The sequence below is a fragment of the Pseudomonas sp. GW821-FHT09C08 genome (assembly GCF_059418125.1).
In genome coordinates this window covers 1,425,253-1,517,041 of sequence record NZ_JBWKPG010000001.1, presented here as the reverse complement: position 1 = coordinate 1,517,041, position 91,789 = coordinate 1,425,253, and the positions used below count along the sequence as shown (strand labels likewise).

The window sequence follows — 91,789 nt, the reverse complement described above, 5'->3', positions numbered from 1 at the left end:
CCCGGGTGTACGCAGATCAAATGTGGGAGCTGGCTTGCCTGCGAAAGCGGTGGATCAGCCAGCGAATGCATCAACTGGCACACCGCCTTCGCGGGCAAGCCCACTCCCACATTTTTTTGATGTGTGCAGGGCTCGGGGGTTGGCTGCGAGGCTGAAAGTGTTGGCCAGCCCTTGCCCACGGGGGATTGGGAGGGGCCTGAGACCCCGGGTGTACGCAGATCAAGTGTGGGAGCTGGCTTGCCTGCGAAAGCGCTGGGTCAGCCAGCGAATGCATCAACTGGCACACCGCCTTCGCGAGCAAGCCCGCTCCCACATTTTTTGATGTGTGCAGGGATCGGGGGGTGGCTGCGAGGCTGAAAGTGCTGGCCAGCCCTTGCCCACAGGGGTTTGGGATGGGGCCTGAGACCCCGGGTGTACGCAGATCAAATGTGGGAGCTGGCTTGCCTGCGAAAGCGGTGGATCAGCCAGCGAATGCATCAACTGATCTACCGCCTTCGCGAGCAAGCCCGCTCCCACATTTTTAGTCGGTGCAGGACCTAGGGCTTGGCTTCGTTGCTGAAGGTGTTGACTGTCTTGACCAACCCTTGCGCCGCCAATGCCACCAGTTCACCGCCTTTTTCCACGGTCGCCAGCGCGGGGTCGGAGCCCATGCGTCCGTCGGGGAAGCGTGCGCGGAAGTCGAGGGCTTCGCGGATCGGCCCGGTGTTGGCGATTTGCGGCGAGTAGTCGGCGGACTTGATCGATTCCGGGTACGCCCATTGCGTCACGGCAATCTCCGACGGCGTGGCATGGCTGCCATGGCCCACCGGGAATTGGCGGTGAGCCAACTCGTTGACGCCCTCCAGATCCCACCAGTTCACCAGCTTCAGCGCAAAGCCGGCGGGGCGACGGCCGAAGCTCGCCTCGGCGTACAGTTCGGAAAACGCCGCTTCAATCGTGGCGATATTGCCGCCATGGCCGTTGAGGAACAGGATCTTTTCGAAACCATGCCCCGCCAGCGAGCGCACCCAGTCGCCAATCGCGGCAATGAAGGTGGAAGGGCGCAGCGAAATGGTGCCGGGGAAGCCCAGGTGATGCTGGGCCATGCCGATATTGAAAGTGGGGCCAATCAGGATGTCGGCGTTTTTCTGTGCCTCATGGGCGATGATTTCCGGACACATCCAGTCGGTGCCGAGCAGGCCGGTTGGGCCATGCTGTTCGTTGGAGCCGATGGGGATCACCACCGTGCGGCTGCGTTCCAGAAACTGTCCGATCTCGATCCAGGTGGATTTGTGTAGCAGCATGCGATGCTCTCTTTTATCTGTGGGACAGGCTATCCGCCACGGATTGTACGACTACTCGCCACCTGTTGGGGTTTGCAATTGAGGTACGTCGAGGACTTCAGCCAGCGCTGGTCGGGGTACCACGAAAACATGAACTGCCCATCCTTGAGCTTATCCACCACCTGGCGTGCCACCTGCGGGCGCACGGCCGGGCAACCCTGGCTGCGGCCGATACGGCCTTCGCGCTTGCTCCACAAGGGGCTGACGTAGTCGGCGGCATGAATCACCAGGGCGCGGTCGCGGGCCTGGTCGTTGAAGCCCGGCTCCAGGCCGTCCATGCGCAGCGAGTAGCCGTGGGCGCCGAGGTAGCTTTCCTGGGTTCGAAACAGGCCCAGGCTGGATTGGTGGCTGCCTTCCTGATTGGAAAACTGGGTGGCGAAGTTTTCCCCGGACTTGGCACCATGGGCCACCAGGTCGCGCAGTACCAGGGTCTTTTTGCGCAAATCGAAGATCCATAGCCGACGAGCGGTCGATGGCTGCGAATAGTCAATGACGGCCAGGCGCTCTGAGCGTTCCTCGCCGTTGTTGACCGCGCACTGCACCGCGCTCAGGGCGCTTTTGAGCACAGTGGGATTGAGTTCTGGAGCCGAGCGCGCCAGGCTGCTATACAAGGAAGGAGGGTTGCCATTGGCGGCGAGCGCAGTATTGCTCAACGCGGCCAGGCTTACGGCTATCAAACCGAGGCGGCAGAAAAAAGTCAGCATCTACAGTACATCCCCCCCACTGTGGATTGGAGCAAAGCCATTGTTCAAAAAACACGCATGTTACTTGAGCATTTGCCTGCTCGTTGCACCATTGGTCGCGACAGCCGATGCGCTGCCGGACGCCGCGTTACCCGTCGCGCCGCCAACGTTGGTCGCCACGGCGCCGGTGCAGCAGGCCCTGGCGCAACTGGCCAGTGTCTGTCCCAGCCTGGCGCCGCAGATCGATGCCGCCGTGCAGGCCCGTCTGCAAGCCTTCTACCAGCAGCAGGGCGATGTGCCTGTGTGGACCGCCGATGAGCGCCGGCAAGCGTTGCACGCTCAGTTGCTGATGCTCGCTGACGACGGCCTGGACCCCACCCACTATAGCCTGCCTGCGGCGGACGCCACGGCTAACGTGCTGTGCAGCGATATCGACAGCAGCCGGCAGTACCTGCAAGCCCTGCAGGATCTGCATTACGGACGTCTGCAGCAGTCGCGCTTCGAGCCCCTGTGGCACTCGCAGCCGCCGGCCCATGACCCGGATACCGAAGTGCTGGCCTTTGCCGCCGCCGGCCTGCAGGACATGGCCCAGGCCTTCGACCAGGCGCGCCCCAGCGCCGATCTTTATCGCAGCTTGCGCAACGCCTATTCCGCCGTGCGCCAACGACCGTTGCCGCATTGGGACCCGGTCGCCACCGGCCCGCTGCTGCGCCCGGGCATGGAAGACCCGCGCGTGCCCGAGCTCGCGCGGCGCCTGTACAGCGGCGGCTACCTGGCCAAGGCACCGACCGGCAGCAGCAGGCAATATCGCGACGAGCTGGTCAAGGCGGTCAAGGCCTTCCAGCTCAGCCACTCGCTGCAGGCCGACGGCGTGATCGGCACCGGCACCGTGGCCGAACTCAACGTCAGCCCGGCCGTGCGCCGCGAACAACTGCGCATCAACCTCGAGCGTTTTCGCTGGCTGGCCCAGGACCTGGAACCCGAAGGCGTGCTCGTCAACGTGGCGGCCGCGCAACTGAGCGTGTACCAGAGCGGCATCCCGGTGTGGCAAACCCGCCTGCAAGTGGGCCGCGCCGAACGCCAGACGCCGCTGCTCAAGTCTCGCATTACCCGCCTGACCCTCAACCCCACCTGGACCATCCCGCCGACCATCATGCGCGAGGACAAGTTGCCAGCGATCCGCCTCAACCCCGAATACCTGCGCCAGCAGAACCTGCAGGTGCTCGACGCCCAAGGCCACCCGCTGGCGCCCGACCAAGTCGACTGGGCACGCCCCGGCAATATTCTCCTGCGCCAGGAAGCCGGCCCGCGCAATCCGCTGGGCAAGATCGTGATGCGCTTCCCCAATCCCTACTCGGTGTACCTGCATGACACCCCGAGCCAGCCGCTGTTTACCAAAGGGCCACGGGCGTTCAGTTCGGGGTGCGTGAGGGTCGAGCAGCCGTTGCTGTTGCGCGACCTGCTGGTGAGCCCGGCCGAACGCGCGCGCACCGACGAACTGCTGGCTACCGGCCTGACCCACGAATTCCGCCTGGCCACGCCGGTACCGGTGTTGTTGGGCTACTGGACCGTGCAGGTCGACGGCCAGGGCGACCTGGTCTACGCGCCGGACATCTACGCGCGTGACCCGGTATTGATGAAGGCGATGGGCAGCGTCCTCTAACCCACCCCAACCCTGGCCCCTGGGCTCCTGTGGCGAGCGGGCTTGCCCCGCGTTGGGCTGCGCAGCAGCCCCATCACACCCCCAACATCCGCCGCCTGATGGCTGACGCCGAACACCGTGCTCCCGCAACAGCTCCCGCCCCGGCAGCCGCCCGCCAGATGCCCTATTTCAGATAGCAGGCGCTGATCCAGTCTGCCGGCTTGGCCGAGAGCTGCATTGCCACGGGTCGGTAGCGCGGGTCCAGTTGCGCTGCCAGCCAAAACAGGCTTGCGCTGCTCCTGGGCTGCCAGGCGCCGTTGTAGCCAGCCTCGCCAACGCCGGCGCGGTCTTTGTCGAATTGAACATGGGTGTGCACGAACTCCTGATGGCTGCGCTCACCCGTGGCGTACGGCACCAGCCAATCGAGGGCGGCACCCAGGGACGCGCCATTGGCGGTGGTGGTCAGCCAGTTGCCACCCACCCCGTAGGGCTTGGCTGCCAGCGCGGCCTGCACCAGCGGCTCAAGGTCGTAGACCACGTAATGCAGGGCGTCGCGGTCGTGGAAGTCGGTCACAGAGCCATCGGGCAGGATATTGTCGGCGACCTGCTGCTGGAACAGGTGAGAGGCCTGCTCCAGCATCACCCGGTCCCCCAAGGCGGCCGCCGCCACGCTGACCAACTTGACGCGGTGGCTCTGCCAGTTATTGGTCTGCGTGCCTTTTTTCGGCGGGTGAAACTGCTCGATACCCGCGATGTAGCCATTGCCCAGTTGGCTGATCAAGCGGCGACTGGCCTCGCGGGTAGCCGGGTTCAGATGGTCGGCGGTCAGCGCGTAGGCGCTGATCAGCATGTCGAGGTTGGTCTCGTCGATGGGGTTGAAGTCCGGTTGGTACACCCCGGCCCACGCGGCGAGGTAGGCATCGACCTGCTTGAGGTAACGCGCATCGCCGCTCAAGCGCCAGGCCAGTGCCGCCTGGCGCATCACCGGCCAGTCCTGCTCGGCCGCGATGCTCTGCTCGCGAATGCCGTGGTGCGGCAGGGTGCCTTCGGTGTGCACATGCGCCAGGGGCTGGGGCAGGTCACCCACGTGACGTTGGGCCGCCGCCAGCAGCGCGGGGGACGCAGGATTTGTCGCGACGGGTTGGCAAAGGCTTGCCGCCGAGGCCGCATGGGTAAACGCCGCCAGCATGGCAGTCAGGGTCAAGATGGTTTTTTTCATGAAAGGCTCTGCAGGACGCGAACCCCGTCACGCTAGCACGCAGCCGGCGAGCGTTTGATGAAACTCCCGTCAACTCAGTATGCTTGCGCCCCCCACCGGTCGATCCCAGGACGCGCCATGACCTTGCCCTTTGTGAAGATGCACGCCCATGGCGACGACTTCATCATCATCGACCGCCGTGGCCTCGATGACCCGATCACCCCCGAAGTCGCCCGCCGCCTCGGCAACCGTCACACCGGCATCGGCTTCAACCAGCTGGCGGTGGTGCTCGATTGCAAAGACGCCGCCGCACGCATCAAGTTCTGGAACCCCAACGGCACGCCTTTGGCCACGTGCGGCAGCGCCACCCGTGGCGTGGCTGATCGGTTGATGCATGAAGCCGGCGCCGATTCGGTGGTACTGCGCACCGATCGCGGCCTGCTGACGTGCGTGCGCGAGGCGGGGCGGCGAGTGTCGGTGGACATGGGCGCGCCATCGCTGGACTGGGCCGCGGTGCCGCTTGCCGAGGCCATGGATACGCGCACGTTGCCCATCGAGGGAAGTCCTGCGGCGTGCAGCATGGGTAACCCGCATTGCACGTTTTTTGTACAGGACATCGCCGCCGTCGACGTCGCGGCGCTGGGGCCGGCGCTGGAAATCCATCCGTTGTTCCCGGCCAAGACCAATGTGCATTTTGTGCAGGTGCTCGATCGCGGGCATATCCGCCTGCGCATCTGGGAGCGCGGTGGCGGCGTGCCGCTGGGGTCCGGCTCGTGCTGCTGCGGGGCGGTGGTCAATGGCATCCGGCGTGGGCTGCTCGACGCCACCGTGCAGGTGCAGTGCGATGGCGGTACGGTCACGGTGCACTGGGACGGGCAGGGTGGTGTAGTGCTGACCGGCAGTGTGGCGCCGGTGATGCAGGGCAGCGCCTACGCGTTCGAGTGTTGATCAGGTAAAGTCGGCGCCTTCAGGAAGAAACTTCAGGTAACAATCATGATGCGGTGGTTGCAGCAATCCGTCTTGAGTCTGCTGGTGTTGATGGCCTGCAGCCTGTTCATCAGCGCCCAGGCCGACACTTCGCCGATCGGCGTGGCCCTCGACCAACGGGTCATCGACCTCACCAACACCCTCGACCCTGGCACCACCACCCGCCTGAAGGAGCAACTTGCCGCCCTTGAGCAACGCAAAGGCGCGCAGGTCGCCGTGCTGCTGGTGCCCACCACGGGCGGCAGCAGCATCGAGGATTATGCCAACCAGCTGTTTCGCGCCTGGAAACTGGGGCGCAAGGATGTCAACGACGGCATCCTGCTGGTGGTGGCCAAGGAGGACCGCAAGGTGCGCATCGAGGTCGGCTACGGCCTGGAAGGCACCGTCACCGACCTGCTCGCCCACCGCATCATCGAAGAACACATTACCCCGGCATTTCGCCAGGGCGACTTCGCCGGCGGCGTGGCCCTGGGCGTGAACGACCTGGTGGTGCTGGTGGACGGCGGCGACTTGCCCAAGGTCGCCGGCCCCGGCATCAATCCCCAGGCGGTGGCGGTGTTGCTGGCGTTTATCGTCGGCGGCATCGGCGGCGTGCTGATGGCCGCCGGCAAGCTGCCTTGGCGCCAGGCCTTGATGTTCACCGTCGGGGTCACGGTGGCGCTGGCGGCGCTGGCCGGTGGGCGGGATTGGCCGATGTACCTGCTGCTCTTGCCGTTGACGATCCTGATCGGCGGCGCGACCTTCGGCGCCTTGTGGCTGGCGCGCACGGTGTTTTACTGCGTGATCGGGTTGCTGGCCTACATCGCGGCTTTGCTAGTGGCGGACCGTTTCGTGGCGGTCAGCTTTGTCCATTGGCTGGCCTTGCCCCTGGGCGCGCTGGCCGTGCTGGGGGCGTACCTGGCGCTGTGGGTGGTCATGAGAGACGCCTGGAAGACCAGCCCCGTGGGGTTTGCCGTGCGGCTGCTGGCGGCGGTCGCGGTGTACGTTGCTGCCGGGTTGATCGCCGACGCCGGGCGTGACGGCTGGCTGGTGGCGTTTCCGATTGCTTCGTTCGTGGCGCTGTTCATCTTTGGCAAGACCGCCGCCGGCTCGGGTTCCGGTTCGGGCGGCAGTTCATCCGGTTCAAGCTCCAGCAGCTCCAGCTCCAGCAGCAGTTCGTCCGGTGGCGGCGGCTCCAGTGGTGGCGGCGGGGCTTCAGGGAGCTGGTAAAGCCGCTAGCGCGGCGTGTAGCCGACCCAGCCCTTGAAGCTGAAGCCGGCATAAAACAGCTCCACCCCTTCAAACCCGGCCTCGCGCATCAAGGCTTCATCCGTCTCGGGCGATAGTACCGGCAGCTGCGCGCTGATCGCGGTAATCGCCCGCTCGGCGTCCGCCGCCGGCACCCCCGAATCCACCGCGAACGCCGCATAGCGCTGCAACCAACGGGCCTTGTCCTGCGCGGCCTGCGGGAAGCTGTGGTGCGCCACAATCAACGGTGCCCCTGGCAGCAAGCGCTGCCACAATGCCTTGAGGGTTTGCAGGCGCTGCTCCTGCGGGATGAAGTGCAAGGTCAGCAAGCACGTGGCCCCATCGAACGGCCCCAGCGGCGCCGTGTCGATGTAACCCTCGTGCAAGTCGACGCGCTCATTCAGCGGGCCCAATGTCGCCTGCGCCAGTTTCAACATCTCGGCCGCCGGGTCCACCCCCACAAAGCGCCAACCCGGCTCGGCGTCGGCAAAGCGCTTCAACTCCAGGCCGCCACCCGCGCCGAGTACCAGGACCGTGCCGGTGGCCGGCACGCTTTCGCGCAGCAGGAGGGTGGTCATGCGCTGCAGGCCATCGAAGCCCGGCACCAGGCGCACAGGGCCTTCGGCGTAACGGGCGACGGCGTCGGGGTCGGAAAAAAAGCTCATGGCAGGGCTCCTGCGGGATTGGCGAGGGCTAAACCCTACTGTGGCAAATCGGCAGTGGCAATCGGTTCAAGAAATCCACGATGATGTCGATAGGATCTCATCGACCACAAGGACCGTTCCCCCCGATGAAACTGCTGAAACTCGCTGCCATCTTGACCCTGCCACTGCTCGGCGCCTGCTCCGACTACCACTACAAGAACTACCAGGGCGACTGGGCGTCGGAAAAACTCCACCCTGTCGACCTCTCCAACAACGCGCCGGACGCGGTGCTGGTGTACTTCGACACCTGGCGCGAACGCGAACTGGGCGTGCCGTTTCACCGCCTGGCACTTGCGGTGGAAGTCGACGGCGTGACGTTGCCGGGGGCGGGTCGCCAGTCGATTCTCAACGTGAGCGGCGAACAGGCCCTCAAGCTCAGCCCAGGCAAACACTCGCTGCGCTGGTGCAACGTGTCGATGAACGCCCTCGGCACCGGCGGCGCGTTCTGCAACGAAGGCGCGGACGACGTGGAGTTCAAGGCCGGCAGACGCTACCTGGTCAGCTACCGCCTGACCGCCAGCACCCGCGGTGTGGGGCCGAACTACAGCACTCAATACCGCACCTATTCGAGCATCAAGGACCTCGACTCCCAGGAGATCATCTATCCCAGCGCCGGCACCGGCACGTTGATCTCCAATGATTGATGCCCACGGCCTGTGTGCGCAAACGGCCGGCCATCACGTGCTGAAGGCCCGCCTGCCATGACCTGCCTGATTCGCGACGCGATCCCCCAGGACGCCCTGTGCATCGGCGTGCTGGGCATGCAGGTGTTCCTCGACACCTACGCCACCGAAGGCATCCGCAGCGCCATCGCCAAGGAAGCGCTGCACGCCTTTGCACCGGAATCCATCGCCCAACTGATCGCCGAACCGGGCACGGTATTGATCGTGGCCGAGGTGAATAACCACTTGGTCGGCTTTGCCCAGATCCAACTCGAGGCCGGCCACGCGATGATCGACGCGGCCAACGTCGCCGAACTGCAACGCCTGTACATCCAGGAGCGGTTCACCGGGCGGGGTATCGGCAATCAATTGCTGCACGCGGCGGAGGAGCGCGCGGCATCGGCGGGTGCTGCGTTGTTGTGGGCGACGGTGTGGGCGGGGAATGCGCGGGCGCTGGGGTTCTATCCTCGGCGCGGCTACGCCGTGCTGGGCGCGCCGACGTACACGTTCCAGGGCGAAACCCATGAGAACCGCTTGTTCGGCAAAGCCCTGGACGCTACAGCCGCTTAGATAGAAATACGCGACAGCTGCCAGCCGGTTCACACGGGATCTCACCAAAGCGCAGCCAACCATGCCGCTCGTAGAAACCCGGTGCCTGGAAGCTGAGGGTGTAGAGCACCGCATTGGTACAACCGCGCCGCCGTGCTTCGTCTTCGAAGGCGTACAGCAACTGGCTGCCCAGGCCGCTGCCGCGCAGGGCCTCGGGCAGGTGGAAGAGGTCGAGGAAGGCGGTGCCCAGGGTGGTCTTGCCGGTGATGCCACCGAGGATTTGCCCGCTGGCATCCTTGATCAGCACGTTCAGCGGCCGGCGGTCGTTGCCGCCGGTGGCGGCCGTATTGAAGGCGGCGAGGCCGTTGCCGAGGAGGCGCTCGGCGTCGGGGTTGGCGTGGTCGCTGATTTCAATGAGCGGTGGCGTCATCGTCGGGTATCTCAGTCGAGGAGGCAGGCACTTTAGCCTGCATTGCCTCCTCTTCCAATTGCTTCTCCCGGGCCGCCAGGCGTGCTTTGTTGTCGGCCTCTTCACGCGCCTGTTGGTCGCGGTGCATTTGCGCTTCCATGTCCTTCATCTGCTGGCGATTCTGCTCGGCAAACTGACGCATCTGCTCGCGGTTCTGCCGCGCTTGCTCATCGGCTCGTTGGCTGGCTTCGCGCTGAAACTGTGCGAAGGAACCGTTGCGTAGGTGTTCAATGTCCTGGGCCGTGGCGCCGAGGGCCAACGGCACGGTCGAGATCAAGGTGGCGGCGAACAACACAGCGGTAACGCGGCTAATCCGATTCCTGGACATCAAGGCACTCCGAGTCAATTCGTGGTGCCTTGTTGGACGTCGCCAACAGCATAAGTTCCAAGCGTTGCTATTAAAAAGCCATCACCATTTCATGCCACGCCATCCCGCCGTGATCCGAAGGCGAAGGGCGCACGTAGGTGTAGCCCATGCGGGTGTACAACGGCACATGCTGTTCCTTGCACATCAAGTGAATCGTCTGCTTGCCCAGCACCTGCATGCGCTGCACAAACTCGGTCATCAGTCGCTTGGAATAGCCCTGGCCCTGATGCGCCGGGTCGACCACCACCGACATGATCACCACATTCGGTGCCTCGGCCGAATGGCCCACCAACTCCTTGAACGCTTCGTCCGACATCACCACGTCATGGGCGCAACCCGAGTTGATAAAGCCCACCACCTCGCCATCGGCTTCCAGAATCAAGAAGCCCTGCGGGTACTGCGCAATGCGCGTGGCGATCTTCTCCAGAGTCGCGGCCTCGTCGCCTTCGTAGGCGGTGATTTCAATCTCGAAGCAACGGGCAGCATCGGCGGGCAGGGCGTTGCGGAAGGTGAGGGCGGGCATGGGCGTTTCCTGGAGGGTTGAGCGAAAGACCCCATGATAACGGCGTGCCCCAGCCATCGCCATGGCGGGGGGCTGCGGCGAGCACACAAGCAAAATCTGGGAGCAACTGTCGAAGCCCGGCGAGATGGAGAAGGCGGCGGCATTGCTGGCATTTTCTTCGGCTGACACACCGCTTTCGCAGCCTCGCTAGAGCTCGGCAGCTCTCACAGGGGATCGCAGGGATGGCGATGAGATCTGTGGTGAGACCATGTTCAAAATATATGGCTTGCCGGCGATGGCATTGGGTCAGCCACCCTCTCGATCGCCAATGCGGCCGCTTTCGCAGCCTCGCTAAAGCTCGACTGCTCCCACAGGGGATTTGCGGTGTCGGCCTTATTTCAATGTGGGAGCGCTCGAGCCCCAGCGAGGCCGCGATGGCGGTGGTACAGACAGCACCAAGCGCGCTTGTCAAACCCATAACGCTGGTTTTCATCATGGTTGATGCCGAAGGAACAGTTCGAGTCATCCATGCATAGGGAAATTTCCTACATTTTAGCAGGCGACTTCCTTCGCTGAAGGTTATCCAGGCTCGCCACTATTAGCGCCCTCGAGTCTGCAAAACGGTTGATGACGATGGCCCCACCACGTGTTCTGGTTATGGAAAACCACAGTGCCCAGCGCAGCACCCTGGTCAATATGTTGCGACGGCTCGGGGTGCGGGAGGTGTTGCAGGCCAGCAACAGCGAACAGGCGATGTTGCTGATGCAGCGCACCGGCGGCGTGGATATCGTGCTGTGCGACCTGGGCAACAAAGGCTCCGAGCAGGTGGAGTTCCTGCGCTATGCCAGGCAGATTGGCCTGGTGCAGGCGGTGGGGTTGTCGAACGAATTGCGTCCTGAACTGCGTCGGGCGCTGGGCCACCTGGAATTTTTGTCGGGTGTACAACTGCTGGGTATCTTGAGCACGCCGTTGCAGCCGCAAGTGCTGGACAGGTTGCTCAAGCGCTATCGCGCGATACCACCGGCAGCCCCCAAGTCTGCGGCCATGGCCCCGCTGCCCAGCGAAGAAGAAATACAACTGGGCCTGGCCCTGGGGGAGTTTCGCGGCTGGTTTCAGCCCAAACGGATGATGAGTGATGGCAGCCTCGCCGGCGTCGAGGCATTGGCGCGTTGGGAGCACCCGGCCCGGGGCTTGTTGTTACCCAAGGATTTCCTCGCCGCGGTGCTGGCCTATGACCTGATCGATGAAATGTTCAAACAGCTGCTGGAGCAGGGGCTGAAATTGCTCGCCGTGCTGCATCGCCAGGGCACCGCGCTGGAAATGTCGTTCAACCTGCATGCCTCGCAACTGGCCCGCCACGGCCTGATCGAGCATATTCAGGGCGCGCTGCAGCGTCACGGCCTGTGCGCCTCGTTGCTGGTGTTCGAGCTGGCTGAAAATGGCTTGCTGGATCTGCAGTCTTCCACCCAGGAAAACCTGCTGCGCCTGCGCTTGATGGGCTGCGGCTTGTCGATCGACGACTTCGGCGTGGGCTTCTCGTCACTCAAGTTGCTGTGCCAATTGCCGTTCAACCAGATCAAGCTCGATGGCGACTTTATTCACACCTTGAACGAGCCGCGCAGCCAGGCCATGGTCGGTAGCACCCTGGCCCTGGCCCGCTCGCTGGACATGAGCCTGGTGATCGAAGGCGTGAGCAACCGGCAGATTCGTGATGCGCTGATCAGCCTTGGCTGCGAGCTCGGGCAGGGGTTTTTCCTGGCCCGGCCAATGACCGGCCACGACCTCCTGCATTGGCTGGCGCGCGAAGATGTGCAGCCGATAAGTTCGCCGGTGGCTTAGGCGGCAAAACTTCAGAATTTTCCTACACTTCAGTCGTGTTCGTGTAACTTGAGCAACGCGTCGGCTGGCCGTTTATCCATTGTTTTGCGTCGTGGGTGCTTCTGTCACCGGAACTTTCCGGCGCGCCTTACAGGAGGTTACATGTATACCGCTTTGGTTGTGGATGACCATCCCTTCATTCGCTCGTCCGTCAAAATGCTGCTGCGCCAAGTTCAGTTTGAAGTCGTGGCCGAAGCCGATAACGGCGCAGATGCGGTGCAATTGGCGCGTGAGCATGTTCCCGACCTGATCATTCTCGACATCGGCATGCCCAGGCTCGACGGCCTTGAGGTGCTCAACCGCATGGCATCCCTGCGCCTCCAGAGCAAGATCCTCGTGTTCACTTCGCAGTCGGCGCTGTTTTATTCCATGCGCTGCATGAAAGCCGGTGCGGCCGGGTTCATCTCCAAGACCAACGACATGGAGGAGGTGACCAAGGCGATCAAGGCCGTGATGGACGGCTACACCTTTTTCCCCAACCTGGCCAACAGCTCGGTACGTCGCAGTGACCTCGAGGCCACGGATCACGAGTTGATCCAGAATCTCTCCGACCGCGAACTGACCATCTTGCAACAGCTGTCCCAGGGGCTGACCAATAAGGAAATCGGTGACGCCATGCTGATCAGCAACAAGACGGTGAGCACGTACAAGACCCGTCTTATCGAAAAGCTCAACGTCAAATCGGTGGTGTACCTGGCCGACTTTGCCAAGCGCAACAACCTCATCTGAATGAATACACTTCTTCGACATGGCTTGCTGGGCCTGCTGTTGCTCGGCGTCCTGGGCAATGCCCTGGCAGCGCCGCAAATGCTCAAGCTGCACGGGCGTTCCGACGTCAGCGACTACAGCGTGGGCCTGGACGAAGCCGACTGGAGCTGGCTGCGCGGCAAGGGCACGCTGGTGCTCGGCTCTTCGGCGCCGGACTACTCGCCGTTCAGCATCACCAGTAACCGTCATGACTACGAAGGCATCACGGCTGACTACGCGCAGTTGATGGAGCAATTGCTGCACGTGAAAGTTCGGGTGCAACGGTATGCCTCACGCAATGAGGTGCTGGCGGCGCTCAAGGCGGGCGACGTCGATATGCTCGGCAGCTCCAACGGCTACGAGGCAGCCGATCCGGAACTTCAACTCTCCGAGGCCTATGCCGAAGACCAGCCGACCCTGGTCAGCCGTGTCGGCGACAGCCAGAACCTCGATCCGGAACTGGCCGGCAAGCGCGTGGCGATGCTCTATCACTATCTGCCGCCCAAGGCTGTCGAAGCCTTTTACCCAAAGGCCAGCTTGCAGCTTTACCCCTCCACCCTCAGCGCCATCGGCGCCGTGGCGTTCGGGCAGGCCGACGTGTACCTGGGCGATGCGATCAGTGCCAACTACCTGATCAACCGCAACTACCTGAACAACGTGCAGTTGGCTGACTTCTCGCGCATGGAAGTCAGCAATTTTTCGTTTTCGGTCAAGCGCGACAACACGCGCCTGCTGCGGATTATCAATGCGTCACTGGCGGCGATCCCGGTCACCGAGCGCCAGACCATTCTGCGCCGCTGGAGCGCCGGCGGCGCGAGCATACCCGGTCAGCATCCGTTGCATTTCAGCGTCAGTGAGCAGCGCTGGCTGGACAGGAATCCGCGGTTGCGGGTAGCAATTGACGAAGACTTCCTGCCGATGTCGTTCTACAGCGACGAGGGTGAATTTCGTGGCATCAGCGCCGATGTCCTGGCCAAGGTGGCCCTGCGTACGGGCTTGAAGTTCGATATCCAGCGGGTGAGTTCGGTGCGCGAGATGATCGACGCCATCACCAGCAACAAGGCAGACCTGCTGATCACCATCACTCCCAGCGAGGAGCGCGAAGCAGTCCTGCGCTTTACCCGCCCGTACCTGGCCACGCCCTTTGTACTGGTCAGTCGCACCACGGCAGGCAGCCCCAATACTCTGGACGACATGCACGGCAAGCGCCTGGCGGTGATCAGCGGTGACTCCAGCCGCGACATGCTCACCGAGCAATACCCGGACATCCGCCTGGTGGATGCCGACAGCGCCCACGACGCCATGCAGAAAGTCGCCAATGGCGAGGCCGATGCGGCGGTCAATTCGCTGATCACCGCCCGCTACATGATTTCCCGGCAATACCGCGATCGCTTGCGTATCACCAGCACCGTGGGCGTTACCAACTCGCGCATGGCCTTTGCCACGGCCCGCGGCTCGCTGGAGCTGTTCTCGATCCTGGACAAGGCGCTGCTCAGCATCGCCCCGGAGGAAATGGACGAGCTGACCAACCGCTGGCGTAGCGAAGTGGTGGTGGGCGACAGCTATTGGCTGCGCAACCGCAGCGCAATCATCCAGGGTTTTGTGATTGCCGCCGTGTTGCTGGTGATTGCCCTGGGCTGGATCGCCTACCTGCGGATGTTGATGCGCAAGCGCAAACAGGCCGAGCAAGCGTTGAGTGACCAGGTTGAATTCATGCGCGTATTGATCAACGGCACCCCGCACCCGATCTACGTGCGTGATCGCGAGGGCAAGCTGCTGATCTGCAACAGTGGCTACCTGGAAGTGTTCGCGGTGGAGCGCGAGCAGGTGATCGGCAAGACCGTCCTGGACGGTGTGCTCGGCGACCCGGATGAAGCCGCCGCGTATCACCGTGACTACCTGCGGGTGATGGACAGCGGCGAAGCACAGTTGCAGGATCGCAGCCTGAGCATGCCCGATGGCCGAGTGTTGACTATCTATCACTGGATGCTGCCGTACCGCAGCAGCACCGGCGACGTCAGCGGCATGATCGCCGGCTGGATCGATATCAGCGAACGCCAGCGGCTGCTGGAAGACGTTAACGCCGCCAACCGCGCCAAGACCACTTTTCTGGCAACCATGAGCCATGAAATCCGCACACCGATGAACGCGGTGATCGGCATGCTCGAACTGGCGACGAAGAAGGCTGACCAAGGCGTGATGGATCGCTTTGCGATTGACGTGGCTTCCGGCGCGGCGCGCGGCTTGCTGGACCTGATCGGCGACATCCTCGACATTGCCCGCATCGAATCCGGGCGATTGTCGTTGAATCCGGAGCGCGCCAACCTGCGTGAGCTGCTGGAGTCGGTGGTGCGCATTTTCGAAGGCCTGGCGCGGCAGAAACAGCTGCAATTGCAGTTGGACCTCGATGCCGGCGTCAATGGTGATGTGCTGATCGACCCGCTGCGCTTCAAGCAGATCGTGTCCAACCTGCTGAGCAACGCCATCAAGTTCACCGCCCAGGGCCACGTGCGCCTGAGTGTTCGAACGCAGATGAGCAAGGAGCAACTGGGGGTCAGGCTGCAGGTGGAGGACTCCGGCATGGGCATTGGCGAAGAGGACCAGAAACGCCTGTTCAGCCCCTTTACCCAAGCCGGCAACAATGACCAGTCGGCCCGCAGCGGCTCCGGCCTGGGCCTGGTCATCAGCCGCACACTCTGCGAAATGATGGGCGGGCGCCTGACCCTCGACAGCACCTTGGGCCAAGGCACGCGCATCGACGTGCGGCTGGACCTGACCACCCTGGAGCCGTTGACCGATATTGTTCCGGTCGAGGACGAACCGGCCGTCACGAACCACGCGTTGAACATCCTGGTGATTGATGATTACCCGGCCAACCGTCAGTTACTCACCCAGCAACTCAACTACCTGGGGCACCGGGTCGAGGACGCCGAGGATGGCGCCCACGGGTTGCGCGCCTGGCGCAACGGCCAGTTCGATGTGGTGATTACTGACTGCAATATGCCGCTGATGAACGGCTACGAACTGGCCCGGGCGATCCGCGCCGAAGAGACTGCCCGTGGCTCGCCGCCCAGCCTGATCCTGGGCTTTACCGCCAATGCGCAGCCGGAAGAGAAGGGCCGCTGCCTGGCAGCCGGTATGGACGACTGCCTGTTCAAACCCATCAGCCTCAAGGACTTGAGTGCACGCCTGGCAGGCCTCGCAACCGAGCAGGGGGACGCCGCCGGGTTTTCGGCGGATGACGATATCGACCTGACCAGCGTTGAACACCTGGCCGGTGGCGACATTGACTCGATCAAAAGCCTGCTGGGCGACCTGGCCGCCAGCAATGAGCAGGACATGGCGCGCCTGATGCAGCTGTTTACCCGTCACGACCTGCAAGGCCTGGCGGACATCGCGCATCGGGTCAAGGGTGGCGCGCGGATTATCAAGGCCCAGCGGCTGATTCGCTGCTGTGAAGACCTGGAGGCCGCCTGCAATGGGCTGGACTCGGCGCAGCTGACCGAAGCCGTGGATGCGCTGCATCAACAGATGGAGCGGCTCGAAGAGCGATTGGAGCGCTACCTGGCTTGAGTCATCACTAGGAAATTTCCTACAAGAACGCGGCACCATTCATACGTAATCAACCCCTCCCAACTCCGATACTGAGCCTCGTTGAACGGCCCCGCCGACCAAGCGGACCGGGCCCTGCAACCTGATTGAAGCCCTCACTGGGCTTCGAACTTTCCTCATTATCTGGATTACGTTATGAACAAGTTTGCGCTCAAAGGTCTGTTTGCCGCTGTCATCCTCGCCGCTGGTTCCCAAGCTGCGATGGCCGCTGACGGTGAAATCAACTTCGTTGGTTCCGTAACCGACAACACTTGCCCGGTGGTCGTGACTGACCTGAACGGTTCGGCCGGTGCCGGCGATGTAGGCCTGGGCGACGTACCTGCCACCTCCCTGGCTACCGTCGGCGCTGTTGCCGGTGGCGGCGCGTTCAGCCTGACCATCGACACCACTGCCCCTGGTTGCAGCGTCACCGGCAAGAGCGCCGTGGTCAAATTCCTGTCCCTGAGCGGCACCGCCGGCGCCAGCGGCCAGTGGATCGGCATCACTCCGGACGCCGGTCACGCCACCAACGTTGCAGTACAGATCAAGGACGCCACCGACAAGGACGTGCAACTGGGCCTGGAGTCGGCTCCTTACCTGGACCTGACCCAACCGCTGCGCTTCACCGCCAACTACATCGCTACCGGCATTGCGACCTCCGGCCCGGCCAACGCCAAGGCTGCGTTCACCGTCGAGTACCAGTAAGCCCTGTTGATGCGCCGCTGCAGCGCTGATGCGCGCGGCGGCCATCCCCTCGCTCACGGCAAGAGGATGATCGAAATGAACGTTTCCCCCTTCAAGCAAGCATCGGCCCTGGCGCTGTTGCTCAGTACTGTACTGCTCAGCACGGCCAGCCAGGCCGGTGTGATGCTCGGCGGCACACGGATCGTGTTCGACGGCAACAAACGCGACGCGGCGATCACCGTCAGCAACACCACGGCGCAGCCGTACATGGTGCAGACCTGGGTCAACACCGAAGCCGATGACATGACCACCGCCACGCCCTTTGTGTCGACGCCGCCGCTGTTCCGCCTGGACCCGCGCAAAGAGCAAATGGTGCGCATCCAGAAAGTCGCCGGCAACCTGCCGACCGACCGTGAATCGGTGTTCTATTTCAACGCCCAGGAAATCCCGGTGGCCAGCGAAGGCAACGCCAATACGCTGAAGATCGCCATGCGCACCCGCGTCAAATTGTTCTATCGCCCGGCCGGTCTCAAGGGCAATGCGATCGAAGCACCGTCGCAGCTGACCTGGAGCCTCGCGCAGGAGCAGGGCAGGGCAGTGCTGGTGGTCAACAACCCGTCGCCGTTCCATATTTCGTTCATTGGCGTCACCGCCAAGTCTGCCGGCCAGAGCGTCGAGGTCAACGAGCCGACGATGGTCGCGCCGCTGAGCAGCCAGCGTTATCCGCTGCCGGGCTTCAAAGGCACTACCGGCGAAGTGGTGTTCTCGGCCATCAATGATTACGGCGGCTACAGCGAGCCGCAGACCGTGCCACTGAACCGCTGATTCCTTTTCTTCCTGTAGACGTTTGCGCGTGCCACGGCTGTGGCGCGGCGGCCGGGTATTGCCATGCGAATCGATAACTCCTTCAGCTTTAGTCGTTTGCCTTTGTGGGTTGCGGTGGCGGCCGCCTGTGCCGGTGAATTGGCCGTGGCCGGTGAGCCTGCCAAGTTCGATGCCGGCTTCATGCAGTCGTTTGGCGGCGCCGGTGCCGGGCCCAACCTCGACCTGGATGCGGTGGCCAACAGCGGCAGCATCGGTCCTGGTACCTACCCGGTGCTGATTCGCCTGAACCAGAGCTTTTTCGACCGGCGTGACATGACCTTCATCAAGGATGAGCAGGGTGGTGACGTGCGTGTATGCCTGTCCGAAGCCTTTCTCAAGGAGCTCGGGGTTAAGCTGGATGCGTTCAAGGTGCCCGGTGAAACGCTCCCCGCGTGTATCGACCTGGCCGCGCTCATTGAGGGCGCCTCGGTAACCTTCAATGCCAACTACCTGGCTTTGGATATCAGCGTGCCGCAGATCGCCCTGAGCCGGGATGCGGCCGGCTACGTGGCACCGTCGGAATGGGACCGCGGCATCAATGCCGCGATGCTCAACTACCAGTTTTCCGCCGCGCAGACCAACAGCGACGCCCGGGGCACCGGCAATCAGTACAACCTGTATGCCACCGGTGGTTTCAACCTCGGCGACTGGCGTTTTCGCTCCAGCTCCTCGTTCCGCCAGGGCGATGAAGGTGGCCGCCAATGGCAGCGCAGCAATACCTACGCGCAACGGGACATCACGCCGCTGAAAGCCACGCTGACGATGGGCGAGAGCTTCACCCCTGGCGATGTGTTCGACAGCGTGCCGTTTCGCGGTGTGCAACTGGCCTCGGACATGGGCATGTTGCCGGACTCGATGCAGGGCTACGCCCCGGTGATCCGTGGCATCGCCGAAACCCAGGCCAAGGTCGAAGTGCGCCAGAACGGCTACTCGCTGTACACCACTTACGTGGCGCCGGGTGCGTTTGAAATCAACGACCTCAACGCCGCCTCGGGCAGCGGCGACCTGGAAGTGATCATCACCGAAGCCGATGGTCGCGAGCGCCGTTTCACCCAGCCGTACGCAACCCTGGCCAACATGCTGCGGGAAAACACCTGGCGCTATAGCGCGACAGTCGGCGAATACAACTCGGCCAACGGTGGTGAGCGGCCTCTGTTTACCCAGGCGTCCCTGGCCTACGGCTTGCCGTTCGACCTGACGCTGTACGGCGGCTTTCTGGGGGCTGATTTTTACCGTGCCGGTGTGGTTGGCGTGGGCAAGAGCCTGGGCAGCATCGGCGCCGTCTCGGTCGACGTCACCCAGGCGCAGACCGACGTGCCCAAGGCCGTCACCACTCAAGGCGACAGCAAAAAAGGCCAGAGCATCGGCCTGCGCTACGGCAAGGCATTTGAAAGCGGCACCTCGGTGCGCTTCGCCGGTTATCGCTATTCCACCGAAGGCTATCGCGACTTCAGCGAAGCCGTGGATTTGCAGCAACCCAACGACTACAGCCAGTTCTCCAAGCGCAGCAAGGTCGAGGCCAGCGTCAACCAGGCCCTGGACAACTATGGCTCGCTGTACTTGAACCTGAGCAAGCAGAACTACTGGGGCACGTCCCGGGAAGACAAGCAGATGCAGCTGGGTTTCAACACCCAGTACAAGGGCGTGACCTATGGCGTGTACGCCAGCAAGACCCTGACAGACGACTTCGGCTCCAACAACCAGGTGGTCTTCACTGTGTCCATGCCCCTGGGACAAACCCGCAGTACCGGTACGTTCAGCGTCACCCGCAACAATGACGGCAGCCTGGATCAACGGGCCGGCCTCAGTGGTCGCGATGGCAACCTGAACTACAACGTCAACGCCAACCGCGTGGAAAACACCGGCAACAACGGCTCGGCACTGCTGGGCTACCGCGCACCGTTTGCCCAGTTGGGCGCCGGTGTGAGCGTCGGCTCGGGCTACCGGCAGACCTCGGTCAGCGCGGCGGGCTCGGTGCTGGCCCATGGCGATGGTGTGGAGTTCGGCCAGACCCTGGGTGAAACCGTGGCGCTGGTGGAGGTCAAGGACACGCCGAAGGTCGGCCTGCTGAATGCCCCGGGCACCCTGACCAACGACCGCGGGTATGCCCTGGTGCCGTACGTCACGCCGTATCGCAAGAACCGCGTGGCCGTGGACACCAGCGAACTGGACACCAGCGTCGACATCGCCGAAGGCGTGACCAACGTGGTGCCGCGTCGCGGTGCGGTGGTCAAGGCGGTATTCGCCGCCAGCCGTTCGGAAAAAATACTGCTCAACGTCCGCCTGCAGGATGGCTCGCTCTTGCCTTTCGGCACCACCGTGCAGGACGACCAGGGCGCCAGTGTCGGCGTGGTCGGCCAGGCAGGGCAGGTGCTGCTGTCGGCGGGCAAAGGCGTCACCTACACCATGAAGTGGGGTGGCAAGGCCGCGCAGCAGTGTGAAATCAATTTGGATATCAGCAGCACGCCAGCCACCGATGGTTATCGGGTGATGGACGCTGTGTGCGTAGGAGTTCGTCCATGAAACCGATAAACAAGTGGAAAAAACGCGTGCTGTTGAGCGCGCTGGCGGTGGCACCGTTTGGCCTTTCAGAGATGGCGTTGGCCGACTGTGCGGCAACCAGCGCGACCCAGAGCGTGCACCCCATCGGGGATGTGTACATTCCTCAGGATGCGCCGGTGGGGTCAACCATCGGGCTGGTCAAGTACACCCGCTTCCCGATCATCAACTGCACGACGACGGTACCGTTTTCGATCCAGGCCAACATGCTCGGTGCCAAGTTACCCGCGGTCACCGCGGCCATTGGCGCGGTGCAAGGCAGCCAACTGTACGCGACGAACATACCGGGAATCGGGGTAGGAGTGGTCAACGAAAGCCGCCCCAGCTTTCTGTGCCGGACCTCCGGCAACTGGTACTTCCCGCTGACGTACGCCAGCTGTAATACCGGTGGTTTCGCCTCCAATACCAATAACAGCCTGATCCTGATCAAAACCGGACCGATCCCGGCAGGCGTCAATGATTTCGGCAACCTGCAGGTGTACACCGTCACGATCAACAACAACGGTACGCCGTTCGACTGGATCGACGGTCGCCTGACCGGCAGCGTGACCGTGGCCGGCTGCAGCATGCCCGAAGGCGTGGGCAGCATCATCGACGTTCCGTTGAACAACTGGGAAAAGCGCGTGTTCAACGGTCCCGGCAGCGTCACGCCAACCGAAAGTTTCAATATCCCGCTGAATAACTGCATTGCCGGGACGTACGCGGGGAATCCGACCTGGAACTACTTCCAGGGCAACACCGCCAACATCCGCCTGGATGGCGCCAAGGGGTCGGTGATTGTCGATGCCGGCCAGGGAATCCTGGGGCTCAACTCCGAAGCCACCGCCAGCGGCGTGGCGGTACAGGTGCTCAAGCAGGACGGAACCGTGCTGCCGCTGGGCGTCGATGTACCGATCATGCCAGTCCAGGACGGCACCACCAACCTGCAGTTCGGTGCCCGCTACATCCAGACCGCCGGCGATGCCTCCGGGCCGCAGCCCGGTATTGCCAACGCCACCGCGAATTTCACCATCACCTACAAATAGGAACGATCCCATGCAACGTTTTACCCGTCGCTTCATGGCCGCTTGCGTACTGTCCACCGTGGTTGCCAGTGGTACCACCGTGGTTGCCAGCGGTGCCACCGTGACCAACGATCACCCGACCATCCGCGCCATGTCCGGTGCCGAGCCAATCCAGCAATTGCCGGCTGCCAAGACCGCGTTGATCGTGATCGACTTCCAGAACGAATACTTCACCGGACGCATGCCGATCCCGGACGGCGCCAGCGCCCTGGCGAAAGCCCGCGACCTGATCAGCTATGCCGACAGCCACAAGATCCCGGTCTACCACGTGCAGCACGTGTCGCCGGCCGGCGCTGCGGTGTTCGCCATTGATGGCGAGACCGTGAAGTTTCACAAGGCCATGCAGCCACGCCCGCAGGATCACGTGGTGCAAAAGAACACCGTGAGTGTGTTCGCCAGCACGGACTTGGCCACGCAGCTGAGCAAGGCCGGGATCAACACGCTGATTATCAGCGGGCTGATGACCCACGCCTGTGTCGCCGGTGCCGCCCGTGATGCCGCGCCTCTGGGCTTCAACGTGATTGTCGCATCCGATGCCTCCGCCACCCGCGCGATCACCCGTGTCAATGGCCAGGGCGTCGACAAGGACGCCTTGCATCAAGCGGCACTGGCCGAAGTCGAGGACACCTTCGGCGACGTGATGACCACCGCGCAGATCATCAAGCTGCCTGTGCGCTGAATCGCTGCGAACCGCCCGGTGTATGACCCGGGCGGCCTTATTCCTTTCAGATGAGCCGACTGCAATGACGAGTCTTCCGATACGTGTGCTGGTACTTGAGGACCATCCTTTCCAACGTGCCGTGGCGGTGAGCATGCTGCGCCAACTGGGCTGTCACGAGGTCTATGAGGCCGCGGATGGTGTGCAGGCGCTGACGGTGCTGCAACAGGTGGGCAGGGTGGATGTTGCCCTGTGCGACTTGTGCATGGAGGGTATGGATGGCCTGGAGTTTCTTCAGCAGGTGGGGCACTCGGGTCTGGTCGGCTCCGTGATTATCAGCAGCTCATTGTCGGCGGATGTACGCCGCACTGTGCAGCAGATCGTTTCGTTGCTGGGCCTTGAAATGCTCGGTGACGTCGGCAAGCCGTTGCAGGCACACAGCCTGGAGCACCTGCTGAAAAAACGCTCCAGTGGCCCCGGCACTGCGCTGCCCAAGGCCGCGCCGGTACGCGTGGCCAGCGATGAAGAAGTGCGCTGGGCGCTCAACGAACAGCAACTGCAAGCCTGGTATCAGCCCAAGGTCGACATGCACACCGATGACGTCTGCGGCGTGGAGGTATTGACCCGCTGGGTGCACCCGCTGCGCGGCATCCTGTCGCCGGCGGTGTTCATGCCGGTGCTGGAACGCTGCGACTTGCTCGATACGCTGCTGTTCATGCAGATGAACCAGGCCTTGAGCCTGCAGCGGCTGGCGAAAAATAGCGGGCTCCCGCTTGATCTGTCGTTCAACCTGCACACCAGCCAGTTGGCCAACAGCAACCTGATCGCCGTTATCAAAGGCATCCTCTCCCTGCACGGTACGGCACCTGGCAGCCTGACCTTTGAACTGACTGAAAGCGGCCTGCTGGAAGCCCCTGCGACCAGCCTGGAAACCCTGGTGCGCCTGCGCATGATGGGCTGCAAGTTGTCCATCGACGATTTCGGCGCCGGCTTCTCATCGTTGCAGCGCCTGTGCCAACTGCCGTTCAACGAGATCAAGCTCGACGGTGAGTTTATCCGCACGTTGCTCCATGAACCGCGCTGCCAGGCGATCGTGAGCAGCACCCTGGCACTGGGGGAAACCCTGGGTATGTCGGTGGTGGTGGAGGGTATCGAAACCGAGGCGCAGCGCGAGGCACTGCTGGCGATGGGATGTACGCAAGGGCAGGGCTACCTGTTCGCGCGGCCGATGAGTGATGTGGATCTGCTGCGCTGGTTGCCGGCGGCGTTCGAAGTTCATCGACGGTCGTGAGCATCGCCGTGGCGGTCATTACGGGGACTAAAACCCTCCACACCCTGGTCTCGATGCCACGATATGGAGGGTTCCAGACATCACCATCGAATCACTTCAAGCCGTCAGCTCACACCCCTTCCACCAACTTCCCGCCATGCATACGGCGTTTATAGGCACTGTCGCGACTCGCCAACCAGAAATACAACGGCGACGTCACCACCAACCCCACCACCCAGGACAGATCCGCGCCGTTGATGTGTTCGGAAATCGGCCCTACATACAGCGGCGTGTTCATGAACGGAATCTGCACCGCGATCCCGACCGCGTAGGCCAGCAGCGCCTGGGGGTTGTAGCGGCCGTAAATCCCGCCATCGACGCGGAAGATCGAGGCGATGTCGTATTGACCTTTGTGAATCGCGTAGAAGTCGATCAGGTTGATCGCCGTCCACGGCACCAGCACCACGAGCAGCACCAGCACCATGTCGACGAAGTGGCCGATGAAGTCCTTGGAGGCGAACACGGCGGCAATCGCGCAGGCGGCGAGCACCAGGATGGAGATTACCGCGCGGCTTTTGGCCGTGGGGATCCAGCGGTAGGCGAAGGTCTGGACCAGGGTGATGATCGACAGCACGGCGCCGTAGAGGTTGAGGGCGTTGTGGCTGATCACGCTGAGCAAGAACAGCACGAGCATCAGCGGGCCGATGGCGCCGGTGGCGAGTTTGACCGCGTCCATGGTGTCCATGCCCACCGGGGTGGCGAGGACGGCGACGGCGCCGAAGATGAACGACAGGCTGGAGCCCAGGGCGGAGCCGAGGTAGGTGGTCCAGAAGGTCGAGGCGACCGGCACGTCGGCCGGCAGGTAGCGCGAGTAGTCCGACACGTAGGGCGCGAAGGCGATCTGCCACAGCGCTGCGAGGGACACGGTAGCCAGCCAGCCGGAGATGTTGAAGCTGCCGCGTGTCAGGAAGTCGGTGGTCTGCACATGCGTGAAGATGTAGCCGAAGCCCAGCACGATGCCGGCGCCGAGCACCCAGGTGCCGATGCGGTTGAGTACGTGGATGAAGCGGTAGCCGATGATGCCGATGATCCCGGAGCCAATGGCGCCGATCACGATGCCCACCGGCACGGGCACGGCATCGACCACGCCGTGCAGGGATTTACCCGCGAGCACGATGTTGGAGGCGAAGAAGCCGATGTACATGACACCGGCGATCACCACCACCAGCAGCGCGCCGAGGGAGCCGAACTGTGCGCGGCTCTGGATCATTTGCGGGATGCCCATTTGCGGGCCTTGGGCCGAGTGCAGCGCCATCAGCACGCCGCCGACCAGGTGGCCGACGAGGATAGCAACGATGCCCCAGATCAGGTTGAGGTGGAACAGTTGCACACCCAGCGCACCGGTGACGATCGGCAACGGCGCGATGTTGCCGCCGAACCACAGGGTGAACAGGTCTCTTACCTTTCCGTGGCGATCTTCCGGGGGCACGTATCCAATCGTGTGTTTTTCGATAAGCGGGGCGGAGGATGTTGCAGTGGTAACCATGACGAGCTCCAAGGCAAGGTGAGTACGTGGACGTACTTCGCTGTGCGCCGCCTGCGCGGCGCTTTGTTGTTGGAGTGATCATCTGCAATGGGCGCAGGGAGGTAAATTAGTAAGTTTGTTGCTATAGACCTTAAAAAATATCGCTCGCGCTTTGACGCGCTCCGGTATGTTGCCTACACCTGTTTTGCGGGCGAAGTCCCACGTTTCTGGAGGTCCCGATGGCTGCCTACAACTTGCGCCAACTCAGATATTTTGTCACCACGGCCGAGTGCGGCAGCGTCGCCGAGGCGTCGCGCAAGCTGTATATCGCGCAGCCGTCGGTGTCCACTGCGATCAAGCAGCTCGAAGACAGCTTTGGTGTGCAGTTGTTTATCCGCCATCACGCCCAGGGCGTGTCACTCACCCCCAGCGGCGCGCGCTTCTATCGCAAGGCCCTGGAGCTGCTGCGGGTGGCCCATGAGTTCGAACAGAACGCCCTGGCCGACAATGACGTGGTCGCGGGGCAGATCGATATCGGCTGCTTTGAAACGGTGGCACCGCTGTACTTGCCGCGCTTGATCGCCGGTTTCAAGGCGCGCTGGCCAGGGGTGGAAATCCGCATCCGTGACGGCGAGCAGCAAGAACTGGTACAGGCGCTGACGGCGGGCAGTATCGATGTGGCGATGCTCTTCGAACATGACCTGGGCGCGACCATCGAGACCACGCCGCTGATGCCGCCGCAGCAGCCGTACGCGTTGCTGCCGGCGGATCACCGCTTTGCGCAGCAGGCCAAGGTATCCCTGGCGGACCTGGTGCTGGAGCCGATGATCTTGTTGGACGTGCTGCCGAGCCGCACGTACTTCGTGAGCATCTTTGAAGAGCGCGGGCTGACGCCGAATATCGTGTTCAGCTCGCCGTCGATCGAGATGGTGCGGGGCATGGTGGGACGGGGCTTTGGCTTTTCGATCCTGGTGACCAAGCCATTTACCGAGTACACCTATGATGGACAGAAGGTCGCGTGCGTACCGCTGGCGGAGACGGTGACCGGGTCGGGGTTGTCGGCAGTGTGGTTGCGCCGGGCGCCGCTGACCAAGCCGGTGCAGTTGTTTGTGGATTACTGCCGCGAAGAACTGGCGCGCTTGCTGGGGTGAATCTGCACGGTTTTCTGGCAAGCACTGGAGATCAATGTGGGAGCCGGGCTTGCTCGCGATGGCGGTGGGTCAGTCGCCCCAGGTGTGGCTGATGTGACGCTATCGCAGGCAAGCCAGCTCCCACAGTAGAGGAGGTTGCCGGGAAGAGCGCGCGCTTACTGGAATGAACGCAGGGCAAAATGTGGGAGCGGGCTTGCTCGCGAAAGCGGTGGGTCAGTTGCCAGGATGTGGCTGATGTACCGCTATCGCAGGCAAGCCAGCTCCCACAGTAGAAGGGGGCTGCCGGGAAGAGCGCGCTTACTGGAGTGAGCGCAGGGCAAAAATGTGGGAGCGGGCTTGCTCGCGAAAGCGGTGGGTCAGTTGCCAGGATGTGGCTAATGTACCGCTTTCGCAGGCAAGCCAGCTCCCACATTGGTGACCTGTGTTGCCTGCAAATAGACGGTTCACGCACGGATCGAGTCGAGCATCCGCCACAGCATGGCATCACACCCGGCCAGTTGGTCGACACTCACAAACTCATCCGGTTTATGCCCCTGGTCCATGCTCCCCGGCCCGCATACCACGGTGGGGATGCCCACCGCATCGAACAAGCCACCCTCGGTGCCAAAGGCCACGGTGCCGAACTCACGTGAACCACTGAACGCGGCAATCAACTCCGCGGCCTGGCTGCGTTCGTCGGTGACCAACCCCGGATAGGCCGACAGCTCGGTAAAGTGAATCGCACTCTGCGCGCTGACCGCCTGCATGCGCGGCAGCACCTGCTGCGTGGCATAGGCTTTCAACGCGTCGGCCACCTCGCCTGGGTCCTGCGACGGTAACGCGCGAATCTCGAAGTCGAAGCGGCAATCGGCGGGCACGATGTTGAGTGCCTTGCCGCCACTGATGACGCCGGTCTGCACGGTGCTGAACGGCGGATCGAACCGCGCGTCCTGGGTGCCACGCAGCTGCTGTCCGATGCGCCCCAGTTCACCGATCAACTCGGCGGCATGTTCAATCGCATTCACCCCGTAAGGCGCGTAGGCCGAATGGCAGGCCTCGCCATGCACGTCGCAGCGCATCGCCAGCTTGCCCTTGTGGCCCAGCACCGGCTTGAGCTCGGTGGGTTCGCCGATGATGCACAGCATCGGTTTCACCGGGCGTTGCTCCAGCACCTTGAGCAACGAGCGCACGCCGAGGCAGCCGACCTCTTCGTCATACGACAGGGCGATATGCACCGGCATCCGCAACGGCGCCTCGACCAACGCCGGCACCAGCGCCAGCACACAGGCGATATAGCCCTTCATGTCTGCCGTGCCACGCCCAAACAATTTGCCGTCGCGCGCGGTCAATTCGAACGGCGGCACTGTCCAGGGCTGGCCGTCCACCGGCACCACGTCGGTATGCCCGGACAGCACAATGCCGGGCAATTGCACCGGGCCGATGCTGGCAAACAGGTTGGCCTTGCTGCGGTCCTCGTTGTAGATCCGCTCGCTGGCCACGCCGAAGCTCGCCAGGTAATCGTGCACAAACTCGATCAACTGCAGGTTGGATTCGCGGCTGGTGGTGTCGAACCCCACCAGCGTGCGCAGCAACGCCTGGCTCTGGCTCATCGCTCGTCTCCGGCCACGCCGTAGCCGGGCGAACGGTCGGGGGCGAGGGCGCGGTCGATGTAGTCCTGCACTTGCGGGCGGTAGGCGTCCCAGAGTTTTTGCAGCGCGCCGATTGGCGCCTCGTCCGCCCAATCGACCCGCAGGTTGATGATCGGCCAGGTCAGTTCGCCCACCACCACCAGCGCGGCGGAGTGCACCGGGCCGGCTTCACCACCGGCGGCAATGGCAGCGTGCATGGCGGCCAGGAGTCGGTCCGCCAACTGCCCTTCGGCTTGTTCAAAAGCAGTGACCATCGCGTCGATCACCGCGCGGTCGGCGAGCATATTGCCGGCCGCCACGCATTGCTCGCCCGACACGGTGTTGTGGGTGCCGAGGGTTTCGCTGCCGCTGAAATGCACGCTGCGGCCCAGGTGATCAATGGCCGTGAGCTGTCGGTACTGGCTGTAGCCATTGCGCGTCAACGCGGTGTCGATGGCCTCGGCAGGGGCGAGGCCTTGTTCGAGCAAATCGAGCACGTCCGGGCCCAGCGCCGGCAGCGTGATGTTCTGGGTCGACACCGCACCCACGCCGGGCCGCAGCCACGGGCAACGGGCGCCCACGGCAATGCTTGAGGAACTGATGGCAATACCCAACTGGCCGGTGTCGGCGCATCGGGCGACGATGGAAAACGTCATGGGCAGCTCCTTATTCGGGAATAACCGCGATCACATCGATTTCCATCAGCCACTGCGGCTGGCCCAGGGCCGAGACGACCAGCCCGGTGGAGATCGGAAACACGCCCTTGAGCCACTTGCCGACTTCCTGGTACACCGGCTCGCGGTAGCGCGGGTCGATCAGGTAAGTGGTGGTCTTGACGATATGGCTGAGGTCGCTGCCGGCTTCTTCGAGCAGTTGCTTGACGTTGCGCATGGCCTGTTCCGCCTGGGCGCGTGGGTCGCCGAGCCCGACCAGGTTACCGTCGAAATCGGTGCCGACCTGGCCACGCACGTACACGGTATTGCCGGCGCGCACGGCCTGGCACAGGTCATTGTCCAGGCTCTGGTTGGGGTAGGTTTCCTTGGTGTTGAACATGCGGATGCGAGTGTGGGTAGGCATCTGGAAAACTCCGAAAAATGAGGGGTCAGGCGCTGACAGGTGTTTTGTGAGCCACCGGGGCGGCGTCGCGGTATTCGAGGTATTGGCGCTGGATGGCGATGTGGTCGGCCACGTACTTGGCGTCGTGCCACACGCCCCAGATAAACGACGAGCCGCGACGTGACTGCCAGGGCAAGCCAAGGAAGTAGATTCCGGCCTCGCTGGACACGCCGCGCTGGTGTTGCGGCTTGCCGGCAGCGTCGAATGCGTCGACTTGCAGCCAGCTGTAATCCACGGCAAACCCGGTGGCCCAGATGATCGAGGTGATGCCGGCCTTGGCCAGGTCCAGTTCCAGGATCGGCTGGCGGATGCAGTCTGCATCGGGGAAGACACGGCGCGCCTCAGGTTCCAGCGGCAGGTCCAGGCCGTTGCGCTCGATATAGGCATCGGCGGCGTCCAGCAGGGCCAGGTAATTCTCGTCACCGCGCGCCAGGTTCTCGACCAGATTGGGCTGGAAGGTGGCAACACTGCCGTCGAAGGCTTGGGTCAAGCCGACCAGGGTCATGCCGTGCTGGGCCAACTCGCGAAAATCGATGGTCTTGCCGCCATGGGCGCCGCTCACCGCGATGGTCACGTGCTCGCGGCCAGGCTTCATCGCCGCCTGGTCCCACTCGCCCAGCACGCCCAGCCACCAGCAGAAATCACGGTTGCGGTAAGCGCGCGGCGGGCGGTCGTGGGCGCCGACCGAGAGGTACACCTGGCGACCGGAGCGCTGCAGCTCATCGGCGATCTGTACACCGGACGAGCCAGCGCCCACCACCAGCACGGCGCCGGCCGGCAGTTGCGCGGGGTTGCGGTAGTCGGCGGAATGCAGCTGGTGCAGCGTGGTGTCCTTGGGCGCAATCGCCGGGATCACCGGCTTCTGGAATGGCCCGGTCGCGGCCACCACGCGGTTGGCTTCGATCACGCCTTCGCTGGTGTGCACGGTGAAGCCTGGGCGGCCGACATTGCGCACCACTGAGGTCACGTCCACGCCGGTACGGATCGGCGCGTTGAATTTGCGTGCATAGGCCTCGAAGTAATCCGCCACCCGTTCTTTTGGCGCAAAGCCATCGGCGGCGACGTCATCAAATTCCAGGCCAGGGAAGCGGTCGTGCCAGGCCGGCCCGTTGGCGACCAGCGAATCCCAGCGCCCGGTGCGCCAGCGCTCGGCAATCCGGCTGCGTTCCAGCACCAGGTGGGGCACGCCTTGCTTGCTCAAATGCTCGCTCATGGCCACGCCAGCCTGACCGGCCCCCACCACCAGGGTATCTATTTTTGTTATCGCTACAGTCATGTGTCTGTCCTTCCGTAATGCAGTTGGATTCAGCTCGGGCATGACTTCAAGGCTAGGGGGAGGGCGGTTATTAATAAAATATTATTAAGCTGGGAAGTGAGCATAAATATCGGATGCAGAGCCGTCGCCCGCGGCGTTAACGGGCCTCCTCCTTTCGATGTGGGAGCGGGCTTGCCCGCGATTGCAATCTGCCCGGCGATAGCGTTCCATCTGACTCACCGACAGCGCGGGCACGCCCGCTTCCACAAGGTTTTCGCCATGCCTGACATTCGCGTCATGACCGCGTCCGACTACGACGCCGTGCTTACCCTCATGCAAGACACCCCCGGCATCTCCCTGCGTGATGCCGACTCCCGCGAGGCCACCGAGCGCTACCTGGCGCGCAACCCCGGGATGAGTTTTGTCGCGCAAATCGAAGGCCAATTGATCGCGTGCGTCATGTGCGGCCACGACGGGCGTCGCGGGTATCTGCAGCATTTGCTGGTGCTGCCGGCCTACCGTCGCCAAGGCCTCGCGCAGGCGTTGACCCGGCGCTGCCTTGAGGCGCTGGAACAGTTGGGTATCCACAAATGCCACCTCGACGTGTTCAAGACCAACACCCACGCCGCCCAGTATTGGCAGGGCCAGGGCTGGAAACTGCGCACCGATATCGACCGGTATTCCTTCACGCGCGCGGGCAATGAAAACGCCTAGAACTCGCCGGAATACTTCACCGCTGCCGCTGCCCGCGAGGGTACATCCAAGGTGCGCAGCAGCGACGACACATGGATGCGCACGGTAAACGGCGAGATGTCCAGGGCCTTGGCGATTTCCTTGTTGGTCTTGCCCTGGGCGATCAGGCGCAGCACTTCCTGCTGGCGGGTGGTGAGGGTGTGAGTGTCGAGGGGCAGGAGGCCGGAGGGCGCGAACTTGACCAGTACCTCGCCTTCGCGGATCGCCAGCAGCGCCTGGCCGATCTCGTCGGGGGCGATGTTCTTGCCGATAAACCCGTCGGCGCCCAGGGCCATCACTTGATCGATCAGCGCCGGGTCATCGACCATCGACACCACCACCAGGGTGGTGCGCCGCAGTCGCTGGCGCAGCTCGACCAGCTGGCTCATGCAGGTCAGGCCGGGAAAGCGCAGGTCGAGGATCAGCGTATCGACGTCGTGGCCGTCGCCGATCAGCGCGAGCACCGTGTCCAGGTCGCCGGCCTCTTGCACCACGGCTTCGGGCAGCAAGCGCTGCACGGTGCGCCGCATGCCTTCACGGAACATCGGATGGTCGTCGGCGATGATGATGCGATCGGTCATGGCGTGCTCCTCCCTGGGGCAAGGTTGTGCGCTGGCATGCTACCTTACCACCGCGCCCAGGTTCTGCCTGGGGGGCATGATGGATTTGTTGACTGCCGCACAAGGACGTAACCCATGAGTCTTGAGACCAACTCCGAACTCGACCAGGCCAACCTGCGTATCGTGGTGGCCGCCATTGCTATCGTGTATATCGGCGCGCTGGGCTTCCTGCCCGGACAGTCGCTGGACACCTACCTGCCGGTAATCCTGTACATCGTGCTGTTCCTGCTGGCCTCCATCGTCTTGCGCCAGGTCATCGCGCGCTGGCCCGGGCATTATCCGGCGCGGCGGATTTTCGGCATGCTCCACGACTACACCGGCACCTCGTTCGGCATGGTCATCGGCGGTGAAGCGGCGTTGCCGCTGTATGCGGTGATGGTATGGGTCAACCTCGGCAACGGCATGCGCTATGGCTCGCGCTACCTGGCGATTGCCACGGCATTGGCGTTGCTGGCGTTGTTGGTGGTGTACCGGCTCACGCCGGTATGGCAGGCGCAACCCTTCATGGTGCTGATGCTGATGATCACCAGCACGGTGATCCCGGTGTACGCGCATATCCTCCTGGAACGTACGCGCAAGGCGTCCGAACAAGCCATCGCGGCCAACCTGGAAAAGTCCCGGTTCCTGGCCCAGGCCAGTCATGACCTGCGCCAGCCCATCCACTCCATCGGCCTGTTCACTGCGTGCCTGCGTGAAGCCAGGCTCGGCGATGAAGAGCGGCGGCTGGTGGACAACATCGACCGTTCGCTGCTCAACGTGTCGCAGTTGTTCCGCTCGATCCTCGACCTCTACACCCTCGACAACGGCCGCCTGTTGCCCAAATACCAGGCGATCCACCTAGGTGAATTCCTCGCTGATCTGGTGCGCCAGAACGCCGAGGCGGCGCGTTGGGCCGGCGTGGAATTGCGCCTGCGGCCTTGCGCATACTGGGTGCTGGTCGACCCGGCGCTGTTGGCGACCATGGTGCAGAACGTGCTGTCCAACTGCTTCAAATACGGTGCGCACCGTCCCGTGTTGATCGGCGTGCGCATTCGCGACGGTGGCTTGGCGGTGGAGGTGCATGACCGGGGTCGGGGGATTGCCGAGGAGCATCTGTCAAAGGTCTTCGAAGAGTTTTATCGGGTACGCCACCTGCGTGACAAAGACGTCGAAGGCGTCGGCCTTGGGCTGTCCATCGTCAAGCGCCTGGGGCAGTTGATGGGGGTACACGTGAGCCTGCGTTCACGGGTTGGCCATGGCACGTCCGTGAGCCTCTACGGCCTGACCCTCGCCACCGCACCGCGTGCACCGGCCGCTCGCGACGAAACGCGCCAGGCGGGCCTGCTGACCGGTTTGAAAGTGTGCCTGGTGGAAGATGATCACAACGTCTTGCTCGCCACCCAGGCCCTGCTGGAGCGCTGGGGCTGCGTGGTCCAGGCCGAGTCATCAGGACGCGACCTGGTCAGCGATTGCGACATCATCGTCGCCGACTACGACCTGGGGAATCATGCCACCGGCATCGAATGCATCGATGCCCTGCGCGAGCAACGCGGCTGGGCGGTCCCGGCCCTGATTCTCACCGGGCACGATGTGGAGAAAATCCAGGCCGCCTTGCACGACCGTCAGATCGCCATTCTCTCCAAGCCCGTGCGTCCCGCTGAACTGCGCGGCACCCTGCGGGACTTGAGCCAGGAGACGGTTACTGGGTGAACCCTTGCAGTGCGTTACCGCGTGCGCCCTTGGGCTGGCAGTAAGCGGCGGGCTTCATCAAGCCAAAGCTGGCCACCGTGAACAAGCCACCGCTGGCGCCGCTGGGCACCGAGCAGTTGTACTCGCCGGAGGCAGCGCTGGCGATGTAGTAGGTGGTCATCGAATCGCTGCGCACATTGGAAATACGCTTGACCGGTTCGCCCAGGTTGGTTTCCGAGAGGGTCTTGAGGTGGTCTTCGCTGGGCTTGACGTTGCTGCAGCCGGCGACGCCGATGATCAGGGCGCCGAGCACGGTGAGACGGGTAATGGAGGCGTGCAGTTTCATGGTGATTCTTCCTTGGGTTGTTATGGTTTTTCCAACGCACAACGAACCCGCGCGCAATGAATGCGCGGTGCCTGGGGAACGTTGGAAGTGGCGGCGAATATAGCGCCGCTGGGGGAAGCGGTCGATTAGCACAAGTGTGCTAGTGGCACGATGATTTCATGCAGGGAGATGCACATGCTGGAGATAAAACGCGCCACCCCGGAGCACGCCCAGGTGGCGTTCGACATCCGCTTGCGGGCCATTCGCAGCCAATGCATCGGCGCCTATACGTGCGAGCAAATGCTGCTGTGGACGCGGGGAAAAGCCGAGGACGGCTACGACGCCCTGATGGATCAACCGTTTTACCTGGGCTGGGTCAACGGCGAGGCGGTAGCCACCGGAATGCTCGACCCGCGCAATAACGAAGTGGGCGCGCTGTTCGTGTTGCCCGATTACACCGGCCACGGTTATGGCAAGGCGATGCTGGCGTTTCTGGAAGACTTGGCACGCGAGCTGGACATGACCGCATTGGTCCTGGACTCGACGTTGAATGCGGCCAGTTTCTATCGGGCGTGCGGGTACGTGGGGGATGAGCAGGCGATTTACCATTCGCCGTCCGGTTTGCAGCTGGCATGTATCCCGATGACCAAACAGCTCAGCGCCTGAGACCACACTTTGTAGGGGGCGGCTTGCCGGCAAACAAGCCGGATGACCGACCGCTATCTATGTCTATCGCGTGCCGCGCCAGGTAGGTGCGACGCTGTTTAGTGTGGATTGAGCGCCTGCTTGCGATACACCCCGGCCAATTCCCGCGCCAGCCCGATAAAGTTCTGCAGCGGCGCCGATGGATTGAATGTGCGCCGCACCAGGGTAATCGGCGCCAGCAGCTTCGGCCGCGCGTCCTTGATCCGGCAATACACCACGCTTTCGCGGTGTACGTCGCGCATTGACGCAGGGACTACCGAGATGCCTTCGCCGGCGGCCACCAGGCTGAGATTGGTGAGCATGCGTTCCACTTCAAAGGCGATCTTCGGTTCGAAGCCGCCGTTCTGGCAGGCCTTGATCAGGTTGGCGTACATGCCCGGCGCGCCGGGGCGGCGTACGAGGATGAAGCGTTCATCCTTGAGCGCGTCGAGCGCGATGTCGGTGCCGGGGGCTTTCAGCAATGGGTGGCCGGTGGGCAGCGCCAGCAGCATTGCTTCGTTGAGCAGGCGGTGGAAAGTCAGGCTTTGGTGAGTGCTGACCGGCGCGCGGAGGATGCCGATGTCGATGCGCTTTTCCACGCTGTCCTCGGTCACTTCCCGGGCGCTGCCTTCGTTGATCGACAGCTCCACGCCGGGGTAGCGCTCGCGGTACGCGCGAATGATCCGTGGGATCAGCGGGTGGGCGGCGGCGGAGCTGGTGAAGCCGATCACCAGCGTGCCCTCGATGCCTTGGGCGGCGCGGGACGCCTTGAGCGAGCCTTGTTCGACACGGGCGAGGATGATCCGCGCTTCATCGAGAAACACCAGGCCACCGGCCGTCAAGTCGACGCCCTTGGGGTGGCGCTTGAACAGGTCGAAGCCCAGCTCTTGCTCAAGGGCGCGGATCTGCTGGCTGAGGGGCGGTTGCTGCATGTTCAGGCGCGCAGCGGCACGGGTGAAATGTCGCTCTTCGGCCACCATGATGAAATAGCGTAAATGGCGAAGTTCCATGGTGGTATATCCCGTGACAAGACTTTATTATTTGCGGCCGGCAGCGGCCAGGCGCCCAATATGCCGAAAGCGGCGCGCAGCGACAATAACAATAAATAAAAACAGGCTGGAGTACCGATGCCGATCCGATACGCCAAGAACGCCACCCTGCCTATTTTGATTGCCATCGCACTTGGCATGACGCTGGGCCTGGTGTCTCCAAGCCTGGCGGTTGAAATGAAAGTGTTGAGTGACGGTTTCATCAAGTGCGTCGGCTTATTGATGCCGTTCCTGTTGTTTGTATTGGTGTCCACCGGTGTTGCCGGTATCAAGCGCGCGCCGCAGCACCGCCATGTCGTAAGGCGCATCATTGTGTATTTCCAGTTGATGTCGTGTGCCGCGCTGATGCTGGGCATGGCCACGGGCTGGGTGTTCAACCTCGAGCCCAGCGCAGTCTCGGCGCCGCCGTTACCGCCCGAAAGCTTCCTGCATGAACTGTCGCTGCTGTCGGCGTCCTCCACGCTGTACCGAGTGTTTACCCAGAGCCTGGTGCTGCAAGTGATGTTCGCCGCCGTGCTCTGCGGGCTGCTGCTGGGGCGCGGCAGCAGCCTCGGCAATCGCTGCCTGGGCTGGCTGGAGGCGGGCGTCCAGGGGGTGTTTTTCGTACTGCGGATAGTCTTGAAGTTTGCCCCGCTGGCGGCGTTTGCGGCGATGGCGTTTGTGGTGGGTAAATATGGGATTAGTTCGGTCTTGCCGCTGTTGAAGTTCGTGCTGGTTATATACCTGGTGAGTGCGTTATTTGTGGTTGTGGTATTGGCCTTTATTACGCGTTTAGTTGGAATAAAGCTCACGCGTTTGATGGGTTATTTGAAAGAAGAGTTATTGCTGGTGACATTCACCGGTTCTTCCGTGGCGGCACTTCCCGGTTGCGTGGATAAACTCGAAGCCCTGGGCTGCGATCGCCAATTAGTGCGGCTGGTGTTGACCACCGGCTACACCTTCAACCTGGCCGGGACCAACCTGTACCTGACTACCGCGATCATGTTCCTGGCGCATATGGCCGGGGTCGAGATTGCCCTGCCGGAGCTGCTCGCGGTGCTGCTGATCTGCCTGGTGACGTCACTGGGTTCCACCAGTGTGGCGGGGTCGGCGCTGTTCACCTTGATCGCCACCTTGAACATCCTGCAACTGGTCCCTCTGGAAGGGGTGGGCCTGCTGTTGGGAGTGGAGCGCTTGATGAAGTGCCGCTCGCTGACCAATGTGCTCGGCAACTGCGTGGCGTGCCTGGCGATTTGCGGGTGGCAGAAGTCGATTGATCGTGAAGTGTTGAAACACGCACTGCCCACCCAGTAGGAGCCAGCAAGCCGACTCCTACTGGTGAGGGGTCAGCCTTTGGTATTGGCCAGTTTGTCGAAGGCCTTGTCGAGGTTGCCTTCTGCACTTTGCAGCTTCTCACGCCGCTCCTTCAGCCACTGCTGATCCGCTTCCAGCGTCTTGCGCGCCTCCACCAGCATGCGCTTGACCTCCTGCGGCTGCGGGCCGCCGGTGCCTTTGCGGGTTTGGACCATGGTGGTCGGCGACAACGCCGCGCGAAAACCGGCCTCGTCCAGCGGCAAGGTGTTGGGAGTCCACTTGTACTTGTCCGCTGCCTGGCTATACAGCTTTTGTGCGTCGGCGTAAGGGAAGGTCTTCGGCGTGGTGCCGTTGCTGCGTGCTTCGGTGACGATCAGCGAGGCAAAGCTGTGACCAATACGGAACGGCACCTTGTATTGACGCTCCAGGGTGTCGGCCAGCTCCATCGACGTGGTCCACTCCGATTCCAGTTCTTCCAGGGCCCGCTGCGGGTTGATCTGCAGCGCGTCGAGCACTGCGTCCATGGCCTGGAACATCTCCTTGGTCGATCGGAACACGCCCAATGAGTCGAACGCGAACTTGTAGTCGGTCATGCCAGTGGTGACGTTATGCGCGCGCAAGGTCACGGCCTGGGCCAGGCCGACCACGTCCGAGGCGGTCTCCCGCGCCCGCATCAGCAAGCCTGGGTTGCGTTTTTGCGGCATGGCGCTGCTGGTATAGGTGGCTTCTTCATCGAGCAGCAGCCACGGGCGGATCTGGTGATACTGGGTGTGGATGTCGCCGATCATGGCGCCGACACGAATCGCCGAGGACGACGCCAGGTTGGCTGCTTCGATCGGGATGTCGTAGGTCGACACCTGGCTCGAATCCAGCGAGTTCTCGCGCACGCCATCAAACCCCAGCAGTTCGGCCAGGCGCTCGCGGTTCAGCGGGTAGGCCGAGTTTGCCAACACCGCGGTGCCCATCGGGCTCTTGTTCAAGCGTGTGTACAGTTCGCGGATGCGCTGGCCATCGCGGTCAAACGCGGCCTCGAATGCCAGCAGGTAGTGGGCATAGCTGATCGGCATGGCCTGCACGCCGTTGGTGTAGGCGGGCACCAGGGTGTCGACGTTCTTGTCGGCAATGTTCAGCAGGCGCAGGCGCGTGGCGTTGAGTGCCTCGCTATAGGCCAGCACCTGGCTGCGCAACGCGGCCAGGCGGTAGGTGGCGAGCATGTCCTGGCGGCTGCGCCCGGAGTGGATCAGCGAGGCCTCGGGACCGATCTTGTCGGTCATGATCTTTTCCAGTTGCAGCACGTCGCTGGGGCGCGTGCCGCCGGGCTGATCGGCCTGGGCAATGGCGTAGCGCACACCGCCGGCGATCTTCTGGCCCATGTCCGGCTTGACGATGCCTTCTTCGGTGAGCATCACGATCGAGGCTTTGTTGATGCGATTCAGCCAGGCGAATTGCGTCTGGGTCGGATCGGCCTTGGCCTTGTGTTCGGTTTGCGAGCTGTCGGGCGTGGCGCCGACTTTCGCCGCCTGGGCCGCGCATTGTTCGGTGGTAGTACACGGCAATTCGCCGGTGTTGGCCGCCTGGGCGCCGAAGCTGTTGAAGAGGGCGAAAGCCACCGCCAGAGGCAGCAGGCTTTTCAGGGCGCGGGGGGATGTGTTCACAGGAATACCCGATTTATTTTTGGAATTGGGGGCCAGCCGGGCGCAGGGCACAGGCGGCAGGATCAGGCTATCGGGTCTGTTTGCAGATTGAAAATATATAGTAAGTGTTGAAGGCAGAGGTTTTAGGTATGGCGTTGGGAGGGTTTGCGGGGAATGAAGGGGGTTGCTGGGGGAGGGGGCGTAGTGGTGAATGAGGTTGTTGTAGGGAGAGGGCTGTTGTGTTGAATAAGATTGTTGTGGTGAGCGGGGGCTGTTGTGGTGAATGAGATTGTTGTGGTGAGCGGGGGCTATTGTGGTGAGCGGGCTTGCCCCGCGTTGGGGCGCGCAGCGGCCCCAGGCATGCACTGCGGTTCTTCAGGTGGATTTGGCTTGTCAAGTTTCAGGGCTGCTGCGCAGCCCAACGCGGGGCAAGCCCGCTCGCCACAAAAATCTGGTGCTGCCCAGAAAACCCAGCGGCAACAGATCAATGCATCTTGCTATGGTCCATCCCATCCAGGCCGCGTGCGGTGGCCTTGACTTCAATGGCTTGTTTCTCACCCTTGGCGTTTTTCACCGTGAGGGTCAGCGGCACCTGGTCGCCTTCCTTGATCTGGCTGGTCAGGCCCATCAGCATCACGTGATAACCATCCGGGTCGAGCTTGACGGCCTTGCCCGCCGGCAGGGCGACGGAATCCACCGGGCCCATGCGCATCACGTCATCCTTCATGCTCATTTCATGGATCTGCACGTCCTTGGCCGCAGGCGTTGCGACGCTCAGCAACTGGCTGTCGCTGTCGGCGGTCAGGGTCATGAACGCGCCGCTGGACGGCTGGCCCGGTACCGAGGCGCGTACCCATGCGTCGGTGACCAGTACCTGGGCGCTGGCGTGCGCTGCGAGGCCCAGCAGGGACAGGCCGATCAGGGTGCGCTTGAGGTGTTGAACGGCAGTCATTAGCAGACCTCCATGACGGTGAGCAGGTCTTCTGCGCACTCTTTAGCGTTAAGGGATGCCTGCAGGCCCAGGCGCAGGTTGCCGCGTGTGTCGAACACGAAACTGGTGGCCGTGTGAGACAGCGTGTAGGTGTCGCCTGCGGGGATCTTTTCATAAAAGATCCCGAACTCCTTGGCGGCCACGGCGATTTCTTCCGGGGTGCCATACAGCGCTTCGAAGCTGGGGTCGAAGGCTTTCACGTACTTGTCGAGAATCTCCGGGGTGTCGCGTTCCGGATCCAGGGTGATAAAGATCACCTGCATGATCTCGCCGTCGCGGCCCATCAGCTTCTTGGCCTGGGCGGCGCGGGCGAGGGTGGTCGGGCACACGGCCGGGCACTGGGTGAAGCCGAAGAACACCACCGGCATCAGGCCACGGTAGGAGCTGAGGGTGACGGTGTCGCCCTCGGTGTTCTTGAGCTTGAAGGTGCGGCCCATGATCTTGTCGCTCAAGTCCTTGCCGTACTTGAAGTTCAACCTGGGGCTGTTGTCACAACCGGCCAGCAGGCCCAGACCCAGCAGGCCCATGCCGGTCAGGACCTTGCGGCGGGTAAATAACGTACTCATCAACTGTGCATCCTGTGAAACGCCTGCATTGCTCTGGATCTACACATCAGGCTTTGAGGGCGCCAAGTCTACCAACCCTGGGAAGCGCACGTAATCTGCGACGTTCTGCCACAGGGGCATGCGGTGCTTCATCCTTTTGCTGCTCTGATGGTAGAGTCGCCGCCATGAAATCGAGCCATCCCGCCCGTCCGCTGATCGTCTGGACCCTGTACTTCTGCGTGCTGATGAACCTGTTCGCGTGCGGTTTGGGGCATGGCCAGATGCTCGGCCAGCAACTCAACGGGATCGGCGGGGCGTTCTGTTCGGTGGACGGTAGCCAGGCGCCACTTTCCGACAAAGGGTTGGGCAGCCCGTCTTCCAGCAACATCTCGAACTACTTTGCCTGCCCGGTGTGCAACGCCGTCACCGTTGCGCTGGTGTTCCTGATTGGTCTCGCCTGGCTGTTGGGCCTGGCGCAAACCCCGCGTCCGGCGCATGAGCGGCGCAACAAGGCGCCACCGCGTTATTCCTGGCCCTCGGCCAACCCCCGCGCTTCCCCGACTTTCTGACGTGTGCCTTGGGCTCCCTGTAACCAGGGGGCGTTCTATCGTCACGACTGAGAGTGCGTTTCATGAACCACCTGTTGCCTGCCGGCGCCAGCCGCCTGGTCCGCAAGGCGTCGCGTCGCCTGCGCGCGGAACCTGTGCAGCCTGACTACCCGAGCAATTCCCGTTGTTTCGTACACCTGGATGCGCGCCTGTTGCCGTATTGGCACAGCGTGTTCGACATCTGCCCGGCGCTGCTCAAGCTCGACCCACCCGAGGGCCTGAACCTGTTTCGCAGCTTCATGACCTGGGCTTACCGCAACCAGCCAGCGCAGGACTGGACCTATCACCTGAACATCGGTCGCTGGCTGCTGGGCTCGCCGTATCGCACGCAGATCGACGATGAGCCGATCGAAGCCTTCATGGCCGCCGCCGCAGCGCGCTGGATCAATACCGACGACAGCCCGGCACAGGGTGTGATCCTGGCCTGGCAAGGTTCGACCGTACTGGAGTGGAAGGGCACCCCGCGAGCGACCGTCGAGCCGCCGCGCACGCCGGTGCCGGCGGGGGACTTTGTCTGGGGCTCACTGGACACGCGGGGCGAATTCAGCGGCTGGTTGCCGGTGCCGTAAGGTGCTGGCGAATCCACGCGTCGACGTCGGTCACGGCGATGCCGTGCCGGGCGTTGAACGTGACGGCGGGGTCCCAGGCCACGCCGTTGCCCTGGGCGAACACCGCGCGGTACTTCTTCAGGTTGTCGTCGGGGCTGCTGGCGAGGTCGGCCAGTAGCGCCGGCACCGACCAGGGTTCGCGCTGGAGCTGGATGCCCAAGGCGGCGTCGACGGTGTCGGCCAACTGCCCGTAGGTCAGGGTGTCGCCAGCGGTGTACACCACCTGGTTGGCGATGGCGGGTTCAGCGAGCACGATCTGCGCCGTCAGCCGGCCGATGTCCTCGGGCGTGGTGACGGTGACGGCTGTGTCCCAATCGCCCAGGGCATGCACGGTGTTTTGCGCGAGGTCGACCACGCCAAACGACGGCTCGAACAGAAAGCTGGTGAACATCCCGGTGGAGATGATCAGCCACTGGGTGGTCTGTTGGCCGCGCAGCAGGTCGCGCACGTCCAGTTGCTCGTCGAACAGGTCCTGCGGGCTGCCACGGCCGATCACGTCGTAGTCCACGCCAAATTGCCACGGCACATAGCGCTTGACCCCACTGCGGATCGCCGCCTGTGCCAACTTGCGTTGGGTGCCTGGGCCTGCGGCAAATCCGATGCAACTGATCACCGTGTCGAACGGCGCGAACAGCGCGGCGAGCGTGTCCTGGCTATCGTTCTGCAGATCGCCGGCCAATGGCTCGACGCCCAGCTCACTCAAGCCATTCGCGGTAGCCGACTGCGCACGCAACAGCACGGCGATGCGGGTGCCCTGCGGCGCCAGGGCGACCAGTTCGCGCAGCACGGCCATGCCCAGTTCACCGGCTCCGAGCACCAGGATGGAAGGGGAAGTCATAGGGTTCTCCGTCAACAGTGAAAGTCGTGGCATGCTTGCAGAATTAAACGCCGCGCATAAGAAGGCACACGCGTGATACCGAGAGCCCCCCATGGATAACGACGAAATCATCCGTCGCTCGCAGGCCGCCTGCGACGCCCTCAGCGCCGACGATGACGGCCTCAAGCGCGAGGTGTTGAGCCACGCCGGCAACCGCTGGTCATTGGGCATCGTGCACGTGCTCGGCGTGTCCGGTCGCCTGCGCCATGCCGAGATCGGTCGACGCATGACGGGCGTCACCCAGCGCATGTTGACCCGCACCTTGCGCCAGTTGGAACGCGACGGCCTGGTGCTGCGCCATGACTTTCAGGAAGTGCCGCCAAGGGTCGAATACGCGTTGTCGCCCCTCGGCACGCAGTTGTTGGTGCACATGATTCCGCTGTGGACCTGGGTGGTGGAAAACGGCGAGGCGTTTCGCCAGGCGCGGGAGCAGTTTGATCAGGCTTGATCGGGAAACAGCCGGGCAGACGCGAGCGGAGGCAGGCCTGGATTGTTACGCAAACTGAAAAAGTGATTGGCGGTTTTGGCGGCTGTTTCTGTGCCGCTCAACTCTATACCGTGCGCGCTCCCGTTGAATGCGGCACCGACCCGACTGACAAAGAACAGGGTTGGGCCGTGACGGGGTCGCCTCAATCACTTCTCGGAGCCTTCATGAAGCACACCACTTGCCTGGCGCTCGCCGTGTCCATCGGCGCGGCGCAGCAGGCGGCTGCCGCCGGTTTTATCGATGACAGCAAAGCCAGCCTCGACCTGCGTAATTTCTACTACAACCAGGACACCCGTAATGCCAGGGGCGGCTCGGACAAGGAGTGGGGCCAGGCCTTCATGTTCAACTACCAGTCCGGTTTCACCGAGGGCGTGGTCGGCCTGGGCCTGGACCTGCAACAATGGTATGGCCTGCGCCTGGACGCGTCGGGCCGCGCCGGCAAGGCCGGTGCATACAACACTCCTGGCAGCGTTTTCCCCCTGGACGACGGCAAGGCCTCACATGACTTCAGCAAGACTGGCGTCACCGGCAAAATGCGCATCGCCCAGACTCAATTGAAAGTCGGCAGCCTGATGCCCAAGCTGCCGGTTTTGACCACCGAAGACGGGCGCCTGCTGCCCCAGACCTTTCGTGGCTATCAGCTGGATTCCAAGGACTTCAAGGATTTCAACCTGGTTGCCGGCAAGCTTGAGCAGGTTGTCGACCGCAATTCCAGCAACGGCCAGGGCATGTCGATTGCCGGTGCCAATGACCCGATCAAAGGCAAATCCAGCAACCAGTTCTATTACGGCGGGATTGATTACAGCGTTACCAAGCAGCTGCAGCTGCAGTACTACTACGCCAACCTGGAGAATTTCTACCAGCAGCACTTCCTCGGCCTGGTGCACAACTGGCAGTTGCCGGTGGGACAATTCAAGAGCGACCTGCGCTATTTCTACAGCACCGCTGATGGCAAGAATGGCAGCGCGGCGGGGCGCAGCGAAGGATATGTCAGCTCGGGTTACTACGCGCCGGGCATCAACACGGGCAAGGTCGACAACCGCTTGTGGAGCGCACTGTTCACCTATGGTCTGAGCGGGCACGCGTTGAGCCTTGGCTACCAGAAAACCACGGGCGAAAGTGACTTCCCGCATATCAACCAAGGTCAGGGCCGCTCGCTCTACCTGATCACCAATTCGCAGTCACTGAAGTTCGTGAATGCCGGCGAGCAGGCGACGGTGGGCAGCTATGCCTATGACTTTGCCGGCCTGGGCATTCCTGGCCTGCGTTCAAGCGTGACCTATATCCACGGCAGCCATATCCGTACCGCCGGCCGCAATAACAGCGAATGGGAACGCGACCTGCGCCTGGATTATGTGATTCCCAACGGCACGTTGAAGGGCCTGGGGTTTACCTGGCGCAGTGCGGTGCTGCGCGGGAATGACACCGCAGACAAAGATGAAACGCGCCTGATTGTCAGCTACAGCATCCCGCTGATGTAGAGCGTCAACTGCCGGTATGCGGGGTTTTCTTTTTCGTCGCCTTGCTGCTGGGCTGTTTGTGCGGCGCAGGGCTCGGCGAGGCTTTTTCCTTGGGAGCAGTCTCGGTTTTTTTGTCGCTGTCTGACGGGCTGCTGGGGTAGGTGCCCGGAGGCAGGGCGGAGCCGGCGGCGCTGCTGTCGCTCAGCGTATTCGGTGACGGCGCGGTGTCGTCGCCGAAGGCGGCGAAGGCCGGACTGGCCAGCAGGGCCGACAGGCCGATAATAAGCAAAATCCTTTGGGACATTCTGGTCTTCATGACGCGATCCCCTTGTTGCTCTGATCATGACTGAAGCCCGAAAAATCCGGGCTTCAGTACTGCTTCAATCAAGACTTCTTGCCGCCACCGGAGCTGTGCGCCCCGCCTTTTTTGCCGGCTTCAGAAGCCTTTTCGCGGTCATTGGCAAAGTTGCCGCCCGAACCTTGACCGCCGCTTTTTTTCTGCGTTTCGGGCTTGGCTTTGCCGCCTGCACCCGTGGTGGTTTTTCCGCTGGTAGCCATTTTCAAATCCCTCATCAATGAGTGAATCAATGGTGTCGCTTAATTGGGAATACTCAACCGAAAGCAAAGTTTGAAAAAGTTCGCGGCCATGCGACGAATGGACGTTACGCCGCGAGCGGCTTGGCGCCCATGGATTTCTTGTGCGCCGCTTTCATCGCTTCCATTTCAGCGCCGAGTTCTTCCAGCACCGCCTTGCCCAGCAGCTTTCTGGCCTGGGGGAACATCTCGGTTTCCTCTTCTTCGATGTGGTGTTCCAGCAGTTCCTTGACCACTTTGACGCGCCCGGAGAACTCGGTGGTGGATGGCTCGGTCTGCTTCAGGTCGGGCAGCACCAGGGCGTCGACCGTGCGATGCTCTTCCTTGGCTTCGTGGTACATGATGTCTTGCTCCTTGCCGCCGGCTTTGCGGAAGGCCGGGTAGAGGATCTCTTCCTCAAGCTTGGTGTGCAGGCTGATCTCCATCTCGAGTTTGGCCAGCAGCTCGGTGCGCTTCTTGACGCCGCGTTCGGTGGACTCGCTCAGTTGGGTCAGCAACGCCTTGACGCGTTCGTGGTCAGCCTTGAGAAGGTCGATGGCATTCATGGTGGAACCTCACGGATAGCAAGCGGGCGCGTCGAAGTGCGCGCCTCGTCCGGTAGGTAGTGCATCAGTTATACCAACTTGAACGTATTTATAAATACGTTATTAATCAGTCGTTTATGTCATGAGTGTCAGTGTGGCGGTCGTGCAGCTTGCATGGTCGGGCAAGGTTTGTGTTGCATTACGCCGTCCTTAGCCGCCGCTGACTTTCCAATGCTTGATGTCTTCGGCGAACACCACCTGCTTGACCTCATGGGCAATTCCGTAGGCGAGCGATTCGTGCGCGGCAATGACCTTTTCCTCGGCTGACAGGCACTTGAAAATATCCAGCTGGGTGTCGGCCTGGGACGTCTCCAGTTCATAGATTTTCACGTAGCGGGCGAGGTCGTTATCCAGGCTCGACAGGTACTCGCGCAGCCGTTGGTGGTCCACCGAACTCTGGCTGAAGTACCAGTTCATCGGATGGATCAGAAAGCGCGAATGCGGCGTGGTGATACGCCGGTTCGCTGCCAGGAACATGATGATGCCCATGGATTCGATATTGCCCGCGTTGATCGCGCAGAGTGGCACCGGCAGCGCCTTGAGGAAGGTGTAGAGGGTAAACCCGAAGTTGGTGCTGCCGCCGGTGGTCGACAGGTTCAGCAGCAGCGAACTGGCGCCTTCGTCGATCGCATCCAGGCAGCAGTCGCGAAAACGCTCGGTGGTGCCTTGGTCGATCTGGCAGTGAAAGTGGATAACATGCTCGGTCATCCTGAACCTCCGGAATTCAGTGCAAGAGGGGTGACTGAGGTTGAGTCTAGAAGGTTGCCCGCGATGTGCCCGGGTGCAAATCGGATGGAACCCTCGGGCCAGATGCTTGACCTAATGCATAGACCTCAGGAGGTGAACCATGCAAATAGAATATATCTGGATCGCGTTGGCGGTGATTTTGCTGCTGTTGGAATTGTGGGCGATCAACGTCGTATTGCGCAGCACCGGTGGCTGGGAGACCAAGGGGCTGTGGGTGGTAGTGCTGATTTTCGTGCCGCTGTTGGGGCTGATTGCCTGGGCGATGTTTGGTCCCAAGCGAGAGATGGCGCAGCAGCGCAGAAGCTAAGGTCCACAGGTAAAAAAAACAGGCGCCGAGAGGCGCCTGTTTGCGTTTCAGCCCATCGCTATCAACCCGCCATGGCCTTGGCGATGGCTTGGTTGAATGCCGGCAAGTCATCCGGTGTACGCGAGGTAATCAAGGTCCAGCCATTGGCCTTGCACTCCTTGACCTCGGCATCCACCCAGCCGGCGGCACCGGCGTTTTCCAGGTCGATGCGCACGCTTTTGTAGGAAGTCAGCGTCTTGCCCTTGATCACGCCGGCGTCGATCAGCGCCCATGGGCCGTGACAGATCGCGGCCACGGTCTTGCCGGCCTTGACGAAGTCGTTGATCACCCGCAGCGCCGCGGCATCCTGGCGCAGGGTGTCGGCGTTGACGGTGCCGCCAGGGATGACCAGCGCATCGAATTCGCTGCTGACCACGTCCGACAGTTGCACGTCGGATTCCACCGTCTTGTCTTTCTCGGTATCGCCGACAAACGTCTGGGTGGTGCCGCCCTTGCTGGATGCGTGGGTTACGGTGGCGCCGAACCCGCGCAGCGCTTCCAGCGGCTTGACCAGCTCGTCGCGCTCGATGCCGGTGTTGGAGGTGATGATCAGGATGTGCTTGCCGTTGAGTTGCGCGCTCATGGTCGAGGGTCTCCTTGGGTCAGGGGTAGATTAATGGTCGTGTTTGGCTTGCAGTTCCTTGGCCATTTTCAAATGAGCTTCAAGGGTCGGCAGGGTCTTGGTGGCGAAGGCTTTCAGCTCGGCGTTGTCCGAGGAAGCGGCTTCTTTCTGGAACAGTTCGACAGTTTTTTCATGGGCCGCCACCTGGTTGTTGGCGTAGGCCTTGTCGAACGATTCATCGCGCAGTTCGAGGATGGCTTTCTTGGCCTTGTCGGTCAGCGCGGCATCGTCCGGCACTTCGATATCGAGTTTTTTCGCCAGGGCCGCCAGTTCCTGGTTGGCCTTGGTGTGGTCGGTGACCATGTGCTGGGCAAAGGTTTTCACATCGGCCGAGCTGCTTTTTTCGAGGGCGAGTTTGCCGGCCTCGACTTCAGTGATGCCGCCTTGTGCCGCGTCTTCTACGAAGCTGTTGGACGTCGCGGCCATGGCCGTGGAAATCGAGCCGGCAACCAGCACGAAAGTCAGGCCCATTTGTTTGATCAGTTGCGTGGTCATGGTGGATCTCCTTGAACATGGCGGGATGCCGTTACCTGAGTGTTGAGCCGGCCCAACTGCAAAAGGTTTAAATTAATTCGCGCTTTTCTCACCAGCGGGCATGGCTGGCAAATTCCTTGAACTATCGAAATCCGTTGGCCTCTGCTGCACAGGTGCGTGCGATTTTCTTGCACGCCTTCAACTGCCAGGAGAGACACCGTGACCGATCACAAGACCGCCGATAAAACCCCTGACCCCATCAGCTCCGAACAGGCGCAGAAAGGTGCCGGCACCGCCGCCAAGGGCGAGACGCTGGAGCGCCCGAACCCCAAGACCGAAACCGTCGACAAGGTGCTCACGCCGACCTCGATCAAGGACACCGAGCGTCAGACCGATGCGATCAACGAGCAGGCCGCCAAGGCCGAGCGCAAGCTGGGCCGCTGAACATGGCCAAGGCAATTTCCGCGTCGGAACTGGGGATTGATCTCAAGCCTGCGGATGACGCCAGCCTGTTCAAATGGTTTGTCGCCAGTTTCCTGATGGGCAAGCGCATCCAGGCGCCCATCGCGGCACAGGCCTATAAGGTGATCGTCGAAGAGCAGGGCCGCGACACGCCTCGCAAGTTGCAGCACTGCACATCGCGTGAGCTGGTCTCGATGCTCGGGCGTGCGCATTACGTGCGTTATGACGAGAGCACCGCGCAGCGCCTGCTCGACCTCAGCGCCAAGCTAAACGCCGAATACGCTGGCAAGATCACCCACATGCGCAGTGCCAGCAAAGACCGCCAGGCGTTCGAAAAACGCCTGGGGGAATTTGACGGCGTGGGGCCCAAGACCATTGAGATTTTCATGCGCGATGCGGCTGAGGTGCTGTTTTGACAGCAGCTCTGTATGTGGGGTGCGCCGGTTGGAGTTTGCCCCGTGAACAATGGTCTGCATTTGAGGGGGAAGGTACGCACCTTCAGCGTTATGCCTCGCGCCTGAAGGCAGTTGAAATCAACAGTTCGTTCTATCGTCCTCACTTGCCCAAGACTTACCAGCGTTGGGCACAGTCCGTGCCAGCCACCTTTCGTTTTTCGGTCAAGGTACCCAAGCGCATTACCCACGAACTGCGCTTGCAGCACTGCGAAACAGTACTGGATGAGTTTCTTCAGCAATGCCTGCAATTGGGTGAAACCTTAGGCTGCCTGCTAGTGCAACTGCCCCCTTCGCTGCGCTATGAGCCCACTGTCGCCGCGACGTTTTTTCGCGCCCTGCGACAACGCTATGCGGGCGTGGTGGTGCTGGAGCCGCGTCATGCCAGCTGGCTTGAGGCTGAAGCATTGTTGCAGGACCTGCACATTGGGCGCGTGGCTGCAGATCCCCCGGTCATCGACACCGGTGAGGCACCGGGCGGTTGGCAGGGCGTGCGCTATTGGCGTCTGCATGGGTCGCCACGTATCTATCACAGCGCATATGGGCCGGAACGGCTCCGGGCCTATTTGCAGCAGTTGAGAGCCTCTGTCGAAGAGGGTATTTGCACCTGGTGCATCTTCGATAACACCGCCAGTGGTCATGCGTTGGCGGATGCACTGTACCTACTCGACCTCCACCTGCAGCACTTCCAGGCCTAACCGTTGGTACGCTTCGACGCTCGGCACGTGCCACTCGGTGATCAATGTGTGGATACGTTCACACGGCCCCACCACAAACGGCTCCACCGCACCGAGCTTGTCGGCCATGGTCACCGCCACCACGTGCGAGGCGCTGTCGAGCAGGGCTTGTTTGACCGCCACTTCATCAAAATGCAGCGAGCTGATACCCACCTGCGGATGCAGTGCGCATACGCCGGTGAACAGCAGGTCGGCCTTGACGCTCTGGATCAGGCGCACGGCGTCCTGGCCCGTGGTGGACAAGGTCGCCGGGTTGAGTTGGCCACCGGCCAGGATCACCTTCACTTCGGGATGATCGGCCAGCGCGATGGCTATCATCGGCGACGGCGTGACTACGGTCAGGCGGATCGAGCGCGGCAACGACTGGGCAATCTGCAGTGTGGTGGAGCCGGAATCGAACAACACGATCTGGCCATCTTCCACCAGGTTGGCGGCCCGGTGGGCAAGGTGACGCTTGGCGTCGTTGGTCTCGCCGACCCGGGTGAAGAAGTCCTTGCCGGTGTCCTTGGGCCGGGGCAGGGCGCCACCGTGCACGCGTTGCAGAAGGCCAGCAGCCGCGAGTTCGCCGAGGTCGCGGCGGATGGTGTCCTGGGACACGGCGAAATGCTCTACCAGGTCGGCGGCGGTGACTTTGCCATCGCGCTCGAGCAGCAACAGGATCTTTTGTTTGCGCAACGAAGGCAGGTCAATGGCTTGATGAGTGGTGTGCATGTTTTTGCGCTTTTTTGCGGGTTTGTGCGAGATTAGTCTCCTGCCCATCTAAACGCAATGGCTGGTTGCGCAGCCGATGGGCGGTTACTCTCTGTGTTCAGTTCAGGGAGAGGTGACCTAGATGTCGTTGATTACAACCATCGAAGATTTACGCAAGCTGGCGCAAAAACGTGTCCCACGGATGTTCTACGATTACGCCGATTCCGGCTCCTGGACTGAGAGCACCTACCGGGCGAATGAAAGCGATTTTGCGCGGATCAAATTCCGCCAGCGGGTTGCGCGCAATATCGATGAGCGCTCGATCCGCGCCCGCATGATCGGCCAGGACATGGCCATGCCAGTCGCCCTCGCACCCACCGGCCTGGCCGGTATGCAGCATGCCGATGGCGAGATTCTCACCGCTCGCGCCGCCGCCGCGTTTGGCCTGCGCTACACCTTGTCGACCATGAGCATCTGCTCGCTGGAAGATATCGCCGAACACGTCGGCCAGCCATTCTGGTTCCAACTGTATGTGATGCGTGATCGCGCGTTTGTCGAGCAATTGATCGAGCGCGCCAAGGCCGCTGGCGTGGATGCACTGGTGCTGACCCTCGACCTGCAGATCCTCGGCCAACGCCACAAGGATCTGATCAACGGACTGTCGGCGCCGCCCAAGCTGACCCTGCCGAATATCCTCAACATGGCGACCAAACCGCGCTGGGTAATGGGCATGCTCGGCACCCAGCGGCGCGGCTTCGGCAATATTGTCGGGCATGTGAAGGGTGTGGCGGACATGAGTTCGTTGTCGTCGTGGACCGCCCAGCAATTCGACCCGCGCCTGAGCTGGGACGATGTGGAGTGGATCAAGAAGTGCTGGGGCGGCAAGCTGATCATCAAGGGCATCCTCGATGTAGAGGATGCGCGCCTGGCGGCGGATTCGGGTGCCGATGCACTGGTGGTGAGCAACCACGGTGGCCGTCAGCTGGACGGTGCGCCGTCGAGCATCAGCCAGTTACCGGCGATTGTCGACGCGGTAGGCGAGCGCATCGAAGTGTGGCTCGACGGCGGCATTCGCTCCGGCCAGGACGTGCTCAAGGCGATGGCATTGGGCGCCAAGGGCACCATGATCGGTCGCCCGCACCTGTATGGCCTGGGCGCGATGGGCGAGGCAGGCGTGACCAAGGCACTCCAGATCATTGCGCGTGAGCTGGACGTGTCGATGGCGTTGTGCGGCTATAACGATATACGCGATGTGAATCGCGAGATTTTGTTGCCCGGTACATTTCCCGAAAACGTTTACTGAGCAAAAAAATCGTAAAAAAATAAAAAGAGTTGTCCACGAAAACCGTGGGTATCTCTGTGGATAACTTTGCGAAGGCCCGGCAGGGTTGGTGATTTAACCCTCGGTTAATATTTGATCAACTTTCGACGCGGGCCAGTATGGGCAGGGTTTGCGCTTGACACGCAAGCGCGAACCCAGTGCCGAAAAGCGCTTTTATGAGTCGCCGTTGCGCGCTGTGGAGTGGGTGACAACCTGCGGCGGCATCTTCGCTTGCATCAGGCTGTCGAGTGCCTGGCCATAATTGCGACCGGCCAGGCTCATGCTGTTGTTGTGCGTGGCGCCGGGCACCAGCAACAGCCGTTTGGGTTCCTGGGCGGCTTCGAACAACTGCTGGCTGAAACGCGGCGGCACGTATTGATCGGCCAGCCCGTGGACCACCAGCAGGGGCATATGGATAGCGGCGATCTTGTCGATGGAATCGAACTTCTGCGACAGCAGCCAGCGTACCGGCAACGAGGTATTCGCCACCGCCGTGGCCACATCCGCCAGGGAGGTGAAGGTCGATTCAATCACCAGCCCGCGCACCGGCAACGGCGTTTGCTTGCCCAGTTCGGCGGCCAGGTCGATGGCCACCGCGCCGCCCAGGGAATGTCCGTAGATCAGGCGTTTGCTCGGGTCCGGTTGCAGCACCTGGAAACGCTCCCACGCGATGCGGGCGTCTTCGTACACGGTGGTTTCCGATGGCAGCTCGCCGTGGCTTTGGCCAAACCCGCGATAGTCGATGGCCAGCACCGAGTAGCCGAGGGCGTGCAACTGCTCAATGCGAAACAACTGCCCGGTCAGGTTCCAGCGTACGCCGTGCAGGTAGAGGATCGCCGGCGCGTCGGCCTTGGCCGCCGGGTACCACCAACCATGGATGTTCTGCCCGGACTTGAAACTGGCAGGCTTGAGTTCGAACTCCTGCACTGCCTTGGGCAAACCGCTGTACCAGCTGGCAGTCCCCGGCTCTATGCGAAACACCAGCTCGCGCTCCTTGTGTTGCAGCACGGCACACCCCACCGGCAGGCCGACGATCAGCAGCGCCATGCACAGCAGGGGAAACCAGCGCAGGCCCAGGCGAGACAGAAAACGAGAAGACATGAAGGTTCCAGGACAAAGGTGAAGCACGGGTTTTACCAGATGGCCCGCGCAGGCAGGAATTAATTCGACAGCCGTCCACGACGATTGCTTGCAAAGTGTTACAGCATTGAATTACCCCTGCACCGGTTGTTAGGGTGGGCGGCTACACAGGAGAGCAAGCACATGGATTTCACAGGCAAAACCGCGATTGTCACCGGCGGCGCCCGCGGGTTGGGGCTCAGTTATGCACGGGCGCTGGCCTTGGGCGGGGCGCGGGTGGTGATCAGCGACATTGGTGCCGACCCGGTCGGCGCCGGCAACGACGCCACGGTGGTCGAGTCGGCGGCCAGGACCTTGCAGGCCGAAGGCTTGCAGGTGATCGGTCACGCGGGTGACCTGTCCACCGAAGAAGGCAGCCGGCAACTGATCGCCTCGGCCATCGAGGCGTTCGGGCAGCTCGATATCCTCATCCACAATGCCGGTTGGGTCGGTTACCAGAACATTGCCGACCTGGATGCCGCGTTCCTGCAGCGCGCCATGGACATCAACCTCTACGCGCCGCTGTGGCTGTGCAAGCACGCGTGGCCACACCTGCTGCGATCCGCCGCGCCGCGCATTATCCTCACCACGTCCGACCGCGCGATGTATGCGCAGTACGAGCAGAACGGCCTGGTGGCCTACAGCGCCGGCAAGATGGCGCAACTGGGGATCATGAACGCGTTGAGCCATGAGGGCGCCGAGGCCGGGATCCGCGTCAACGCGATTTCGCCGGTGGCCAAGACGCGCATGTGGGGTGTCACCGAGGAGCCTGACGAACTCAAGCCGGAGTGGGTGACGCCGGGCGTGGTCTTCCTGGCCTCCGCGCAGTGCGAGGACACGGGCTACATCCTGCGCGCCAGCAATGGCCAATTCACTGCCACGCGCTTCACTGAAAACCCCGGCGTGGAGTACCCGCGCAATCTCGCCCGGATCAAGGCGGACAGCGCCGAAGCTGTCGCCGCCGCGTGGCCTCGCATCAAACAGGCGTGAACCCGATGACTCCCTTGAGCAAAGACCTGACCATGGACAACAGCCCCGTTCGCATCACGGCCGAAGAGACCCTTTCGGACAACTGGTACATCCTGAAGAAATACAGCTTCGACCTGCGCCGCCGTGATGGCAGTTGGCAGGCCCAGACCCGTGAGGTGTATGACCGGGGCAATGGCGCGACGATCCTGTTGTACAACCGCGAACAGCGCACGGTGCTGCTGATTCGCCAGTTCCGCATGCCAACGTTCGTCAACGATTACCCCGGCTACTTGATCGAGACGGCCGCCGGGCTGCTGGACAATGCCAGCCCCGAGGAGCGCATTCGACTGGAAGCGGAGGAAGAGACCGGCTACCGCGTGGGGCAGGTGGAGAAGGTCTATGCGGCGTTCATGAGTCCCGGGTCGGTGACTGAGCGGATTCACTTCTTTATCGGCGAATATCAGCCGGGTGACCGGATGGGGGATGGCGGCGGGCTGGAAGAAGAGGGCGAGGATATCGAAGTGTTGGAGCTGGGATTCGAACAGGCGCTGGCGATGGTACAGGCTGGGGAGATTGTGGATGGGAAGACCATCCTGCTACTGCAGCACCTGGAGTTGCGGATGTTGAAAGAGGGCTGGTGAGGCGGTGAGCTTTCCACTTCCTCAGTAACATGGCGGCCTTGGAGTTGTTCGGTGTTGCCTGTCGAACTCGGTTAAAACTGTGGGAGCGGGCTTGCTCGCGAAAGCGGTGGGTCAGTTGCTGGAGAGAGTGGCTGGTCTGGCGCCTTCGCGAGCAAGTCCGCTCCCACATTTGGGGTGTATTTCCAAGGTTGGAACCGAGTTGTACCGTCCGCTCAAATGCTTGTGCAGCCCCCCGAATCCCAAGCCCAAACAGCAATCAAAACTGTGGGAGCGGGCTTGCCCGCGAAAGCGGTGGGTCAGTCGCTGAAGAGGGTGGCTGGTCTGGCGCCTTCGCGAGCAAGCCCGCTCCCACATTTGGGGTGTATTCCAAGGCTGGAATCGGGTTGTACCACCCGCTCAAATCCCGGCGCAGCACCCCGAATCCCAAGCTCGAACAGTGATCAAAACTGTGGGAGCGGGCTTGCCCGCGAAAGCGGTGGGTCAGTCGCTGGAGAAGGTGGCTGGTCTACCGCCTTCGCGAGCAAGCCCGCTCCCACATTTGGGGTGTATTCCAAGGTTGGAGCCGGGTTGTGCCGTCCGCTCAAATGCTGGTGCAGCCCCCCGAATCCCAGCCCGAACAGCGATCAAAACTGTGGGAGCGGGCTTGCCCGCGAAAGCGGTGGGTCAGTTGCTGGAGAGGGTGGCTGGTCTGGCGCCTTCGCGAGCAAGCCCGCTCCCACATTTGGGGTGTATTTCAAGGTTGGAACCGGGTTGTGCCGCCTGCTCAAATGCCGGTGCAGCACCCCGAATCCCAAGCCCGAACAGCGATCAAAACTGTGGGAGCGGGCTTGCTCGCGAAAGCGGTGGGTCAGTCGCTGCAGACGGTGGCTGATCCGGCGCCTTCGCGAGCAAACCCACCTTCAGACTGGCGGCTATTGTCAGAAAATTCCCACAGGAGTACAAATGTACTCCATGACGACTCTCACTCCCCGCCGTACCGCCATCCTGACCTTTATCCGCGACCGTATCGCGCAGCAAGGCCAGCCTCCGAGCCTCGCCGAGATCGCCGAGGCGTTTGGTTTCGCCTCTCGCAGCGTGGCGCGTAAACACGTGCTGGCCCTGACCGAAGCCGGTTTTATCGAGGTCAACCCCAACCAGGCCCGTGGTATTCGCCTGCTCAACCAACCGGCACGCCCCGAGTGGCTGGACATTCCGGTCCTCGGCCGAGTCGCCGCGGGCTCGCCCATCGGTGCCGATGCCGACGTGCACAGCCGCCTGCAACTCGACCCCGCCACCTTCGCGAAAACCCCGGACTATCTGTTGCGGGTGCAGGGCGACTCGATGATCGAGGATGGCATTCTCGACGGTGACCTGGTGGGCGTACGGCGCAGTGCCGAGGCGTTGAATGGGCAGATTGTGGTGGCGCGCCTGGACGGCGAAGTCACCATCAAGCGCTTCGAACGTCACGGCGAGCATGTGCGCTTGCTGCCGCGCAATCCTGCGTATCAACCTATCGTGGTCGGGCCCGATCAGGACCTGGCCATCGAAGGGGTGTTTTGCGGCCTGGTGAGGCAAGGCTGATGGGCGCCGTGGTTGCGTTGGATACGCTGTTCAATGGCGGCCGTGTCTGGAAGGGCCGACCTGCCGCGCCTCCGGCCAGCGTGCAGCCCACCGGACTGGCGGCGTTGGATGCGGTGTTGCCGACAGGCGGCTGGCCGGAGTCGGCCTTGAGCGAAATCCTCATGGCCAAGGAAGGTGTGGGCGAGCTGCAGCTGGTGCTGCCGACCCTGGCGCGGCTGTCGGCGGCGGGCGAGCGCATTGTGTTGGTGGCGCCGCCCTACACGCCGTACCCGCATGCCTGGCAGAACGCCGGAGTGGATTTGCGTCAGCTCTCGGTGATCCAGGCCGAGGAACGCGATGCCCTGTGGGCCGTGGAGCAATGCCTGCGCTCCGGCAGTTGCGGCGCGGTGCTGTGCTGGCCGCGCAAGGCCGATGATCGCGCGCTGCGCCGCTTGCAGGTGGCGGCGGAAACCGGGCAGACCCTGGCATTTGCCTGGCGTGCCTTGAGTGAGGCGGTCAACGCCTCGCCCGCCGCCTTGCGCCTGGTCGTCGAAGCCAGGCCGGCGCAGGTACGGGTGCTCAAATGCCGGGGCGGCCTGGCCCACCCGGCACCGATTGCACTGGCGGGGCACTGAGGTTGCCATGCGCTGGGTGTGTATTGTCTTCCCGCAATTGGCGCTGGACGGGGTGCAGCGCCTGTATCCCGAACCGGATCAACCGCTGGCGCTGCTGGCCGGTACGCCGCAGCGTCGCGTGCTGCAGACCGTCAATGACGCTGCGCGCGCCTTGGGCCTGCGCCCCGGCCAATCCCTGACGGCCGCGCATGCGCTGGCCAAGACCTTCACCTGCGCCGAATACGACCCGGCTGAAATAGAACGCTGGCAACAGTTCCTCGCCGCCTGGGCCTACCGCTTCAGCTCCCAGGTCAGTGTGTATTACCCACGCGCCTTGCTGTTCGAAATCGAGTCGAGCCTGGGGCTGTTCGGGCCGTGGGCGCAGTTCGAGGCACGCTTGCGCACGGAACTGACCGACCTGGGTTTTCGCCACCGTATCGTCGCTGCGCCCAACCCGGCGGCGGCGCGGGTGCTGGCGAATATCTACGATGGCCTGGCCGTCAACGATGAGGGCTTGATGCAGGCCCTGGCGCCGCTGCCCATCGACCGCGCCGGCTTCGACCCTGCGGCGGCCACCGCCTTGTCGCGCATGGGCCTGCGCAGCCTGGCCCAGGTGCAGGCGCTGCCCCGGCATACCCTGGCGCGGCGCTTTGACGCCAGCCTGCTCAAGCACCTGGATGCGTTGAGCGGGCAGCGGCCCTTGGCGCTGGCGTTCTATCAGCCGCCGGACCAGTTCGATGTGCGCATCGAGTTGAATTTCGACGTGCAATCCCACCAGGCCTTGCTGTTTCCATTGCGCCGCTTGACCGGCGACCTGTCCGCCTTCCTTTGCGGCCGCGACAGTGGCGTGCAGCGCTTCGACCTGCACCTGGAACATGCCCAGGCGCCCGACAGTGTGATCAAGGTCGGCCTGCTGAGCGCCGAGCGCGAACCGGCGATGCTCTTCGAGCTGGCCCGCGGGCGCCTGGAGCAGGTGCAAGTGACGTCACCGGTGCGCGGTTTTCGCCTGGTGGCCCAGGATTTGCCGGTCTTCGTCCCGCAACGCCAGGACCTGTTCGATGACCGTCCGCAGCAGACCTTGCCGTGGGAGCAACTGCGCGAACGCTTGCGTGCGCGCCTGGGGGATGACGCGGTGCAAGGCCTGCGTTTTCACGCCGATCATCGTCCCGAGTGCGCCTGGCAAGCAGCGGCTGACAGTCGCGCATGCCCGATCTTGAGCAAGGTGCAACGCCCCGGCTGGCTGCTCAACGAACCGACGCTGCTGGCTGAGCAGGCGGTGCACATCCTGATGGGCCCGGAACGCATCGAGTCCGGCTGGTGGGATGGCGCCGATATTCGCCGCGACTACTACCTGATCCAGACCCGTGCCGGCCAGCAAGGCTGGGCCTATCGCACCGTGGGACAAAGCGATGGGTTGTGGCTGCAAGGCTGGTTCGCATGAGTTACGCCGAGCTGCATTGCCTGTCCAACTTCAGCTTCCAGCGCGGTGCTTCCAGTGCGCTGGAGTTGTTCGAGCGGGCCAAGCGCGAGGGCTACAGCGCCCTGGCGATTACCGACGAGTGCACCTTGTCGGGCATCGTGCGCGCCTGGCAGGCGGCCAAGGCGGTGGAGTTGCCGCTGATCATCGGCAGCGAGATGCGCATCGAGAACGGCCCGAAACTGGTGTTGCTGGTGGAGGACCTCAACGGCTACCAGCACCTGTGCCGGCTGATTACCCTGGCGCGGCGCCGGGCCGAAAAGGGCCAGTACCGACTGCTGCTGGAAGACTTCGAACAACCGCTGCCCGGCCTGCTGGCGCTGTGGGTCGCCGACGACCAGGACACCCAGGCCTCGGTCCAATGGCTGCGCCGCACCTTTGCCGGGCGCCTGTGGCTGGCGGTGCACCTGCACTGCGGCCAGGACGATGCACGCCACCTGGAGCAGCACCTGCAACTGGCTGCCAGCCTGCAGATCCCGGCAGTGGCCTGCGGCGATGTGCACATGCATGCGCGCGGTCGCCGCGCCCTGCAGGACACCATGACCGCCATCCGCCATCACGTGCCGGTGGCCGAAGCCGGCACGCGCCTGCACCCCAACGGCGAGCGGCATTTGCGCAGCCTCGATGCCCTGGCCGCGCTGTACCCGCCAGCGCTGCGCGATGAAACCCTGAACATCGCGCGCCGCTGCACTTTTGACTTGAGCCAGCTGCGCTATCACTACCCGCGCGAGCTGGTGCCCGAGGGCCATGACGCCAGGTCCTGGTTGCGCAGCGTGACCGAAGAAGGCATCGCCCAGCGCTGGCCGCACGGGGTGGACGCCAAGACCTTGCAGCAGATCAATCACGAGCTGCAATTGATCAGCGACCTGGGCTACGAAAGTTACTTCCTCACGGTGCACGATATCGTGCGCTTCGCCCGCAGCCGTTCGATCCTGTGCCAGGGCCGGGGCTCGGCGGCCAACTCGGCGGTGTGTTTTGCCCTGGGCATCACCGAGATCGACCCGAGCCTGACCGACATGCTGTTCGAGCGTTTCCTGTCCAAGGAGCGCAACGAGCCGCCGGACATCGACGTCGACTTCGAACACGAACGCCGCGAAGAAGTGCTGCAGTACGTGTTCCAGCGCTACGGCCGCACCCGCGCGGCGCTGACGGCGGTGGTCAGCAGTTACCACGCGGCCGGCGCGGTGCGCGATGTGGCCAAGGCCCTGGGCTTGCCGCCGGACCAGATCAACGCCCTGGCCGAATGCTGCGGGCGCTGGAGCGATGATGCACCGCCACTGGAACGCCTGCGCGAAGGTGGTTTCGACCCGCACAGCCCGATCCTGCGCCGCGTGCTCACCCTCACGCAGCAACTGATCGGCTTCCCCCGGCACTTGTCCCAGCACCCTGGCGGCTTCGTGATTTCCGAGTACCCGCTGGACACCCTGGTGCCGGTGGAAAACGCCGCCATGGCCGAGCGCACCATCATCCAGTGGGACAAGGACGACCTCGACGCCGTCGGCCTGCTCAAGGTGGATATCCTGGCGCTGGGCATGCTCAGCGCGATCCGCCGCTGTTTCGATCTGCTGCGCCGTCATCGCAATCGCGACCTGGCCCTGGCGACGATCCCCAAGGAAGACCCGGCCACCTACGCGATGATCAGCAAGGCCGACACCATCGGCGTGTTCCAGATCGAGTCGCGGGCGCAGATGTCGATGTTGCCAAGGCTCAAGCCACGGACCTTTTATGACCTGGTGATCGAAGTCGCGATTGTGCGGCCGGGGCCGATCCAGGGCGGTATGGTGCATCCGTACCTGCGGCGGCGAAACAAGGAAGAGCCGGAAACCTACCCGTCGCCGCAGCTCGAAGCGGTGCTCAAACGCACCCTGGGCATCCCGTTGTTCCAGGAGCAGGTGATGCAGATTGCCATGGTCGCCGCCGACTACGGCCCCGGCGAGGCCGACCAGCTGCGCCGCTCGATGGCCGCCTGGAAACGCCACGGCGGCCTGGAACCGCATCAGCAGCGCCTGCGTACCGGCATGCTCAAGAATGGCTACAGCGAGGCGTTTGCCGCGCAGATTTTCGAGCAGATCAAGGGCTTTGGCAGCTATGGCTTTCCCGAGTCCCATGCGGCCAGTTTTGCCTTGCTGACCTACGCCAGTTGCTGGCTCAAATGCCATGAGCCGGCGGCCTTCGCCTGCGCGCTGATCAACAGCTGGCCAATGGGTTTCTACAGCCCGGACCAGATCCTGCAGGACGCGCGACGCCATCGCTTGCAGGTCCGTGCGGTGGACGTGCAGGCCAGTGACTGGGATTGCAGCCTGGAGCCGAGCGACGGCGAACAGCCGGCGATTCGCCTGGGCTTGCGCATGATCTCGGGGTTTCGCGAAGAGGATGCGCGGCGCATCGAGGCGGCGCGCCAGCGTCGGGCCTTCAGTGACATCGCCGACCTGGACGAACGCGCCGGGCTGGATCCCCGCGCCCAGGCCTTGCTGGCGGATTCCGGGGCCTTGCGCGCCCTGGCCGGCAACCGGCACAAGGCGCGCTGGGACGTGGCCGGGGTGCATAAACAGTTGGGGTTGTTCGCCGGTTTGCCGAGCCCCGACGAGGCGCAGGTGGAGCTGCCTGCACCCACGGTGGGTGAGGACCTGCACGCCGACTACGCCACCGTCGGCACGACTCTCGGGCCGCATCCCTTGGCGCTGCTGCGCGCGGAGCTGCGCAGACGACGCTGCCGCAGCTCGCAGGAATTGCTTGCGGTGGAGCATGGGCGCAACGTCAGCATCGCCGGGCTGGTCACCGGTCGCCAGCGTCCTGGCACCGCCAGCGGCGTCACGTTCGTCACCCTGGAAGATGAGTTCGGCAACCTCAATGTGGTGGTCTGGCGCGACCTGGCCGAGCGCCAGCGCCAGGCCCTGGTCGGCTCGCGGCTGCTCAAGGTGGACGGGCGCTGGGAAGCGGTGGGCGAGGTCCGGCACCTGATTGCCGGGCGCCTGACCGACCTGACGCCGCTGCTGGAGGGGATCACGGTGCGGAGCCGGGATTTTCACTGAGGGGAGTTGCCGCCGCCGCTGCGGATACGTTATATGCAATGAAACGTTTCACGGCTGCCGGGCTCCAAGGTTTTATCACGGCTATCGCCCCACCCATTCACCCATCCGTTCGCCAAGAGCCCACCATGCAGTTTTTATCCAATACCCACGGTTGTGAAGGTTGGGGCGGTGAAATGGCCCAGCGGATCCGCGCCTTCGACTGGTCTTCGACCGAGCTTGGGCCGATTGAAAAATGGCCCTGCAGCCTGAGCAGCAGTGTGCAGATGCTGCTGGCCTCGCCCATGCCGATGGTGATGCTGTGGGGGGCGGCGGGCTACATGATTTACAACGACAGCTATTCGGTGTTTGCCGGCGGCCGGCATCCCTACCTGCTGGGCACGGCGGTGGAGCTGGGCTGGCCTGAGGTCGCCGATTTCAACCGGCATGTGCTGGATACGTGCCTGGCGGGCGGCACCTTGTCCTACCGCAATTTTCCGTTGGAGTTGCTGCGTAACGGCGTGCCGGAAGAGGTCTGGATGGACTTGACCTACAGCCCCATCGCCGATGACCACCAGCAACCTGCCGGGGTCCTGGTGATCGTGAACGAGACCACCGAGCACGTGAAATCCGAACGAGTGCGCCAGGAACTCACGCATAACCTGGAGCAACGCGTCGCCGCCGAAGTGCAGGCGCGTTCCGCCGCCGAAGAGCAACTGCGCCAAGCGCAAAAGCTCGAGGCCATCGGCGGGCTGACCGGCGGCGTCGCCCACGACTTCAACAACCTTTTGCAAGTGATCGCCGGCAACCTGCACCTGCTGGCCCGTCATGAGCCGGACAATCCCCAGGTACAGCGCCGCGTCACGGCGGCTATTGCGGCGGTGGAGCGGGGCGCCAAGCTGTCCTCGCAACTGCTCGCCTTCGCGCGGCGCCAACCGTTGTCGCCGGCGGTGTACAACCCGCAGCGCATCTACGCAGGCCTGGGCGAGCTGCTGCAGCGCGCGCTGGGCGAAACCATCCATATCGACGTGCAATTGCCCCAGGATTCCTGGTGCATCAACGTCGACCGCAACCAGTTGGAAAACGCGCTGCTCAACCTGGCGATCAATGCCCGTGATGCCATGCAGGGCGAAGGCGTGATTCGCATCACCGGCGAAAATATCATTCTCAACCCTGCCGAGTGCGTGGGTAAAAGCATCAAGCCGGGCGAGTATGTGCGCCTGGCGGTCACGGATATCGGCGTGGGCATGCCGCCGGCGATCCTGGCGCGGGTGTTCGAACCGTTCTTCACCACCAAGCGCAGTGGCCACGGCACCGGCCTTGGCTTGAGCATGGTGTTCGGTTTCGTGCGCCAGAGCGGCGGGCATGTCGACGTGTGGAGCGAAGAGGGCAAGGGCACCGTGGTGCAGATGTATTTCCCGCGCAACCTGGGTGAAGAGAGCCAGGACACCTACGCCGAACCGGTGCTGCCGGCCAATGGGCATGAGACGGTGCTGGTGGTCGAAGACAACGAAGACGTGCGCGTGACGGTCGTCGAGCTGCTCGAGCAGGCGGGCTACACCGTGCTCACCGCCGAAGACGGCGACCAGGCGATGCACCTGCTGCAGTCCGGCGTGCTGCCCGATCTGATCTTCACCGATGTCGTGATGCCCGGCCGGGTCAAGAGCACCGACCTGGCCAACTGGGCCCGCGCCCAGGAGCCACCGATCGCGGTGCTGTTCACCTCCGGGCACACCCGCGACATTCTTTCCGGGAATCACCTGCTGAGCCCCGACATTCATCTGCTGAGCAAGCCCTACAGCCCCGAAGCCCTGGCGCAACGGGTGCGCAGCGTGCTCACCGCTCGATAAGGTTGACCATGACTTCACAGCGTGACATCCCCGCCCTCACTGCCCAGCGACCAGGCTTCGTCCGGGTGCGCGGCGCCCGCGAACACAACCTGCAGAACGTCGATGTGGACATCCCGCGCGATGCCTTGGTGGTGTTCACCGGCGTGTCCGGATCGGGCAAGTCGTCGCTGGCGTTTTCCACGGTGTATGCCGAGGCCCAGCGGCGTTATTTCGAATCGGTGGCGCCGTATGCGCGACGCCTGATCGATCAGGTCGGCGTGCCGGATGTGGACTCCATCGAAGGCCTGCCTCCGGCCGTGGCCCTGCAACAGCAGCGCGGCACGCCGAGCGCGCGGTCCTCGGTGGGCAGCGTCACGACCTTGTCGAGCCTGATCCGCATGCTGTACTCGCGCGCCGGCAGCTATCCGGCGGGCCAGGCGATGCTGTATGCCGAGGATTTCTCACCCAATCTGCCGCAGGGCGCGTGCCCGCAATGCCATGGCCTGGGCCGGGTGTACGAGGTAACCGAGGCGCTGATGGTGCCGGACCCTTCGTTGACCATCCGCCAGCGCGCCGTGGCGTCCTGGCCGCTGGCGTGGCAGGGCCAGAACCTGCGCGACATCCTGGTGACCCTCGGCTATGACGTCGACATTCCATGGCGCGACCTGCCGAAAAAGCAGCGCGACTGGATCCTCTTCACCGAAGAAACCCCCACCGTGCCGGTGTACGCCGGCTTCACCCCACAGCAGACCCGCGAGGCGTTGAAACGCAAACTGGAGCCGAGTTACCAGGGCACGTTCAGTGGCGCGCGGCGCTATATCCTGCACACTTTCACCCACACCCAAAGCGCGCTGATGAAAAAACGCGTGTCGCAATTCATGCAGGGCAGCGCCTGCCCGCTGTGCGAGGGCAAGCGCCTGACCAAGGCCGCGCTGTCGGTGAAGTTTGCCGGGCTGGATATCGGTGAATTGTCGCAACGTTCGCTGACCCAGCTGGCCGAAGTGCTGCGCCCGGTAGCGGCGGGACAGGACACGATGAAGCTGTCGGTGGAAAAGCGCCTGGCCGCCCAGCGCATTGCCCAGGATTTGCTCGAACGCGTGAGCACGTTGACCGACTTGGGGCTGGGTTATCTGTCCCTGGAGCGCAGCACGCCGACGTTGTCGTCCGGCGAGTTGCAGCGCCTGCGCCTGGCCACGCAATTGGGCTCGCAGTTGTTCGGTGTGATCTATGTGCTGGACGAGCCCTCGGCGGGCTTGCACCCGGCGGATGGCGAAGCACTGTTCACTGCGCTGGATCGCTTGAAGGCGGCGGGGAATTCGCTGTTTGTGGTGGAACACGACCTGGAAACCATGCGCCGCGCCGACTGGCTGATCGACGTCGGCCCGGCGGCCGGCGAGCATGGCGGTCATGTGCTGTACAGCGGGCCACCGGCGGGTTTGGCCAAGGTCGAAGCCTCGCAGACCCGTGACTACCTGTTCGCCGCACGGCGCCCGTCGAGCGCAGCGCAACGCCAGCCCGGCGGCTGGTTGCAGCTGGAAGGCGTGACGCGCAATAACCTCAAGGACCTGGCGGTGGAGTTTCCGTTGGGCTGCTTCACGGCGGTGACGGGCATCTCCGGCTCGGGCAAATCCAGCCTGGTCAGCCAGGCGTTGCTGGAGCTGGTGAGTGGCGGCCTCGGCAGCCGGGTGGAAACCGACGAGGAACCCAGCCTGGAAGACGATGCACCGCAAACCAGCGGCGGGCGCATCAGTGCCGGGCTGGAGCAGATTCGCCGCCTGGTGCAGGTCGACCAGAAACCCATCGGCCGCACGCCGCGTTCCAACCTGGCGACCTACACCGGATTGTTCGACCACGTGCGCAAACTGTTCGCGGCCACCCCGGCGGCGAAGAAACGCCATTACGATGCCGGGCAGTTCTCTTTCAATGTCGCCAAGGGCCGTTGCCCGAACTGCGAAGGCGAGGGTTTTGTCAGCGTGGAATTGCTGTTCATGCCCAGCGTGTATGCGCCATGCCCGACCTGCCACGGCGCGCGCTACAACCCCGAGACCCTGGCGATCGAATGGCAAGGCCTGAGCATCGCCCAGGTGCTGGGGCTCACGGTGGAACAGGCGGTAGAGGTGTTTGCCGAGGAGCCTGGCGTACTGCGCTCATTGCAAGTACTGCGCGATATCGGCCTGGGCTACCTGCGCCTGGGCCAGCCGGCGACCGAGCTGTCGGGGGGGGAAGCGCAGCGCATCAAGCTTGCCACCGAGCTGCAGCGCAATGCGCGCGGCGCCACGTTATATGTGCTGGATGAGCCGACAACCGGCTTGCACCCACGGGATGTCGACCGCCTGCTCAGCCAGTTGAACCATCTGGTGGACGCGGGGCATACGGTGGTCGTGGTGGAGCATGAAATGCGCGTGGTGGCCCAGAGTGACTGGGTGATTGATATCGGGCCCGGGGCCGGGGATTTGGGCGGCAAGGTGGTTGCCAGCGGCACGCCGCAGAAGGTCGCGAAAAGCAAGAAAAGCCGCACCGCCGCCTTCCTCGCCAAGGAGCTCTGACCCCCTGAAGGCGCCCGGCAAGCCGGGCGCCTTCCGTGTCAGGCTTGCTGGAGCTGTTGCTTGGCCTGCTTCACCACATTCTCCACGGTAAAGCCGAACTTCTCCTGCAGCTTCGCCAACGGCGCCGACGCGCCGAAGCTGTTCATCACCACCTTGGCGCCGGTCTGGCCGACATAGCGGTCCCAACCCAGCGGGCCTGCCTGTTCGACCACCACGCGTGCTTTCACGGCGGGCGGCAATACACTGTCGCGGTAGCCCTGGTCCTGCTCTTCAAACAGTTCCCAGCTCGGCATCGAGACCACTTGCGCGGCGATCCCCTCAGCCTTGAGCTGCTCATAGGCCGCCACGGCCAGGCTGACTTCGCTGCCCGTCGCCAACAGCAGGACTTTAGGCTGCTCAGCCCCGGCCAGCACATACGCGCCCTTGGCCGCTCCGGATGCGGGCGCGTACTTTGACCGATCCAGCGTCGGCAGCGGCTGGCGCGACAACACCACGCAACTCGGACGATGGGTTTGTGCCAGGGCGACTTTCCACAGTTCGAGGGTTTCATTCGCGTCGCCTGGGCGCAGGGTGAGCAACCCCGGTGTGGCGCGCAGTTGGGTCAAATGCTCGATGGGCTGGTGCGTCGGCCCATCCTCGCCGACGCCAATCGAGTCGTGGGTGAACACGAACACCACCGGAAGCTCCATGATCGCCGCCAGGCGGATCGGCGGTTTCATGTAGTCGCTGAACACCAGGAACGTCGAGGTGTACGGCCGCAGGTAAGACAGTGCCATGCCATTGGCAATCGCGCCCATCGCATGCTCGCGGATGCCGAAATGCAGGTTGCGCCCGCTGTAGTCGTCGGCGCTGAAACGCCCGGCACCGTCGAAGGTGAGGTTGGTCTTGGTCGAGGGCGACAAGTCTGCCGAGCCGCCGAGCAACCATGGGATCTGCTGGGCAAACGCGTTCAGCACTTCACCACCGGCGGCGCGGCTGGCTACTCCCTTGGCATCGGTGTCGAAGCTGGGCAAGCCGTCCTGCCACTGCTCGGGCATTTCACCGGCGCGCATGCGCTGCAGTTCATCGGCCAGCTCCGGTTCATATTGCTGCAGGTGCGTCAGGTGCTGCTTCCAGGCGTCATACAGTGGCCGGCTGCGCTCCAGCAGCGCATCACGCAGCACTGTGCGCGCCTCATCGGGCACCAGGAAACTGGAATCCTGCGGCCAGCCGTACGCGGCCTTGGTCAGGCGGATTTCCTCGTCGCCCAACGGCTCGCCATGCGCGGCGGCAGTGTTGTGCTTGTGGGGCGAGCCGTAGCCGATCACGCTGTCGACCACGATCAGGGTCGGTGCGCCGGTGTTGGCCTTGAAGGTCTCCAGGGCGGTGCTCAGGGCCTGCAAGTCATTTGCGTCGGTCACGTGCAAGGTGTGCCAGCCGTAGGCCTGGAAGCGCTTGATCACGTCTTCGCTGAAGGCCAGTTCGGTATGGCCTTCGATGCTGATGGTGTTGTTGTCGTAGATCCAGCACAGGTTATCCAGCTTCAAGTGCCCGGCCATCGAGGCGGCTTCGCTGCTGATGCCTTCCATCATGTCGCCGTCACCGCACAGGGTGTAGACGTTGTAGTCGAACAGCACCTTGCCATCGCGGTTGAAGCGTTGGCCCAGCCAGCGTTCGGCCATGGCCATGCCGACACTGTTGGCGCAGCCCTGGCCGAGGGGGCCGGTGGTGGTTTCCACGCCGGTGGTCATGCGGTACTCGGGATGGCCCGGGGTCTTGGAGCTCATTTGCCGGAACTGCTTGATGTCGTCCAGGCTGATCGCCGGTTGCCCCGAGCGCTTGCCATGCGCATCAATCTCGACCACGCCGGCCAGGTGCAACAGCGAGTACAGCAGCATCGAGGCATGCCCTACCGACAGCACGAAGCGGTCACGGTTGGGCCAGTCGGGATGGTCCGGGTGGTAGCGCAGGAAGCGACTCCACAATGTGTACCCCACCGGCGCCAGGCCCATGGGCGTCCCCGGATGGCCGGAATTGGCCTTCTGCACAGCGTCCATGGCCAGGGTGCGAATAGTATTGATGCATTGGGTGTCGACAGCAGTGGCAGCGTGAGTCATGAAACCGGTCTCCCTCAGGGTGCGATCTACAGTGGAGGGCAGGGCACGGCAAAGGTTTGATCGCATCGCCGGCGTTGCGACGAACGGGGATGGTTTGACCCCGGACATGACAAGACCCCTTGGAATGGGCTAGCTTCAAGGCTGTAGCCATTGATCAACTTGCGGAGGTACGCCATGCCAGTGAAACACGACCTATACCAGGACTTGGGTTTTACCAAGGAAGTCGTTCACGAACGCAGGGCCAGCGACAAACGCCTGGACTCGTTGTTCAGTCAATACGACGCAGCCGACGCCGCGGTGCTGAAGGCGGAGTCTGCCAGTGCCAGCGATGAGGACGTGGAGAAGCTGAAGAAGAAACGCTTGTTGGTCAAAGATGAGATCGTGGGGCGGCTGGGATAAGCCGTGCGCTTGCAACGAAACGGTAATTTTTGTTCAGAATTGTCTGAGGGACATCTTCCACTTCGCTGCTTATGATGCCGACCGCCCACCCGGCTCTGGGGACTGTTGCGGCGCCAGGACGGCGCTGGTGAGCCGGGTGGGCACTCGGTCTTTTTATCCCAGCAGCGCGCGGGTGCAGTCATCGATAGAGCGCTGCTGCGTCTCGCCGTACAGCTGCAATTCATCGATTGTCTGGCGCCCCAGCGCCTTCTCGAACTCGGCCTTGTTCGAATTGGCTGCGTAGTGGCTCTGCGCCGCGTCCCCCAGGTTCGACTGAAATATCCCCGCCGCACTCACTGGCAGGAAATCCTCATACACCAACGGTTCCACGTCCACATGACCGGCCGCGATCAGCGCTGACAGTGTACGCGGCTGATCGGCTTGGCCGCGTGCCGCCAGGCCTTTGTCCGTGGCTAAGTAGCGGAAGTACGCCAGGTCGTGTTCGCGCATCTGCGCGTGGTCATCCGGGAAGGCCTGGAAGTGTTGCTCCATCAATTGCATATAGCGTGCGGCGTTGCCCTCATTGGGGAAAGCGCCGAGTTCGTCGCGGGCGGCGTTCAGCAGTTGGTCGTACAGCGCACGGCCCTTAGGGGTGAGGGCGACGCCGCGTTGTTCGATTTCACCGAAGCGCGCGCTGTGGCTGCCTTGGGCGTCGGTGAAGGCGATGGGTTCGTCGAGGGCCTTGAAGCTGGTCTGGCGCAGCAGGATCGGGCAACGGCGGCGGGGTGGGCCTTCGATCACGGCCTTGGGCGTAATGCCCTTGCCGGGCATGGCGGCCTGCACCTGATCGATATCCAGCGTACGCGGGGTCAGGTGGTTGATGTGCGGGCCCTTGAAGGCCACCACGTCGGCGATCAGGCGGTGCTGGTCGCTGAGTTGCTGGTACTGCGCGGCGGTGACGGTGGCGGTATGGTGCCAGCGAAAGGTCTCCAGGGCCTGGCGGATGAAGGCCTGCGCATCGTTGGCGTCGAGGCCGCCGTCCTGCTCCGCTTGTTCGATCAGCGCGAGGGCGCCGGGGGTAAAGATCGCCCGCTTGGCCAGGGCCGCTTCGGCGAAGGCGCGCAGCTCAGGACTTTCGATCAGCTCCAGGCGCAGCAGCGAGGTGAATACGCGAAACGGGCTGGTTTGCAGCGCGCTTTCATGTACCGCGCGAAACGCCGTGGAATGCACCGGCACGCCGGCGGGCGTCAGGTCGTAGTAGCCCACCGGTTGCATGCCCATCACCGCAAACAGGCGGCTGATGGTCGCCAGCTCCGCAGCAGTGCCCAGGCGGATGGCGCCGTGACGCTCCTGGTCCAGGCGCTGGATTTCGCCGGTGCGCTGCAGCTGTTGCGCCAGGGCCGGTTCGCGCTCGAATACGCGGGTATTGGTCTCGGCCACCAGCTCCATCAGCGCCCCATACAGCGGAACTTCATCTCGGTACATATCGGACATGGCCTTGGAAAAGCCCTTGCGGATCTCGTCGGGGCTGACATGTGCGCTGGTGTGCATAGAAAAATTCCTGATGGCTTTGCCGATGAAGGTGACCGTTCGCTGGATTTTGTTGAGCTGCAGGTGAGGTTGCAAACGAAGATTCCTCTGGACTTCATTCTGCAAATGAATGAGATGACGCGAATATGACAAAAAACGGCCGGCTGGAAATTTCATTTTCCCAAGCCTTTCCTAACTAATTCTTCACGGAGTCAGCCCCATCCGCCATGAAAGAATCGTCACGTTTGCAAGGATGAAAACGTCGTTTCGCACATCGCACACATAAAAATATGTTTAGGGGCCGTCGTTAATGAAAATTTCTACACTGGCGTTATCCATCACCGCCGCCGTTCTTGCACAACACGCATTGGCTGATGATTTCGGGCTCGGTTCGCTGGGCACGGGCAACGGTCACAGCGGCTTTCTCGAAGACAGCCACGCCGCCGTCAGTTCGCGGACCATGTACTACAGCGCGGATAACCGCTCGGGGACCAACAACGATCTGCGCGAAGCCGCGACATTGCTGCGCTTCGACTATAAATCCGGCTACACCCAAGGCACCCTGGGTGTCGGTTTCGACGTCATGGCCTTTGGCGCGCTGCGCCTGGACGGCGGCGATGGCCACACCGCGGGCCCTGGCCTGTCGGGTAACGGCAACAGTTTCTTCCCGACCAAGAACAACGGCACCGAGCCGGCCGATTCCTTTGGTCGTGCGGCGGGTAACGTGAAGTTCCGCATTTCCCAGACCGAGTTGCACGTCGGGGGTGGCTTGGCGCCGGTGTTGCCGATCCTGGTCTCCAACGACAGCCGCGTGGCACCGCAGACCTTTGACGGCGGCATCCTCACCTCCAGCGACATTCCCAACGTGACGTTCACCGGCGGTGAATTGAACCGCGCCGAAGGCCGTGCCTCCAGCAACTCCACAGGCTTGAGCGTTGCCGGTGGCCAGCGCGACAGCGACAGCTTCAAGTTCGGTGGGTTGGACTACAAGCCGTTTGGTTCTTCCGACAACGTCGTCGCGAAAAACCTGACGTTGCAGTACTACTACGCCCAACTGCAAGACTTCTACAAACAGAACTACTTCGGCCTCGTCCACGTGCTGCCGCTGGGCAATGACCAGTCGTTCAAGACCGACCTGCGCTACTTCGACAGCACCAGCGACGGCAAGAACGGCGAGAGCGGCTACCAGTTCAACAACAACGGCGGTTACGCCAAGCACGCCAACGAAGTCGACAACAAAACCTACAGTGCCGCCTTCACCTACCAGTTGGGCGGCAGCAGCCTGATGCTGGGCCACATTGGCGTGGGTGACGATGGCGGTTTTGTCTGGGTCAACCAGGGCAGCATCGCCGACCCGCACGCGCAAGGCGCCGGCGGCAGCGACTTCTACCTGTTCACCGACGCCGTGGTCGGCCAGTTCTCCCGTGCCGGCGAGCAGGTCAACTTCGGTCAGTACTCGTATGACTTCAAGGCTTACGTACCGGGCCTGAAGGCGTCCGTGGCGTACCTGGACGGCTCGGACATCAAGTCGAAGGTGGCCGGTGGTCCGGACCAGAAAGAAAACGAAACCGACTTCCGCCTGGACTACGTTGTGCAGGCCGGTCCTCTGAAAGGCTTCGGTACCACCTTCCGCACCGGTACCTACCACGGCAAAAACACCGGCACCGCCGACCAGGACCAGACGCGCCTGATCTTCAACTACACGTACGCGATCTTCTAAGTCTTCATGTGCACCCGGGCGTCATTGGGTTCTACACTGCTCCTCACCTGGTAGGCGATGGAGGACCCAATGACGGCCACACCCAACACCCGAATACTGGACACGATTGAAGGCCAACGCCTGGCGACGCCGGATGCCGAACGTTGGCGCGAGTGGGGCCCCTATCTGAGCGAACGCCAATGGGGCACGGTGCGCGAAGACTACAGCGCCGATGGCGATGCCTGGACCTATTTCCCCCATGAACATGCACGCAGCCGCGCCTACCGCTGGGGCGAGGATGGGCTTGCCGGTTTCAGTGACAAGGCGCAACGCTGGTGCCTGGGCCTGGCCTTGTGGAACGAGCGCGACACGATCCTCAAGGAACGCCTGTTCGGCCTGAATAACGCCGAGGGCAACCACGGTGAAGACGTCAAGGAACTGTACTTTTTCGTCGATGGCGTACCGAGCCATGCCTACATGCGCATGCTCTACAAATACCCGCACGCGGCCTTTCCCTACGCTGACCTGACCGCCGAGAACGGGCGCCGCGGGTTGGACGATGCCGAGTATGAAATCCTCGATACCGGCGTGTTCGAAGACAACCGTTACTGCGACATCAGTGTCGAATACGCCAAGCACGCGCCCGACGACATCTTCATGCGCGTCACCGTCCACAACCGCTCCGAACAGCCAACCCGCTTGCAGGTATTGCCGCAACTGTGGGCGCGCAATGACTGGAGCTGGACCTTCGACGCGCCTAAGCCAGCGTTGACGCTGGACACTGATCGGGTGCTGGCCCGGCATCACGAGCTCGACGATCGTCATCTCAGCGCCTGGGGCCAGGAGGGGGTGGAATGGCTGTTCTGCGAAAACCAGACCAACTTTCCCAAGCTCGACGGGCAACCGACGCCGGGGCCGTTCAAGGATGGCATCAACGATTACGTGGTGGACGGCGTTGCCACGGCGATTCGTCGCGACGCCGGCACCAAGGTCGCCGCGCGGTTTAGCCTCGAACTCGCAGGCCTTGAGCATAAAACCCTGTACCTGCGTTTTGCCCCGACGGACGCGCCCGAGGTCAATGCGCGCAAGCTGTTCGACTTGCGCCGCCAGGAGGCGGATGAGTTCTACGCCGCCTTGCAGCACGGCATCGCCGATGACGACGCGCGCAATGTGCAGCGCCAGGCGCTGGCCGGATTACTGTGGTCCAAGCAGCTGTACTACTTTGATGTGAACCAGTGGCTCGACGGAGACCCGGCCCAGCCTGCGCCGCCGCCCGAACGCCTGCATTTTCGCAATACCCATTGGCGGCACCTGTCCAACTTCGACATCCTCTCCATGCCCGACACCTGGGAGTACCCGTGGTACGCCTCCTGGGACCAGGGCTTCCAGGCCGTGGCCTTTGCGCTGATTGACCCCGGGTATGCCAAGCAACAATTGCTGCTGCTGGTCAAAGACCGGTTCATGCACCCCAACGGCCAGCTGCCGGCCTATGAGTGGCGGTTCGATGATGCCAACCCGCCGGTGCATGCCTGGGCCAGTTGGCGTGTGTATCAGCAGGACAAGGCGCTGACCGGCGTCGGCGATATGGATTTCCTCGAGCGAATCTTCCACAAGCTGCTGCTGAATTTTTCCTGGTGGGTCAACCGCAAGGACGCCGAGGGGCGCAACCTGTTCCAGGGCGGTTTCCTCGGCCTGGACAATATCGCCTTGTTCGACCGCTCGGCCGCGTTGCCGCCGGGCTATCAACTGGACCAGGCCGACGGTACGGCGTGGGTCGCGGCGTACGCACTGGACCTGATGCGCATCGGGCTGGAGCTGGCCAAGCGCAACGTCGTCTATGTCGATATCGCGGTGAAGTTCTTCGAGCATTTCCTCTATATCGCCGGCGCGATCAACCAGGTCGATGACAGCGCCGAAGGACTGTGGGACGAGCAGGACCGGTTTTTCTACGACGTGCTGCACCGTCCCGATGGCCAGAGCGAGCCGGTACGCCTGCGTTCGATTGTCGGCCTGATGCCGTTGTTCGCGGTGCTGGTGCTGGAGCAGCGCGAGCATGAGGGCCTTGAAGGTCTGCGCGAGCGCCTGCTGGGCTTCATGCACCATCGGCCGGATCTGGCCAAGCTGGTGTCGCGCTGGAACGAACCGGGGCAGGGCAATCGCCTGTTGCTGGCCTTGTTGCGGGGCGAGCGCACCAAGGACTTGCTGCGGCGCATGCTCGATGACAACGAGTTTCTCTCGGCGTTTGGTGTGCGCTCCTTGTCCAAGGCCTTCGCCGACCAGCCGCTGGGGCTGAAGATGAATGGCGACACTTTGTACGCGCGCTACCAGCCTGGCGAATCCGATTCGCGCCTGTACGGCGGCAATTCCAACTGGCGCGGGCCGCTGTGGATGCCGGTGAACTACATGCTGATCGAATCGCTGCGCGAGTTTCACCGCTACTACGCGGATAACTTCTCGGTGGAGTACCCGACGGGCAGCGGTTATCTGGCGTCCCTTGAAGAAGTGGCCGACAGCCTCAGCCAACGTCTCACGCGGTTGTTTTTGCGCGATGAAGATGGCCTGCGCCCGTCGATGGCGGGCTATGCGCAATTGGAAGCAGACCCGGCCAGTCGCGACCTGGTGTTGTTCCATGAGTATTTCCATGGCGAAACCGGGCGTGGTTTGGGGGCGTCGCACCAGACGGGGTGGAGTGCGTTGGTGGCGTTGTTGCTGCAGCCGAAAATCTAGGCTGCGCCACGGATCTGCTTTTCTGTGGGAGCTGGCTTGCCTGCGATAGCGGTGGAGCCGATAGCATTGATGCAGGCAGTGCCGACGCCATCGCAGGCAAGCCAGCTCCCACTTTGAAACTTCATGGCTTGCGAAATGGCAGGCAAAAAAATCCTGCCACCGAAAGGTCTGAATCAGGTAAATTCGCCACCCCTTCAGACAAGGATGTAGACGATGGCGAATGTTATCGCGCGGGTTGGCAGTGCAGGCCTATTAGGGGCACTGCTGATCACCTGCGCAGTGTTGATCACTTCACTGTATCCCCGGGAAAGCGCTGCGGCGCCGCTGATGATGCATTGCCGCGATTGCGAGAAAGGTGACGACACCTTCGATGCGACAAAATGGTTCAGCAGCGGTATGTACCGCCTTGAAACGGATATTGTTCCCAACCCGATGCGGACGATGACTCGCACTCATCCGGTGGTCTTCAAAGCCAAGGACAATGACCAACTGGTCGAGGCCGCGCTGCGTGGAATCGGCGATGTGCTCCCATCCTTCGATCCCCGCGCGTTTGAAGCACAGTGGCCCGTGTTAACCAAGCGCGTACGTTACAGCTACAGCTTTTTTATGCTGCCCGATGAACCCCGGGACCTCTATGACATGTACTTGCAAGTGGGCAAATACAAGCTGGTGATCGTGGTTGGGCTTGACGTCAATACCGGTGAAATCACCGCCGAGTATGACGGGCGTGTGATTCGTGAAAACGATGGTAATGACCCTGCGTACATGGACACGTTCGAAGAAATGGATGACGCCAACACCCGCTGACCGGGAGGCTGGCTGAACGAAAAATCCCGCCGAAAGGCGGGATTTTTTTGAGCGCGGGCTTATCAGGCCGGGAACAGCTCGCTCAGTTTCATGGCCAGCATCATGTCGCCTTCGGTGCGCAGCTTGCCGCTCATGAAGGCCTGCATGCCGTCGGTGTCGCCGCTGACGATGCCTTCCATGGTTTCGCCGTCGGTGACCAGGGTCACTTGGGCGTCAGGGTTTTCGCCTTCCAGCAGTTCGCAGGTGTTGTTCTTGACCACCAGCGAGAAGTTCTGGGTGTCGTCGATACGGAAACCGAACACCAGGTCCAGGCCGTCAGCAGCGGCTGGGTTGAATTTGGCTTTCATTGCTTCTACAGCTTTGGCTACGTCAGTCATGGTTTCGATCCTTTAGGGTAGAGTCCAGTGACCTTGGGGTCACGGTTGGCCGCAGTTCATCGGAACGTGATGAGCTGCGGCGCCTTCAACAGTTGCAAGTGGGTATGACTGTTGAAGGAAGCCAGTGCCACCTCGCGACCACGGAATTTCAGCTGGTTGAGCGAGGTGTTAACAATTTGCCAGTTCAGTTCGAAGGCCTGGGCCGCCGGCATTCGGGTTATCAGGTGGAGCAGGGCAGTGATGGTGCCGCCGGAGGTGAACACTGCAATCTTCTGTGCGTTGTCCGCGGCTTCCAGAATGCGTTGCAGGCCACCCTGGACCCGTTCGACGAAGCCCAGCCAGCTTTCCAGGCCGGGCGGATCATAGGTGCCGGCCAGCCAGCGCTCGATGATCAGGGCGAAGATGCGCTGGAATTCGCTGCGGTTCTGCGCGGCGTTGCGCAGGATCTCCAGGGCCTCGCGTTCGGTGGTCAGCAGGTCGGGAAGCAGGGCGCGGATAATCGCGTCGGCGTCGAATTCGTTGAAGGCGCTGTCGATTTCCAGGGCCGGTACCGGCAGGCCGAGGGCGCTGTACTGATCGAAGGCGGCCGTGGCGGTGTGCTGCTGGCGGCGCAGGTCGCCGGCCACGCAGCGGTCGAACACCAGGCCCAGGTCCGCCAGGTGGCGCCCGAGCACTTGCGCTTGTTCCACGCCGACGGGCGACAGGACGTCATAGTCGTCTGCACCGAAGGAGGCCTGGCCATGTCGAATCAGATAGATGCTGCCCACGTCCGTTTTCCCGGTACGTTGAAAGTCTGGCGAGGTTATGAGGATGCCAGAGAGCTGTCAATGAAAAAACATACGCTTGTTTTAAAAGCTCGTTAGAGGCCGCTTACTGGCGGTTTGATCACTGGCCCGAACGCGGTGCCGCCGGTATGCTGGGGCAATCCGCGCCTGGCGCACTGCACTTGTAAGGAGTCACATGGATTTTTTGGCCGAATACGCGAGTTTCCTGGCGAAGACCGTCACCCTGGTGGTCGCTATTCTGGTGGTACTGATCAGCTTCGCGGCACTGCGCAGCAAAGGCCGTCGCAAATCCGCCGGACAGCTGCAGGTCAGCAAACTGAATGATTTCTACAAGGGCCTGCGCGAGCGCCTGGAGTCGAGCCTGCTAGACAAGGACCAGCTCAAGGCGCTGCGCAAGTCCGAGAGCAAGACCGAAAAGAAGAAAGGCAAGAAGAAACCCGAGGCCAAGCCACGGGTGTTCGTGCTGGATTTCGACGGCGACATCAAGGCCTCGGCCACCGAGAGCCTGCGCCACGAAATCACTGCCTTGCTGAGCCTGGCCACCCCGAAGGACGAAGTGGTGCTGCGCCTGGAAAGCGGCGGCGGCATGGTCCACAGCTATGGCCTGGCGTCGTCGCAGCTGGCGCGTATCCGTCAGGCGGGCGTGCCATTGACCGTGTGCATCGACAAGGTCGCGGCCAGCGGCGGCTACATGATGGCGTGCATCGGCGAGAAGATCATCAGCGCCCCGTTCGCGATCCTCGGCTCCATCGGCGTGGTGGCGCAGTTGCCCAACGTCAATCGCCTGCTGAAGAAACACGACATCGACTTTGAAGTGCTGACCGCCGGTGAGTACAAGCGCACCCTCACGGTGTTTGGCGAAAACACCGAGAAGGGCCGCGAGAAGTTCCAGGAAGACCTGGACATCACCCATCAACTGTTCAAGAACTTCGTCTCGCGCTATCGCCCGCAATTGGCGATTGATGATGTGGCGACCGGAGAAGTGTGGCTGGGTGTTGCAGCGTTGGACAAGCAACTGGTCGACGAGCTGCAGACCAGCGACGAATACCTGGCTACCAAGGCCAAGACCGCCGAGGTATTCCACCTGCACTACGCCGAGCGCAAGAGCCTGCAGGAGCGAGTGGGCCTGGCGGCCAGCGGCTCGGTGGACCGTGTGCTGCTGACCTGGTGGAGCCGGTTGACCCAGCAGCGCTTCTGGTAACGCCGTAATTTGGGTGATGCCCCTGTGGGAGCGGGCTTGCCCGCGATAGCGATGTACCAGTCGATGCCTCTACCGACTGAACTGACGCCATCGCGGGCAAGCCCGCTCCCACATTCAGTTCTGCGTTAGCACGCAGGCCTGTTGCACCACAGGAATCGGCTTTCGCATCAGCATCCCCACCACCAACGCGCCCAGCAGGCCCAACAACCCTGCCACCCACAACACAGCGCCGAACCCGCCGACAAACGCCTGCTGCGCCAGTGGTTGTGCCACCGCCCGTGCCGTCTCCGGCAACAAGCCCATCGCCGCCGGCATGTCCCCGGCCACCACCCGCGAGGCAATTCCCGCTAGCTGCGCCTGCCACTGGCTGTCGAGACTCGCACGCAGCAGTTGCTCGCTATGGCTGCTCAGCAACGCCCCGTACACGCCAATCGCCAGCATGATCGCGCTGAAACGCATGGTAGTGCTCATGCCCGAGGCCATGCCGGCACGGTCTCGTGGCACGCAGGCCATGATGTTTTTTTGCGTGTCGCCATTCAGCAGGCCCGCTCCGGCGCCCGTGACTGCAATGGCCAGGGCGAAGGGCAGGTAACCACCGATGTTCACCGCCCAGGCGCTCAGCAAATTGCCGCTGCCGACCAACGTGAGTCCCGTCGCCATCATTGTCGACGGGGTAAAACGGCTGGCCAGGCGTGCGCCAATCCGTGGGCAGATCAACATTGTCAGGGCAAAGGGCAGCATGCCCAGCCCTGAAGCAATCGCGGAAAAGCCCAGGCCGTTCTGCAGGTAGAACGGCAGCAGCGTCATCATCACCTGAGCGCAGCCGGCATAGGCAAACATCCCCAGCAGCGCGCCGATGAAGCGCGGATGCCGGAACAGTTGCAGGTCGACCATCGGCCGTTGTTGCAGGCGTTCGGCGAGGACAAACGCAGCCAGCAAGGCTGCGCCGCCCAGTAGCCGCGCATAGGTCAGCGGGTTGTCCCAGCCGATGCGGTTGGCCTCGATCAGGCCCCAGATCAAACACAGCAAGCTTGCGCTGAAGGTCAGGCTGCCCCACGGGTCGAGGCGTGCGGACTGGGTGTCTCGGGACTCTGGAATGGCGCGCAGCACCAGGCTCATCAATACCAGGCCCACGGGCAGGTTGAGGTAGAAGATCCAGCGCCAGCCCAGGTATTCGGTGATCAGGCCGCCCAGCGTCGGCGCGGCGGTCATCGCCACGCCCATGCAGGCGCCCCAGAAGGCCCAGGCCTTGGCGCGCTCGACCTCGTCGTGGAAGGTGTGGCCGATGGAGGCCAGCGCCGAGGTCAAGAGCAGGGCTGCGCCGACACCTTTGACGGCCCGCGCGATATCCAGCCACAGCGCAGTGGGCGCCGCGCCGCAGCCGAGAGAGGCCAGGATGAAAATCCCCAGGCCCCAGACCAGGGTCTTCTTGCGACCAAAGCGGTCGGCGATGCTGCCCGCTGGCAACAGCAGGGCGGCGAACGCGAGCATGTAGGCGCTGACCACCCATTCGATATCGGCAAAGTTCGCGCCCAGGTCGCGGGCGATGCTCGGCAGGGTCACGGCGACGATGTTGGTGTCGAGCACAATCAGCGAACAGACCCCGGAGGCGGTCAGCAAGGTAAACCGTGGGCTGGCGGTGCTCATGGCTGCACCGACGCCAACGCCGCCTGGGCGATCTGTTCATCGTGGGCCGGGGTGTCGGCGCTGATGCCGAGGGCACCCACGACCTGGCCTTCGAGGATGATCGGCAGCGCGCCCTTCATCATCAGCAGGCCGGCTGTGACGGCCGCCGGGCGCCCACCGTTGATGGCGTTTTCGAGGTCGGCCGAAGGCCGTTTGAACAGCGCCGAGGTGCGCGCCTTGCCTTGGGCCAGCTCGATCCCGGCGACTACCGGCGCACCGTCCATGCGCGTGGTGAGAATCGGCCAGCCGCCGTCGTCGACAATTGCCAGTGCGCAGGGCCACCCGTTATCCGCGGCGACTTTACGTGCCTGCGCCGCAATCTGCTGGGCCGTGGCCAGGGTCAGTGTTGCCTTGTGGGCAACGCTGGCGGGTGGTTCGTTCGCCATCGCCGCGGGGGCGAGGCTCAGGCCGGTCAATACCAGTACCAGCGATTTGACTAACATAAGCGGGTCTCTCTACTGTGAGCGTGCGCCTAGCTTATCTTCGGTCCACCGTGGCTTTATTAGGTGCCAGTGTGATCTTCATTACCTTTGAGCTAATCCTGCGATGGAAATACGTCATTTCCGCTATTTCCTGGCGGTTGCCCGGCACCGAAACTTCACCCGCGCGGCGGAACAGCTGGGCATTGCGCCGCCGACCCTGAGTCGGCAAATCCAGGACATGGAGGCGACCCTGGGCACGCGCCTGTTTGTCCGCCAGCAACGTGAAGTCAGCCTCACCGAGGCGGGTGCGGCGCTGTTGATCGAGGCCGAGGCGACCGTGCGCCAGTTCGAGTTCGCCCAGCGCAATGCCCAGCGCGCCGGCCGTGGCGAGATCGGTCATATCGAATTAGGTTATGTGGCGTCGGCGGTGTATTCGGGCCTGTTGCAGCGGCAAATCCAGGCGTTCAGCCAGGCGTTTCCGGATGTCAGCGTGAACGTGCGCGAATGTGCGATGGCGACGTTGCCTGGCGCGGTAGCGGACGGGCGTGTCGATATCGGTTATATCCGCTCGCCCATGACCCTGCCGGAGGGTGTCGAGGCAGTACGCCTGGACAGTGAAGGGTTTGTCTTGGCGCTGCCGCAGGACTCCTGGCTGCTGGGGCTGAAGGCCATCGGTTGCGAGCACCTGCAAAACGAGACGTTCATCTTGCCGGAGCAAATCAGCGGTACCTTGCAGGTGGCGGCGCAAGGCGGCTATGCACCGCGCCTCGGGCCGCAGCCCGGCGGATTGGTGGCGGTGGTGGCGCTGGTGTCACTCGGGCAGGGCGTGGCGGTGGTACCGGCGTCAATGGTCGGGCATGTGAGTTTGCCAGGCGTGGTGTACCGCAACATTCAGGGCAATGACGCGTCGTCGTGGCTGTCGCTGATTCACCGGCGCTTCGAAAAAGCGCCGGCGGTGGCGCGGTATATCCAGCAGGTCAAGCAGACAGTCGCGGCTGTACCGAATCGGCCAGGCGCGTAAGGATCAGGCAGCACGACACGGCCCCGGCATCCAGCACGCCGAGGGAGCGTTCGCCCAGGCGACTGGCGCGGCCGATCTTCGCCACCAGGTCCTTGGTCGAATCACGGCCCTGTGATGCGGCGGCTTTCATCGCGTCCAGTGCGTCGCTGAAGGCGGCCCCCGAGGCATGCGCCTGCTCAAAGGCTTCGACGGCCGGGATCAAGGTGTCCATCAGGCACTTGTCGCCCACACCCGCCTCGGTAATGTCCTGCAACGAGGTCAAGCCGCCGCGCAGCAAATGAGCAAAGGTTGCGGCGTCGATGTCGTCGCTGTTGCGCACTTCATCGGCCATGCCAATGAACAGGCTGCCATACAGTGGACCCATGGAGCCGCCGATGCCTTCCATCAGGCTGAGGGTCAGTTCGTCGAGTGCTTCGGCCAGGGTCAGTTGGCGGCCTTCGATGGTGCGCCCGCAATGGGCGAAACCCTTGGCCATGTTGATGCCATGGTCGCCATCGCCAATGGCTCCGTCGACTTCGCTGAGGTATTCGCGGTTGGCCACGATCACGCTGACCAGGTCGGCGACGATGGCGCTGCCGTCACGGGTGGAAAAATGCTGGCTCATGGTTCACTCCGCCTGGGTCATGCCGATGGAGCGGCAGGGTTGGTCGATCAGGGTTTTCAACTCGGCGTCGAGGCCGAGCAAGGTCAGGGTCACGCCCATCATCTCAAGGGACGTGAAGTAGTTGCCGACATAGCAACGGTGAATCTTCAAGCCTTTGGCCTTGAGCTGTTTTTCGACCTCGGCATAGAAAATATACAACTCCATGACCGGCGTGGCGCCCAGGCCCGAGACCAGCACCACCACGCTGTCGTCCTGGCTGAAGTCACGGTCGGCGAGGATCGGCGCGAGCATGCGTTCGGCCATGGCTGCGGCCGGTTCGATCGGAACCACTTCGATACCCGGTTCGCCATGATGGCCGATGCCCAGTTCCATCTGGCCATCGGGGATCTGGAAGTTCGGCTTGCCCACCGCGGCAATGGTGCACGGCGTGAGGCCGATACCAATCGAGCGGCAGTGGTCGACGGTTTTCTGCGCGACCCGGATCACCTCGTCCAGGTCGTAGTGCTGGGCCGCAGCGGCGCCGCCGATCTTCCACATGAAGATTTCCCCGGCCACGCCACGGCGCTTGGCAATGTCGGCCTTGGGCGCGGATGCCACGTCATCGTTGGCGACCACGGTGCGGATACGCATGTCTTTGCTGGCGGCCATTTTCATCGCCAGCTTCACGTTCATGTTGTCGCCGGCATAGTTGCCGTAGAGGCAGGCCACGCCGGCGCCCTGGTCAGCGGCGCGGAACGCGTCGAAAAAACTCTTGGCGGTGGGCGAGGAGAAGATCTCGCCGACGGCTACCGCATCCACCAGGCCTGGGCCGACATAACCGAGAAAGGCCGGTTCATGGCCCGAGCCGCCGCCGGTGACAATGCCGACGCTGCCTTGGGCCGAAGGCCTGGCTTTGACGATCACCCGAGGGTTGGCCTCGTATTGGCGCAGTTCGGGGTGCGCGACCAGAATACCGCGCAGCATGTCCTCGACCACTTGGTCCGGATCGTTGATGACTCGATTCATAACGCGGGTTCCTGTGTTCTTGTTCTAGGGGGCAACATGGATCAACGCCAGGGCGTGTTCGCCTGTGGGTCAGGGTTCCAGGACTACCTTCAGTGATTTGTCGCCGCGCTCCATCACTGCGAACGCTTCCTTGAAGTCTGCCAGCGCAAACTTGTGGGTCACCACGTCGCGCATGTCGATCTTGCGGTTGCCGATGAAGTCGATGGCGCGCGGGTACATGTACGGGCCCAGGTGCGAGCCCAGCACGTCCAGCTCCTTGCGGTCGCCAATGATCGACCAGTCCACCGTGGCTTCGTCATTGAACACGCTGAACTCCACGAAACGCCCCAGCTTGCGCAGCATCGCCAGGCCCTGGTTCACGGCCTTGTGGTGCCCGGTGGCCTCGATGTAAATGTCACAACCGTAGCCTTCGGTTATCTCGCGGATCTTCGCCAGTACATCGACCTCGGCCGGGTTCCACACCTCGTCGGCGCCCATGCGCAAGGCAAGGGCAGCGCGTTCGGGTTTCATGTCCAGCACGATGAGCTTTTTCGGGTTGCGCATGCGCACCGCGCCGATGATCCCCAGGCCCAGGGTGCCGGCACCTGCGACCACCACCACATCGTCGAAATCCACATTCGCGCGTTCTGCCGCGTGCAGCGAACACGCCAGCGGTTCGATCAGTATTGCTTCGTCGGGGGCAATGGAGTCTGGCACTTTGTGGATGATGCCTTCCTTGGTGAAGATCATGTACTGGGCCATGGCGCCCTGTACATTGTTCTGGAAGCCATAGAGGTCATGCTTCTGGCACATCCAGTATTGGCCGTGGTTGCAGAAGCGACAGCCCCAGCACGGCACGATCTGCTCGGAGATCACCCGGTCGCCGACCGCCACGCCACGTTTCTCCGCGCCTGGGCCCAGGGCAACCACACGGCAGACGAATTCATGGCCGGGAATCATCGGCGGTTTCACATAGCGGGGTTGCTCGGCGTCACCCCAGAACGAGGGGGCGCCGCGATAGGTCTTGATATCGCCCATGCAGATGCCGCACAACTCGACTTTGGTAAGAATCTCGTCGGGGCCGGGCGTGGGCACGTCGACGGTTTCCAGGCGGTAATCTTCAGGGCCGTGACAGACCACGGCCTGCATGGTTTTCGGGATGACCGGTGACAGCTGTTCGGGGGTGCGTTCGGTGACGGTGGACATGACAAAACCTCACGACAAAAAATGAATTACTGAATGCTGTAGCCGCCGTCGATCACCATGTTGGCGCCGGTGACCATCTGCGCGGCGTCGCTGAGCAGGTACAAGGCCAGCCCGGCGATTTCCTCCGGCTGGGCAAAACGGCCCGCCGGGATCTGCAATTTGGCTTTTTCGCCGACTTCACCGGCCCAGGCTTTTTTGCCCAGCGCGGTCTCGACGATGGTCGGGGAGATGGCGTTGACGTTGATGTGCGGCGCCCATTCCATCGCCAATACCTTGGTCATGCCGACAATGGCCGCTTTGCTCGCGCAGTAGGCGACGTGGCGGTCCAGGCCAATCACGGCAGCCTGCGAGGCAAGGTTGACGATGCGCCCGCCGCCGTTGGCGAGCATGTGCTTGGCGCAGGCCTGGGCGACAAAAAAGCTGGCCTTGAGGTTGATGTCCAGGGTGGTGTCCCACGCGCTTTCGCTGACATCAATAGCCTTGTCCAGGAGCGCCACGCCGGCGCTGTTGATCAGGTAATCGAGGCGTTGGAAGTGTTCGAATACGCTATCGACGGTGGTTTGTATCTGGCCGATCTGGCTGAGATCAACGGCAATGCCCAAGTGCCCGGCGCCCAGGCTGGCGGCCACTTCAGCCACGGCGGGGTCGCGGTCGAGCAACGCCACGCGGGCGCCGCGTTCCGCCAGCAGGGTGGCGCAGGCCAGGCCGATCCCGGCGGCGCCACCGGTGATCACTGCGCACCGGCCGGTGAGGTCGAAGGCTTGGTTCCAGAATCCAGACATGCATGACTCCTCTATCGAAAGCGCTGGAGATCCAATGTGGGAGCTGGCTTGCCTGCGATGCAAGCGACTCGGTCTTTCAGTCAAGCCGAGGTGATGCCATCGCAGGCAAGCCAGCTCCCACACTTGACCCTATTTCAGGGTGAAAGCTACTTACCGCCGCTGACTTGTTTGTACAGCGCATCGGCGTTGGCATTCGTCACTGGCACCCACGGCAGGATGTAATTCTTGGCGGTGCCGTCAGCCCATTTCACGTCCTTGGCGTAACGCTCCCAGATCACCGATTGCGGCTTGTAGTCCTTGCCGGCCAGGGCGCGCAACGCCACGTCCAGTGCGCCTTGGGATTGGGCTTGGGCGTCTTGCAGGAAGGTGGTGACTTCGTCTTTTTTCGCGGCCTGGATCGCGTCCGGCATGCCGTCGATGGAGGTCACCGGCACGTCTTTGGACGTCAGCCCGTGAGACTTCAGCGCCTGTACGGCGCCGAGGGCCATGTCGTCGTTTTGCGCGATCACGCCGTTGATGCCTTTGGGGTGCGCGTTCAGCCAGTCTTCGGTCAGGGTCAGCGCCTGCGCACGGTCCCAGTTGGCGGTCTTTTTCTCGATGATCTTGATGTCCGGGTGCTTGCCCAGCACTTCCAGCTCGCCTTTTTCCCGGTCGATTTGCGCCGACTGGCCGATCGGGCCCTGGATGATCACCACGTTGCCTTTGCCATTGAGCTTGTCGACCATGGCCTGGGCCTGCAGGCGGCCGCCTTCCACATCGTCGTTACCCACGTACGGCACAGCCGCATCGGCTACTTTCGTGTTCGAGGCGATGACCACCACGTCGTTGCTCATGGCTTGCTTCACGGTGCCGACGCCGGCCTTGGTGTCGATGGGCACGAACAGAATGGCGTCGTAGTGCTGGGTCACCATGTTTTCGATCTGGTTGTTCTGGGTCAGGGCGTCATAGTTGCCGTCGAACACCGTCAGTTGCACGGTGCCGTCCTTGACCGCCGGGTGTTCTTTCAGCTCGCGTACCCAGTTCTGCATGAACTGGCCCTTGAGGCCGTAGACGGCGGCACCGATTTTGTAGGTCTTGCCGTCGGCAGCCATGGCGATACTGCAGGAGAGCAGGGAGAAAGCCGCTGTGGCGGCCAAGGTGGTACCAAGTTTCATGAGTAGAACTCCGGTTATTGTTGTGGGTCGTTCTCTAGCGTTTTTTCTTGCGCCACACGTCGATCAGTACTGCGAACACGATGATCAGGCCCTTGGCGACCTGCTGGTAATAAGAGGACACGCCGAGCAGGTTCAGCCCGTTGTTGATCACGCCGATCAACAGTGCGCCGAACAGCGTGCCGACAATGCTTCCGGTGCCCCCCGACAAGCTCGTACCGCCGATCACCACGGCGGCAATCGCGTCCAGTTCGTAGGAAACCCCGGCCTGGGGCAGGGCAGAGGTGGTGCGGGCCGACAGCACCACGCCAGCCAGTCCGGCGAGCAGGCCCGAGACCACGTAAACCGAAAACATCACCTTGCGCACGCCGATGCCTGAGGTGCGTGCGCTCTTTTCATTGCCGCCCACTGCGTACACATAGCGGCCGTAGGTGGTGTAGCGCAGCACCATCCAGAAGATCAGCGCGACCACGGCGAAGATGATGATCGGCACGCCGATCGGGCCAATCTTGCCGATGCCCAGCGCCAGGTAGGCGTCGGGCAGATCGGTGATCGGGCTGCCATCGTTGAGGATGAAGGTCATGCCCCGCGCAATGCTGAGCATGCCCAGGGTGGCCACGAACGGCGGGATCGACAGGTTGGCGACCATGAAGCCGTTCACCACACCGAGCATCGCCCCGGCAAACATCCCGGCGCTCACCGCCGCGAGCAGGCCATAACCCTGGGTGGCGACCATGGCGCTGCACAGTCCGGCAAAGGCCAGGATCGAGCCCACCGACAAGTCGATGCCCTTGGTCAGGATCACGTAGGTCATGCCCACCGCGAGGATGCCGTTGATGGAGGTCTGGCGCAGGATGTCCATCCAGTTGCGCCAGGTCATGAAGTATTCGCTGGAGAACGCCATCACCACGCACAGCAGGATGAATACCAGCGGCAAGCCGAAACGGTCGAGGGACAGGCGCAGGCGATTGCGGGGTGTGGCAATAGGTGCGGCGGCGGGTGTGGACAGGGTTTTGGCATTCATGAGGCAAGACTCAACAAGGCTTCCTGGGAAAGGGCGGTGTCGGTGCTGATGGTCACCAGCCGGCCGCCCTTGAATACGGCGATGCGATCACTCAGATGCAGCAGCTCCGGCGCTTCCGACGACACCACGATGGCCGCGCCACCGGCGCGTACGAACTGGTCGAGCAGGTGGTAGATCTCCTGTTTGGCGCCCTCGTCGATCCCACGGGTCGGTTCGTCACACAGCAGGCACACCGGCTCGGTGGACAGGCATTTGGCGAGTACCACTTTCTGTTGGTTGCCACCGCTCATGGACGCCACCGGCAATTCCAGGGAAGTGGTCTTGATCTGCAGGCGCTTGACCATGTCCTGGGCCAGTTGGGTTTCCTTGCGCGCATTGATCAGCGACCAGCTCGACAGGCGCTTGTAGGCCGACAGGGCAATGTTGGAAAGAATGCTGCCGGTGAGCACCAGGCCGCTGTCCTTGCGGTCTTCGGTGACCAGCGACATGCCGGCACTGATGGTCGCCTTGGGCAGCCCGATGGGCATGGGCTTGCCTTGCAGGGTCACGCTGCCGGAGTCCGCGACCGTGAGGCCGTAGATGCAGTTGAGGAACTCGCTGCGCCCCGAACCCATCAAGCCGTAGATGCCGAGGATTTCACCCTGGCGCAGTTGCAGGCTGATGTCGTGGAACTCACCGGCGCGGCTCAGGTTGTCGACTTGCAGGCAGGTGTCGGCGGCGCATTCGCGGCCGACCTTGTGGTCGATGCGGGTCAGTTCCTGGCCGACGATGCCGCGCACGAGGTGGTTGCGGTCGATATCGGCCATGCGCCCGCTTTCGACAAAGGCGCCGTCGCGAAAGATGCTGTAGTCATCGGCGATCTGCGCCAGTTCGCTCAGGCGATGCGACACATACACGATGCCGGCGCCCCGGGCAGTCAGGCGGCGGATGGCCTTGAACAGGGTCTCTGCCTCGCGCTCGCCGATGGCCGAAGTGGGTTCATCCATGATCATCACCTGGCAGTCATGGCTGAAGGCCTTGGCGATTTCCACCAGTTGGATCTGCGCGACGCTCAGGCGGTGCATGGGGCTGGTGGCGTCGACCTCGAACTCCAGGCTGTCGAGCAACTCGCGGGTGCGGCGGTTCAGGGTCTTGTTGTCGACGATGCAACCGGCGCGGCGCGGTTCACGGCCCAGCCAGATGTTTTCGGCGACGGTCATGTAGGGGATGGGTTCCAGCTCCTGGGTGATCATCGCGATCCCCGCCGCCAGCGCTTCACTCGGGCGGTTGAACTGCACCGGCGTGCCGTTGAGCAGAATGCTGCCGGCATCACGCTGGGTGATGCCCATCAGGATGCTCAGGAATGTCGATTTGCCTGCGCCATTGCCGCCGCACAGGGCGTGGACGCTGCCGGCCCGCAGAGAGAGGCGCCCGTCACGCAGGGCAGGGACCCCGGCGTAAGCCTTGGCGACGTGTTCAGCCTGGAGCAGTAATGGCGTGGCCATCGGCGTGTCCTCGTGCTGTGAATTCTTATTAGGTCGCACAGTCATGTTTCGCTGTGATCATATGTGTATCAAATGAAATTCTGATCAGTCAATCTCTTTCATGTAAAAGCGATGATTCTCATCTTGGCGGTCTATAAGGCCGTTTTTGACGCCTTTGACTGCAGGGTCAGTTAAATCATGCTTGACATAGAGGGTTGGATGACCGCGAAATGTCTGAGCGGAATTTCACTGAATGATCATTTGATCAGTCATAAATACGATCACGGCAGCGGAGCCAGACGCCATGAACACACCTTTCCCGGTGGCTATCGGATGCGATGAAGCAGGTTTTGAGCTCAAAGAGCTGTTGAAGCGCCATATCGAGGCGCTGGGCTATCCGGTGACCGACTTCGGCACCCATTCCACTGCGCCCGTGCTTTATCCGGACATCGCCCTGGCCGTGGCCACTGCGATCAATGCCGGGCAGCAGCGGCTGGGCGTGCTGGTGTGCGGCACCGGGATCGGCATGGCCATTTCGGCCAACAAGGTGCTGGGCATCCGCGCGGCCCAGGCCCATGACACCTATTCGGCGGAGCGTGCACGCAAGAGCAACGATGCGCAGATCCTGTCCATCGGTGCGCGGGTAATCGGCGCCGAGCTGGCCAAGAGCATCGTCAAGTCGTTCCTGGAGTCGGAGTTCGAAGCGGCGCGTTCCGGGGCCAAGGTCGAGCGCATCAATGCAATCGAGCGCGATGGGCATCAGTAGTGGACTAAACGGGGCAAGAGTCGGGAGAATGCGCCTTTGACGCCGAAACGGAAGCCCGTCCCCATGAGTGACAGTACCCAGCGCATCGCCAGCGATATCGATCAGATGACCGAAGTGGCGATGCTCTATTACCTTGAGAACGTCACTCAGGAAGCCATCGCCAAGCGCTTCGACCTGTCACGCGCAAAGGTCAGTCGCCTGCTCAAGCGTGCACGCGATGAGGGCATTGTCGAGGTGCGCGTGTTGCAGCATCCGGCCATGAACAACGAGCTGGAGCAGGCCCTGGTCAAGCGCTTCAAGCTGGATCGCGCGTTGATCGCCGTCGATCACAGTGAGCCCGACACCCAGCGCTCGGCCGTCGCCAGCCTGGTCGCCAACTACCTGAACAAGACGCTCAGCGACGGCATGATTGTCGCCGTGGGCATGGGGCGCAACGTCGGTGCGGTGGCCGATAACGTGTTCCTGCCGGTGACGCGCAACTGCACGTTTGTCTGTGCGATCGGCGGTTCGCTCAAGGCGGGCGAATACATGAACCCCGACCATATCTGCCGGCGCCTGGCGCTGCGGTTTGGCGGTGAAAGCGAAAGCCTGTACGCCCCAGCCCTGGTGGCTAACCCGGAGCTGCGCGGGGTGTTGATCAATAACGACACGGTGCGCTCGACCCTCGACCGGGCGCGGCGTGCCGATATCGCCTTGATCGGTATTGGCGACATGAGCGAGAACAGCAACATGGTGCGCATGGGCTGGTTCTCGCCCCAGGAAATTGCCCAGGCGCGGTTGTCCGGCACTGTGGGCGACATGATGGGCTATGACTTTATCGACATTCACGGCCAGCCGGCGGTCAACGCGATTCAGGGGCGGGTAATCGGGTTGACGGTGCAGGAGCTGTTTCGGATTCCAGACGTGGTGGCGATTGCCAGCGAGAACACCAAGGCCGCGGCGACGCTGGGGGCTTTGCGATCGGGGGTGATTAATACGCTGGCGACGACGGTGACCAATGCGCATACGATTTTGGCGCTGGATGATGCAACCCGTAAAAGCTGACACGACGCAGAGCAAAATGTGGGAGCGGGCTTGCTCGCGAAGGCGGCGATTCAGTTAATTCATGTGTTGACTGACACACCACCTTCACCAGCAAGCCCGCTGCTAAATGGGTTTTGTGTTGGCTTGGTGTACAGATCTTGTAATAGTTTTGCGTTGTAGGAAATTTGTATTTCGGCTGTAGGATTCAAGTCCTTTTGTCATTTCAGGACTTGCATGAACACCCTCTCGGAGCCTCCCAGTCGTCTTTCCCCAAGACATCCGCTGTTGCTGTTCCCGCTGAAGCACCCCGTATTTCGCTTGCTAACCTTGTCCCGGTCATCCACTGATCGCGCCTTGCCGTGCCCGGCATTCTGAAACCTGTAAAGAGACTCTATAAATGGAATGGTTAGCGGATCCAACGGCCTGGCTCGGCCTGTTGACCTTGATTGTGCTGGAACTGGTGCTGGGTATCGACAACCTGGTGTTTATCGCGATCCTGGCGGACAAGCTGCCACCGGAGCAGCGCGACCGTGCGCGCTTGATCGGTTTGTCGCTGGCGCTGCTGATGCGCCTGGGCTTGCTGGCGAGTATTTCCTGGCTGGTCACGCTGACCCAGCCGTTGTTCGAGGTGTTCGACAAGAGCTTCTCGGGGCGTGACCTGATCATGCTGTTTGGCGGTGTGTTCCTGTTGTTCAAGGCCACCATGGAGTTGCACGAACGCCTCGAAGGGCATGTGGCACAGCGCTCCGGCAACGTGGCTTATGCGATGTTCTGGCCGATCGTGGCGCAGATCGTGGTGCTTGACGCGGTGTTCTCCCTCGACGCGGTGATTACCGCCGTGGGCATGGTGGATGAGCTGGCGGTCATGATGATCGCGGTGATCGTGTCCATCGGCCTGATGATCGTGGCGAGCAAGCCGCTGACGCGATTCGTCAACGCGCACCCGACGGTGATCATGCTGTGCCTGGGCTTTTTGATGATGATCGGCTTCGCGCTGACCGCCGAAGGCCTGGGCTTCCACATCCCGAAAGGCTATCTGTACGCAGCGATTGGTTTCTCGATCCTGATCGAGGTGTTCAACCAGATTGCCCGCGCACGTCGCAAGAAGTCTGCACAAGGTGTGCTGCCGGTGCGCGAGCGTACCGCGCATGCGGTGATGCGCTTGCTCGGCGGGCGTAGCCTGGCGGTGGAGGAAGTGGGTGAAGAGGTTGCCGACCTGCTGGGCGAGCCGGATGCTGCACAGGGCCCGCTGTTCGATCGGCGTGAGCGCGTGATGATCAGCGGTGTGCTGCAACTGGCCGAGCGGCCGATTCGCACACTGATGACGCCGCGGGCCAAGGTCGACTGTATTGACCTGGCGGACGATCCCGAGACTATCCGCCTGAAACTGATGCATTCGTCTTACTCGCGGTTGCCGTTGATCCGCAACGGCGATGTCGATGAGCCTTTGGGCTTTGTGCACAAGAAGGAGTTGCTCAAGGAATACCTGGCCGGCAACGAGCCGAACCTGGAGCACCTGGCGCGCCGCGCGATCAACTTGCTCGAGAGTTTTTCGATTCTCAACGCGCTGGAGCAGATGCGTCAGGAGTCGACCCATATCGCCTTCGTGATCAACGAATTCGGCGACTTCATGGGGGTGCTGAGCATGACCGACATCCTTGAATCCATCGCCGGTGAGTTGCCGGACGCCAGTGAAGTCGAGGGCCCGGACATTGTCGAGGAAGCGGGTGGCTACCGTGCCAATGGCGCCTTGAACCTGAACCTGGTGCGTCAGCGTACCGGTTTCAAGGCTGCCGCAACCGAGGATTATCAAACCCTGGCGGGTTTGGTGATGAGCCTGCTCGACCGCCTGCCGGTGGTGGGCGATAGCCTGGAGCATGAGGGCTGGCGTCTGACGGTAGCCGCAGTGGAGGAGCGCCGGGTGACGCAGGTGCTTTTGCACGCAGGCTGCGGTCATAGCGGCTGAACAAGGCCTGCACACACTGCACTTGTTCTTCTTCAGGGCCGAAACCTTTGAGTTTGTCTACCAGGGCTCCGTCCAGGTAGATCAGTAATGTCGGGGTGCCCGTCACATCAGGGTGCCTCGGCGTGTGCGCGCAATCGAGTATCAGGCTGACGATCCAGGGATGCCTGCCGGCCGTCCTGGCAAATAGCGGCCCTGCAGTCGCACAGGCAGCGCAGTGTTCGGTAACAAACAGAATGAACACCGGGCGTGGTGTGTTAAGTACCCTGGCAAACTCCTGCGCATTGGAAATTTCTTGCGTGGCCACTCCCATGGTCATCTCCCTTCAGGCCGCGTGGGTGTGTTGCCAACGCTAAGCCGGGATATCACCTGCGTCTACTGTCAACCTTCACAGGTCATCGTCGCGCTCCACCCGCTCGCGCGCCTTGCGGGCCTGGCTCGCGCATTTCTTGTATTCCAGGTTGTCCCGCGAGGCTTTCGCCTGGCGGTAACCATGATGATTCTGGCTGGTGTAGTTGGTGCTCAAGGCATCGTTGAGCTTGCGCAGTTCTTCCTTGCATTCACGGCGGTCGTTACTGGCCGCAGCGTTGCCGGCCACCAGCAACGTCAGCAAGCCGGCGACAAGACAGACTTTTATCGACATAGACCCTCTCAACCAAATGGCGCCCATCTGTCGGCGCCGGCGTCAGCGTTGACGATTTTCGCCAGCAAGCCGGCTCCTGCAGCGGGGCGTGTAGGCATTGCATCAAGGCTAGCCGAGCGCCGCGATTTTTCCATGCCTGCCGCGCACCGTGATGGTGCGGGGTAACACCGTTGTGGCGCACGGGCCGGTGGCTGTCACCGGCGTCTGGGGCCTTGGGTAGCAAAATGATTTCAGGTAGTGGCGCAACGCCTGTTGAATCGCGAGTGTTCATCTAGCTGATTTATAAGCAATTTAGTCCTGTCATATTTTTCTGTTACCGCGTGTGGCACACTTTCTGCTGTCTATTCCGTTGTTACATACTAAGTTCCGGTATAGCGGAATACACAACTCCTGGAGTGCTTGTCATGCATCACCGACCTTCCGTGTTTAAAGCGTGTGTTTTTCTCTTCGCCGCATCGGCTTCCCTCGCCAGCGTAGTGCAGGCGGCGGACAGCAAGCTCGATGATGTGCTCAAGCGTGGGCACCTGATCGTGGGTACAGGCAGTACCAATGCGCCGTGGCACTTCCAGGGAGCGGATGGCAAGTTGCAGGGGTTTGATATCGACATCGGCCGCATTGTGGCCAAGGGTCTGTTCAACGACCCGAGCAAGGTCGAGTTTGTGGTGCAGTCGTCCGACGCACGGATTCCCAACCTGCTGACCGACAAGGTCGACATGAGTTGCCAGTTCATCACCGTCACCGCCAGCCGTGCGCAGCAAGTGGCATTCACCCTGCCTTACTACCGTGAAGGTGTGGGCCTGCTGCTGCCGAACAACAGC

General features: G+C 62.6%; 86 protein-coding genes and 2 pseudogenes (1 of these 88 cut by a window edge). 46 read left to right on the top strand and 42 right to left on the bottom strand.

Features of this window, described 5'->3' with window-relative positions; all coding sequences use genetic code 11:
* Positions 1-536: 536 nt before the first annotated feature.
* Together AC07OJ_RS06415 and AC07OJ_RS06410 are read right to left on the bottom strand one after the other, a co-directional pair.
* Positions 537-1,283 (bottom strand): creatininase family protein, encoded by a 747-nt coding sequence (locus AC07OJ_RS06415; protein ID WP_065907618.1) that lies wholly within the window; start codon positions 1,281-1,283, stop codon positions 537-539.
* A gap of 29 nt (positions 1,284-1,312) precedes the next feature.
* Positions 1,313-2,026, bottom strand: coding sequence for a murein L,D-transpeptidase catalytic domain family protein (locus tag AC07OJ_RS06410; protein WP_065907619.1), 714 nt, complete (start codon positions 2,024-2,026; stop codon positions 1,313-1,315).
* Positions 2,027-2,066: 40 nt separating this feature from the next.
* Here AC07OJ_RS06410 and AC07OJ_RS06405 point away from each other — a divergent pair, with 40 nt between their 5' ends.
* A complete protein-coding gene (locus tag AC07OJ_RS06405; RefSeq protein ID WP_106803520.1) occupies positions 2,067-3,668 on the top strand; it encodes a L,D-transpeptidase family protein in 1,602 nt (533 codons plus the stop codon).
* A gap of 163 nt (positions 3,669-3,831) precedes the next feature.
* Here AC07OJ_RS06405 and AC07OJ_RS06400 read toward each other — a convergent pair whose 3' ends face one another.
* The gene (locus tag AC07OJ_RS06400) at positions 3,832-4,866 is read right to left on the bottom strand and encodes an alginate lyase family protein (RefSeq protein WP_495094229.1); all 1,035 of its coding nucleotides are present in this window, start codon (positions 4,864-4,866) and stop codon (positions 3,832-3,834) included.
* A 117-nt stretch (positions 4,867-4,983) separates the two neighbouring features.
* Here AC07OJ_RS06400 and dapF point away from each other — a divergent pair, with 117 nt between their 5' ends.
* Positions 4,984-5,793, top strand: coding sequence for a diaminopimelate epimerase (gene dapF / locus AC07OJ_RS06395; RefSeq protein ID WP_495094228.1), 810 nt, complete (start codon positions 4,984-4,986; stop codon positions 5,791-5,793).
* A 45-nt stretch (positions 5,794-5,838) separates the two neighbouring features.
* Complete coding sequence (locus AC07OJ_RS06390) at positions 5,839-7,041, top strand: TPM domain-containing protein (protein ID WP_495094227.1); 1,203 nt, start codon at positions 5,839-5,841, stop codon at positions 7,039-7,041.
* A gap of 5 nt (positions 7,042-7,046) precedes the next feature.
* On the opposite strand, the gene AC07OJ_RS06385 is transcribed toward AC07OJ_RS06390, so the two are convergent.
* Complete coding sequence (locus tag AC07OJ_RS06385) at positions 7,047-7,724, bottom strand: class I SAM-dependent methyltransferase (protein WP_106803524.1); 678 nt, start codon at positions 7,722-7,724, stop codon at positions 7,047-7,049.
* A 125-nt stretch (positions 7,725-7,849) separates the two neighbouring features.
* Here AC07OJ_RS06385 and AC07OJ_RS06380 point away from each other — a divergent pair, with 125 nt between their 5' ends.
* Together AC07OJ_RS06380 and AC07OJ_RS06375 are read left to right on the top strand one after the other, a co-directional pair.
* On the top strand, positions 7,850-8,407 hold the full coding sequence (locus tag AC07OJ_RS06380) for a hypothetical protein (protein WP_495094226.1): 558 nt from the start codon (positions 7,850-7,852) through the stop codon (positions 8,405-8,407).
* Between the two features lie 57 nt (positions 8,408-8,464).
* Positions 8,465-8,995, top strand: coding sequence for a GNAT family N-acetyltransferase (locus AC07OJ_RS06375; protein WP_495094225.1), 531 nt, complete (start codon positions 8,465-8,467; stop codon positions 8,993-8,995).
* On the opposite strand, the gene AC07OJ_RS06370 is transcribed toward AC07OJ_RS06375, so the two are convergent.
* From AC07OJ_RS06370 to AC07OJ_RS06360, 3 genes are all read right to left on the bottom strand, one after another.
* Complete coding sequence (locus tag AC07OJ_RS06370) at positions 8,982-9,404, bottom strand: GNAT family N-acetyltransferase (RefSeq protein ID WP_495094224.1); 423 nt, start codon at positions 9,402-9,404, stop codon at positions 8,982-8,984. The two genes, AC07OJ_RS06375 and AC07OJ_RS06370, sit on opposite strands and share 14 nt — an antisense overlap.
* Positions 9,385-9,771 carry a hypothetical protein gene (locus AC07OJ_RS06365; RefSeq protein WP_495094223.1) on the bottom strand — a complete coding sequence of 129 codons (387 nt, stop codon included), beginning with the start codon at positions 9,769-9,771 and terminating at the stop codon, positions 9,385-9,387. Before AC07OJ_RS06365 ends, AC07OJ_RS06370 begins: the two co-directional genes overlap by 20 nt.
* A gap of 70 nt (positions 9,772-9,841) precedes the next feature.
* A complete protein-coding gene (locus AC07OJ_RS06360) occupies positions 9,842-10,333 on the bottom strand; it encodes a GNAT family N-acetyltransferase (protein WP_495094222.1) in 492 nt (163 codons plus the stop codon).
* 636 nt (positions 10,334-10,969) lie between these two features.
* Between AC07OJ_RS06360 and AC07OJ_RS06355 the strand changes: the two genes are divergently transcribed.
* From AC07OJ_RS06355 to AC07OJ_RS06315, 9 genes are all read left to right on the top strand, one after another.
* Entirely contained in the window at positions 10,970-12,151 is a 1,182-nt protein-coding gene (locus tag AC07OJ_RS06355) for an EAL domain-containing response regulator (protein ID WP_242485914.1), read from the top strand.
* Positions 12,152-12,292: 141 nt separating this feature from the next.
* Positions 12,293-12,919: a response regulator transcription factor gene (locus AC07OJ_RS06350; RefSeq protein WP_106803530.1), complete on the top strand. Its 627-nt coding sequence runs from the start codon at positions 12,293-12,295 to the stop codon at positions 12,917-12,919.
* Positions 12,920-16,510 (top strand): transporter substrate-binding domain-containing protein, encoded by a 3,591-nt coding sequence (locus AC07OJ_RS06345; protein WP_495094221.1) that lies wholly within the window; start codon positions 12,920-12,922, stop codon positions 16,508-16,510.
* 174 nt (positions 16,511-16,684) lie between these two features.
* The gene (locus AC07OJ_RS06340) at positions 16,685-17,233 is read left to right on the top strand and encodes a fimbrial protein (RefSeq protein ID WP_201145044.1); all 549 of its coding nucleotides are present in this window, start codon (positions 16,685-16,687) and stop codon (positions 17,231-17,233) included.
* A 75-nt stretch (positions 17,234-17,308) separates the two neighbouring features.
* Positions 17,309-18,037 (top strand): fimbrial biogenesis chaperone, encoded by a 729-nt coding sequence (locus AC07OJ_RS06335; RefSeq protein WP_257236732.1) that lies wholly within the window; start codon positions 17,309-17,311, stop codon positions 18,035-18,037.
* Between the two features lie 63 nt (positions 18,038-18,100).
* Positions 18,101-20,599 (top strand): fimbria/pilus outer membrane usher protein, encoded by a 2,499-nt coding sequence (locus AC07OJ_RS06330; RefSeq protein ID WP_495094220.1) that lies wholly within the window; start codon positions 18,101-18,103, stop codon positions 20,597-20,599.
* On the top strand, positions 20,596-21,660 hold the full coding sequence (locus AC07OJ_RS06325; RefSeq protein WP_213553783.1) for a fimbrial protein: 1,065 nt from the start codon (positions 20,596-20,598) through the stop codon (positions 21,658-21,660). The genes AC07OJ_RS06330 and AC07OJ_RS06325 overlap by 4 nt, the downstream gene beginning before the upstream one ends.
* Before the next feature lie 34 nt (positions 21,661-21,694).
* On the top strand, positions 21,695-22,378 hold the full coding sequence (locus AC07OJ_RS06320) for an isochorismatase family protein (RefSeq protein ID WP_257236748.1): 684 nt from the start codon (positions 21,695-21,697) through the stop codon (positions 22,376-22,378).
* 64 nt (positions 22,379-22,442) lie between these two features.
* On the top strand, positions 22,443-23,648 hold the full coding sequence (locus tag AC07OJ_RS06315) for an EAL domain-containing response regulator (RefSeq protein WP_120448899.1): 1,206 nt from the start codon (positions 22,443-22,445) through the stop codon (positions 23,646-23,648).
* Between the two features lie 109 nt (positions 23,649-23,757).
* Here AC07OJ_RS06315 and AC07OJ_RS06310 read toward each other — a convergent pair whose 3' ends face one another.
* A complete protein-coding gene (locus AC07OJ_RS06310; protein ID WP_065907637.1) occupies positions 23,758-25,173 on the bottom strand; it encodes a purine-cytosine permease family protein in 1,416 nt (471 codons plus the stop codon).
* Between the two features lie 218 nt (positions 25,174-25,391).
* Here AC07OJ_RS06310 and AC07OJ_RS06305 point away from each other — a divergent pair, with 218 nt between their 5' ends.
* Positions 25,392-26,303, top strand: a complete 912-nt coding sequence (locus AC07OJ_RS06305) for a LysR substrate-binding domain-containing protein (RefSeq protein WP_065907639.1) — start codon at positions 25,392-25,394, stop codon at positions 26,301-26,303.
* Between the two features lie 443 nt (positions 26,304-26,746).
* Here the strand turns inward: AC07OJ_RS06305 and argE are convergent, their stop codons facing one another.
* From argE to AC07OJ_RS06285, 4 genes are read right to left on the bottom strand one after another with little or no spacing between them, the layout of a single operon-like run.
* Positions 26,747-27,892: an acetylornithine deacetylase gene (gene argE / locus AC07OJ_RS06300; RefSeq protein ID WP_106803537.1), complete on the bottom strand. Its 1,146-nt coding sequence runs from the start codon at positions 27,890-27,892 to the stop codon at positions 26,747-26,749.
* Entirely contained in the window at positions 27,889-28,566 is a 678-nt protein-coding gene (locus AC07OJ_RS06295) for a DUF1028 domain-containing protein (protein ID WP_495094219.1), read from the bottom strand. Before AC07OJ_RS06295 ends, argE begins: the two co-directional genes overlap by 4 nt.
* A gap of 10 nt (positions 28,567-28,576) precedes the next feature.
* Positions 28,577-28,987 (bottom strand): RidA family protein, encoded by a 411-nt coding sequence (locus AC07OJ_RS06290; protein ID WP_010171793.1) that lies wholly within the window; start codon positions 28,985-28,987, stop codon positions 28,577-28,579.
* Positions 28,988-29,012: 25 nt separating this feature from the next.
* Positions 29,013-30,344: a flavin-containing monooxygenase gene (locus AC07OJ_RS06285; protein WP_495094218.1), complete on the bottom strand. Its 1,332-nt coding sequence runs from the start codon at positions 30,342-30,344 to the stop codon at positions 29,013-29,015.
* 216 nt (positions 30,345-30,560) lie between these two features.
* Between AC07OJ_RS06285 and AC07OJ_RS06280 the strand changes: the two genes are divergently transcribed.
* Positions 30,561-30,995, top strand: a complete 435-nt coding sequence (locus AC07OJ_RS06280; RefSeq protein ID WP_495094217.1) for a GNAT family N-acetyltransferase — start codon at positions 30,561-30,563, stop codon at positions 30,993-30,995.
* On the opposite strand, the gene AC07OJ_RS06275 is transcribed toward AC07OJ_RS06280, so the two are convergent.
* Positions 30,992-31,594 carry a LuxR C-terminal-related transcriptional regulator gene (locus AC07OJ_RS06275; protein ID WP_106803541.1) on the bottom strand — a complete coding sequence of 201 codons (603 nt, stop codon included), beginning with the start codon at positions 31,592-31,594 and terminating at the stop codon, positions 30,992-30,994. The two genes, AC07OJ_RS06280 and AC07OJ_RS06275, sit on opposite strands and share 4 nt — an antisense overlap.
* 114 nt (positions 31,595-31,708) lie before the next feature.
* On the opposite strand from AC07OJ_RS06275, the gene AC07OJ_RS06270 reads away from it, so the two are divergent.
* Positions 31,709-33,322, top strand: coding sequence for an ATP-binding response regulator (locus AC07OJ_RS06270; protein WP_065907650.1), 1,614 nt, complete (start codon positions 31,709-31,711; stop codon positions 33,320-33,322).
* On the opposite strand, the gene AC07OJ_RS06265 is transcribed toward AC07OJ_RS06270, so the two are convergent.
* Complete coding sequence (locus AC07OJ_RS06265; protein ID WP_495094216.1) at positions 33,312-33,647, bottom strand: hypothetical protein; 336 nt, start codon at positions 33,645-33,647, stop codon at positions 33,312-33,314. The genes AC07OJ_RS06270 and AC07OJ_RS06265 overlap by 11 nt on opposite strands.
* A 174-nt stretch (positions 33,648-33,821) precedes the next feature.
* Here AC07OJ_RS06265 and AC07OJ_RS06260 point away from each other — a divergent pair, with 174 nt between their 5' ends.
* Positions 33,822-34,292, top strand: coding sequence for a GNAT family N-acetyltransferase (locus AC07OJ_RS06260; RefSeq protein WP_495094215.1), 471 nt, complete (start codon positions 33,822-33,824; stop codon positions 34,290-34,292).
* A 98-nt stretch (positions 34,293-34,390) separates the two neighbouring features.
* Here the strand turns inward: AC07OJ_RS06260 and AC07OJ_RS06255 are convergent, their stop codons facing one another.
* Complete coding sequence (locus AC07OJ_RS06255; protein WP_201145032.1) at positions 34,391-35,320, bottom strand: LysR family transcriptional regulator; 930 nt, start codon at positions 35,318-35,320, stop codon at positions 34,391-34,393.
* Between the two features lie 117 nt (positions 35,321-35,437).
* On the opposite strand from AC07OJ_RS06255, the gene AC07OJ_RS06250 reads away from it, so the two are divergent.
* Positions 35,438-36,652, top strand: coding sequence for a cation:dicarboxylate symporter family transporter (locus tag AC07OJ_RS06250; RefSeq protein ID WP_495094214.1), 1,215 nt, complete (start codon positions 35,438-35,440; stop codon positions 36,650-36,652).
* 32 nt (positions 36,653-36,684) lie between these two features.
* Here the strand turns inward: AC07OJ_RS06250 and AC07OJ_RS06245 are convergent, their stop codons facing one another.
* From AC07OJ_RS06245 to AC07OJ_RS06235, 3 genes are all read right to left on the bottom strand, one after another.
* Positions 36,685-38,307 carry an argininosuccinate lyase gene (locus AC07OJ_RS06245; protein WP_106803546.1) on the bottom strand — a complete coding sequence of 541 codons (1,623 nt, stop codon included), beginning with the start codon at positions 38,305-38,307 and terminating at the stop codon, positions 36,685-36,687.
* A gap of 463 nt (positions 38,308-38,770) precedes the next feature.
* Positions 38,771-39,238 carry a copper chaperone PCu(A)C gene (locus AC07OJ_RS06240; RefSeq protein ID WP_065907662.1) on the bottom strand — a complete coding sequence of 156 codons (468 nt, stop codon included), beginning with the start codon at positions 39,236-39,238 and terminating at the stop codon, positions 38,771-38,773.
* Positions 39,238-39,843 carry an SCO family protein gene (locus AC07OJ_RS06235; protein WP_065907664.1) on the bottom strand — a complete coding sequence of 202 codons (606 nt, stop codon included), beginning with the start codon at positions 39,841-39,843 and terminating at the stop codon, positions 39,238-39,240. The genes AC07OJ_RS06240 and AC07OJ_RS06235 overlap by 1 nt, the downstream gene beginning before the upstream one ends.
* Before the next feature lie 164 nt (positions 39,844-40,007).
* On the opposite strand from AC07OJ_RS06235, the gene AC07OJ_RS06230 reads away from it, so the two are divergent.
* A complete protein-coding gene (locus AC07OJ_RS06230) occupies positions 40,008-40,391 on the top strand; it encodes a DUF2946 domain-containing protein (RefSeq protein ID WP_065907665.1) in 384 nt (127 codons plus the stop codon).
* A gap of 62 nt (positions 40,392-40,453) precedes the next feature.
* Positions 40,454-40,999 carry a putative natural product biosynthesis protein gene (locus AC07OJ_RS06225; RefSeq protein ID WP_065907667.1) on the top strand — a complete coding sequence of 182 codons (546 nt, stop codon included), beginning with the start codon at positions 40,454-40,456 and terminating at the stop codon, positions 40,997-40,999.
* Here the strand turns inward: AC07OJ_RS06225 and AC07OJ_RS06220 are convergent.
* Complete coding sequence (locus AC07OJ_RS06220) at positions 40,974-41,876, bottom strand: aromatic alcohol reductase (RefSeq protein ID WP_495094213.1); 903 nt, start codon at positions 41,874-41,876, stop codon at positions 40,974-40,976. The genes AC07OJ_RS06225 and AC07OJ_RS06220 overlap by 26 nt on opposite strands.
* A 91-nt stretch (positions 41,877-41,967) precedes the next feature.
* On the opposite strand from AC07OJ_RS06220, the gene AC07OJ_RS06215 reads away from it, so the two are divergent.
* Positions 41,968-42,363, top strand: a complete 396-nt coding sequence (locus AC07OJ_RS06215; protein ID WP_065907670.1) for a winged helix-turn-helix transcriptional regulator — start codon at positions 41,968-41,970, stop codon at positions 42,361-42,363.
* 203 nt (positions 42,364-42,566) lie between these two features.
* Complete coding sequence (locus AC07OJ_RS06210; protein WP_495094212.1) at positions 42,567-43,883, top strand: OprD family outer membrane porin; 1,317 nt, start codon at positions 42,567-42,569, stop codon at positions 43,881-43,883.
* Between the two features lie 4 nt (positions 43,884-43,887).
* Here the strand turns inward: AC07OJ_RS06210 and AC07OJ_RS06205 are convergent, their stop codons facing one another.
* The 4 genes and pseudogenes from AC07OJ_RS06205 to AC07OJ_RS06190 all read right to left on the bottom strand — a co-directional run bounded on the left by AC07OJ_RS06205 (position 43,888) and on the right by AC07OJ_RS06190 (position 45,748).
* Positions 43,888-44,166, bottom strand: a complete 279-nt coding sequence (locus AC07OJ_RS06205; RefSeq protein ID WP_495094211.1) for a hypothetical protein — start codon at positions 44,164-44,166, stop codon at positions 43,888-43,890.
* 80 nt (positions 44,167-44,246) lie between these two features.
* A pseudogene (locus tag AC07OJ_RS06200) lies at positions 44,247-44,357 on the bottom strand (con-10 family general stress protein); the annotation flags it as partial.
* A 167-nt stretch (positions 44,358-44,524) separates the two neighbouring features.
* A complete protein-coding gene (locus tag AC07OJ_RS06195; RefSeq protein WP_065907677.1) occupies positions 44,525-45,001 on the bottom strand; it encodes a PA2171 family ribosome-binding persister protein in 477 nt (158 codons plus the stop codon).
* A gap of 189 nt (positions 45,002-45,190) precedes the next feature.
* A complete protein-coding gene (locus tag AC07OJ_RS06190; protein ID WP_065907679.1) occupies positions 45,191-45,748 on the bottom strand; it encodes an ATP-dependent Clp protease proteolytic subunit in 558 nt (185 codons plus the stop codon).
* A 139-nt stretch (positions 45,749-45,887) separates the two neighbouring features.
* Here AC07OJ_RS06190 and AC07OJ_RS06185 point away from each other — a divergent pair, with 139 nt between their 5' ends.
* Positions 45,888-46,094, top strand: coding sequence for a PLDc N-terminal domain-containing protein (locus AC07OJ_RS06185; RefSeq protein WP_065907680.1), 207 nt, complete (start codon positions 45,888-45,890; stop codon positions 46,092-46,094).
* A gap of 61 nt (positions 46,095-46,155) precedes the next feature.
* Here AC07OJ_RS06185 and AC07OJ_RS06180 read toward each other — a convergent pair whose 3' ends face one another.
* A complete protein-coding gene (locus AC07OJ_RS06180) occupies positions 46,156-46,716 on the bottom strand; it encodes a type 1 glutamine amidotransferase domain-containing protein (protein WP_495094210.1) in 561 nt (186 codons plus the stop codon).
* A 30-nt stretch (positions 46,717-46,746) separates the two neighbouring features.
* A complete protein-coding gene (locus tag AC07OJ_RS06175) occupies positions 46,747-47,250 on the bottom strand; it encodes a DUF4142 domain-containing protein (RefSeq protein ID WP_065907683.1) in 504 nt (167 codons plus the stop codon).
* Between the two features lie 198 nt (positions 47,251-47,448).
* Here AC07OJ_RS06175 and AC07OJ_RS06170 point away from each other — a divergent pair, with 198 nt between their 5' ends.
* From AC07OJ_RS06170 to AC07OJ_RS06160, 3 genes are read left to right on the top strand one after another with little or no spacing between them, the layout of a single operon-like run.
* Positions 47,449-47,673 carry a hypothetical protein gene (locus AC07OJ_RS06170; RefSeq protein ID WP_495094209.1) on the top strand — a complete coding sequence of 75 codons (225 nt, stop codon included), beginning with the start codon at positions 47,449-47,451 and terminating at the stop codon, positions 47,671-47,673.
* 2 nt (positions 47,674-47,675) lie between these two features.
* Complete coding sequence (locus AC07OJ_RS06165; protein ID WP_495094208.1) at positions 47,676-48,107, top strand: DNA methylase; 432 nt, start codon at positions 47,676-47,678, stop codon at positions 48,105-48,107.
* Entirely contained in the window at positions 48,104-48,841 is a 738-nt protein-coding gene (locus AC07OJ_RS06160; protein ID WP_495094207.1) for a DUF72 domain-containing protein, read from the top strand. The genes AC07OJ_RS06165 and AC07OJ_RS06160 overlap by 4 nt, the downstream gene beginning before the upstream one ends.
* On the opposite strand, the gene AC07OJ_RS06155 is transcribed toward AC07OJ_RS06160, so the two are convergent.
* Complete coding sequence (locus AC07OJ_RS06155) at positions 48,806-49,591, bottom strand: DeoR/GlpR family DNA-binding transcription regulator (RefSeq protein WP_065907687.1); 786 nt, start codon at positions 49,589-49,591, stop codon at positions 48,806-48,808. The two genes, AC07OJ_RS06160 and AC07OJ_RS06155, sit on opposite strands and share 36 nt — an antisense overlap.
* A gap of 121 nt (positions 49,592-49,712) precedes the next feature.
* On the opposite strand from AC07OJ_RS06155, the gene AC07OJ_RS06150 reads away from it, so the two are divergent.
* The gene (locus AC07OJ_RS06150) at positions 49,713-50,873 is read left to right on the top strand and encodes an alpha-hydroxy acid oxidase (protein WP_495094206.1); all 1,161 of its coding nucleotides are present in this window, start codon (positions 49,713-49,715) and stop codon (positions 50,871-50,873) included.
* A gap of 192 nt (positions 50,874-51,065) precedes the next feature.
* Here AC07OJ_RS06150 and AC07OJ_RS06145 read toward each other — a convergent pair whose 3' ends face one another.
* On the bottom strand, positions 51,066-51,992 hold the full coding sequence (locus AC07OJ_RS06145; RefSeq protein WP_065907690.1) for an alpha/beta hydrolase: 927 nt from the start codon (positions 51,990-51,992) through the stop codon (positions 51,066-51,068).
* Positions 51,993-52,154: 162 nt separating this feature from the next.
* Between AC07OJ_RS06145 and AC07OJ_RS06140 the strand changes: the two genes are divergently transcribed.
* The 8 genes from AC07OJ_RS06140 (at position 52,155) to uvrA (ending at position 64,633) form a co-directional block, all read left to right on the top strand.
* Entirely contained in the window at positions 52,155-53,000 is an 846-nt protein-coding gene (locus AC07OJ_RS06140) for an SDR family NAD(P)-dependent oxidoreductase (RefSeq protein ID WP_495094205.1), read from the top strand.
* 32 nt (positions 53,001-53,032) lie between these two features.
* The gene (locus AC07OJ_RS06135; RefSeq protein ID WP_120450760.1) at positions 53,033-53,620 is read left to right on the top strand and encodes an NUDIX domain-containing protein; all 588 of its coding nucleotides are present in this window, start codon (positions 53,033-53,035) and stop codon (positions 53,618-53,620) included.
* Positions 53,621-54,562: 942 nt separating this feature from the next.
* A complete protein-coding gene (gene lexA / locus AC07OJ_RS06130; protein ID WP_213554380.1) occupies positions 54,563-55,180 on the top strand; it encodes a transcriptional repressor LexA in 618 nt (205 codons plus the stop codon).
* Positions 55,180-55,794: a translesion DNA synthesis-associated protein ImuA gene (gene imuA, locus AC07OJ_RS06125; protein WP_065907693.1), complete on the top strand. Its 615-nt coding sequence runs from the start codon at positions 55,180-55,182 to the stop codon at positions 55,792-55,794. The genes lexA and imuA overlap by 1 nt, the downstream gene beginning before the upstream one ends.
* A gap of 7 nt (positions 55,795-55,801) precedes the next feature.
* Positions 55,802-57,214, top strand: coding sequence for a Y-family DNA polymerase (locus AC07OJ_RS06120; protein WP_495094204.1), 1,413 nt, complete (start codon positions 55,802-55,804; stop codon positions 57,212-57,214).
* The gene (locus AC07OJ_RS06115; RefSeq protein ID WP_495094203.1) at positions 57,190-60,282 is read left to right on the top strand and encodes an error-prone DNA polymerase; all 3,093 of its coding nucleotides are present in this window, start codon (positions 57,190-57,192) and stop codon (positions 60,280-60,282) included. Before AC07OJ_RS06120 ends, AC07OJ_RS06115 begins: the two co-directional genes overlap by 25 nt.
* A 125-nt stretch (positions 60,283-60,407) precedes the next feature.
* Positions 60,408-62,108, top strand: coding sequence for an ATP-binding protein (locus tag AC07OJ_RS06110; RefSeq protein ID WP_495094202.1), 1,701 nt, complete (start codon positions 60,408-60,410; stop codon positions 62,106-62,108).
* A gap of 8 nt (positions 62,109-62,116) precedes the next feature.
* On the top strand, positions 62,117-64,633 hold the full coding sequence (gene uvrA / locus AC07OJ_RS06105) for an excinuclease ABC subunit UvrA (protein ID WP_495094201.1): 2,517 nt from the start codon (positions 62,117-62,119) through the stop codon (positions 64,631-64,633).
* 38 nt (positions 64,634-64,671) lie between these two features.
* On the opposite strand, the gene tkt is transcribed toward uvrA, so the two are convergent.
* On the bottom strand, positions 64,672-66,729 hold the full coding sequence (gene tkt / locus AC07OJ_RS06100; RefSeq protein WP_495094200.1) for a transketolase: 2,058 nt from the start codon (positions 66,727-66,729) through the stop codon (positions 64,672-64,674).
* Between the two features lie 174 nt (positions 66,730-66,903).
* On the opposite strand from tkt, the gene AC07OJ_RS06095 reads away from it, so the two are divergent.
* A complete protein-coding gene (locus AC07OJ_RS06095) occupies positions 66,904-67,128 on the top strand; it encodes a DUF465 domain-containing protein (RefSeq protein ID WP_065907703.1) in 225 nt (74 codons plus the stop codon).
* 153 nt (positions 67,129-67,281) lie between these two features.
* Here AC07OJ_RS06095 and hglS read toward each other — a convergent pair whose 3' ends face one another.
* A complete protein-coding gene (gene hglS / locus AC07OJ_RS06090; protein ID WP_495094199.1) occupies positions 67,282-68,658 on the bottom strand; it encodes a 2-oxoadipate dioxygenase/decarboxylase HglS in 1,377 nt (458 codons plus the stop codon).
* Positions 68,659-68,947: 289 nt separating this feature from the next.
* Here hglS and AC07OJ_RS06085 point away from each other — a divergent pair, with 289 nt between their 5' ends.
* The 3 genes from AC07OJ_RS06085 (at position 68,948) to AC07OJ_RS06075 (ending at position 73,870) form a co-directional block, all read left to right on the top strand.
* The gene (locus AC07OJ_RS06085; protein ID WP_065907705.1) at positions 68,948-70,357 is read left to right on the top strand and encodes an OprD family outer membrane porin; all 1,410 of its coding nucleotides are present in this window, start codon (positions 68,948-68,950) and stop codon (positions 70,355-70,357) included.
* Positions 70,358-70,426: 69 nt separating this feature from the next.
* Entirely contained in the window at positions 70,427-73,063 is a 2,637-nt protein-coding gene (locus tag AC07OJ_RS06080; RefSeq protein WP_495094198.1) for an MGH1-like glycoside hydrolase domain-containing protein, read from the top strand.
* Between the two features lie 213 nt (positions 73,064-73,276).
* Positions 73,277-73,870: a hypothetical protein gene (locus AC07OJ_RS06075; RefSeq protein WP_106803566.1), complete on the top strand. Its 594-nt coding sequence runs from the start codon at positions 73,277-73,279 to the stop codon at positions 73,868-73,870.
* Positions 73,871-73,932: 62 nt separating this feature from the next.
* Here AC07OJ_RS06075 and AC07OJ_RS06070 read toward each other — a convergent pair whose 3' ends face one another.
* Both AC07OJ_RS06070 and AC07OJ_RS06065 read right to left on the bottom strand, forming a co-directional pair.
* Positions 73,933-74,247: an SCP2 sterol-binding domain-containing protein gene (locus AC07OJ_RS06070; RefSeq protein WP_016969749.1), complete on the bottom strand. Its 315-nt coding sequence runs from the start codon at positions 74,245-74,247 to the stop codon at positions 73,933-73,935.
* 56 nt (positions 74,248-74,303) lie between these two features.
* Positions 74,304-75,014: a histidine phosphatase family protein gene (locus AC07OJ_RS06065; RefSeq protein WP_495094197.1), complete on the bottom strand. Its 711-nt coding sequence runs from the start codon at positions 75,012-75,014 to the stop codon at positions 74,304-74,306.
* Positions 75,015-75,207: 193 nt separating this feature from the next.
* On the opposite strand from AC07OJ_RS06065, the gene sohB reads away from it, so the two are divergent.
* The gene (gene sohB / locus AC07OJ_RS06060) at positions 75,208-76,233 is read left to right on the top strand and encodes a protease SohB (protein ID WP_065907712.1); all 1,026 of its coding nucleotides are present in this window, start codon (positions 75,208-75,210) and stop codon (positions 76,231-76,233) included.
* Positions 76,234-76,347: 114 nt separating this feature from the next.
* Here the strand turns inward: sohB and AC07OJ_RS06055 are convergent, their stop codons facing one another.
* Both AC07OJ_RS06055 and AC07OJ_RS06050 read right to left on the bottom strand, forming a co-directional pair.
* Entirely contained in the window at positions 76,348-77,880 is a 1,533-nt protein-coding gene (locus AC07OJ_RS06055; protein ID WP_495094196.1) for an MFS transporter, read from the bottom strand.
* Positions 77,877-78,362 (bottom strand): GlcG/HbpS family heme-binding protein, encoded by a 486-nt coding sequence (locus AC07OJ_RS06050; RefSeq protein WP_495094195.1) that lies wholly within the window; start codon positions 78,360-78,362, stop codon positions 77,877-77,879. The genes AC07OJ_RS06055 and AC07OJ_RS06050 overlap by 4 nt, the downstream gene beginning before the upstream one ends.
* A 103-nt stretch (positions 78,363-78,465) precedes the next feature.
* Here AC07OJ_RS06050 and AC07OJ_RS06045 point away from each other — a divergent pair, with 103 nt between their 5' ends.
* Positions 78,466-79,362 carry a LysR family transcriptional regulator gene (locus tag AC07OJ_RS06045; protein WP_495094194.1) on the top strand — a complete coding sequence of 299 codons (897 nt, stop codon included), beginning with the start codon at positions 78,466-78,468 and terminating at the stop codon, positions 79,360-79,362.
* Here the strand turns inward: AC07OJ_RS06045 and dhaL are convergent.
* From dhaL to AC07OJ_RS06010, 7 genes are all read right to left on the bottom strand, one after another.
* Positions 79,319-79,966 carry a dihydroxyacetone kinase subunit DhaL gene (dhaL, locus tag AC07OJ_RS06040; RefSeq protein ID WP_065907719.1) on the bottom strand — a complete coding sequence of 216 codons (648 nt, stop codon included), beginning with the start codon at positions 79,964-79,966 and terminating at the stop codon, positions 79,319-79,321. The two genes, AC07OJ_RS06045 and dhaL, sit on opposite strands and share 44 nt — an antisense overlap.
* A gap of 3 nt (positions 79,967-79,969) precedes the next feature.
* Positions 79,970-80,971 (bottom strand): dihydroxyacetone kinase subunit DhaK, encoded by a 1,002-nt coding sequence (locus AC07OJ_RS06035; protein ID WP_495094193.1) that lies wholly within the window; start codon positions 80,969-80,971, stop codon positions 79,970-79,972.
* Positions 80,972-81,040: 69 nt separating this feature from the next.
* Complete coding sequence (locus AC07OJ_RS06030) at positions 81,041-82,156, bottom strand: MDR/zinc-dependent alcohol dehydrogenase-like family protein (RefSeq protein WP_065907723.1); 1,116 nt, start codon at positions 82,154-82,156, stop codon at positions 81,041-81,043.
* A gap of 26 nt (positions 82,157-82,182) precedes the next feature.
* Positions 82,183-82,938, bottom strand: a complete 756-nt coding sequence (locus AC07OJ_RS06025) for an SDR family oxidoreductase (protein WP_065907725.1) — start codon at positions 82,936-82,938, stop codon at positions 82,183-82,185.
* A 146-nt stretch (positions 82,939-83,084) separates the two neighbouring features.
* Positions 83,085-84,092 carry a substrate-binding domain-containing protein gene (locus AC07OJ_RS06020; RefSeq protein WP_065907727.1) on the bottom strand — a complete coding sequence of 336 codons (1,008 nt, stop codon included), beginning with the start codon at positions 84,090-84,092 and terminating at the stop codon, positions 83,085-83,087.
* Between the two features lie 34 nt (positions 84,093-84,126).
* Complete coding sequence (locus tag AC07OJ_RS06015; protein ID WP_025857540.1) at positions 84,127-85,113, bottom strand: ABC transporter permease; 987 nt, start codon at positions 85,111-85,113, stop codon at positions 84,127-84,129.
* Complete coding sequence (locus AC07OJ_RS06010) at positions 85,110-86,597, bottom strand: sugar ABC transporter ATP-binding protein (RefSeq protein ID WP_120448869.1); 1,488 nt, start codon at positions 86,595-86,597, stop codon at positions 85,110-85,112. The genes AC07OJ_RS06015 and AC07OJ_RS06010 overlap by 4 nt, the downstream gene beginning before the upstream one ends.
* A 283-nt stretch (positions 86,598-86,880) precedes the next feature.
* Between AC07OJ_RS06010 and rpiB the strand changes: the two genes are divergently transcribed.
* The 3 genes from rpiB to AC07OJ_RS05995 all read left to right on the top strand — a co-directional run bounded on the left by rpiB (position 86,881) and on the right by AC07OJ_RS05995 (position 90,331).
* Complete coding sequence (gene rpiB, locus AC07OJ_RS06005; RefSeq protein ID WP_016969738.1) at positions 86,881-87,342, top strand: ribose 5-phosphate isomerase B; 462 nt, start codon at positions 86,881-86,883, stop codon at positions 87,340-87,342.
* A gap of 63 nt (positions 87,343-87,405) precedes the next feature.
* Positions 87,406-88,386 (top strand): sugar-binding transcriptional regulator, encoded by a 981-nt coding sequence (locus AC07OJ_RS06000; protein WP_025857542.1) that lies wholly within the window; start codon positions 87,406-87,408, stop codon positions 88,384-88,386.
* Positions 88,387-88,762: 376 nt separating this feature from the next.
* Complete coding sequence (locus AC07OJ_RS05995) at positions 88,763-90,331, top strand: TerC family protein (RefSeq protein WP_120448868.1); 1,569 nt, start codon at positions 88,763-88,765, stop codon at positions 90,329-90,331.
* A gap of 28 nt (positions 90,332-90,359) precedes the next feature.
* Here the strand turns inward: AC07OJ_RS05995 and AC07OJ_RS05990 are convergent.
* Positions 90,360-90,641: pseudogene (locus AC07OJ_RS05990) on the bottom strand (thioredoxin family protein); the annotation flags it as partial.
* A 75-nt stretch (positions 90,642-90,716) separates the two neighbouring features.
* The gene (locus AC07OJ_RS05985; RefSeq protein ID WP_065907734.1) at positions 90,717-90,971 is read right to left on the bottom strand and encodes a hypothetical protein; all 255 of its coding nucleotides are present in this window, start codon (positions 90,969-90,971) and stop codon (positions 90,717-90,719) included.
* 404 nt (positions 90,972-91,375) lie between these two features.
* On the opposite strand from AC07OJ_RS05985, the gene AC07OJ_RS05980 reads away from it, so the two are divergent.
* Positions 91,376-91,789 carry the beginning of a transporter substrate-binding protein gene (locus AC07OJ_RS05980; RefSeq protein WP_065907736.1) on the top strand. Its footprint extends 435 nt past the window's final position, so 414 of the gene's 849 nt are visible here — the first part of the coding sequence; the start codon lies at positions 91,376-91,378; its stop codon lies off the right edge, out of view.

What these genes read in the sequence shown, in the direction of transcription:
- AC07OJ_RS06325 (WP_213553783.1), top strand. Translation starts at nt 20,596, where the DNA reads ATGAAACCGATAAACAAGTGGAAAAAACGCGTGCTGTTGAGCGCGCTG.
- AC07OJ_RS06400 (WP_495094229.1), bottom strand. Translation starts at nt 4,866, where the DNA reads ATGAAAAAAACCATCTTGACCCTGACTGCCATGCTGGCGGCGTTTACC.
- AC07OJ_RS06220 (WP_495094213.1), bottom strand. Translation starts at nt 41,876, where the DNA reads ATGACTTCCCCTTCCATCCTGGTGCTCGGAGCCGGTGAACTGGGCATG.
- AC07OJ_RS06360 (WP_495094222.1), bottom strand. Translation starts at nt 10,333, where the DNA reads ATGCCCGCCCTCACCTTCCGCAACGCCCTGCCCGCCGATGCTGCCCGT.
- AC07OJ_RS06295 (WP_495094219.1), bottom strand. Translation starts at nt 28,566, where the DNA reads ATGACGTTTTCCATCGTCGCCCGATGCGCCGACACCGGCCAGTTGGGT.
- AC07OJ_RS06240 (WP_065907662.1), bottom strand. Translation starts at nt 39,238, where the DNA reads ATGACTGCCGTTCAACACCTCAAGCGCACCCTGATCGGCCTGTCCCTG.
- AC07OJ_RS06250 (WP_495094214.1), top strand. Translation starts at nt 35,438, where the DNA reads ATGCCGATCCGATACGCCAAGAACGCCACCCTGCCTATTTTGATTGCC.
- AC07OJ_RS06025 (WP_065907725.1), bottom strand. Translation starts at nt 82,938, where the DNA reads ATGTCTGGATTCTGGAACCAAGCCTTCGACCTCACCGGCCGGTGCGCA.
- tkt (WP_495094200.1), bottom strand. Translation starts at nt 66,729, where the DNA reads ATGACTCACGCTGCCACTGCTGTCGACACCCAATGCATCAATACTATT.
- AC07OJ_RS06330 (WP_495094220.1), top strand. Translation starts at nt 18,101, where the DNA reads ATGCGAATCGATAACTCCTTCAGCTTTAGTCGTTTGCCTTTGTGGGTT.
- AC07OJ_RS06340 (WP_201145044.1), top strand. Translation starts at nt 16,685, where the DNA reads ATGAACAAGTTTGCGCTCAAAGGTCTGTTTGCCGCTGTCATCCTCGCC.
- AC07OJ_RS06380 (WP_495094226.1), top strand. Translation starts at nt 7,850, where the DNA reads ATGAAACTGCTGAAACTCGCTGCCATCTTGACCCTGCCACTGCTCGGC.
- AC07OJ_RS06315 (WP_120448899.1), top strand. Translation starts at nt 22,443, where the DNA reads ATGACGAGTCTTCCGATACGTGTGCTGGTACTTGAGGACCATCCTTTC.
- AC07OJ_RS06070 (WP_016969749.1), bottom strand. Translation starts at nt 74,247, where the DNA reads ATGACTGACGTAGCCAAAGCTGTAGAAGCAATGAAAGCCAAATTCAAC.
- AC07OJ_RS06085 (WP_065907705.1), top strand. Translation starts at nt 68,948, where the DNA reads ATGAAAATTTCTACACTGGCGTTATCCATCACCGCCGCCGTTCTTGCA.
- AC07OJ_RS06145 (WP_065907690.1), bottom strand. Translation starts at nt 51,992, where the DNA reads ATGTCTTCTCGTTTTCTGTCTCGCCTGGGCCTGCGCTGGTTTCCCCTG.
- imuA (WP_065907693.1), top strand. Translation starts at nt 55,180, where the DNA reads ATGGGCGCCGTGGTTGCGTTGGATACGCTGTTCAATGGCGGCCGTGTC.
- AC07OJ_RS06230 (WP_065907665.1), top strand. Translation starts at nt 40,008, where the DNA reads ATGAAATCGAGCCATCCCGCCCGTCCGCTGATCGTCTGGACCCTGTAC.
- AC07OJ_RS06075 (WP_106803566.1), top strand. Translation starts at nt 73,277, where the DNA reads ATGGCGAATGTTATCGCGCGGGTTGGCAGTGCAGGCCTATTAGGGGCA.
- AC07OJ_RS06190 (WP_065907679.1), bottom strand. Translation starts at nt 45,748, where the DNA reads ATGACCGAGCATGTTATCCACTTTCACTGCCAGATCGACCAAGGCACC.
- hglS (WP_495094199.1), bottom strand. Translation starts at nt 68,658, where the DNA reads ATGCACACCAGCGCACATGTCAGCCCCGACGAGATCCGCAAGGGCTTT.
- AC07OJ_RS06310 (WP_065907637.1), bottom strand. Translation starts at nt 25,173, where the DNA reads ATGGTTACCACTGCAACATCCTCCGCCCCGCTTATCGAAAAACACACG.
- AC07OJ_RS06365 (WP_495094223.1), bottom strand. Translation starts at nt 9,771, where the DNA reads ATGTCCAGGAATCGGATTAGCCGCGTTACCGCTGTGTTGTTCGCCGCC.
- AC07OJ_RS06050 (WP_495094195.1), bottom strand. Translation starts at nt 78,362, where the DNA reads ATGTTAGTCAAATCGCTGGTACTGGTATTGACCGGCCTGAGCCTCGCC.
- dapF (WP_495094228.1), top strand. Translation starts at nt 4,984, where the DNA reads ATGACCTTGCCCTTTGTGAAGATGCACGCCCATGGCGACGACTTCATC.
- AC07OJ_RS06255 (WP_201145032.1), bottom strand. Translation starts at nt 35,320, where the DNA reads ATGGAACTTCGCCATTTACGCTATTTCATCATGGTGGCCGAAGAGCGA.
- AC07OJ_RS06355 (WP_242485914.1), top strand. Translation starts at nt 10,970, where the DNA reads ATGGAAAACCACAGTGCCCAGCGCAGCACCCTGGTCAATATGTTGCGA.
- AC07OJ_RS06080 (WP_495094198.1), top strand. Translation starts at nt 70,427, where the DNA reads ATGACGGCCACACCCAACACCCGAATACTGGACACGATTGAAGGCCAA.
- AC07OJ_RS06335 (WP_257236732.1), top strand. Translation starts at nt 17,309, where the DNA reads ATGAACGTTTCCCCCTTCAAGCAAGCATCGGCCCTGGCGCTGTTGCTC.
- AC07OJ_RS06150 (WP_495094206.1), top strand. Translation starts at nt 49,713, where the DNA reads ATGTCGTTGATTACAACCATCGAAGATTTACGCAAGCTGGCGCAAAAA.
- AC07OJ_RS06390 (WP_495094227.1), top strand. Translation starts at nt 5,839, where the DNA reads ATGATGCGGTGGTTGCAGCAATCCGTCTTGAGTCTGCTGGTGTTGATG.
- AC07OJ_RS06110 (WP_495094202.1), top strand. Translation starts at nt 60,408, where the DNA reads ATGCAGTTTTTATCCAATACCCACGGTTGTGAAGGTTGGGGCGGTGAA.
- AC07OJ_RS06210 (WP_495094212.1), top strand. Translation starts at nt 42,567, where the DNA reads ATGAAGCACACCACTTGCCTGGCGCTCGCCGTGTCCATCGGCGCGGCG.
- AC07OJ_RS06410 (WP_065907619.1), bottom strand. Translation starts at nt 2,026, where the DNA reads ATGCTGACTTTTTTCTGCCGCCTCGGTTTGATAGCCGTAAGCCTGGCC.
- AC07OJ_RS06375 (WP_495094225.1), top strand. Translation starts at nt 8,465, where the DNA reads ATGACCTGCCTGATTCGCGACGCGATCCCCCAGGACGCCCTGTGCATC.
- AC07OJ_RS06135 (WP_120450760.1), top strand. Translation starts at nt 53,033, where the DNA reads ATGGACAACAGCCCCGTTCGCATCACGGCCGAAGAGACCCTTTCGGAC.
- AC07OJ_RS06155 (WP_065907687.1), bottom strand. Translation starts at nt 49,591, where the DNA reads ATGCACACCACTCATCAAGCCATTGACCTGCCTTCGTTGCGCAAACAA.
- AC07OJ_RS06275 (WP_106803541.1), bottom strand. Translation starts at nt 31,594, where the DNA reads ATGACCGATCGCATCATCATCGCCGACGACCATCCGATGTTCCGTGAA.
- AC07OJ_RS06045 (WP_495094194.1), top strand. Translation starts at nt 78,466, where the DNA reads ATGGAAATACGTCATTTCCGCTATTTCCTGGCGGTTGCCCGGCACCGA.
- AC07OJ_RS06035 (WP_495094193.1), bottom strand. Translation starts at nt 80,971, where the DNA reads ATGAATCGAGTCATCAACGATCCGGACCAAGTGGTCGAGGACATGCTG.
- lexA (WP_213554380.1), top strand. Translation starts at nt 54,563, where the DNA reads ATGTACTCCATGACGACTCTCACTCCCCGCCGTACCGCCATCCTGACC.
- AC07OJ_RS06415 (WP_065907618.1), bottom strand. Translation starts at nt 1,283, where the DNA reads ATGCTGCTACACAAATCCACCTGGATCGAGATCGGACAGTTTCTGGAA.
- AC07OJ_RS06195 (WP_065907677.1), bottom strand. Translation starts at nt 45,001, where the DNA reads ATGAATGCCATCGACCTTCTCAAGGCTGACCACGAACGCGTCAAGGCG.
- AC07OJ_RS06285 (WP_495094218.1), bottom strand. Translation starts at nt 30,344, where the DNA reads ATGCCCGAGCTGAATCCAACTGCATTACGGAAGGACAGACACATGACT.
- AC07OJ_RS06175 (WP_065907683.1), bottom strand. Translation starts at nt 47,250, where the DNA reads ATGACCACGCAACTGATCAAACAAATGGGCCTGACTTTCGTGCTGGTT.
- AC07OJ_RS06350 (WP_106803530.1), top strand. Translation starts at nt 12,293, where the DNA reads ATGTATACCGCTTTGGTTGTGGATGACCATCCCTTCATTCGCTCGTCC.
- AC07OJ_RS06345 (WP_495094221.1), top strand. Translation starts at nt 12,920, where the DNA reads ATGAATACACTTCTTCGACATGGCTTGCTGGGCCTGCTGTTGCTCGGC.
- AC07OJ_RS06020 (WP_065907727.1), bottom strand. Translation starts at nt 84,092, where the DNA reads ATGAAACTTGGTACCACCTTGGCCGCCACAGCGGCTTTCTCCCTGCTC.
- AC07OJ_RS05985 (WP_065907734.1), bottom strand. Translation starts at nt 90,971, where the DNA reads ATGTCGATAAAAGTCTGTCTTGTCGCCGGCTTGCTGACGTTGCTGGTG.
- AC07OJ_RS06180 (WP_495094210.1), bottom strand. Translation starts at nt 46,716, where the DNA reads ATGAGCGCGCAACTCAACGGCAAGCACATCCTGATCATCACCTCCAAC.
- dhaL (WP_065907719.1), bottom strand. Translation starts at nt 79,966, where the DNA reads ATGAGCCAGCATTTTTCCACCCGTGACGGCAGCGCCATCGTCGCCGAC.
- AC07OJ_RS06205 (WP_495094211.1), bottom strand. Translation starts at nt 44,166, where the DNA reads ATGTCCCAAAGGATTTTGCTTATTATCGGCCTGTCGGCCCTGCTGGCC.
- sohB (WP_065907712.1), top strand. Translation starts at nt 75,208, where the DNA reads ATGGATTTTTTGGCCGAATACGCGAGTTTCCTGGCGAAGACCGTCACC.
- AC07OJ_RS06030 (WP_065907723.1), bottom strand. Translation starts at nt 82,156, where the DNA reads ATGTCCACCGTCACCGAACGCACCCCCGAACAGCTGTCACCGGTCATC.
- AC07OJ_RS06370 (WP_495094224.1), bottom strand. Translation starts at nt 9,404, where the DNA reads ATGACGCCACCGCTCATTGAAATCAGCGACCACGCCAACCCCGACGCC.
- AC07OJ_RS06140 (WP_495094205.1), top strand. Translation starts at nt 52,155, where the DNA reads ATGGATTTCACAGGCAAAACCGCGATTGTCACCGGCGGCGCCCGCGGG.
- AC07OJ_RS06290 (WP_010171793.1), bottom strand. Translation starts at nt 28,987, where the DNA reads ATGCCTACCCACACTCGCATCCGCATGTTCAACACCAAGGAAACCTAC.
- AC07OJ_RS06185 (WP_065907680.1), top strand. Translation starts at nt 45,888, where the DNA reads ATGCAAATAGAATATATCTGGATCGCGTTGGCGGTGATTTTGCTGCTG.
- argE (WP_106803537.1), bottom strand. Translation starts at nt 27,892, where the DNA reads ATGAGCCAGAGCCAGGCGTTGCTGCGCACGCTGGTGGGGTTCGACACC.
- AC07OJ_RS05995 (WP_120448868.1), top strand. Translation starts at nt 88,763, where the DNA reads ATGGAATGGTTAGCGGATCCAACGGCCTGGCTCGGCCTGTTGACCTTG.
- AC07OJ_RS06010 (WP_120448869.1), bottom strand. Translation starts at nt 86,597, where the DNA reads ATGGCCACGCCATTACTGCTCCAGGCTGAACACGTCGCCAAGGCTTAC.
- AC07OJ_RS06000 (WP_025857542.1), top strand. Translation starts at nt 87,406, where the DNA reads ATGAGTGACAGTACCCAGCGCATCGCCAGCGATATCGATCAGATGACC.
- AC07OJ_RS06260 (WP_495094215.1), top strand. Translation starts at nt 33,822, where the DNA reads ATGCTGGAGATAAAACGCGCCACCCCGGAGCACGCCCAGGTGGCGTTC.
- AC07OJ_RS06265 (WP_495094216.1), bottom strand. Translation starts at nt 33,647, where the DNA reads ATGAAACTGCACGCCTCCATTACCCGTCTCACCGTGCTCGGCGCCCTG.
- AC07OJ_RS06320 (WP_257236748.1), top strand. Translation starts at nt 21,695, where the DNA reads ATGGCCGCTTGCGTACTGTCCACCGTGGTTGCCAGTGGTACCACCGTG.
- AC07OJ_RS06165 (WP_495094208.1), top strand. Translation starts at nt 47,676, where the DNA reads ATGGCCAAGGCAATTTCCGCGTCGGAACTGGGGATTGATCTCAAGCCT.
- AC07OJ_RS06015 (WP_025857540.1), bottom strand. Translation starts at nt 85,113, where the DNA reads ATGAATGCCAAAACCCTGTCCACACCCGCCGCCGCACCTATTGCCACA.
- AC07OJ_RS06095 (WP_065907703.1), top strand. Translation starts at nt 66,904, where the DNA reads ATGCCAGTGAAACACGACCTATACCAGGACTTGGGTTTTACCAAGGAA.
- AC07OJ_RS06270 (WP_065907650.1), top strand. Translation starts at nt 31,709, where the DNA reads ATGAGTCTTGAGACCAACTCCGAACTCGACCAGGCCAACCTGCGTATC.
- AC07OJ_RS06215 (WP_065907670.1), top strand. Translation starts at nt 41,968, where the DNA reads ATGGATAACGACGAAATCATCCGTCGCTCGCAGGCCGCCTGCGACGCC.
- rpiB (WP_016969738.1), top strand. Translation starts at nt 86,881, where the DNA reads ATGAACACACCTTTCCCGGTGGCTATCGGATGCGATGAAGCAGGTTTT.
- uvrA (WP_495094201.1), top strand. Translation starts at nt 62,117, where the DNA reads ATGACTTCACAGCGTGACATCCCCGCCCTCACTGCCCAGCGACCAGGC.
- AC07OJ_RS06120 (WP_495094204.1), top strand. Translation starts at nt 55,802, where the DNA reads ATGCGCTGGGTGTGTATTGTCTTCCCGCAATTGGCGCTGGACGGGGTG.
- AC07OJ_RS06305 (WP_065907639.1), top strand. Translation starts at nt 25,392, where the DNA reads ATGGCTGCCTACAACTTGCGCCAACTCAGATATTTTGTCACCACGGCC.
- AC07OJ_RS06280 (WP_495094217.1), top strand. Translation starts at nt 30,561, where the DNA reads ATGCCTGACATTCGCGTCATGACCGCGTCCGACTACGACGCCGTGCTT.
- AC07OJ_RS06055 (WP_495094196.1), bottom strand. Translation starts at nt 77,880, where the DNA reads ATGAGCACCGCCAGCCCACGGTTTACCTTGCTGACCGCCTCCGGGGTC.
- AC07OJ_RS06225 (WP_065907667.1), top strand. Translation starts at nt 40,454, where the DNA reads ATGAACCACCTGTTGCCTGCCGGCGCCAGCCGCCTGGTCCGCAAGGCG.
- AC07OJ_RS06385 (WP_106803524.1), bottom strand. Translation starts at nt 7,724, where the DNA reads ATGAGCTTTTTTTCCGACCCCGACGCCGTCGCCCGTTACGCCGAAGGC.
- AC07OJ_RS06235 (WP_065907664.1), bottom strand. Translation starts at nt 39,843, where the DNA reads ATGAGTACGTTATTTACCCGCCGCAAGGTCCTGACCGGCATGGGCCTG.